This is a genomic window from Mesocryomonas fontinalis, from assembly GCF_055730125.2.
Genome location: NZ_JBUZWG020000011.1, coordinates 1 through 113018, shown reverse-complemented (window position 1 = coordinate 113018; position 113018 = coordinate 1). Strand labels below are relative to the sequence as shown.

Annotated in this window: 109 protein-coding genes and 4 pseudogenes (1 of these 113 running past the window's edge); 39 read left to right on the top strand and 74 right to left on the bottom strand. The window is 64.5% G+C overall.

Annotated features, from left to right (window positions below; genetic code table 11):
• The 9 genes in view from ACZL02_RS22365 to ACZL02_RS22325 are tightly spaced (at most 49 nt apart) and all read right to left on the bottom strand, a layout consistent with a single transcriptional unit that may run on beyond the window.
• Positions 1-100: the 5' portion of a M20 family metallopeptidase gene (locus ACZL02_RS22365; protein WP_472940912.1), read on the bottom strand. It extends 1046 nt beyond the left edge of the window; the window shows 100 of its 1146 coding nt (coding positions 1-100); the start codon lies at positions 98-100; the stop codon falls past the left edge of the window.
• Entirely contained in the window at positions 97-2484 is a 2388-nt protein-coding gene (locus tag ACZL02_RS22360; RefSeq protein WP_472940911.1) for a penicillin acylase family protein, read from the bottom strand. Before ACZL02_RS22360 ends, ACZL02_RS22365 begins: the two co-directional genes overlap by 4 nt.
• 8 nt (positions 2485-2492) lie before the next feature.
• Positions 2493-3485 (bottom strand): ABC transporter ATP-binding protein, encoded by a 993-nt coding sequence (locus ACZL02_RS22355; protein ID WP_472940910.1) that lies wholly within the window; start codon positions 3483-3485, stop codon positions 2493-2495.
• Complete coding sequence (locus tag ACZL02_RS22350; protein ID WP_472940909.1) at positions 3482-4477, bottom strand: ABC transporter ATP-binding protein; 996 nt, start codon at positions 4475-4477, stop codon at positions 3482-3484. The genes ACZL02_RS22355 and ACZL02_RS22350 overlap by 4 nt, the downstream gene beginning before the upstream one ends.
• A gap of 13 nt (positions 4478-4490) precedes the next feature.
• On the bottom strand, positions 4491-5279 hold the full coding sequence (locus ACZL02_RS22345) for an SDR family NAD(P)-dependent oxidoreductase (protein ID WP_472940908.1): 789 nt from the start codon (positions 5277-5279) through the stop codon (positions 4491-4493).
• A 12-nt stretch (positions 5280-5291) separates the two neighbouring features.
• Entirely contained in the window at positions 5292-6158 is an 867-nt protein-coding gene (locus ACZL02_RS22340; protein ID WP_472940907.1) for an ABC transporter permease, read from the bottom strand.
• A 10-nt stretch (positions 6159-6168) separates the two neighbouring features.
• Positions 6169-7089, bottom strand: coding sequence for an ABC transporter permease (locus ACZL02_RS22335; protein ID WP_472940906.1), 921 nt, complete (start codon positions 7087-7089; stop codon positions 6169-6171).
• Between the two features lie 22 nt (positions 7090-7111).
• Positions 7112-8605, bottom strand: a complete 1494-nt coding sequence (locus ACZL02_RS22330; protein ID WP_472940905.1) for an ABC transporter substrate-binding protein — start codon at positions 8603-8605, stop codon at positions 7112-7114.
• A gap of 49 nt (positions 8606-8654) precedes the next feature.
• Complete coding sequence (locus ACZL02_RS22325) at positions 8655-9437, bottom strand: polysaccharide deacetylase family protein (RefSeq protein WP_472940904.1); 783 nt, start codon at positions 9435-9437, stop codon at positions 8655-8657.
• A gap of 210 nt (positions 9438-9647) precedes the next feature.
• On the opposite strand from ACZL02_RS22325, the gene ACZL02_RS22320 reads away from it, so the two are divergent.
• From ACZL02_RS22320 to ACZL02_RS22290, 7 genes and pseudogenes are all read left to right on the top strand, one after another.
• Positions 9648-10430: an IclR family transcriptional regulator gene (locus ACZL02_RS22320; RefSeq protein WP_472940903.1), complete on the top strand. Its 783-nt coding sequence runs from the start codon at positions 9648-9650 to the stop codon at positions 10428-10430.
• A 164-nt stretch (positions 10431-10594) separates the two neighbouring features.
• Positions 10595-10999, top strand: a pseudogene (locus ACZL02_RS22315) (IclR family transcriptional regulator domain-containing protein); the annotation flags it as partial.
• A 301-nt stretch (positions 11000-11300) separates the two neighbouring features.
• Positions 11301-12233, top strand: a complete 933-nt coding sequence (bcsN, locus tag ACZL02_RS22310) for a cellulose biosynthesis protein BcsN (RefSeq protein WP_496258574.1) — start codon at positions 11301-11303, stop codon at positions 12231-12233.
• Complete coding sequence (bcsA, locus tag ACZL02_RS22305; RefSeq protein ID WP_472940901.1) at positions 12227-14425, top strand: UDP-forming cellulose synthase catalytic subunit; 2199 nt, start codon at positions 12227-12229, stop codon at positions 14423-14425. Before bcsN ends, bcsA begins: the two co-directional genes overlap by 7 nt.
• Positions 14422-16875: a cellulose biosynthesis cyclic di-GMP-binding regulatory protein BcsB gene (locus tag ACZL02_RS22300; RefSeq protein WP_472940900.1), complete on the top strand. Its 2454-nt coding sequence runs from the start codon at positions 14422-14424 to the stop codon at positions 16873-16875. The genes bcsA and ACZL02_RS22300 overlap by 4 nt, the downstream gene beginning before the upstream one ends.
• 23 nt (positions 16876-16898) lie before the next feature.
• A complete protein-coding gene (locus ACZL02_RS22295; protein WP_472940966.1) occupies positions 16899-17933 on the top strand; it encodes a family 8 glycosyl hydrolase in 1035 nt (344 codons plus the stop codon).
• A complete protein-coding gene (locus ACZL02_RS22290; RefSeq protein WP_472940899.1) occupies positions 17930-20308 on the top strand; it encodes a cellulose synthase in 2379 nt (792 codons plus the stop codon). The genes ACZL02_RS22295 and ACZL02_RS22290 overlap by 4 nt, the downstream gene beginning before the upstream one ends.
• Before the next feature lie 187 nt (positions 20309-20495).
• Here ACZL02_RS22290 and ACZL02_RS22285 read toward each other — a convergent pair whose 3' ends face one another.
• The 3 genes from ACZL02_RS22285 to ACZL02_RS22275 form a co-directional block, all read right to left on the bottom strand.
• Positions 20496-21194, bottom strand: a complete 699-nt coding sequence (locus tag ACZL02_RS22285) for an amino acid ABC transporter permease (protein ID WP_472940898.1) — start codon at positions 21192-21194, stop codon at positions 20496-20498.
• Positions 21195-21320: 126 nt separating this feature from the next.
• Positions 21321-22163: an ABC transporter substrate-binding protein gene (locus ACZL02_RS22280; protein ID WP_472940897.1), complete on the bottom strand. Its 843-nt coding sequence runs from the start codon at positions 22161-22163 to the stop codon at positions 21321-21323.
• A gap of 88 nt (positions 22164-22251) precedes the next feature.
• Positions 22252-23151 (bottom strand): dihydrodipicolinate synthase family protein, encoded by a 900-nt coding sequence (locus ACZL02_RS22275; RefSeq protein ID WP_472940896.1) that lies wholly within the window; start codon positions 23149-23151, stop codon positions 22252-22254.
• 118 nt (positions 23152-23269) lie between these two features.
• On the opposite strand from ACZL02_RS22275, the gene ACZL02_RS22270 reads away from it, so the two are divergent.
• From ACZL02_RS22270 to ACZL02_RS22230, 9 genes are all read left to right on the top strand, one after another.
• Complete coding sequence (locus ACZL02_RS22270; protein ID WP_472940895.1) at positions 23270-26233, top strand: FAD-dependent oxidoreductase; 2964 nt, start codon at positions 23270-23272, stop codon at positions 26231-26233.
• Positions 26230-26958 (top strand): amino acid ABC transporter ATP-binding protein, encoded by a 729-nt coding sequence (locus ACZL02_RS22265; RefSeq protein WP_472940894.1) that lies wholly within the window; start codon positions 26230-26232, stop codon positions 26956-26958. The genes ACZL02_RS22270 and ACZL02_RS22265 overlap by 4 nt, the downstream gene beginning before the upstream one ends.
• 8 nt (positions 26959-26966) lie before the next feature.
• A complete protein-coding gene (locus tag ACZL02_RS22260; RefSeq protein WP_472940893.1) occupies positions 26967-27995 on the top strand; it encodes a phosphotriesterase family protein in 1029 nt (342 codons plus the stop codon).
• Positions 27996-28010: 15 nt separating this feature from the next.
• Positions 28011-28709 (top strand): GntR family transcriptional regulator, encoded by a 699-nt coding sequence (locus ACZL02_RS22255; protein WP_472940892.1) that lies wholly within the window; start codon positions 28011-28013, stop codon positions 28707-28709.
• Positions 28706-30022 carry a M20/M25/M40 family metallo-hydrolase gene (locus ACZL02_RS22250; protein ID WP_472940891.1) on the top strand — a complete coding sequence of 439 codons (1317 nt, stop codon included), beginning with the start codon at positions 28706-28708 and terminating at the stop codon, positions 30020-30022. The genes ACZL02_RS22255 and ACZL02_RS22250 overlap by 4 nt, the downstream gene beginning before the upstream one ends.
• A 68-nt stretch (positions 30023-30090) precedes the next feature.
• Complete coding sequence (locus ACZL02_RS22245; protein ID WP_472940965.1) at positions 30091-30504, top strand: DUF3830 family protein; 414 nt, start codon at positions 30091-30093, stop codon at positions 30502-30504.
• 329 nt (positions 30505-30833) lie between these two features.
• A complete protein-coding gene (locus ACZL02_RS22240; protein WP_472940890.1) occupies positions 30834-31133 on the top strand; it encodes a hypothetical protein in 300 nt (99 codons plus the stop codon).
• Positions 31115-31582, top strand: coding sequence for a DUF2269 family protein (locus ACZL02_RS22235; protein ID WP_472940889.1), 468 nt, complete (start codon positions 31115-31117; stop codon positions 31580-31582). Before ACZL02_RS22240 ends, ACZL02_RS22235 begins: the two co-directional genes overlap by 19 nt.
• On the top strand, positions 31552-32916 hold the full coding sequence (locus ACZL02_RS22230) for an SDR family oxidoreductase (protein ID WP_472940888.1): 1365 nt from the start codon (positions 31552-31554) through the stop codon (positions 32914-32916). The genes ACZL02_RS22235 and ACZL02_RS22230 overlap by 31 nt, the downstream gene beginning before the upstream one ends.
• 107 nt (positions 32917-33023) lie before the next feature.
• Here ACZL02_RS22230 and ACZL02_RS22225 read toward each other — a convergent pair whose 3' ends face one another.
• The 13 genes and pseudogenes from ACZL02_RS22225 to ACZL02_RS22165 all read right to left on the bottom strand — a co-directional run bounded on the left by ACZL02_RS22225 (position 33024) and on the right by ACZL02_RS22165 (position 46912).
• On the bottom strand, positions 33024-34601 hold the full coding sequence (locus ACZL02_RS22225; RefSeq protein WP_472940886.1) for a sensor histidine kinase: 1578 nt from the start codon (positions 34599-34601) through the stop codon (positions 33024-33026).
• A complete protein-coding gene (locus tag ACZL02_RS22220; protein ID WP_472940885.1) occupies positions 34598-35296 on the bottom strand; it encodes a response regulator in 699 nt (232 codons plus the stop codon). Before ACZL02_RS22220 ends, ACZL02_RS22225 begins: the two co-directional genes overlap by 4 nt.
• On the bottom strand, positions 35293-36849 hold the full coding sequence (locus ACZL02_RS22215; RefSeq protein WP_472940884.1) for a DUF4153 domain-containing protein: 1557 nt from the start codon (positions 36847-36849) through the stop codon (positions 35293-35295). The genes ACZL02_RS22220 and ACZL02_RS22215 overlap by 4 nt, the downstream gene beginning before the upstream one ends.
• A 459-nt stretch (positions 36850-37308) precedes the next feature.
• Positions 37309-37500: pseudogene (locus ACZL02_RS22210) on the bottom strand (polysaccharide deacetylase family protein); the annotation flags it as partial.
• 218 nt (positions 37501-37718) lie between these two features.
• Entirely contained in the window at positions 37719-38018 is a 300-nt protein-coding gene (locus tag ACZL02_RS22205; RefSeq protein ID WP_472940883.1) for a putative quinol monooxygenase, read from the bottom strand.
• Complete coding sequence (locus ACZL02_RS22200; protein WP_472940882.1) at positions 38018-39532, bottom strand: amidase; 1515 nt, start codon at positions 39530-39532, stop codon at positions 38018-38020. Before ACZL02_RS22200 ends, ACZL02_RS22205 begins: the two co-directional genes overlap by 1 nt.
• A 68-nt stretch (positions 39533-39600) precedes the next feature.
• Positions 39601-40980 carry an amidase gene (locus tag ACZL02_RS22195; RefSeq protein WP_472940881.1) on the bottom strand — a complete coding sequence of 460 codons (1380 nt, stop codon included), beginning with the start codon at positions 40978-40980 and terminating at the stop codon, positions 39601-39603.
• A gap of 100 nt (positions 40981-41080) precedes the next feature.
• Positions 41081-41788 (bottom strand): ABC transporter ATP-binding protein, encoded by a 708-nt coding sequence (locus tag ACZL02_RS22190; protein WP_472940880.1) that lies wholly within the window; start codon positions 41786-41788, stop codon positions 41081-41083.
• Positions 41788-42516: an ATP-binding cassette domain-containing protein gene (locus ACZL02_RS22185; protein WP_472940879.1), complete on the bottom strand. Its 729-nt coding sequence runs from the start codon at positions 42514-42516 to the stop codon at positions 41788-41790. Before ACZL02_RS22185 ends, ACZL02_RS22190 begins: the two co-directional genes overlap by 1 nt.
• Entirely contained in the window at positions 42516-43574 is a 1059-nt protein-coding gene (locus ACZL02_RS22180) for an ABC transporter permease subunit (RefSeq protein WP_472940878.1), read from the bottom strand. The genes ACZL02_RS22185 and ACZL02_RS22180 overlap by 1 nt, the downstream gene beginning before the upstream one ends.
• A complete protein-coding gene (locus ACZL02_RS22175; RefSeq protein ID WP_472940877.1) occupies positions 43574-44440 on the bottom strand; it encodes a branched-chain amino acid ABC transporter permease in 867 nt (288 codons plus the stop codon). The genes ACZL02_RS22180 and ACZL02_RS22175 overlap by 1 nt, the downstream gene beginning before the upstream one ends.
• 102 nt (positions 44441-44542) lie before the next feature.
• Positions 44543-45781 (bottom strand): urea ABC transporter substrate-binding protein, encoded by a 1239-nt coding sequence (locus tag ACZL02_RS22170; RefSeq protein ID WP_472940876.1) that lies wholly within the window; start codon positions 45779-45781, stop codon positions 44543-44545.
• 93 nt (positions 45782-45874) lie between these two features.
• Entirely contained in the window at positions 45875-46912 is a 1038-nt protein-coding gene (locus ACZL02_RS22165; RefSeq protein WP_472940875.1) for a substrate-binding domain-containing protein, read from the bottom strand.
• Between the two features lie 377 nt (positions 46913-47289).
• Here ACZL02_RS22165 and ACZL02_RS22160 point away from each other — a divergent pair, with 377 nt between their 5' ends.
• From ACZL02_RS22160 to ACZL02_RS22145, 4 genes are all read left to right on the top strand, one after another.
• Complete coding sequence (locus tag ACZL02_RS22160; protein ID WP_472940874.1) at positions 47290-47733, top strand: MarR family winged helix-turn-helix transcriptional regulator; 444 nt, start codon at positions 47290-47292, stop codon at positions 47731-47733.
• A 119-nt stretch (positions 47734-47852) separates the two neighbouring features.
• Entirely contained in the window at positions 47853-48926 is a 1074-nt protein-coding gene (locus ACZL02_RS22155) for a helix-turn-helix transcriptional regulator (RefSeq protein ID WP_472940873.1), read from the top strand.
• 131 nt (positions 48927-49057) lie between these two features.
• Positions 49058-50014, top strand: coding sequence for a 1-phosphofructokinase family hexose kinase (locus ACZL02_RS22150; protein WP_472940872.1), 957 nt, complete (start codon positions 49058-49060; stop codon positions 50012-50014).
• A complete protein-coding gene (locus ACZL02_RS22145; protein ID WP_472940871.1) occupies positions 50011-50835 on the top strand; it encodes an inositol monophosphatase family protein in 825 nt (274 codons plus the stop codon). Before ACZL02_RS22150 ends, ACZL02_RS22145 begins: the two co-directional genes overlap by 4 nt.
• Positions 50836-51201: 366 nt before the next feature.
• Here ACZL02_RS22145 and ACZL02_RS22140 read toward each other — a convergent pair whose 3' ends face one another.
• The 13 genes and pseudogenes from ACZL02_RS22140 to ACZL02_RS22080 all read right to left on the bottom strand — a co-directional run.
• Positions 51202-52296 carry a four-carbon acid sugar kinase family protein gene (locus tag ACZL02_RS22140; protein WP_472940870.1) on the bottom strand — a complete coding sequence of 365 codons (1095 nt, stop codon included), beginning with the start codon at positions 52294-52296 and terminating at the stop codon, positions 51202-51204.
• Entirely contained in the window at positions 52293-53309 is a 1017-nt protein-coding gene (pdxA, locus tag ACZL02_RS22135; protein ID WP_472940869.1) for a 4-hydroxythreonine-4-phosphate dehydrogenase PdxA, read from the bottom strand. The genes ACZL02_RS22140 and pdxA overlap by 4 nt, the downstream gene beginning before the upstream one ends.
• Positions 53310-53342: 33 nt before the next feature.
• Complete coding sequence (locus tag ACZL02_RS22130) at positions 53343-54110, bottom strand: SDR family NAD(P)-dependent oxidoreductase (RefSeq protein WP_472940868.1); 768 nt, start codon at positions 54108-54110, stop codon at positions 53343-53345.
• An 8-nt stretch (positions 54111-54118) separates the two neighbouring features.
• Positions 54119-55054 carry a 3-hydroxyacyl-CoA dehydrogenase gene (locus tag ACZL02_RS22125; RefSeq protein WP_472940867.1) on the bottom strand — a complete coding sequence of 312 codons (936 nt, stop codon included), beginning with the start codon at positions 55052-55054 and terminating at the stop codon, positions 54119-54121.
• Entirely contained in the window at positions 55054-55938 is an 885-nt protein-coding gene (locus tag ACZL02_RS22120; protein ID WP_472940866.1) for an N-acyl homoserine lactonase family protein, read from the bottom strand. Before ACZL02_RS22120 ends, ACZL02_RS22125 begins: the two co-directional genes overlap by 1 nt.
• The gene (locus tag ACZL02_RS22115; RefSeq protein WP_472940865.1) at positions 55935-56522 is read right to left on the bottom strand and encodes a hypothetical protein; all 588 of its coding nucleotides are present in this window, start codon (positions 56520-56522) and stop codon (positions 55935-55937) included. The genes ACZL02_RS22120 and ACZL02_RS22115 overlap by 4 nt, the downstream gene beginning before the upstream one ends.
• Complete coding sequence (locus tag ACZL02_RS22110) at positions 56512-57555, bottom strand: LacI family DNA-binding transcriptional regulator (protein ID WP_472940864.1); 1044 nt, start codon at positions 57553-57555, stop codon at positions 56512-56514. Before ACZL02_RS22110 ends, ACZL02_RS22115 begins: the two co-directional genes overlap by 11 nt.
• Before the next feature lie 24 nt (positions 57556-57579).
• On the bottom strand, positions 57580-58872 hold the full coding sequence (hisD, locus tag ACZL02_RS22105) for a histidinol dehydrogenase (protein ID WP_472940863.1): 1293 nt from the start codon (positions 58870-58872) through the stop codon (positions 57580-57582).
• 60 nt (positions 58873-58932) lie between these two features.
• Positions 58933-60159 (bottom strand): sugar ABC transporter substrate-binding protein, encoded by a 1227-nt coding sequence (locus ACZL02_RS22100; protein ID WP_472940862.1) that lies wholly within the window; start codon positions 60157-60159, stop codon positions 58933-58935.
• 100 nt (positions 60160-60259) lie between these two features.
• A complete protein-coding gene (locus ACZL02_RS22095; RefSeq protein ID WP_472940861.1) occupies positions 60260-61279 on the bottom strand; it encodes an ABC transporter permease in 1020 nt (339 codons plus the stop codon).
• Positions 61276-62283 carry an ABC transporter permease gene (locus ACZL02_RS22090; RefSeq protein WP_472940860.1) on the bottom strand — a complete coding sequence of 336 codons (1008 nt, stop codon included), beginning with the start codon at positions 62281-62283 and terminating at the stop codon, positions 61276-61278. Before ACZL02_RS22090 ends, ACZL02_RS22095 begins: the two co-directional genes overlap by 4 nt.
• Complete coding sequence (locus tag ACZL02_RS22085) at positions 62280-63827, bottom strand: sugar ABC transporter ATP-binding protein (protein ID WP_472940859.1); 1548 nt, start codon at positions 63825-63827, stop codon at positions 62280-62282. Before ACZL02_RS22085 ends, ACZL02_RS22090 begins: the two co-directional genes overlap by 4 nt.
• Positions 63828-64114: 287 nt before the next feature.
• A pseudogene (locus tag ACZL02_RS22080) lies at positions 64115-64642 on the bottom strand (transposase family protein); the annotation flags it as partial.
• A gap of 222 nt (positions 64643-64864) precedes the next feature.
• Here ACZL02_RS22080 and ACZL02_RS22075 point away from each other — a divergent pair.
• A complete protein-coding gene (locus tag ACZL02_RS22075; protein ID WP_472940858.1) occupies positions 64865-65155 on the top strand; it encodes a hypothetical protein in 291 nt (96 codons plus the stop codon).
• Between the two features lie 268 nt (positions 65156-65423).
• Here ACZL02_RS22075 and ACZL02_RS22070 read toward each other — a convergent pair whose 3' ends face one another.
• A complete protein-coding gene (locus tag ACZL02_RS22070) occupies positions 65424-65669 on the bottom strand; it encodes a DUF6894 family protein (RefSeq protein WP_472940857.1) in 246 nt (81 codons plus the stop codon).
• Positions 65670-65803: 134 nt separating this feature from the next.
• On the opposite strand from ACZL02_RS22070, the gene ACZL02_RS22065 reads away from it, so the two are divergent.
• The 4 genes from ACZL02_RS22065 to ACZL02_RS22050 all read left to right on the top strand — a co-directional run bounded on the left by ACZL02_RS22065 (position 65804) and on the right by ACZL02_RS22050 (position 68081).
• Positions 65804-66685 (top strand): manganese catalase family protein, encoded by an 882-nt coding sequence (locus ACZL02_RS22065; RefSeq protein WP_472940856.1) that lies wholly within the window; start codon positions 65804-65806, stop codon positions 66683-66685.
• A gap of 50 nt (positions 66686-66735) precedes the next feature.
• Entirely contained in the window at positions 66736-67362 is a 627-nt protein-coding gene (locus ACZL02_RS22060; RefSeq protein WP_472940855.1) for a DUF4142 domain-containing protein, read from the top strand.
• A gap of 264 nt (positions 67363-67626) precedes the next feature.
• Positions 67627-67815 (top strand): hypothetical protein, encoded by a 189-nt coding sequence (locus ACZL02_RS22055; RefSeq protein WP_472940854.1) that lies wholly within the window; start codon positions 67627-67629, stop codon positions 67813-67815.
• A gap of 11 nt (positions 67816-67826) precedes the next feature.
• Complete coding sequence (locus ACZL02_RS22050) at positions 67827-68081, top strand: hypothetical protein (protein WP_472940853.1); 255 nt, start codon at positions 67827-67829, stop codon at positions 68079-68081.
• Positions 68082-68187: 106 nt separating this feature from the next.
• Here the strand turns inward: ACZL02_RS22050 and ACZL02_RS22045 are convergent, their stop codons facing one another.
• Positions 68188-68427, bottom strand: a complete 240-nt coding sequence (locus ACZL02_RS22045; RefSeq protein WP_472940852.1) for a hypothetical protein — start codon at positions 68425-68427, stop codon at positions 68188-68190.
• Between the two features lie 256 nt (positions 68428-68683).
• Between ACZL02_RS22045 and ACZL02_RS22040 the strand changes: the two genes are divergently transcribed.
• The 4 genes from ACZL02_RS22040 to ACZL02_RS22025 all read left to right on the top strand — a co-directional run bounded on the left by ACZL02_RS22040 (position 68684) and on the right by ACZL02_RS22025 (position 70518).
• Positions 68684-68875 (top strand): hypothetical protein, encoded by a 192-nt coding sequence (locus ACZL02_RS22040; protein ID WP_472940851.1) that lies wholly within the window; start codon positions 68684-68686, stop codon positions 68873-68875.
• A gap of 76 nt (positions 68876-68951) precedes the next feature.
• Entirely contained in the window at positions 68952-69416 is a 465-nt protein-coding gene (locus ACZL02_RS22035; protein WP_472940850.1) for a metallophosphoesterase family protein, read from the top strand.
• 18 nt (positions 69417-69434) lie between these two features.
• A complete protein-coding gene (locus ACZL02_RS22030; protein ID WP_472940849.1) occupies positions 69435-69668 on the top strand; it encodes a hypothetical protein in 234 nt (77 codons plus the stop codon).
• Positions 69669-70191: 523 nt separating this feature from the next.
• Positions 70192-70518: a BLUF domain-containing protein gene (locus tag ACZL02_RS22025; protein WP_472940848.1), complete on the top strand. Its 327-nt coding sequence runs from the start codon at positions 70192-70194 to the stop codon at positions 70516-70518.
• Here the strand turns inward: ACZL02_RS22025 and ACZL02_RS22020 are convergent.
• From ACZL02_RS22020 to ACZL02_RS22000, 5 genes are all read right to left on the bottom strand, one after another.
• On the bottom strand, positions 70515-71789 hold the full coding sequence (locus tag ACZL02_RS22020) for a Y-family DNA polymerase (RefSeq protein WP_472940847.1): 1275 nt from the start codon (positions 71787-71789) through the stop codon (positions 70515-70517). The genes ACZL02_RS22025 and ACZL02_RS22020 overlap by 4 nt on opposite strands.
• Positions 71786-72220, bottom strand: coding sequence for a LexA family protein (locus ACZL02_RS22015; RefSeq protein ID WP_472940846.1), 435 nt, complete (start codon positions 72218-72220; stop codon positions 71786-71788). The genes ACZL02_RS22020 and ACZL02_RS22015 overlap by 4 nt, the downstream gene beginning before the upstream one ends.
• A gap of 133 nt (positions 72221-72353) precedes the next feature.
• Positions 72354-72728 carry a MerR family transcriptional regulator gene (locus ACZL02_RS22010; RefSeq protein WP_472940845.1) on the bottom strand — a complete coding sequence of 125 codons (375 nt, stop codon included), beginning with the start codon at positions 72726-72728 and terminating at the stop codon, positions 72354-72356.
• Positions 72729-72872: 144 nt separating this feature from the next.
• Complete coding sequence (locus tag ACZL02_RS22005) at positions 72873-73604, bottom strand: SOS response-associated peptidase (RefSeq protein ID WP_472940844.1); 732 nt, start codon at positions 73602-73604, stop codon at positions 72873-72875.
• Positions 73605-73641: 37 nt separating this feature from the next.
• Positions 73642-73842: a helix-turn-helix transcriptional regulator gene (locus ACZL02_RS22000; protein ID WP_472940843.1), complete on the bottom strand. Its 201-nt coding sequence runs from the start codon at positions 73840-73842 to the stop codon at positions 73642-73644.
• A 542-nt stretch (positions 73843-74384) separates the two neighbouring features.
• Between ACZL02_RS22000 and ACZL02_RS21995 the strand changes: the two genes are divergently transcribed.
• On the top strand, positions 74385-75338 hold the full coding sequence (locus tag ACZL02_RS21995; protein ID WP_472940842.1) for a class I SAM-dependent methyltransferase: 954 nt from the start codon (positions 74385-74387) through the stop codon (positions 75336-75338).
• A gap of 136 nt (positions 75339-75474) precedes the next feature.
• Positions 75475-76119, top strand: coding sequence for a hypothetical protein (locus ACZL02_RS21990; protein ID WP_472940841.1), 645 nt, complete (start codon positions 75475-75477; stop codon positions 76117-76119).
• Between the two features lie 163 nt (positions 76120-76282).
• On the opposite strand, the gene ACZL02_RS21985 is transcribed toward ACZL02_RS21990, so the two are convergent.
• The 3 genes from ACZL02_RS21985 to ACZL02_RS21975 form a co-directional block, all read right to left on the bottom strand.
• Positions 76283-76534 (bottom strand): hypothetical protein, encoded by a 252-nt coding sequence (locus ACZL02_RS21985; protein WP_472940840.1) that lies wholly within the window; start codon positions 76532-76534, stop codon positions 76283-76285.
• 263 nt (positions 76535-76797) lie between these two features.
• Positions 76798-77163, bottom strand: coding sequence for a DUF3140 domain-containing protein (locus tag ACZL02_RS21980; RefSeq protein WP_472940964.1), 366 nt, complete (start codon positions 77161-77163; stop codon positions 76798-76800).
• A gap of 26 nt (positions 77164-77189) precedes the next feature.
• On the bottom strand, positions 77190-77387 hold the full coding sequence (locus tag ACZL02_RS21975; protein ID WP_472940839.1) for a DUF2934 domain-containing protein: 198 nt from the start codon (positions 77385-77387) through the stop codon (positions 77190-77192).
• Positions 77388-77474: 87 nt separating this feature from the next.
• Here ACZL02_RS21975 and ACZL02_RS21970 point away from each other — a divergent pair, with 87 nt between their 5' ends.
• Positions 77475-77669, top strand: a complete 195-nt coding sequence (locus ACZL02_RS21970) for a PDZ domain-containing protein (RefSeq protein ID WP_472940838.1) — start codon at positions 77475-77477, stop codon at positions 77667-77669.
• A gap of 51 nt (positions 77670-77720) precedes the next feature.
• The gene (locus ACZL02_RS21965; RefSeq protein ID WP_472940837.1) at positions 77721-78179 is read left to right on the top strand and encodes a helix-turn-helix domain-containing protein; all 459 of its coding nucleotides are present in this window, start codon (positions 77721-77723) and stop codon (positions 78177-78179) included.
• A gap of 17 nt (positions 78180-78196) precedes the next feature.
• Here ACZL02_RS21965 and ACZL02_RS21960 read toward each other — a convergent pair whose 3' ends face one another.
• Together ACZL02_RS21960 and ACZL02_RS21955 are read right to left on the bottom strand one after the other, a co-directional pair.
• Positions 78197-78589, bottom strand: coding sequence for a PIN-like domain-containing protein (locus ACZL02_RS21960; RefSeq protein ID WP_472940836.1), 393 nt, complete (start codon positions 78587-78589; stop codon positions 78197-78199).
• Positions 78586-78864: a hypothetical protein gene (locus ACZL02_RS21955; protein ID WP_472940970.1), complete on the bottom strand. Its 279-nt coding sequence runs from the start codon at positions 78862-78864 to the stop codon at positions 78586-78588. The genes ACZL02_RS21960 and ACZL02_RS21955 overlap by 4 nt, the downstream gene beginning before the upstream one ends.
• A 392-nt stretch (positions 78865-79256) precedes the next feature.
• Between ACZL02_RS21955 and ACZL02_RS21950 the strand changes: the two genes are divergently transcribed.
• From ACZL02_RS21950 to mgrA, 3 genes are all read left to right on the top strand, one after another.
• A complete protein-coding gene (locus tag ACZL02_RS21950; protein ID WP_472940835.1) occupies positions 79257-81086 on the top strand; it encodes a CHASE4 domain-containing protein in 1830 nt (609 codons plus the stop codon).
• Positions 81083-82960, top strand: coding sequence for a putative bifunctional diguanylate cyclase/phosphodiesterase (locus tag ACZL02_RS21945; RefSeq protein ID WP_472940834.1), 1878 nt, complete (start codon positions 81083-81085; stop codon positions 82958-82960). Before ACZL02_RS21950 ends, ACZL02_RS21945 begins: the two co-directional genes overlap by 4 nt.
• A 987-nt stretch (positions 82961-83947) precedes the next feature.
• The gene (gene mgrA, locus ACZL02_RS21940; RefSeq protein ID WP_472940833.1) at positions 83948-84991 is read left to right on the top strand and encodes an L-glyceraldehyde 3-phosphate reductase; all 1044 of its coding nucleotides are present in this window, start codon (positions 83948-83950) and stop codon (positions 84989-84991) included.
• A 69-nt stretch (positions 84992-85060) separates the two neighbouring features.
• Here the strand turns inward: mgrA and ACZL02_RS21935 are convergent, their stop codons facing one another.
• From ACZL02_RS21935 to ACZL02_RS21890, 10 genes are all read right to left on the bottom strand, one after another.
• Entirely contained in the window at positions 85061-86038 is a 978-nt protein-coding gene (locus ACZL02_RS21935) for an ABC transporter permease (protein WP_472940832.1), read from the bottom strand.
• Complete coding sequence (locus tag ACZL02_RS21930; RefSeq protein ID WP_472940831.1) at positions 86035-87045, bottom strand: ABC transporter permease; 1011 nt, start codon at positions 87043-87045, stop codon at positions 86035-86037. Before ACZL02_RS21930 ends, ACZL02_RS21935 begins: the two co-directional genes overlap by 4 nt.
• Positions 87035-88561 carry a sugar ABC transporter ATP-binding protein gene (locus ACZL02_RS21925; RefSeq protein WP_472940830.1) on the bottom strand — a complete coding sequence of 509 codons (1527 nt, stop codon included), beginning with the start codon at positions 88559-88561 and terminating at the stop codon, positions 87035-87037. The genes ACZL02_RS21930 and ACZL02_RS21925 overlap by 11 nt, the downstream gene beginning before the upstream one ends.
• A gap of 70 nt (positions 88562-88631) precedes the next feature.
• Positions 88632-89651, bottom strand: a complete 1020-nt coding sequence (locus ACZL02_RS21920) for a sugar ABC transporter substrate-binding protein (RefSeq protein WP_472940829.1) — start codon at positions 89649-89651, stop codon at positions 88632-88634.
• Between the two features lie 166 nt (positions 89652-89817).
• Complete coding sequence (locus ACZL02_RS21915; RefSeq protein ID WP_472940828.1) at positions 89818-91221, bottom strand: LLM class flavin-dependent oxidoreductase; 1404 nt, start codon at positions 91219-91221, stop codon at positions 89818-89820.
• 10 nt (positions 91222-91231) lie between these two features.
• The gene (locus tag ACZL02_RS21910) at positions 91232-92482 is read right to left on the bottom strand and encodes an SfnB family sulfur acquisition oxidoreductase (protein ID WP_472940827.1); all 1251 of its coding nucleotides are present in this window, start codon (positions 92480-92482) and stop codon (positions 91232-91234) included.
• A 42-nt stretch (positions 92483-92524) separates the two neighbouring features.
• A complete protein-coding gene (locus ACZL02_RS21905) occupies positions 92525-93748 on the bottom strand; it encodes an SfnB family sulfur acquisition oxidoreductase (protein ID WP_472940826.1) in 1224 nt (407 codons plus the stop codon).
• A gap of 57 nt (positions 93749-93805) precedes the next feature.
• Positions 93806-94879 carry a substrate-binding domain-containing protein gene (locus ACZL02_RS21900; RefSeq protein ID WP_472940825.1) on the bottom strand — a complete coding sequence of 358 codons (1074 nt, stop codon included), beginning with the start codon at positions 94877-94879 and terminating at the stop codon, positions 93806-93808.
• A 35-nt stretch (positions 94880-94914) separates the two neighbouring features.
• The gene (locus ACZL02_RS21895) at positions 94915-95949 is read right to left on the bottom strand and encodes an ABC transporter permease (RefSeq protein WP_472940824.1); all 1035 of its coding nucleotides are present in this window, start codon (positions 95947-95949) and stop codon (positions 94915-94917) included.
• Positions 95946-97478, bottom strand: a complete 1533-nt coding sequence (locus ACZL02_RS21890; RefSeq protein WP_472940823.1) for a sugar ABC transporter ATP-binding protein — start codon at positions 97476-97478, stop codon at positions 95946-95948. Before ACZL02_RS21890 ends, ACZL02_RS21895 begins: the two co-directional genes overlap by 4 nt.
• Before the next feature lie 175 nt (positions 97479-97653).
• Between ACZL02_RS21890 and ACZL02_RS21885 the strand changes: the two genes are divergently transcribed.
• The 3 genes from ACZL02_RS21885 (at position 97654) to ACZL02_RS21875 (ending at position 100291) form a co-directional block, all read left to right on the top strand.
• Positions 97654-99018, top strand: a complete 1365-nt coding sequence (locus ACZL02_RS21885; RefSeq protein ID WP_472940822.1) for an LLM class flavin-dependent oxidoreductase — start codon at positions 97654-97656, stop codon at positions 99016-99018.
• A gap of 89 nt (positions 99019-99107) precedes the next feature.
• Complete coding sequence (locus ACZL02_RS21880) at positions 99108-99599, top strand: Lrp/AsnC family transcriptional regulator (RefSeq protein ID WP_472940821.1); 492 nt, start codon at positions 99108-99110, stop codon at positions 99597-99599.
• A gap of 260 nt (positions 99600-99859) precedes the next feature.
• On the top strand, positions 99860-100291 hold the full coding sequence (locus tag ACZL02_RS21875) for an OsmC family protein (protein WP_472940963.1): 432 nt from the start codon (positions 99860-99862) through the stop codon (positions 100289-100291).
• 3 nt (positions 100292-100294) lie between these two features.
• Here the strand turns inward: ACZL02_RS21875 and ACZL02_RS21870 are convergent, their stop codons facing one another.
• The 14 genes and pseudogenes from ACZL02_RS21870 to ACZL02_RS21805 all read right to left on the bottom strand — a co-directional run.
• The gene (locus ACZL02_RS21870; protein WP_472940820.1) at positions 100295-101017 is read right to left on the bottom strand and encodes an ABC transporter ATP-binding protein; all 723 of its coding nucleotides are present in this window, start codon (positions 101015-101017) and stop codon (positions 100295-100297) included.
• Positions 101014-101838: an ATP-binding cassette domain-containing protein gene (locus ACZL02_RS21865; protein ID WP_472940819.1), complete on the bottom strand. Its 825-nt coding sequence runs from the start codon at positions 101836-101838 to the stop codon at positions 101014-101016. The genes ACZL02_RS21870 and ACZL02_RS21865 overlap by 4 nt, the downstream gene beginning before the upstream one ends.
• Entirely contained in the window at positions 101831-102682 is an 852-nt protein-coding gene (locus ACZL02_RS21860) for an ABC transporter permease (protein WP_472940818.1), read from the bottom strand. The genes ACZL02_RS21865 and ACZL02_RS21860 overlap by 8 nt, the downstream gene beginning before the upstream one ends.
• Positions 102679-103773, bottom strand: coding sequence for an ABC transporter permease (locus tag ACZL02_RS21855; RefSeq protein ID WP_472940817.1), 1095 nt, complete (start codon positions 103771-103773; stop codon positions 102679-102681). The genes ACZL02_RS21860 and ACZL02_RS21855 overlap by 4 nt, the downstream gene beginning before the upstream one ends.
• Complete coding sequence (locus ACZL02_RS21850; RefSeq protein WP_472940816.1) at positions 103774-105363, bottom strand: ABC transporter substrate-binding protein; 1590 nt, start codon at positions 105361-105363, stop codon at positions 103774-103776.
• A gap of 46 nt (positions 105364-105409) precedes the next feature.
• The gene (locus ACZL02_RS21845; RefSeq protein WP_472940962.1) at positions 105410-105940 is read right to left on the bottom strand and encodes a carboxymuconolactone decarboxylase family protein; all 531 of its coding nucleotides are present in this window, start codon (positions 105938-105940) and stop codon (positions 105410-105412) included.
• Between the two features lie 467 nt (positions 105941-106407).
• Positions 106408-106617, bottom strand: coding sequence for a hypothetical protein (locus ACZL02_RS21840; protein ID WP_472940815.1), 210 nt, complete (start codon positions 106615-106617; stop codon positions 106408-106410).
• A 637-nt stretch (positions 106618-107254) separates the two neighbouring features.
• Positions 107255-107857, bottom strand: coding sequence for a hypothetical protein (locus tag ACZL02_RS21835; protein ID WP_472940814.1), 603 nt, complete (start codon positions 107855-107857; stop codon positions 107255-107257).
• Positions 107858-107901: 44 nt separating this feature from the next.
• Entirely contained in the window at positions 107902-108585 is a 684-nt protein-coding gene (locus ACZL02_RS21830; RefSeq protein ID WP_472940961.1) for a YoaK family protein, read from the bottom strand.
• A gap of 140 nt (positions 108586-108725) precedes the next feature.
• On the bottom strand, positions 108726-109709 hold the full coding sequence (locus tag ACZL02_RS21825) for an alpha/beta fold hydrolase (protein ID WP_472940813.1): 984 nt from the start codon (positions 109707-109709) through the stop codon (positions 108726-108728).
• Positions 109706-110082 (bottom strand): annotated as a pseudogene (locus ACZL02_RS21820) (DoxX family protein). Before ACZL02_RS21820 ends, ACZL02_RS21825 begins: the two are co-directional and overlap by 4 nt.
• Positions 110083-110147: 65 nt before the next feature.
• Positions 110148-112118: an amidohydrolase gene (locus ACZL02_RS21815; protein ID WP_472940812.1), complete on the bottom strand. Its 1971-nt coding sequence runs from the start codon at positions 112116-112118 to the stop codon at positions 110148-110150.
• Complete coding sequence (locus ACZL02_RS21810) at positions 112118-112393, bottom strand: XapX domain-containing protein (RefSeq protein ID WP_472940811.1); 276 nt, start codon at positions 112391-112393, stop codon at positions 112118-112120. Before ACZL02_RS21810 ends, ACZL02_RS21815 begins: the two co-directional genes overlap by 1 nt.
• Positions 112394-112451: 58 nt before the next feature.
• The coding region (locus ACZL02_RS21805) for a hydrolase (protein WP_472940810.1) at positions 112452-113018 on the bottom strand (567 nt) is incomplete at its 5' end.

The window sequence follows — 113018 nt, the reverse complement described above, 5'->3', positions numbered from 1 at the left end:
CCGCATCCCGGGAAGGCGTCTCGATCTCTACCCAAGCCCGCAGTTCCGACAGGAGCGCAGCAACATCGATGTCGGCGGCGACGAGAAGAGGGGCGGTCATTCAGCCGGTCCTGCGGTTGTGCCGGGTATGAGATGGATCAGCATCTCCGTCGCCTCTGCGATCTTGCCGGCACTGTAGAGGAGCGGCACGTAGCGGCCGTCTGCCCAGAGCGGTGCAAGGTCCCCATAATGCTTCGACGAGGGGTCGCCGGACTGGCCGGGCGCATTGATGCAGACGCTCGCATCCCAGTCGCCGACATCCATCACGAGGCGCACGGAAGCGCCGGCGATCACCCGGAAATCGCTGAGCCGGTAGCCGGCATGCATTGGCGTCGACGTGCTGCCGCCCAGCGGCAACGGGCCAATGTCCCAGTCGGCATGCGCGTTCTCCTGCAGCACGGTGGCGGCATGCTGGAAGTAGCCGTGGTGCAGGTCGCCCCAGCGCCACATGGCCGGGTCTGCACCGAGCCGGGCGCGAACATCGAGGACGGCGGCATTGAGGGTGCCGGCGAGAAGGCGATCGCGCGCGTTCGGCGGATCCTCTCCGAAGCGCGCATCCGGCACTTCCAGCAGGCTGACGAGGCTTTCGACGTGGCCCGGCGCGAGCAGGGCGCGGACCGCCGGGTCCGGCACCATCGCCGCAAGGAGCGCGGGCCGCAGATGCTTCATCCACCACACCTCGAACAGAACGGCGGGAGCGCTGTCCGCGGCGAGCGCGCCGTCCCAGCCGCGGAAGAGGCCCAGCGCCAGCGCAACCTCGCTCTCCGCCGCAGCATCGAGGCTCGCCGCGCCCAGCAGCCTGCAGAGGCGCAGGGCCGGCAGCGAGACGACGTCGTTCTGCAGCCGGCCAGCCGCTTCGAGACTGTGCGCCGCATCCACGCGCAGCGCCGCCTTGATACGCTCGGCACGGCTCGGCTCGATCCATTCATAGCCGATGCCCGGCGCGTCCGGGGCTCGGTCCGCCGGCAGGTTCATCTCGTTGGCGGTGGCGAGAAAACCCTCGGGCGGATTGACGGCGCGCGGGAGTTCACCCGCGGGCAGAAAGCCCTGCCATTCGTGGCTGCCGTGGCCGGGCACCGGCAGGAGGCCGTTCCAGTTGCTCCGGATCGGCGTGAAACCGGCGGTGTACCAGGCGACGTCACCGGCCGTGTCGGCGCAGACATGGTTTACCGAGGGCGTGCCCCAGTGCGCCAGCGACGCGCCGAAGTCCGCGACACTTTTTGCCCGCATCGCCGTCAGGCTGCCGAGATAGGCGGCGGCACCGGGCTCGAGCCAGACCGACCGCAGCGCGATCATCCGGTTCTTTGGCCGGTCTTCATGCAGAACCGGACCGTGCCGGGTGAAGGACAGCGTGAGGTCCGCCGCCGGATGGCCCTTGATCCCGAAGCGCTCCTGCACGCGGCGAACCTTCTCGAAGCCGTCGCGATACCGGTAGAGATCGGCGTCGTCCGGCGCTGTCTCATAGACCATGACGTCTTCCTGGTCGGCGCCGAAGATCGTCAGGCCGAAAGCGGTGGTGCCGTTATGGCCGATCGATATGCCGGGCGCCGAGGGCTCGCCCGCGCCGATGGCATCGAAGCCCGGCGCCGTCAGGTGGACGAGGTAACGCAGCGACGGGACGGCATGGGCGCGGTGCGGGTCGGAAGCGACGATCGGCCGGCCGGTCGCGGTACGCGTGCCGTGAACGACCCAGTTGTTCGAGCCCTCCTCGGTCGTCGCGCGGACGATGTCGCCGAGATCGGTCACCACGGTCCAGCGCCAGGTATCGTCCATCCCGGCCGACAGGCGCGCCGCCTCGAAGGTCACCGGCGCGGTCGCGAGCTTGAACAGGCGCAAGGCCTCGAGCGGCACGTCGGCGAGGTCGATCCCTGCCTCGGGCTCGAGCGAGGTCGGCGGATCGATCTGGCTGCGCAGCGCGTCGGTCTCGGCATTGCTGCGGGCCATCACGTTGGCACGCAGGATTTCCGAGACGGCATTGCGGGTCAGGGCATGGGTGCGGATGCGCACGACGTCTTCCGGCCGCCAGCGGTCGGGGCGCGTGCCGAACAGCGTGAACTCCTGCGGCAGGCGGCCGGATTCAGCCTCGGTCAGCGCGACGAAGGCGTTGATGCCGGCGACGAAGGCCGTGCAGATCGCCTTGGCATCTCCGGCATAGGCCGCCCATTCCGCGGCCATGTCGCCCCGGTAGAGAAAATGCCGGGCGGCATGGTCCTGCGCGAGAAAGCCCGGGCCGAAGTCGGCGGCGAGGAGCCCCAGGCCGCGCTTGCGCCAGAGGTCGATCTGCCACAGCCGGTCGCGCGCGGCGTTGAAGCCTTGCAGGAAGAACAGGTCGGGCTCGTTTTCTGCCCGAAGGTGCGGGATGCCCCAGCGGTCGACGCGGATTTCGGCCTTGGCCGAGAGGCCGTCGACGGCGATGGTCTGGGTGGCAGGCGTGGCTGGCGGCATGAGGTTCCTCAGGCGTGGTGGCAGGCGACGCGGGCGCCGTCGGGGCGTGGCGTCAGCTCGGGGCGGACGGCCGAGCAGATCTCGGTCGCCATCGGACACCGCGTGTGGAAGGCGCAGCCGGGGGGAATGTTGGCCGGGCTCGGCAGTTCGCCGGTGAGGACGAAGCGCTGCTTGCCGCGCTGGACCACCGGATCGGCCTCGGGCACAGCCGACATCAGCGCCCTCGTATAGGGATGCTTCGGGTCGGCGAAGAAGACCTCGCGCGCGGCGTCCTCGACGATGCGGCCGAGATACATCACCACCACGCGGTCGGCGATGTGCCGGACGACGGAGAGGTCGTGCGAGACGAAGAGATAGGCGACGCCCGTCCGTCTCTGCAGGGCAACAAGAAGGTTCAGGATCTGCGCCCGGACCGAGACGTCGAGCGCCGAGACCGGCTCGTCGCAGATCACCAGCTCCGGCTCCAGCGCCAGGGCTCGGGCGATCACCACGCGCTGGCGCTGGCCGCCGGAGAATTGGTGCGGATAGCGGCCGCCATGCTCGGGCCGGAGGCCCACCTGCGTCAGGAGCTCGGCCACCCGGCGCTTCAGCTCCTCGCCGCGCGCGATGCCGCGCACCTCGAGTGATTCGCCGATGGTCGAGCCGATGGTGGCGCGCGGATCGAGCGACAAAGCCGGGTCCTGAAAGATCATCTGCACGCGGCGGCGGATGTCGTTCAACTCGCGGCGGCTGGCGCCGTTGACCTCCTGGCCGGCGATCCTGATGCTGCCCGAGGTCGGCTTCTGCAGACCGACGATGGCGTTGGAAAGCGTCGACTTTCCGCAGCCGGATTCGCCGACCAGCGCCACCGTCTCGCCGGCGACGATGGTGAGGTCGACGCCGTTCACAGCCTTGACCGTCGGCGCCTTGCTGCCGAACAGGGAGCTGCGGCCGCCGAAATGCACCGCGACGTCCTTGGCTTCGAGCACCGGCACCGCGCTCGGGGAAACTGAAATGCTCATGCGGCGGCCCTCGTGATCTCGCCGACGCGGTCGCGGTGCCAGCAGGCGGTGCGGTGGCCGGGCCGCTCCTCGAACAGTGGCGGCTGCTCGGTGCGGCAGCGATCGGAGACAAGCGGGCAACGGCCGGCGAAGCGGCAGCCGGCACCGAACTCCTCGGGTGTCGGCACCATGCCCTCGATGGTCGCGAGCTCCGCCTTCGGCGCGACGTCGAGCCGCGGCACGGACGCGAGCAGCAGCGCGGTATAGGGATGGGCCGGCCGCGCGAAGAGATCCGCCACCGGCGCGATCTCGGCGATCCGCCCGGCATACATCACGGCGACATGGTCGGCGATATCGGCGACGACGCCCATGTCGTGGGTGATGAGGATGATCGACGTGCCGCGCTCGGCGACGAGCTTCTTCATGACGTCGAGGATCTGCGCCTGGATGGTGACGTCGAGCGCCGTCGTCGGCTCGTCGGCGACGAGGACGCGCGGGCCGCAGATCAGCGCGATGGCGATCATGATGCGCTGGCACATGCCGCCGGAGAGCTCGAACGGATACTGGTGCAGTCGCCGGTCTGGATCGGGAATGCCGACCGATTCCAGCATCGCCCTGGCCGCCGCCATCGCCTGCCCGCGCGAGATGTCCTGGTGCTGGCGCAGCGCCTCGGCGATCTGCGAGCCGACGGTGGTCAAGGGATCGAGCGAGGCGCTCGGCTCCTGGAAGATGATCGAGATGTCCTTGCCGCGCCGCTTGCGCAACTGGCGCTCCGGCAGCGCGGCGAGATCGGTGTCGCCGAGGAGGACGCGACCATGGCGGCGGGTGGCGACATCCGGCAGCAGCCCGAGCAGCGCATAGGCGGTCAGCGACTTGCCGCAGCCGGACTCGCCGACCAGCGCCATCACCTCGCCCGGCTGGACGGAAAACGAGATGCCATCGACCACCGCGGCGCCCGATATCTCGATGGTGAGGTTCTCGACCGAGAGCAGCGGCGGATTTGCTTCAGACATCGAACGTCCTGCCTTAAGCGGTGCCCGGCGTCTTGCCGAGCTCGCCGGTTTCATAGGTGCCGATCGAATTGCCGCCGTCGACCGACAGCACCGAGCCGGTGATGAAGGAGGCCTTGTCGGAGCAGAGATAGGCGATCGCCGCCGGCGCATCGTCCGGGCCGCTGGTGCGCCCGAGCGGGATGCGCTGGCTCATGCGGGCGACGTAGTCGTCGGACAGCGTCGAGACTTCCGAGCCCGGCGCAAAGCCCGGCTCGACGACGTTCACCCGGATGCGGTGCGGCGCAAGTTCCAGCGCCAGCCCCTTGGACAGCCGCTCCAACGCCGTCTTGGAGGTGCAGTAGGGCACCGAACCGTTGCGCATCTGCCGGGCGGCGCCCGAGGAGATGTTGATGATCGAGCCCTGGCGCTGCTCCGCGATCATCAGCTTCGCCATCTCGTGCGAGACCAGGAAGGGGGCGCGCAGATTGACGTCGAAGATCCGGTCCCAGTCGGCGAGATCCATCTCGAGAAGGCCGAATTTTGGGTACACGCCGGCATTGTTGACGACGATGTCGGCGGCGCCCCAGCGCGCCTTCACCAGCGCGACGAGGTCGAGGATCGAGGCCTCCTCGGTCAGTTCGGTGACGTGCGTCAGGGTCGTCTCAGGATCGAGCTTCAGCTCGGCGACCATGGCGTCGAGATCGGCGGCCCGGCGGTCCGAGAGGCAGAGGACGGCGCCCTCCGCCGCGAAATGCGCCGCGATCCAGCGGCCGAAGACCCCGGCGGCTCCCGTGACGACGACGGACTTGCCTTGAAATTCCATATCAAAAAGACCTCAGCGGATTCGGGAACGGGGGTCGAGCCGGTCGCGCAGCCAGTCGCCCAGCACGTTGACGGACAGGACGAGAAGGAAGAGGCAGCCGCCGGGAAAGGCGACGATCCACCAGGCGCGTTCGACGAACTGGCGCCCGACGCTCATGATCGAGCCCCAGCTGGCGGCCGGCGGCTGGATGCCGAGCCCGAGGAAGGAGAGGCCCGCCTCGAACAGGATCATCAGGCCGAACTCGGCGGTCGCCACGACCAGGATCGGCCCGGCGATGTTGGGCAGGACATGGCGGAAGAGGATGCGCAGCGCCCCGGCCCCGGCAAGCTCCGATGCCTTGATGTAGGGAAGGTTCGCCACCTGCAGCGTCTGCGCATAGGCGACCCGCGTGTAGCGCGGCCAGCGGGTGAGACCGAGCACCAGGACGAGCTTCAGGAAGCCGGGGCCGAGCACCGCGACGGTGAGCACCGCCAGGAGGATCGCCGGGATCGACAGCATGATGTCGACGAAGCGCATCACCAGGATTTCGACCCAGCCGCGATACCAGCCGGCCAGCATGCCGAGGGTGACGCCGACGAGCGTCGAGACGACGACCGAGAGCGCCGCGACGCCGAGCGAAACGCGGGCGCCGTAGAGGATGCGCGAGAGAAGGTCGCGGCCGAGATCGTCGGTGCCGAGCAGAAAATGGACATCGCCGCGGCCGACCGTGCCGGGCGGCTTCAGCCGCGACAGCAGCGCCTGGCGGTCCGGATCGGCGGGCGCGATCCAGGGCGCCAGCAGCGCCGCCGCGACGATCACGGTGATGATCAGCGCGACGATCCAGATCGAGACGGGGACGCGCGCGGTGCGGCGGCGAAGGGCGGTGATGGCGGAGGTCATGCGCTTTGCCTCACCGCGCCAGCCGGATGCGGGGGTCGATCGCCGCATAGGCGAAGTCCGCGGCGACGCTGGTCGCGACATAGATGAAGGAGATGAGGAGCACGATGACCTGCACGACCAGGAAGTCGCGCGACTGGATCGACTGGATCGCCAGCTGGCCGATGCCGGGCCAGGCGAAGACGGTTTCGACGATGACGGCGCCGGCGAGGAGATTGCCGATCTCGAGCGCCGCCACGGTGATCACCGGAATGGCGGAATTGCGCAGGACATGGCGACCCACAACAGCTGGCATCGACAGCCCGCGGGCGCGGGCGGCGCGGACGTAATCCTTGCCGAGCTCGTCGACCATGGCGATCCGCGTCATGCGGGCGAAGGTCGACATCGACAGCGCGCCCAGGGCGATCGACGGCATGATCAGCGCGCTGAAGCCGCCAACCCCCGACGTCGGCAGCCAGCGCAGCTGCACGGCGAAGACGAGGATGAGAAGGATGCCGGAAAGAAAGGTCGGGATGCTCTGCCCGGTGAGGACGAGGGCCGAGAGGAGCCGCTCGGTCATGCCGCCCTTGTTCGTGGCCATCAGGATGCCGACGGGAATGCCGAGGCCGATCGCCACCGTCAGGGCGCCGGCGGCCAGCATGATCGTGTAGGGCAGCCGCGACAGGACGATGTCGATCGCCGGCACGCGCTGCACCACCGAATTGCCGAAGTCGAGCTGGGCGAGTCCGGCAAGGTAGTTCAGATACTGTGTGAGCAGCGGCTGATCAAAGCCGAGCTGATGGCGCAGCGTCGCGATCTCCTCGGCCGAGGCGCCTTGCGGCACCAGGAGCAAGGTCGGGTCGCCGGAGAAGTGCATCACCACGAAGACGATGGTGATGACCCCGAAGACCGCGACGACCGCCTGGATCAGCCGGCCGATGATGTATCCGAGCATGTCGGTCCCGCCCTTTGCGCCGCTATTGCTGCCAGCCCATGTCCATGACGAACATCGACTCGTTCGGCGTCGGCTGCCATTTCAGCTTGCGGCTGGCGCCGTAGACGGCAAAGTCCTGGTAGAGGCCGATGCCGGGGACGTCGTCGCGCAGGATCTCGTAGGCCTTCTTGTAGTCGATGAGGCGCGCGCTTTCGTCGAGGGTGGAGCGGGCGGCGTCGACGGCCTTGTCGAATTCCGGGTTCGAGTATTTCGCCCAGGTGCTACCGGTCCGGAACAGCGGATAGATGATGCCGTCGGCATCCTGGCAGGAACAGGACCAGCGGCCGATGGCGATGCTGCCGGCATTGGCGGGATCGCCCTGGCGGCGGCGCAGGAAGGTCGCCTGGTCGCTCGACTGGATCTCGACCGTGAGGCCGGTATCGGCGATCATCTGCTGCAGCGCCTCGACGACGGCGCGGTTGTAGGAGGGCGAGGTCAGGAACTCGATCTTGGCCCCCTCGGCGCCGGCCTCGGTGACGAGCGCCTTGGCTTCTTCCAGGTCGTATTCATAACCCTTGACGTCGGCGGTGTAGCCGAACACCGGCGGCGCACCGATGATGTCGACGGGATTGCCGTAGCACTGCAGCAGCGCTTCGATCAGGCCCTGCCGGTCGATCGCATGGGCGATCGCCTGACGGACCCGGACATCCTTGGTCGGGCCACTCTCGGCATTGATGTACATGTAGCCGACGCGCTCGGTCGGGACCGAGAGGATGGTCATATCCGTCTCGTCCTTCAGGCTGATCGCCTGGTCCGGGGGAATGTCGCGCACGAGATCGGCCTGGCCCGTGCGCAGATCGGCAATGCGGGTCGAGACGTCCGGCACGGCGCGGAAGGTCACCTGCAGGAAGGGTGGCTTGCCGCCCCAGTAGCTCTCGTTGGCGGCGAGATCCGTCGAGACACCTTCCTGGCGGCCTGCCACCTTGTAGGGCCCGCTGCCGACTGGCTTCTTGTTGAACTCCTGCGGACCGACCTTCTCGACATAGGCCTTGGGCACGATCGACAGCTTCACCAACTGCGCCAAGAGCGCCGGATAGGGCGTCTTGGTGGTGATCGTCACTTTGCTTTCCCCGACCGCCTCGGCCTTTTCGATCTGGCTGAACTGCGAGAACTGCGGGCTTTTGAGGGCGGGATCGATCACCCGCGCAACGCTGTAGGCCACGTCCTCGGCGATCAGCTTGCTGCCGTCATGGAACGTGACGCCCGGGCGGATGTCGAACTCGATCGTCTTGTCGTCGACATATTTCCACGCAGTCGCGATCTGCGGCGCGATGGTGCCGCTCTTGTCGCGGGTGACCAGGTTGTCGAAGATGTTGCGGTAGACCGAATAGCTGTCGGTGTCCCACTGCAGATGCGGATCGAGCGTCGCCGGATCATTGGGAAGATCGATGACCAGCTTGTCCTTGGCTGTCTGCGCCGATGCCGTTGCGGCAACGAGGCCAAGAGCGAGGGCGGTGGTGGCGAGCAGTCTCAGCATCATGTTCCCCTTTGGTGCAGCAGTGACGGTCGTCGAAGCCGCCGGTCGGTCAGCGATCGGCCTTGTCGACGGAGTAGCGGGCAATATCGGCGTGGGTGGCAAACCACACGTCGCCCTTGGCCTTGGCGAGACGGATGACCTCGTCGAGGATAAAAATCCGCGACCGGTGGCCGACATGGTGCGGGTGGAGCGTCAGCTGGAACAGTCCTCCCTCCTCGAAGGCGAGATCAATCTCGCGGGCGAGAATGTCGAGCAGCATCGCGGGACCGCCGTAGGGGCGCGAGCTCCCCAGGCGATCCATGTTGAAATAGGGCGCATCGTCACGAATCCACTCCACCGGAATCTCGACGATGCCGGTCGCCTCGCCGTTCTCCATCAGCTCGTAGGGCTCGTCATCCGCCATCAGGGAGGAGTCGTAGAGCAGCCCCATCTCGCGGATGATCGCGAGCGTGTGCGGAGAGAAATCCCAGGAAGCGGTGCGCATGCCGACCGGGCGGCTACCGCAGAGACGCTCCAGCGCATCGGCCGCGCGAAACGAGAGATCGCGCTCCGTCGCATGGTCGAGGCCGGAATTGGACTCGTGGATCCAGGAATGAATTGCGAGCTCGTGCCCGGCACCCACCACCCGCTGTACTTCTTCAGGATGCAGCAGCGCCGAAACCGCAGGCATGAAGACCGAGGCGGGGACGCCATGCCGGTCGAGCACGTCGAGGATCCGGGGCATTCCCGCCCGGGCGCCGTACTGGCCCTGGCTCATCCGGCCAGCCGAGATGCCGCCATTGCGCAGGTCGATCGTCTCGTGATCCGCATCGAATGACAGCGCTACGGCCATCCGTGCGCCGTCCTTCCAGGCGGTGGGCTTCAGGGAACGGCCAGCCCGGACGCTCGCGACCCGCTTGCGCCAAACCGGCTCCGACCACAACCAGGGTGTCCGCGGATCATTCGAGGCCGGATGAGACGCGCTCCAGAACGATCGTCAACGCTCTCGGTGTTGGCGAAGCATCTGGTTCATCTCTGTGCAGGGAGGTTAGGAGCCTAGGATGTGGTCAGCAACCGATACGCGTTCACATACGTGAACTCGGAGGTGAAGAGCGGCGGGCGGATCCTCGATCTCCTGGATTTCCTCGCGGCAAGCCGCCAGCCGGTCTATTTCGGGGAGGTCGTGGCTAGCCTCGGCTTTCCCAAAAGCTCGACGCATGCGCTGCTGCAGACCCTGATCGGTCGCGGCCACGTCGTGCAGGACCAAGGTGGGCGCTACCTGCTGGTTGAAGCCAGCCGGCACGGCTTTCCGTTTCATCCGAGCGAAGAACCATTGGTCGCCAGGGCGTTGCCGCTGATGGAGCGCCTGCGCGACGTCTCCGGCGAAACCGTGCTGCTGTCGACTATGAACGCCCGCGGCGACGTGCGCAGGCTCGCCAAGTGCGTCAGCCGGCAGGCCGTGCGCTACGACGTCGACATCGGCTCGCCGATCGCGGTCTACTGTACGGCGACGGGCCGCGCACTCCTCGCCTTTCGCAGCGCGGACGAGATCGACGATTACCTTGGGCGTGTCAGCCTGCTCTCCTATACCCGCTTCACCATCACGGACCGACAGGACTTGCTGACGATCCTTGCCGAGGTGCGCGAGCGCGGATACGCGGTCAACGACCAGGAATTCGTCACCGGCTCGACCGGCGTTGCCGCGCCTGTCCGAGACGCCTCCGGTGCCGTTGTCGCCGCTCTCAACCTCGGCACGTTGACCACGCGATTCCGCGAGCGCGAAGCTGAACTATGCCAACTCGTCGTCGACACCGCAGCCGTCATTTCAGAAACAGCCAGAACCTAGAGCGCCGTGCGTCCGGGCGGAGGCTCAAAAGATGCTCTATCTTCTTGGGTCGACAACGGAAGCGCGCAACTGGACCATGGTCATTCCGTTTCGGCATCGCCTCATGCGGAGTTTTCGCTGAACTCCACGGCCATTGTCGCTAGCCTCGTTCTGTATCGCATCTCAACCGGACGACGGGGGAAACGATCTCGCTGACCGTCCTCGACGGCACCGAGATCATCTATCTCTCCCGGTATCTTTCGCCGAATGTGCTGGATAGCGACGTCATCTCCGGCAGCCGGCTGCCGGCCTACTGCACCGCGGGTGGTCTGGCCGTGCTGTCGGCGCTCGACAACCGGGCCGTCGATGACGTTCTGGATCGGCTGACCCTGCGCGCCGATCTACGACCGCGAGGGCATCTACGACCGCATTCCCGGACATATGAGTCATGGCGGGGGCATATCGGATACCCGGCGAAAGATTTTAACTCCCTTGCCGATGTCGACGCAGAGGAAGCTCAGACGTCACGGTCGCCGCCGCATAGAAGGCTCGGCTATCTGGCTCAAATTACGCAAATTCTGACCCGCTAACCTTAAAGATGACCAGTGAACCTTTAGAATTTTCATCGACTTAGTCAAACCGACGCTAGTTTGAGGCAAGTTGTGATATTTAGAACCGGAATGTTGGCCAGCCACAGGTAGTCAAAAGGCTATCTCCAACGGAGTTGAGGGGCGGTGATCGAGCTGTCTGAACCTGTTGTGAAAAGAGATTGCGCAAATGCAGGAAGTCGGACGGCTTAGGAATATTTTGGCATTCGCCTTCCGCTGCCCGCGGCCACGTTCGTACCTTTCTCTCACGGTGATGCTCGCGGGCCTATCCGGTTGCGGCAGCATGGGCCAGCCGATGCAAGGATCCGGTGTCAGCACGGTTCCGCTCGAGGCCGCCTTCGTGGTGCCGCCGCCGGGCGGACCGGCGATGGTCGACATCATCGAGACCCGCTATCCGAATGCCACCGAGCAGCGCATCCTGCTGGCGGGGACCGCCGCGACGCCAGGACAGAACTATCTGCAGGTGCGGTTCTTCGGCCCGGTCGGCACCACCGGCAGCGGCCGCACGGCGCTGAAGGACAAGCCGCTGGCGACGACCAACTTCCGCAGCGAACTCGTGAAGGAATTCCCGGGCATCGCGATGAAGCGCGCGGGCGTCTACGTACAGAACCGCTACGGTCCTTTCGGCTATGCCGTGGGGCAGAGTGGCGGCGATACCTGCTTCTACGGTTGGCAACGCATCGCCTCGACCAGCACCACCACGCTGCTCCTGCGCTCGCGCGGCGTCATCCAGCTGCGGTTGCGGCTGTGCCAGGCCGGCGCCAGCACGGAACAGCTGCTGGCGGTGATGTACGGCTTCTCGATCAGCAGTTTCTTCAGCAATATCAGCTGGAACCCCTACGGCCAGACCGCTCCGACCGATGCCTCGCTCGGCGGGCTGGGAGCACCGGTCTATCCGACAAGCTCCGGAGCACCGGAAGCGGCCTGGGAACAGGAGGAGCCGGTGCCGGCGGCCCGGCCCGTCGCCGCAGCGCCGCGTCGCTCGGCAGTCCGCGCACGGCCGGCGCCCGTCGTCGCGATGCCCGCACCGTTGCCGGCACCGATCGGCCCGCAGGTCCCGCCGCCCCCCGGCATGACGCCCGGCATGGCGCCCGAGATGACGCCCGAGCGGGGTAGCACGTCGCTTCAGGGACTGTCGTCGGCAGCCGCCGGCACAGCGGCGCCGGTGCCGCCGCCGCCTTGCATGACCCCTTCGACGGGGGCATCCGCATGCTGAAGTTTCTGATCGCCCTTCTCTGGGCCGCGACCGCCGCCATCGCCCTCGTCGTCGTCACGCTGCCGATCAGCCTGCAGTCGCAGCTGATCGCCGTGGTGCTGGTGCTCGGGCTGATGATGCTGTTGAAGGTGCTGAAGCTCGACGGCATCTGGCGCCTCGTGGCGCTCGCCCTCGGCACCGCCATCGTGCTGCGCTACGTCTACTGGCGGACGACCAGCACGCTGCCGCCGGTCAACCAGCTGGAAAACTTCATCCCCGGCTTCCTGCTGTATCTCGCCGAAATGTACAGCGTGGTGATGCTGTCGCTCAGCCTTTTCGTGGTAGCCGCGCCGCTGCCGCCACGGCCGATCCGGCCGCAGGTCGACGGCGACACCTTGCCGGCGATCGACGTCTTCGTACCGACCTACAACGAGGACGCCAAGCTGCTCGCCAACACGCTGGCGGCGGCGCTGTCGATGAACTATCCGTCCGACCGGCTGAAGGTCTGGCTGCTCGACGATGGCGGCTCGCTGCAGAAGCGCAACTCGACCGACGTGAAGGAATCGCAGACCGCCGAGAAACGCCATGCCGAGTTGCAGCAGCTCTGCCTCGACCTCGGCGCGACCTACCTGACGCGCGCTGTCAACGCGCACGCCAAGGCCGGCAACCTGAACAACGGCATGCAGCATTCCACCGCGCCGCTGATCGCCGTGTTCGACGCCGACCACGCCCCGGCGCGCGACTTCCTGCTGGAGACGGTCGGCTATTTCGAGGAGGACCCGCGGCTGTTCCTGGTGCAGACGCCGCACTTCTTCCTCAATCCCGATCCGCTGGAACGCAACCTGCAGACCTTCGAGAAGATGCCGTCGGAGAACGAGATGTTCTACGGCATCATCCAGCGCGGGCTCGACAAATGGAACGCCGCCTTCTTCTGCGGGTCGGCCGCGGTGCTTCGGCGCGAGGCGCTGGACGAAACCGGCGGCTTCAGCGGCATCTCGATCACCGAGGACTGCGAGACGGCGATCGAGCTGCACTCGCGCGGCTGGAACAGCCTCTACGTCGACAAGCCGCTGATCGCCGGCCTGCAACCCGCGACCTTCGCCAGCTTCATCGGCCAACGCAGCCGCTGGGCACAGGGCATGATGCAGATCCTGAGGTTCCGCTTCCCGCTGTTCAAGCGCGGCCTCTCGTTGCCGCAGCGGCTCTGCTACATGTCCTCGACCCTGTTCTGGCTGTTTCCGTTCCCGCGCGCGATCTTCCTTGTCGCGCCGCTGTTCTACCTGTTCTTCGACCTGCAGATCTTCACCGCCTCGAGCGGCGAGTTCCTCGCCTATACCATCGCCTACATGGCGGTGAACCTGATGATGCAGAACTACATGTATGGCAGTTTCCGCTGGCCCTGGATCTCGGAGCTCTACGAATACGTCCAGACCGTGCACCTGCTGCCGGCGGTAATCTCGGTCATCCTCAACCCGCGGAAGCCGACGTTCAAGGTGACGGCCAAGGACGAATCCGTGCTCTACAACCGGCTGTCCGAGATCTCGATGCCGTTCTTCGTGATCTTCGCCGTCCTCTTGGTCGGCGTCGGGGTCACCGTCTACCGGGTGATCGCCGAGCCGTATCGTGCCGACCTGACGCTGATGGTCGGCGGCTGGAACCTCCTCAACCTCTTCATCGCCGGCTGCGCCCTCGGCGTGGTGTCGGAGCGCGGCATCAAGAGCCAGTCGCGGCGGGTCACGGTCAGCCGGCGGGCCGAGGTGCTGTTTGGCGAGCACGTCTTCCCGGCGACGATCGACAACGTCTCCGTCGGCGGTGCCGGGCTGAGGGTCTTCGGCGCCACGCCGCAGGACCTCCTGAAAGGCTCGTCCGCGGCACTCCGCTTCAAGCCGCATCAGTCGAGCGAGACGGTGGTGCTGCCGATCCTCCTGCGCGCCGTCCAGAAGGAGCCGGGCGGACTGGTGATCGGCTGCAGCTATGTAACCCAGAAAGCGACCGACCATTTCCTCGTCGCCGACCTGATCTTCGCCAATTCCGAGCAATGGCGCGATTTCCAGCTCGGGCGCCGCTACAATCCGGGCCTGCTGCGGGGCACGCTGTGGTTCTTCGGCATGTGCGTCTTCCAGACCTATCGCGGCCTGAGCTATCTCGTCCGCGGCAAGAACGGTCACCGGGACAGCGCGGCGCTGCCGGTGCCGTCGGGAGCCCTGAAGTGAGGTCCTTGCCGGGTGTGCTGTGCCTGCTGTTGATGGCAGGCCCGGCCGAAGCGCAAGCACCGTTCGACATGACGCCCGAGGGCTCGGCCAGCCAGCCGACGAGGGCAGCGCCGGCGACGACACCGACGACACCGACGCCAGCACCGCTGCCACCGGTGCAGCCCGCGACGCCGAGCAGCGCGCCGCAGACCCCCTTGACGCCGCGCCCGGCGCCCGCGTCGCCACCCTCGTCAACGGCCGGTTCGACGCCGGCGCCGCGTGCGCCGTCCACAGCGCCAACCGGTGCTGCCGCGAAAACCGCCGCCGCCGGTTTCCGTCGATACCTCCTGCCGATCGCGGATTTCGGGCTCGCCGGCGAGATCCAGCGGCGCAGCTGGTCGGTCTACCTCACCCCCGAGCAGGCGGCCTCGGGCGCGACGCTGCAGCTTGGCTTCCAGAATGCGATCTTCGTCGCCCCGGAAGCCTCGCACCTGCGCATCGTCATCAACGATGTCGGTGTCCTCGACCAGACGGTCAACGCACCGGACAGCGTCGTCGACGTCTCGGCGCCGCTGCCGGCCAATCTCCTGCGGGCGGGCGCCAACACCATCCGCTTCGAGACGGACCTGCGCCACCGCACCGACTGCACGATCCAGTCGACCTACGACCTCTGGGTCGACATCGACCCGGCACGCACCTTCCTGGCCTTCCAGAACCAGGATGCCCGGCTACCGCGCCGGCCCGAGGATGTGCGCGCGATCGGCCTCGATGCCACGGCCAAGACGACGTTCAACATCGTCGTGCCGGTGGGCGATCTCGGCCCCGCCTCGGCGCCGCTGATCAAGCTGTCGGAAGGCCTTGCGCTGATTGCCGACATGCCGAACCAGTCGTTCGCCGTGACCCAGGCGAGTATCCCGGCCAGCGCCGACGGCGCGCTGACGCTGATCGTCGGCCCGGCGGAAGAGCTGGCCAGCTTCATGCCGCAGCTGCCCGCCCTGGCGAGCCGCGAGCCCACCCTCAGCTTCATCGACTTGCCGGGAACGGGCGGAAGGGCGCTGCTCCTGAGCGGCCCGACCTGGGGCGACGTCGAGACCGCGATCCAGCGCATCATCGAGCCGACGGACCGGCCGCTGGCGATCTTCCGCAGCGAACTGTCCAACCCCGCCTGGCGCGTGCCCGGCGCCCCGCTGCTGTTCTCCAGGGCCAGCATCCCGTTCTCGGCGCTCGGCGTCGCCAGCCAGGAGTTTGCCGGTCGGCGGTTTCGCACCGAGTTCACCGTGGCCGTTCCGCAGGACTTCTACGCCCAGGCCTATGGCGAGGCGCAGATCCTGCTCGACGCCGGCTACACCAAGGACGTCCAGCCGGGCAGCCATCTCGACATCTACGTCAACGACAACATCGCCACCACGCTGCCGATCGGCGGCAGCTCCGACGTGCTGCTGGAGCGCTATCCGGTGCGGGTGACGATGCGCAATTTCAAGCCGGGCAGCAACACCATCGCCGTCGAGGCGGTGCTGCAGACCGCGGCCGACGCGGCGTGCCTGCCCGGCACCAGCGCCGGCACCACCCGGCGATTTGCACTGTTCGACAGCTCGAGCTTCGAGATGCCGGACTTCGCCCGCGTCAGCCAGCAGCCGAACCTTGCCGCCACGCAAGGCACCGGCTACCCCTACAGCCGCAGTGCCAAGCCGGTGCCCTTGTTCATCGACCGGGCAGGACCGGAAAGCCTCTCGGCCGCCAGCACGCTGCTGGCGCGGATGTCGGTCGCCGGCGGCAGGCCCATCGCCTTCGACATCCAGTGGTCGCCCTCGGACGCCGCCGGGCGCGACGCGCTCTTCGTCAGCACCTCGCAGCAGATCCCGGCGGGCATCCTGTCGCGAGTCGGCGTCTCCGAAAGCATCCGCACCGCCTGGGGCCAGGAGAACGTCCGCACCGCCCCGCCGGCAGACCAGACGACGATCGAAACCTGGCGCGAACAGGTGAGCCCGGCCATCTGGCAGCGGCCTTTCGCTGCCCTGACGCGCTGGCTGCGCGACGATTTCGCGATCGCCCCTGAAGCCTTCCGGCTGACGCCGACGCCGGAGGTCGAGTTCCTGCCATCGCCGAGCGTCGGGCTGGTGGTGGCTCAGGGCGCGAGCCCGCTGGACGACAAGATCTGGACCGTGGTGACGGCCCCGAACGGTCCCGCGCTGATGGATGGCGTCGCGGCGTTGACGACGCAACAGAACTGGAGCGAGCTCGGCGGCCGGGTCACCACCTACGAGGCCGGGACCGGCAGCTTCAAGCGGCTGGCCGTCAATGCGCCGACACTGGTCCAGACGCAGCCCTGGTCGTTCGGCAACATGCGCCTGATCGTCGCGAACTGGCTGTCGGAAAACGTCCTCTCCTACGCCATGCTGCTGGTCGCCGCCTCGGTGCTGCTCGGGCTGACGACGACGGCGATCACCGTCGTGCTGGGACGGCGCAAGTGAGGCGCCTCGCCCGCCGGCTGAAGATGGCAGCCGGGCTTGCCGGCGTGCTGGCGTTGAGCGCCGTGCCGGGGGCAGTCCTGGCGGCGAGCTCGATCCCGGCCGAGGCCTGGGCGGCATACAAGGCGAAGTTCGTCTCCGCCGCCGGCCGGGTGATCGACGACGGCAACGGCCAGATCAGCCACAGCGAAGGCCAGGGCTACGGCCTGCTGCTCGCCTATCTCGCAGACGACCCCGCGGCCTTCGACAGCATCTGGACCTTTACCCGCACCGAGCTCCTGCTGCGCGACGACGGGTTGGCGGTCTGGAAATGGGATCCCGCGGCGACCCCGCACGTGTCCGACAGCAACAATGCCAGCGATGGCGACATTCTCATTGCCTATGCCGCCGCGCTCGCCGGTGCGGCCTGGGCACGGGACGACCTGACCGCCGCCGCCACCGCGATGGCCAAGGCGCTCGGGCCGATGGTGATCGAGCGCCAGGGGCTCTCGCTGCTGATGCCGGGTGCCGCCGGCTATGGCGCCAAGGAGCGGCCGGACGGCCCGGTCGTCAACCTCTCCTACTGGGTGTTCGAGGCCTTTCCGGTGCTGGCGAAGCTGGCACCCGGGACCGACTGGAAGAAGCTCGAAGCGGATGGCCGGACGATCCTCGCCCAATCCCTGTTCGGCCCGCGGAAGCTGCCGCCGGAATGGCTGTCGATGAAGACCCGGCCGAAGCCGGCCGACGGTTTTCCCGCCGAGTTCGCCTACAATGCGCTGCGCATTTCGCTCTACCTCGTGCGCGCCGGCAGCACAGATCGCGCCGTGCTCGCCCCGCTGCGCGACGGGATGACCGGCGAAGACGGCAGCGTGTCGATCGTCACGCTCGTCGATGGCACGGTTAGGGAAAGGTTAACGGACGCCGGCTACACTATCCTCCCAGCCCTCGTCGCCTGCGTCCTCGACAAGCAGCCACTACCGCTGGCGCTGAAGGTCTTCGTGCCGACGCTTTACTTCCCGTCGACCTTGCATCTCCTCGCCCTGTCCTTCCTGTCCGAGCGACATCCGGAGTGCCTCGCGTGAAACTCTCCACGGTCCTCGCTGTCGCCGCCGGCTTCTTCGTCGCGGATGTCGCGCTCCCCGCCGGCTTCCGGACGCTTGAAAACCTGACGGGCGGCTGGCTGGCGACGTCGGCCATGGCCGGGGTGGAACAGGAGAACCCGGTGCCGGCCGTGCCGGTCACCGACGGCACTTCGGCGCGCATGGCACGCTTCGTCGCACCGGCGATGCGGATGGCCGAGCTGGACACGGTGGTGGCGCAAGCACCGGCACCCGCAGCTCAGGCAGCTCCGGCTGCAGCAGCGACGACCGCGACGACCACCGCGCCGGTCGTCGACGAGACGGCACTGCGCTATTTTGCGCGCGAGGGCGACGCGCGGCGGCTGGAGACGGAGATCGCCCGCCTGAAGGCGCTCTATCCGAACTGGACGCCGCCGGCGAACCCGCTCGAGATTCCCGACGCAGGCGACGTCCAGCTCGACGCCTTGTGGAAACTCTATTCCGAGGAGCGCTATGCCGAGGTGCGCGCCGCCATCGCCGCGCGTCAAGCTGCCGAACCCGGCTGGCAGATGCCGCCCGACCTGCTGGAGCGGCTGGCCGTCGCCGAGGCCCGGCTGCGGCTGATCAACGCGTCCAACCTGCAGCAATACGACACCGTCGTGCGGGTGGCAGCGGAGACGCCGAGCCTCCTCACCTGCAGCGAGGTCGACGTTCTCTGGCGCCTCGCCCGCGCGTTTTCCGAAACCAAGCGGCCCGAGCGGGCGCTCGACGCCTACCGCTACATCCTGACCAGTTGCGACAATTCCGGCGAGCGGCTGGCGACGATGCAGATGGCGGTCCAGCGCCTGACGCGGCCGGCGGTCGGAACCCTTCTGGCACTGGAGCGGACGGGCCCGGACGGCATCGGCGAGTTCGCGTCCGTGCGCTCCGACGTCGCCCGGCAGGCGGTGACATCGGCCGCCGACGATGCGACGTCGGTGACCGATCCGAGTGATCTCGCGGCGCTTGAGAAGCTTGCCTCCGAGGGTGGGCTCGCGGCGGACCAGATGCTGCTCGGCTGGTATTTCCTGAAGCGCAACGATCCGAAGGGGGCCGAGGGTTGGTTTCGCAAGGCGGTTGCCCACGAGCCCTCGGCCGAAGCCTCGCAAGGTCTGGCGCTGGCCCTGTTGGCACTGAAGCAGCCGGCAGAGGCGGAAACGCTGATGCGGCCCTTCGCGTCCAGCTCGGACGATGCGCGGTCGGTCTATCTCGCGGCGGGCACCAATCTTCTGGCTGTGCAGCCGCAGGTGATGCTGGCGCCGACGGTCATCGCCGAGATCGTCAATCAGGCGGCGGCGGCAAAGGCGCCCGATGCCGCGCAACTGCTCGGCTGGTACTCCTACAATCTCAATCAGTTCGTCACCGCCGGCCAGTGGTTTGCGACGGCCCTGGCGTGGAAGCCGGACGAGGAAATGTCGGCTTTCGGACTGGCGCTGACCCGCCAACGGCTTGGCAATGTCGCCGGCCTCCGCCAGCTGCAAGCCGCCTGGGAGGGGCGCTCACCGCGCATCGCCATGGTCGGCCGCGAGGCGGCACCGGGCACGGTGGTGGCAGAACAGCAGGCGATGGTGCTGCAGCGGAATGGGCAAATGCAGGCCATGGATCAGCCGGCGAGCCAGCCGGCTCCGTCGACGATACAGCCCCAGCCGGCTCCACAGATGATCACGGATCAGCCGTCGGGTCAGTCGGCCCCGGTCCAGCCGCTGTCCCAGCCCGCGCAAAGGACGCCCGCACCGCAGCCGTCGCCCTCCGCCGGCGCGCGTGAACCTCGGGAAGAGCGCTACGGGCAACCATCGCCCCGCGTCGCCTCGGCCCGCTCCGGCGGGTCATCGACCGTCGGCTGCCGTATCCCGGTCTCGCCGACCACGCTGTCCGCCCAGACCGCCCTCGACCGTGGCTGGTGCCTCATGGGTCTTAACCGGCCGCTGGAGGCAGCGCCGGCTTTCGAAGTTGCGCTTCAGGGCGGCACGGCGGCGATACAGAAGGAGGCGGCCTATGGCCAAAGCCTCGCCTACCTGCGCGTTGGCCTGAACAACAAGGCCGCCGTTTCCGCGGCGCGGTCGCCACAGCCGCGGGCGCGCCGGATCGAAATCAGCACCGCGCTCCTCAGCGCGCAGGCCACCACCGCCTTCGAGGCGAAGCGCCCGGTGGAGACGCTGATGGCCCTCGATCAACTCGCGCAGCTGGCGCCCGAGCGTCTCGACCTGATGGTGCTGCGTGGATACGCCTACATGGAACTACGCCGGTATGGCGATGCTCAGCGGGTCTTCTCCGCCGCGGCGGCTGCCGGCAGTTCCGCCGGCCTGAAAGGCCTCAACGACCTGCGTTTGGCCACGGGACAGTTCAAGAGCGACGGCTAGAGCACCGTGCATCCAACTGGATACACGAAGGGCGCTCCGTCTTTCTGAGGCTAGCGCGTCTTTCCTTGATTGGGTGAGCCCACCCAATCAAGCATGCTCTCAGCCCAAAACCGGACAGGCAGATATTTGACATCGCCCCAGCCGCCGCTGATCCACGGATGATCCGCGGGGGGTGTCTCCGACGTGCTCAGCGCGCGTCTTGGTCCGCGAGTTTGTTGGAATAGGCTTTGCCGAAATGGGCCTCGATGCGCATCTGGATGAAGTGCCAGACCGTCGTCATCAGGAGATAGTAGAGCGCCGCGACCGCGAAGAGTTCCAGCACCATGAACTTCTCCTGGATGAGCATCTGGGTCCGGCGCAGGAGCTCTTCCATCGAGATCACCGAGGTGACCGACGTCGTCTTCAGAAGGCCGTTCACGCTGTTGCCGAGGACGGGGATGATGATCCGCGTCGCCTGCGGCATGATCACGTAGCCCATGACCTGTGCCGGCTTCAGACCGAGCGCGCGCGCCGCGTTCCACTGGCCACCGGCGACGCCGAGAATGCCGCCGCGGACGATCTCCGCGAGGTACGCCGCCTCGTTGAGGATCAGCCCGAGCAGCGCCGATTCGAGAACGCCGAGGCGGACGCCGAACTGCGGCAACCCGGTGTAGATGATGATCAGCTGCACCAGCAGCGGCGTTCCGCGGAACACCCAGATGTAGGCCCGGGCCGGCCAGGTGAGGAATCGCGACGGCGCCATGCGCATGATCGCGAGGATGCAGCCGAGCACGAGACCGCCGGCGATGGCCGCCAGCGTCAGCCAGAGCGTCGTCAGCGCGCCGTTGAGAATGAACGGATTGAACAGGTACTCGAAGAACCCGGTCCAGTTCCAGCGGATGTCCATGGGCGGTTCCTCGTCGAATAGGGCGGCAGCGGGCAACCGGAGCCTCTCCGGCATGCCTTGTCGGCGGCAGCGGCTCAGATGCCGCCGCCGCGTCGGAAGGCGGTGCGGTTTACGACGACGTCGCGGTCAGTCGTTGGCGCCGCGGAGGGCGAAGGGCTTGGTGTTGGCGAGGAGGCCGTACTCGTCCATCAGCTTCTTGTAGCTGCCGTCCTGCATCATCTCGTTCAGCGCGGCGACGACGGCGTCCGCAACCTCGGCGTTCTTCATGCCAAGTGCGACGGGGGTCGGGAACAGTCCGGCAATCGCCCGGTCGAAGTCGCCGCGCTTGGCGTATTCGGCCGCCGTCGGGTCGATGCTGACCGTCGCGTCGGTCTGGCCGGCCGCCAGCGCCTGGTAGGCGAGCGCGAAATTGTCGAAGGTGCGGATGGTCATCGCCTCCAGCCCTTCGGCCTGAAGCTTCTTGTCGAGTTCCTTCAGCTTGGCCTCCTCGAAGCCGCCGAGCTCGACGCCGACGGCCTTGCCGGCGAGGTCCTCTTCCTTGGCGATCTTTTCAGGATTGCCTTTCTGGACCGAGATCGAGATCGCCTGGGATTCATAGGGCACCATCTTCATCATGGCCGCCCGCTCCGGGTTCCAGAAGATGCCGGTGTTGATCACGTCCCAGCGGCCGGCCTGAAGGCCCGGAATCATCGCCGAGAATTCGATGCGGACATATTCCGGTTCGAGGCAGAGGCGCTTGGCGATCTCGTTGCCGAGCATCACGCGCATGCCCTTGAGCTCGCCGGACGAGTCGACGAACTGCATCGGCGGCAGCGTCGGGTTGGTCGACATCGTCAGCTTGCCGGGTGAGGCGAGCGCCGAGTCCGGCACCTTGGGCTGGCAGTCCGCGGCAAGCGTTGGGGACGCGGCAAGAACGACGCTGGCTGCAACGCCACCGACGACGACGAGAGCTTGGTGAAATCTGGTCATATGCTTCTCCTGTTGCCCGCTAGGGGCTTGGTGAAAGGGCCGCGTCTCATCCCGTGGGTGGGCTCGGATCGCCTGAGCGTCCGGCCGTCTATGATTGGGCGAGGCTGTCGATCAGACCGAGGCTCGCCAGTGTGTTCCTGAGTTCAGCCCGATCCGCCTCGGGAAGCGGCAGGCGCGGCGCGCGCGGATCGCCGACCGAAAGGCCCATCATCGCGAGCCCCGCCTTCGACGCCGAGACGTAGCGCGGCCCTCCCACCCAGCGCACCACCGGGAGAATCTTCCGGTAGAGCGCCAGCGCGGCGTCCTTGTCCGAATGGTCGGCGACGAGCTCGAACAGCTCGGCCGACTCCTTCGGCATCAGGTTGGAGCAGACCGCCACCCAGCCGACGGCCCCGAGCCAGAAGGATTCGTAGCCGAGGATGCCGGCGAACACGTCGATCCGGTCGCCGCAGAGATCGATGATGTCGCGCACGCGCGTCACCTCGAGCGTCGACTCCTTGATCGACCGGACGGCGTCGATGTGGCTGAGGCGCTCGACCGTGCGCGGCACGAGGTCGACATTGGCGGTCGCCGGATTGTTGTAGACCATGATCGGGATCGAGATCGCCTCGCCGATCCGGCGATAGTGCTCGAACAACTCGTCCTCGGTCGGGGCGGAATAGAAGGGCGGGATGATCATCACGCCGTCGGCGCCCATCGCCTCCGCCTCGCGGGAGAGGTCGACCGCGTCGAACGTCGCCTCGGCCCCGGTGCCGATATAGACGGGCACCCTGCCCGCCGCCTCGTTGACGCAGATCTCGATGACCTGCTGACGCTCCGCGCGGGAGCAGGACAGAAACTCGCCGGTGCTGCCGAGCGGGATCAGGCCATGGATGCCTTGCTCGATCTGCCAGTTGACCAGACGCTTCAGCGCGACCGCATCGACGGCATTACCGTCCGCTGTAAAGGGCGTGACGAGAACGGTGAAGGTGCCTCTGGCGGATTTCATGACGGTCTTTCGTGGCTCCGATAAGCCGGACCATAACTTAAAAATTTTCTCTGTATACAGAAAAAATGATTTTGCTGTATGCATGGTTCGACACGCCCGATCGGAGCCTTCCATCTCGATGCGCATCGCCCGCCCCTTCGTCGGACCCGCCCAGGAGCCTGTCGAATTCACCTTCGACGGGCGCCGCCTGTCGGCGCTGGCCGGCGAGTCGATCGCGGCGGCCCTCGCCGCCAACGGCATTGCCGCGATCCGGAAATTCGACGCTGGCGCGCCGGGTGATGCGGGCTGGCGCGGCCTCTATTGCGGCATGGGCGCCTGTTACGACTGCGTCGTCACTGTCGACGGACGCACCGGCCAGCGCGCCTGCCTGACGAAGATCGAAGGTGGCGAGAGCGTGCGCTCGGCCCAGCCCGCCGGCACCCCGGACGATCCGCTGACCGCGCTGGCCGACCCGGCACCCGGCGCCGAACGCACCGAGATCGCCGTCGACGTCCTCGTCGTCGGCGCAGGCCCGGCGGGTCTCGCCGCCGCCCTGCAGGCCAGGCGGATGGGCGCCGGGGTGACGGTCATCGACGAACGCGGCCAGAGCGGCGGCCAGTACTACAAGCCGCTCGCCCCTTCCCTGACAGCCGAGCGATCGCCCGACCGGCAGTTCGCCCGCGGCACCGCGCTGACGAACGAGGTCGCGGAAGCCGGCGTCGACCTCGTCCAGGGCGGGCTCGTCTGGGGCGCGTTCTCACGGGACGAGGTCATGGTCCTCGTCGGCGGACGGAGCGTCGTCTATCGCCCGCAAAAGCTGATCCTTGCCACCGGTGCCTACGAGCGTCCTTTCACCATCCCCGGCTGGACGCTCCCCGGCGTGATGACGGCGGGCGCGGCACAAACCTTGTCGCGCGCCTACGGTGTCGCGCCCGGAAGCCGGGTGGTGGTCGCCGGCAACGGCCCGCTGAACCTGCAGCTGGCGGCCGACCTCCTGTCGCGCGGCGTCGAGGTCGTTGCTGTCCTCGAGTCCGCGCCAAAACCCACGCTGTCGAAGTGGCGGAGTTTCCTGACGGCCGGTCTCGCCGCCCCCGATCTCATCGCCGAGGGCGCCCGGTACCGCGCGATCCTCGCACGTCACCGCGTGCCGATCCGCTGGGGGCACGCGGCGATCGCGGCTGCTGGACAAGACCGCGTCGATGCCGTGACGATCGCGCCGCTCGCGGCCGACGGCAGGCCGGATACAGCCCGAGCGGAAACGCTGGCGGCCGATGCCCTCTGCCTCGGCTACGGCTTCATCGCCTCGACCGAGGTCGCCCGGGCCCTCGGCTGCGAGATGGTGCTCGACCCGCGCCATCTCGGGACGCCCTCGGTCCGGACCTCCGACGATGGCGAGACCAGCCTTGCGGGCGTCTATGCCGTCGGCGACGGCGCCGCCATCGCCGGCTCGCGCGTCGCCGAATACGCCGGCACGATCGCCGGCGCGCATGCGGCAGCAGCGCTCGGCCATGCCGGAATGTCGCCGGAACGCGAGCGGGCAAGGCACAGCTTGGCGGTCGGCCAAAGGTTCCAGCGCGCGCTCTGGGACATCTTTGCAGCACCCCCCGTCGACCTGTCGTCGATCCCGGACGAGACGATCCTCTGCCGCTGCGAGGGGCTGACTTTCGGGCGCATCCGCGGCGAGATCGATGCGGGATGGGACAGCCTTGGCACGCTGAAACGCCGCACCCGGCTCGGCATGGGCCGATGCCAGGCGCGCTATTGCGCGGCCACCGCCGCCCGCCTGATCGAAGAGCGAACCGGTCGTCCGCGGCAGGTCGACGGTTTTGCCCCACGCTTGCCGGTGAAGCCTTTCCCCGCGGCCGCCCTCGCCCGCGAAAAGCCGGAATGGGGCGGCCATGCACGCGCCGGCTCGCCCAACCTCGGCCGCGCGCCCTCGGGCGAGCCTTTCGGCGACATCGAAGCCGAGATCCTCGTGATCGGCGGCGGCGTGGTCGGCGCCTGCCTTGCCCTGGAGTTCGCCGGTGCCGGCAAGGACGTGCTCGTGGTCGAGCGCGACGACGTCAACCTGCAGGCCTCCGGCGCCAATGCCGGCAGCCTGCACGTCCAGCTTCTGTCCTTCGATTTCGGCAAGAAGGCCGAGGCCGGCGGCGGTCCCGCCGCTGCGACGCTGCCGCTCGGACCGTTTGCCGTCAGGCTCTGGGAAGAGATCGCCGCGGCCTGCGGCGGCGACTTCGAGATCCGCGTCACCGGCGGGCTGATGGTCGCCGAGACCGAGGCGGGCATGGCCTTCCTGAAAGCCAAGGTCGCGCTCGAGCGGAGCCACGGCATCGAGGCGGAAATCCTGTCGAAAGCCGAGCTGCGCAATCTAGCTCCGGCCTTGAGTGAAAATCTGATCGGCGCGGAATACGTCCCGGCGGAGGGCAAGATCAATCCGCTGACCGCCACCTATCGGACCTTCGAGGCGGCAAGGGCAGCGGGCGCCCGCTTCGAGCGGGGCACCGACGTCACCGCCATCGAGCGCCGCGGCAATGGCTGGACGATCACCACCTCGCGCGGAACGATCCGCGCCGGCACGGTGATCAACGCCGCCGGTCCCTGGGCGCGCGAGATCGGCGCGATGGTCGGGCTGGACGTTCCCGTCTACAGCGCGCCACTGCAGATGATCACGACGGAGCGCGCCCCGGCGCTGATCGGGCAGCTCGTCGCCCATGCCGACCGGCATCTCAGCCTCAAGCAGTTGTCGACCGGCGGCATTCTCATCGGCGGCGCCTGGCCGGCCCGCTATGCCGAGGGCCAGCGGCTCAACACGACGATGCTGGACAGCATCGAGGGCAATCTCTGGGTGGCGCAGCGCGTCGTCCCGCAGATCGCAGGGCTCCACGTGCTGCGAAGCTGGGCCGGCATGAACGTCAACATCGACGGCGCGCCGATCGTCGGCGAGGCGCCGGGGCTGCCCGGCTTCTACAACTGCGTGACCTCCAACGGATACACGCTGGCGCCGGCCGTCGCCCGCCTCACCCGCGAGCTCGTCACCGCCCGTGCGCCGAGCTTCGACGTCACCCCCTATCGCATCGAACGTTTCGAACGGAGCCGGCCATGATCACCCTCGACAACGTCAACAAGAGCTTCGGCAGGTTCCAGGTGCTGAAGAGCTGCTCGACGACCTTCGCGCGCGGCGAGGTCGCCGTGGTCTGCGGTCCCTCCGGCTCGGGCAAGTCGACCCTCATCAAGACGATCAACGGGCTGGAGCCGATCGATACCGGTCGCATCGAGGTCGCCGGCATCGACGTCTGGGCGGACGGCACCGATCTCGCCAAGCTCCGGGCCAAGACCGGCATGGTGTTCCAGAACTTCGAGCTGTTTCCGCATCTGTCGATCCTCGACAACCTGTCGCTGGCCCAGCGCAAGGTGCTCGGCCGCTCCAGGGCCGAGGCGAAGGAGAAGGCCGAGGCGCTGCTCGAGCGCGTCGGCCTCGCCGACCAGGCGCGCAAATATCCGATCCAGCTGTCCGGCGGCCAGCAGCAGCGCGTCGCCATCGCCCGGGCCCTGGCCATGGATCCCGTCGCCATGCTGTTCGACGAGCCGACCTCGGCCCTCGACCCGGAGATGATCAACGAGGTGCTCGACGTGATGGTCGAGCTCGCGCACGAGGGCATGACCATGGTCTGCGTCACCCACGAGATGGGCTTTGCCCGCAAGGTCGCGAAGAAGGTGCTGTTCATGGACAAGGGCGAGATCATCGAGGACTGCAGCGGCGACGATTTCTTCACCACCGAGCGGTCGGAACGCGCCAGCCAGTTCCTCGCCAAGATCCTGAAGCACTAGGGTCCGGCATGGGAGAGTTTGCACAGACCGTTGCGGGAAAGGTGGCGCGGGCCAATCTCGGCCGGACACTGATGCACGAGCACATCCTGTGCGACCTGCGCGCGCCGGCCGCGCGCGGCGTGCCTGACCCGATGCCGATCACCATCGAGAACCGCTTCGAGATCGACTACTTCCAGAACCGCGTTCCCGAGAACATGTTTCTGGACGACGACGCTGTCGCGGCAATCGAGTTGCAGCGCTTTGCCGATGCCGGCGGCGGCACGATCGTCGAGCTCACCGTCGGCGGCATGGCGCCGCAGCCGGAGCGGCTCGCTGCCCTCGCCAGGCGGAGCGGCGTCAACATCGTCCTCGGGGCCGGATTCTACACGCAGTCCTACCTCGCCGCAGAGATCGACCGAATGGACGGCGATGCGATAAAGGCTGAGATCGAGGCGCAGATCTGCACGGGCGCCTGGGGTACCGACATCCGTTGCGGGATCATCGGCGAAATCGGCTGCTCCTGGCCGATCACGCCGACGGAGCGGCGCATCCTCACTGCTTCCGCACGCGCGCAAAAATCGACCGGCGCGGCGCTGACCATCCATCCCGGGCGCCACCCCGATGCGCCGGCCGAGATCGCGGGCATCGTCAGGGCCGCCGGCGGCGACCCGGAACGCACGGTGATCGGCCACATGGACCGCACCATCTTCGACACCGACCGCCTCCTCGCCCTCCTCGGCCAGGGGTTCGTCCTGGAGTGGGACTTCTTCGGCATCGAGACATCGCAATACTGGATGGCGGGCGTCGACCTCGATCTGCCGACGGACTACATGCGGCTCGACCTCATCCGAACGCTGATCGACGCCGGCCATCTCGATCGGATCGCGGTTTCGCACGACATCTGCACCCGCACCCGGCTGACGTGCCATGGCGGGCACGGCTATAGCCATCTCATCGCCCATGTCGCGCCGCTTGCGTGCCGACGGGGCTTTTCGGAAGCCGAGCTGGACCGACTGCTGGTCGAGACGCCGGCGCGGCTTCTGTGCTTCCAGAACTGACCGGGGGAGAACGCGATGGCGCGGAGCAGCAAAGTTCGGGAAGACACGGCGCCCGCCGAGAAACGCAGCCGCGCTTCCGGCGAAGGGGAGAATCTCGGCCGCAGGGCCTATGCGGCGATCCGGGCGATGATCATGGAGCGCCGGCTTCCAGGCGGTGACATCCTCTCCGAGGAGAAGCTGGCGGCCGATCTCGCGATTTCGCGCACGCCCGTCCGCGAGGCGCTGCTTCTCCTCCAAAACGCCGGGCTGATCCAGAAGGAGATGAACCAGCCCTTCCGGGTCCGTCTCGTCTCCAACCGCGAATATTTCCAGAGCATGCGGCTTCGCGAACTGCTGGAGGGCGAGGCGATCACCACGGCGGTGAAGGCGATCGACCCGGCGGCGCTCGCCGAGGTCGAGCAGGCGATGGCAAGGCTCAAGGAAAACCCGGACGTGCCGGCGGAAACGCACTGGGCGGCGGACGAGAAACTGCACGAGATGATCGCCGACGCCTCCGGCAACGAGGTGATGGCGAAGATGATCGCCTCGCTGCGGATTACCACGCGGCTCTACGAGCTCTCCGGCCTGCCCTCGCGCTTTCGGCCGGACACAGAGGAGCACATCGGGATCATCGATGCGATCCGCGCCGGCGACCCCGAGCGGGCACGCGCCGCCATGCAGGGCCATATCCGCAGCCTGACCCAGGACGTGCTGGCCGCGATGGCGAAGCTATGAGCCTCGACAGGACGATCCGCGAGCGCATCGCGACCGCTTCGGCCGACGCCGAAGCCGCCAGCATCGATCTGCTGTCGCGGCTGATCGAGGCCGGGCGGGGCGGCCGCGAGGCGATCGATGCGCTGATCCTCGGCGAATTGGGGGCTCTCGGACTGGCGGTCGAAACGCTCGACTACCAGCCCGAAGATATTCCGCTGGTGTCGGAGTTCGCTGCGGCAACAGTGGAGGGCGCCACACCCGCCCGATGCCTGATCGCCCGGACCTGCGACGCCGCAGCGGGCGGAGGGCGAAGCCTGATCCTCTTCGCCCATCCCGACCCCGAGCCCTTCCGTCCCGAGCCCGCCTGGCGCCAGGATCCCTTTAGTCCGGCCATCCGCGACGGCCGGATCAGCGGCTGGGGCGTCGCCGACGATCTCGCCGGCATCGCCATCATGCTGCAGAGCGTCGCGGTGCTGCGGCAGGCCGGGCTCTCGCCCGCCGCCCCCTTGTCGCTAGTGTCCGCGCCGTCGAAGAGCCATCGCCGGGGCATCGCCGCCGCGCTGCATCACGGGCTCGACGCGGATGCCGCGATCTACCTGCACCCGGCAGAATCCGGCAAAGGCCTCGACGAGATCAAGGCCTTCGCGCCCGGACAGATCGAGTTCGCCGTGTCGATCACCGGCCGGTTGCCGGAGACGAGCGAGCCTGCGCATACCGCCTTCGCACATCTGGCCGTCAATCCCTTCGACGCCATGCTGCCCGTCCTCGATGAACTTCGGCGTCTCGACGCGGAGCGCGGGCGAACGGTGCATCATCCCTTGCTGCAGGAGGCCATCGGCCGGTCGACCAACCTCCTCGTCACCCATTGCGAATACGGCATGGTCGGCGGCTCCCCGCGCGTCGGACAGGTCTGCGGCATCCGTGCAGCCGTCTCGCTGGTGCCGGGCGAGGCGCTGGAGAATGTGAAAGGCCATATCACCGCCGCCGTAGGACGCGCGGCGGAGAAGAGCGATTGGCTGAGAGGGCACCCGCCCGAGATATCCTGGATCTCCGGCGTCAGTGCCGCCGAGACGGACCGCTCGTCGGCACTCTACCAGCTCGTCGCCGGCTCGCTTGAGGGCATCGGCGCGCGGCCGGTGGTCAATCCGCTGCACACGTCGAGCGACATTCGCAACCCGATCGTCCAGAGGGATATTCCGACCGTCGGCTATGGTCCGCTCTGCGGCGGCCTGACCATGGCCGGCGGCCACGACGAATGGGTCGACCTGCAGGACTACCTGCGCACGATCACGGTCACCGCCGAGATCGTTGCCGCCTGGTGCGGCACGAGATAGCCGGCCGAGCGAAGACGCGTCACGTCCACCACCCACTGACAAACCAAGCCCTGAAGGACAACATGACCATCCCTCTCAAGATCACCGCCGGCGGCTTCGTCTTCGACGCCCGCCTCGAAACCGAGCTCGCGCCGAAAACCTCGGCCGCCTTCCTCGAACGCATGCCCTATGAGAGCCAGATCGTGCACGTCCGCTGGAGCGGCGAAGGCGTCTGGGTGCCGCTCGGCGACTTCGATTTCGGCGTCTCCTACGAGAACCACACCAGCTATCCCGCCCCCGGCCAGATCCTGCTCTATCCCGGCGGCATCAGCGAAACGGAAATCCTGCTCGCCTATGGCGGGGTCGCGTTCGCCTCGAAGATGGGACAGCTCGCCGGCAACCACTTCATTACATTGACCTCCGGCCTCGATAAACTGCACGAACTCGGGACCACCGTCCTCTGGAAGGGTGCACAGTCGATCCGCTTCGAACGCGTAGTCTGAAGGTTCGGGAAAAACGCTAGATCCAACAAGCTAGAGCGCAATGCGTCTTTCTGGACGCAAGGCGCTCTTAGCCCGGCCGGGCTCGCTTTCCTCTTCCAGCGACTTTTACGCCGCCATCGGAGAGGTCTCCGGTCGCCGCGCCAATCTCACCTATGCCGTTGTGACAGCGGGCAGCCGTCTGCAGAGCAGATCAACTCCGCGATCCCTGCCGCAAGCAATGGGAAAATGGCGGCCTAGGCCCGTTCTTCACCAGGATCAGACGGAAGCGGACGGCCAGCAATTCGTCCAAATCGCGAGCATTTCCGATGCCGCTTTGGGCGGCTTCCGTCATGGACTGGTCCGTGACGGGCGGAACGCTTCTGGGCGGCTTGGCAACCCCTGGTGTGCTACATCAAGATACGCAAAGCGATCGGCACGCTTCGATCCGTGTGGTCGCCCGCCTACAGTGCGAAATCCCGATAGCCGAGATTTATTCTTTCCGCATGGTTGGTTGCCAGGACGACGGAGATCACAGCTTCCCGCAGGGTACGATGAGCCTTGTGGTTGCTGAGCCAAGCGACGGCATTGTCTTGTTCGAGCAGATGGTGCAACCAGAAGCAGCGGAAAGAGTGTGGACTATCTTATTCTGAAGTACCTGCATGTCCTCGGCGCCATCGTCCTTATTGGGACGGGAACCGGAATCGCCTTCTTCATGGTGATGGCACACCGCACGAAGGACGCAGTCTTTGTCGCGCGGACGGCGGGGGTCGTGGTCGTGGCCGACATGCTGTTCACCGCCAGTGCCGTGATAACCCAGCCGGCGACCGGATACTTTCTCGCTGATCTGACGGGGGTTTCTCTTTGGGAGGGCTGGCTGGGGCTTTCGCTCGTTCTCTATGGAGTGGCCGGTGTGTTCTGGCTGCCGGTTGTGTGGATACAAGTGCGGATGCGTGACCTCGCGCGCGAGGCGGCCATCGCGGGAAAGGAGCTTCCGCCTGCTTATCACCGTCTCTACCGGATCTGGTTCGTCTTCGGCTTTCCGGGCTTCGGCTCCGTCATGGCGATCCTATGGCTGATGATCGCGCGGCCTTCGCTATGACCAGCGTCGCCCGCAAACCCATTGTCGCCGTGCTCGGTGCTTCAGGCCTTATCGGTGAAGCGCTGTGCTCGTTCCTCATGTCGAGGGACTACGACGTCGTCCCGATGGCACGCCGCTTCTCGCCCGTTCAAGAAGCCGCATGGCGCGGGCGGTCGATGCGCGCTCCACTGGTCGACGCCGACATCGCAACTCTGCGCGCTTCGCTTGCCGCGACGAAGGCGGACGTGGTTGTGAACTGCATCGGTGTCCTGCAAGACGCGCCGGGCTCGTCCGCCACAGATGCCAACCAGGATTTCGTGGCGAGGCTTCTGAGCGCTTTGCAGATGGAGGAAGGGCATTCGCCACTTCTCGTTCACGTCTCGATCCCCGGCCAGTCCGAGGATGATCGGACGGATTTCAGCCGTGGCAAGCGGGCTGCAGAGGCTGCGATCAGGCGTTCGGGTCTGTCCCACGTCATCTTGCGCCCTGGCTTTGTCGTCGCCGATGCGGCCTACGGTGGTAGCGCCCTGATGCGGTCTCTCGCGGTCCTGCCGTTCGATCTCCCGAAGAGCCTTGCCGACCGTCCCTTCGCGGTGACCGATGCCGATGACATCGGACGCACCGTCGTTTTCCTTCTGGAACAGTGGCAGGGCGGACGCCACAGCTGGCAGGCAAGCTGGGACGTCATGGAAGACGGGGGCTCAACAGTCGGCGATGTCCTTGCCGGGCTTGCCGCGCGCCTTGCCGGGCCCAGGCACCGCATCAGGGTTCCGGGTTGGACGCTGGCGGCCGCGAGCGTTGCCGGCGACGTTGTTTCACGGTTCGGCTGGCGGCCTCCCGTTCGCTCTACCGCGCTTGACGAGATGCGTCGCGGCGTGACGGGTGACCCCGCCAGTTGGCGCCAGGCGACCGGCCTGGCTCCGAGTTCCGCTTCCGCCACCTTCGGCATGATCGCCGCGACCGTGCAGGAGCGTTGGTTCGCACGCCTCTACCTGCTGAAGGCGCTCATCCTCGGCATCCTCGTGTTGTTCTGGGTGGTATCCGGCAGCATCGCCATCTCCGCCGCGTTCGATGCGGCAGTCCGGATATTGACCGATCATGGTTTCGGCGAGTTGCTGGCGAGAGCGATTACGGTGGCGACCAGTCTGATGGACATAGCGATCGGCATACTGATAGCCAACCGGCGAACCTGCCGCCTCGGCTTGCTGGCAGGAATTACGCTGTCCCTTTTCTACATGATTTCTGCAGCGATCATCACGCCGGACATGTGGATCGAGCCGTTAGGGGCGCTCGTGAAGACCGGGCCGGCTATTGCCCTGATGATGGTGGGTCTAGCCGTTTTCGAGGACAGGTGACCGGCCGTAATCTATCTCCAGGCGCAAAGCTGCTGAAGATCGTCATGGGCTCATCTGGTGGGTCAGGATGTCCGGGCGGCTCGTCGACCCGTTACCGAAGCTGGAAGTCAGGGCTCGAGCCTTGAAGCACTCCCTTTCAACGGCAACCGGATCGTGAAGCAGGCGCCCATTGCGGTCTCGTCGAGCCGTATCGTGCCATGGTGAGCTTTGAGAAGCGCCACGACGATGCCGAGGCCGAGCCCCGTTCCCCCGCTCTCTCGCCGGGTGGTGAAGAAGGGCTCGAAGATCCGCGTCCGATTGGCGGCCGATATGCCGACGCCGTTATCATGCAACTCGACCTCCGCCCAACCTGTCGCCTCACGAACCGTGACGGTCATCTCCGTCGCGTCATGCCGGAAGGCGTTGTCGATGAGATTGGCAAGGACAATGCCGAGCGACTCATTCGAGATGGCGAGCCGCGTCTCGCCGCCTTGCCCCAGACCCACCGACAGCGCCCCTGCTACCGTCAATCCGGACAAAGCCTCGGAGACGCTGCTGGCCTCGTACGTCGCGTTCGTGCTTTCGGCGCGGGTCAGTTCGATCAGGCGCTTCACCAGGAGTGCGAGCCGATGCGTATCGGCCAGCACATTGCCGAGGAACCGGCGACGCGTAGCATCGTCCAGTTCGGCCCCCTCGTCGCGCACGAGTTCCACCGCGCCTTGGATGGCGGTCAGCGGCGACTTGAGCTCGTGCGACAGGTGCGTGGCGAAGACGCGGACCGCCTCCGAGCGCTGTTCGAGCCGGCGTGCCATATCCAGAAAGGCATTCGATAGTTCCGCCATCTCCCGTGTGCCGTTGTGTCGAAGAGGTTGCAGAGCACTCGCGTCGCCGGCGGCGATCCGGGCCGTTCGGCGCCGCAACTCGTAGATCGGGCGCCCGATCGTCCGCATGAAGACGAAGGCGATCGCCAGCGTCGCCAAGCCCACGGCCAGCCCCGCCAGCACCAGCTTGCCGCGTTCGACATAGAGATGGCGCAGGATGTTGTTCGGCGTGCGCGACATGTAGAGGACGCCCAGCAATCGGTCCTGCGCAACGATCGGCATCGCCACGAAGACGCGCAGCCGCGTGCCGCGGCTGATCGAATAGAGCGGCGGGTCCGGTGTGTCCGACACGCGCTGTCGCAAGACGCTGCGATAGCGGCCCGTCAGGGCATGGCGTATCTCGTCGACATCGGCGAGTGACATTCCGACTTCCGCCGAACCGGCGATGACGGTGCCGAAGGGATCGAGGAGGCGGAACCCCGTCAGGGTCGAGCGTTGCGTCGCCGCCAGAACATCGGAAATCTGCCTGCCCTGCGATACAAGGGGCGAGACCCCGTCCACGTGTTTTGCAGGGGGACGTGGGGGCAGGAGCGGGTCGGTCGCGAGATCCAGGGTCGGTTCGATCGGACGGTATCGTCCGAGCGCCGGATCGGCTGACGCCACAGGCATGAGAGGCAAGGCTGCGACAGCAGGGTCATCGCGCAGATCATGGGAGAAGGCCGCGCCGAGGGCAGCCCCCTGGGCGCTCAGCTCGGCTTCCGTCTGGCGAACGAGTTGGTTCTCGTAGAAGCGGAACAGGACGAGGCCTGCCAAAGGAAGGGTCAGAACGGCCACCAGCATGAGGCCGACGACGAGGCTGAGACGCGGGCGCCACTTTTCCCTCACGCGTCGCAGCGCCCCAGGCGGAACCCAACACTGTGCACCGTTTCGATGATGTCGCTGCCACCGGCCTCGGCGAACTTGGCACGGATGTTGCGCACGTGGCTGTCGATCGTGCGGTCCGAAACATGGACGCCGGCGGCATGGCTGGCATCGATGATCTGCTGGCGGCTGAGGACGTGGGCCGGGCGTTCCAGGAGGCGGCGCAGGATGGCAAATTCGATGCCGGTCAAGGCGATTTCGCGCGCGTCGAAGGTCGCAAGCCTTCGCGTCGCGTCGACGAGAAGCCGCCCGTGAACGAGCGCAGGCTCGTCCCGCTCCGTCTCAGCGGGTGCGCTACGGGACCTGCGAAGGATCACGTTGACCCTTGCGACGAGTTCGCGGGGGCTGAAGGGCTTGGTGACGTAGTCATCGCCACCGATCTCCAATCCCACGATGCGGTCGATCTCTTCATCGCGCGCGGACAGGAAAAGGATCGGGACGGTGGAGAATTTGCGCAGTTCCCGGCAGACGCCCAGTCCATCAAGCTCCGGCATGCCGATGTCGAGAACCAGCATGTCCGCGGGGCGCTTGCGAAATTGCCGGAGCGCCGCGTCTCCGTCGCCTGCAACCTCGGTTGTCATGCCCGCCTTCTCCAGCGCGAAGCAGATGATCTCGCGGATGTGCGGATCGTCGTCGACGACGAGGATGCGTGGCGTCATCGGGTTGTTCCAGCGGGCGGGAGCGCGGGGCCCATGGGCGAGACAGGTACGGGCACCCTGTGGGAATCCAGATACTGGGTAAGCCGCCATCTGCGGAACGTCCAGTCCCGCCAATCGGAACCATTGCCGTGGTCAAAGGCCAGACGGTCGCGCAATCTCCGGGCACAAACGATCCAGATATCGTCGAACTCCATCGGTGCGGTCGCTGCGGCATGGGCCAGATAGCGATCGATAGCCGGAATGGCAGCCGGTCCGAGCGAGGCCAGATGACGAAGGTCGAGGGGCATGCCTTCTCCCGACATCTCGCGGCTATGGTCGACATTGAAGCGGGCGACAAGGGCGTCGTCGTCAACGAAGCAGGAAGCAGCAGCGACAAAGCCAAGCACCAGGATGTTCGCTCCGACCAGCCAGCGGTTTGAACGTTTGCCGACGATCTGGAGACAGATGAGGACAAGACCGGCCGCGACGATTCCCATCCAGACGAAAGCGGCCAGACGCCAATGGGTCAGCGCGTACATGTCGACGTAAAGGTCGAGACGGAGCATCGCGGACAGAACGAGGACCACGTTCTGACCGATCCAGAGATAGACGAGGGCCCGGATCCTCGGGTCGGCCGAAGCCTTCGTGCCCGGACGCAAGGCGACGAGGACGAAGCCTGCCGCGAGAAGCGCCGTGACGACCAGCGTGTAGGCGCCACGATGGGCATAGGCTGCGTAGCCGATGCCGTCGGGAAGTGCGGCACCGCCCCAGAGATAGACCGCATCGAGAAGCGTCTGCAGGGCGAACACGGCGTTGAACAGACCGAGGGCCCTGAGGATGGCCGCCGGCCCATAGACGATCGAGTTCGAGCCGGTCCTGGGCGGCGTCCTCGGTTGCATCACGCTCTTCGCGGCTGCACGCCGCAGCAGACGGGGCCGCAGGAAAGGCCAGACGAGAGCGATCATCAGCGCCCAGAAGAGAACGCGCGCGGGATTGAGCAACTTCAGGAGAAGCAACGGGTCGAGCTGTGACAGCCACTGCTCGAGGATCGGATTTCCCATTCCCAAAAGGAGGACGAAGCCACAGGCGAGGACGATCGGCATGGTCCAAACCAGCCAGTCCCGGGACCGTGGCTGCGGTCCGAGCAGATGTCGCGCCCTTTTGAGCGTGACCGATTGCCGGCGCCGGTCGTCCGCGATGAGCGCGAGAGGAACGCGGAGAAGAAAGCGCCCGATCGCTGGCAGAGCATCGAGGCCCGAAGGCAGGCGCCGGGAGGTGGCAAGAACGAAGGCGCCGAGGCAGGTGATGGCAAGCGATAGCGAGATGCCGTCGACCGTCTCGACGAGGGCGAGAAGGGCGTCGATCAGCAGGAGACACGGAATGAGAAGGGTGCGGTTGATGGCCTGCGGCCGGCAAAGCAAGGCCGCAAAAGCGATCGAGGCCAGGAAGACGGGAGCGGAAAGACCGAGGGGCTGGCCAAACCGGCCGAAGAAAAGCCAGTCGGCGGCGACGGTGAGCAGCAGGGCGGCGAACCCGTAGGTCCGCAGGCGCGGCCGCATCGTGAGCGCGCTCATGCCCATCGCCTTTCGCGGCGTGCCGGTTGTATCGGCGTTTGGCTTCCGGCCCCCGCCAGGGCGGCGGGAAGATGCGGATCGGTCAGCCACCAGCCGTCGCGCAGGACGCGGTCGGGAAGGCGGGAGCCGGGCGGAGGGAAAGGAAGTCGGGTTGAGCGCATGCCCCGGTTTTCGCAGCCCCGCGAGCATACCGCGTGCTGAGGACGTGCAGGGAACGAGGAATTATGTGCAGGACGCGTGCAGAGGCCTCGAAATCTCGAACATCCGAACCTCGCCGGCAAATGGCTGCCTAGCTGAGATCGGCAGAAAGCCGACGGACAGCAATCATCGTTCTCCCACGGCCGGAATGGCCGAAGAGAAAGCTAATGTGAGTTTTGGGCGGGCTTCCCGGGGCGACTGGCGACGACCCCAAGCAGTGATCGGGTCTTCAGCGGATCCTTGGGCAGGCCGGTGAGCGACCTATTTTAGCAGCATTCCCTCGGACAACTCGCATGCCTCGTAGTGAGCGGCAATTTCGGCACCCGTGGCGATCCAGACATCCTCTTTAGCCTGCGCATATTGCAGGAAGTCACGCAGAAGGTGCCATCGCATCGGGCGCCCGGAAACCTGGGGGTGGAGCACAAGCGTCGTCACGCCGCCCCATGCGTGCGTCACCGAAGCTATCACCTCCTGCGTGCTCAGGAAGTGCTCCGCCGCCTTGCCACGTCCGACCACCGTGAAGGCCTCGATCGGGTCAAGGCTCGCCAAAAGGCGCCCGGCATTCACGGCATCGACCTGCCAAGCCATCCGCTCAAGCGTGCCGATGTGTTGACCAGATTCTGGGCGCCGCGAGGGTGATAGCCTCATCCGCATCCTCGCCTGCCGCCGGATCACGCCTTGGCGGAGAGTTCGACCGCCGTGACCAGCACGACGTCGCCGTCGAGGATCGGCCTTGCAAGGGCGAAAAAGGCGGCGACGACGTCCGAACCGTTGTGCCGGTCCATCGCCGCCTGGTCGCTGAAACGCTCATAGGTGGTGAACAGGCAGGGATCGCCGGCGTCCTGGCTGACGAAGAAGCCGATCGTCTCCGGCTCGCTCGACGCCACGTGGGCGGCGACGGCGAGGAGGCCGTCGCGCATCGCCCCTTCCGCGCCCGGCTTGACGCGGATGACCGCGGAGATCGTCAGCATCAGAAACTCTTCCAGTCGCCGTCGGCCTCGAAGGCGGAAGCCGCCTGGTAGATCGTGCTCTCGCCGTAGTCCTTGGCTGTCAGCATCAAGCCGACTGGCAGCCCGTCGGAAAGACCGCAGGGGATCGACATCGAGGGGTGGCCGGTGATGTCGAACTGGCAGGTGGCGCCGACCATCTCGAAACCGCGCATGATGATTTCCGACAGCGGCGCGCCCTTTTCCGGAAGCTTCGAGGCGACGATCGGCAGAGTCGGCATCAGGATCAGATCGTAATTCTCGAAGACCGCGTCGTAGGCGGCCTTCATCACCCGGACGAGGTTCTGCGCCTTGGCGTAATAGCGGCCACGATAGTGCGTCAGGCCCCACTGCCCGACCAGCATCGAGAGCTTCAGCGTTTCCGACAGGTCGTCGGCGCGGTCGCGCCAGGCGGAGTGCGCATCCATGAGGCCGACGTCGTAGCGGCCCTTCCAGTTGAAGCCCATGCCGTTGCCGTGCATCATCTGCGCCATCAGGCCTTCGAGCGCGATCGGCTGCCAGACGGCGGCGGCGAGCGGATGCTCGGGGATCGAGATCTCCTCGACCACGGCACCCATCGCCCGAAAGCGCTCGGCGCCCTCTCGCACCTTGTCGGCGACGCCGGGCTGCATGTTGGCGAGGGTGAAGCCCTCCGTCACCACGCCGATCTTAAAGCCCTTGGCGCCCTTGCCGAGCGCCTCGGTATAGGCCGAGACCTTCGGCGCATACTGGCGCGGGTCTAGGCCGTCTGCCCCGGCCAGCACTTCGAGGAGCAGCGCGTTGTCGGCGACATTGGCGGTCATCGGGCCGGTGTGGTCGATGGTGGATTCGATCGGCATCACGCCGGTGTAGGGCACCAGCCCGTGCGTGCCCTTCATGCCGTAGATGCCGCAGAACGAGGCGGGAATGCGGATCGAACCGCCCTGGTCGCCGCCGATCGCCATGTCGACCTCGCCCGCCGCCACCAGCGCGCCGCTGCCCGATGACGAGCCGCCGGCGGAGTATCCCGGTCTGTGCGGATTGTGCACCGGGGCGGGCTGGGAGGTATGGCTGCCGCCGGAGAGGCAGAACTGCTCGCAGACCGCCTTGCCGAGGATGGTCGCGCCGGCGTCCAGCATGCGCGTCACGATGGTCGCGTCCATCACCGGCACGAAGCCCTCGAGCGTCGAGGCCCCGTTCATCATCGGCACGCCGGCGAGCGAGACATTGTCCTTCAACGCCACGGTCTTGCCCGCGAGCTTGCCCTCGGCCGCGCCCTTCACCTCGCTCTTGAAGTACCAGGCATTGTATTTGTTTTCCTCGCCGACCGGCCGGTAGCCGGGGGTGCGCGGGTACATCACCGGCGTCAGGTTGTCCGGCATCGCGTCGACGATGTCATAGGCGTCGAAATTGCCTTGCATCAGAGCGAGATAGTCCTCGGCTTCCTCGTAGCTGAAGGTCATTCCGAGATCGTCGGCAATGTCCAGAATCTGTTCGGCCGAAGGGCGGGTGATAGCCATTGCGCTTCCTATTCTCGCTGACGAGGAATTTGAGACTTGCGGAGTGCCGGGATGGAGAGCCGGACGGCTCAGTCCGCCGGGTGCCTGAGGTGCCAGTCGGTCACCCGCTGGAACGCGGATGCCGCCTGGCAGAGTGCTGCTTCCGACAGATGCGGGCCGCAGAGCTGCATGGCGATCGGCAGGCCATTGCTGTCGAAGCCGGTGGGGAAGGTGATCGTCGGGCCGCCCGTGAGGTCGGCGGGGATGGTGAAGCGCAGATACGGGCTGAAATCCTCGCCCGCCATCGCCCGCCATTCGGCCATGGTCGGCAGCAAGGTCGGGATGGTCGGCATCAACATGAGGTCGACGCCGAGGAAGAGCGCTGCGACCTTCGCCGAGAACTCGGTGCGCGAGATGCTGGCGCCGGCGAAGTCGACGGCGGTCTTGGTCTGGCCGAGTTCGATGAAGCCGGAGAGCACCGAGCCGTAGTCGGCCTTGCGCGAGGGATGGGTCTCGCGGTGGGCCCAGGCGGCCTCGGCGGCGCAGAGGAGGTTCCAGTTCTCGACCGCCAGGCGCCACTCTGGAAACTCGATGGGCACCAGCACCGCGCCGAGGTCCGCCAGCGCCTTGCCGGTCGCCTCCCAGGCGGCTGCGACCTCGGCGGCGATCCCGTCCGTCGCGAACGCTGCAGGCATGCCGATCCGCATTCCGCTGATGCCCTTGTCGCAATGGGCGAGATAATCCGGCACGGCCGCCTGTAGAGCGGTCGGGTCGTTCGGATCCTGGCCGGCGATCGCCGAGAGCATGATCGCGGCATCCTTGGCGGAGCGGGTCATCGGGCCAATGTGGTCCAGCGTGTCGGCGAGCGCGAAGACGCCGTAGCGGCTGACGCGTCCCCAGGTCGGCTTCAGTCCCGTCAGACCGTTGGCGGCCGACGGCAGGCGGATCGAGCCGCCGGTGTCCGAGCCGAGCGTTCCGAAGGCGAGGCCTTTCGCGGTGGCGACGCCCGAGCCGGAGGAGGACGCCCCCGGAAAGCGATCGGCGCCCCAGGGATTGATCGGCGGCTCGACGTCCGGGTGATGATCGGCGAACGCCTGCTCGGTGGTCTTGAGCTTGCCGAGCACGATCGCGCCGGCATTCTCCAGACGCTGCGTGACCGTGGCGCTGTAGCTCGGCTGGAAGTCGGCGTTGATCCGCGTGCCGCCGGTCGTCTTGGCGAAGTCGGTATAGATGATGTCCTTCAGCGCGATCGGGACGCCGTGCAGCGGGCCGCGCCAGAGGCCCCTCGCGATTTCGGCTTCCGCCACCTCAGCCTTTTCACGCGCCCGCTCGGCGGTAACGGTAACGTAGCTCTTGCTGGTGCCGTCCTCGGCCTCGATCCGCGCCAGCATGTGGTCGGCAACCTCGACCGGCGAGACCGCACCGCGGCGAAGCTCTTCTGCGAGGGCGGAGATGGTCTTGAAGTGCATGGTGATGCTCCCGAAACTTTAGGCAAAAATCTGCTCCCTCCCCGACGAGGGGATCGAGCCTGCTCGACGGGGGTCTGGCCCCGGCAGGGCCGGGAAAAGGCTAGGCCATGCTCATGCCGACATGGCTGGCGATCGCCTCGCTGTTCTGCAGGTCGGCGGCGCTGATCTCGCCGGTGATGCGGCCCTTCTGGATGGTGAGCACGCGGTCGGACAGCGAGGTGATGAAGTCGAGGTTCTGCTCGACCAGGATCATGGTGATGCCCCAGCGCGCCTTGAGCCCGAGCAGCGTCTCGATGATCTCCTCGATGATCGAGGGCTGGATGCCTTCGGTCGGCTCGTCGAGCAGGATGATCCGCGGCTTGGTGCAGAGGCAGCGTGCCAGCGCGAGCAACTGCTGCTCGCCGCCCGACAAGGCCCCGCCCCGCCGGTCGAGCAGGCGGACGAGACGCGGAAAGTCGGTCAGCACGTCGTCGATGATGCCGAGGTCTTCCTTCTTGGCGCTGGCGAGCCCCATCCGCAGGTTCTCGTGCACGGTCAGCGCCGGAAAGATCTCGCGCCCCTGCGGCACGATGCCGATGCCCATGCGCGAGCGCTCGTGCACCGGCTTGCGGGTGATGTCGGTGCCGTCGAGCGTCACGGTTCCTGAGGTGGCCGGCAGATAGCCCATCAACGTCTTCATCAGCGTCGTCTTGCCCATGCCGTTATGGCCGAGGATGCCGAGGTATTCGCCCTGCTTCAGCTCCAGGCTGACGCCGGTGAGGATGGGCACGCGACCGTAATTGGCGCGGAGGTCCTTGACGGTGAGCATCAGGCGGCGACCTTCTTGCCGAGGTAGACGTCGCGCACCCGGGGATCGCGCATCACGATGTCGATCGGCGCCTCCATCATGATCTCACCCTGATGGAAGACGGTGACGGTGCGGGCGATCATCTTGATGAACTGCATGTCGTGCTCTACAACGATCAGCGCCCGGGTGAGGTTGATCTCCTTGATGATCTCGGCGGTGCGGACCGTCTCGTCGTCGGTCATGCCGGCGGCCGGCTCGTCGAGCAGGATCAGTTCGGGATCGGCGGCGAGCACGGTGCCGATCTCCACCCACTGCCGCTGGCCGTGCGACAGCTGGCCGACGATCGCGTTCTCGCGGGCAGTCATCCGGATCTTCTCCAGCACCTCGTCGACGAGACCCTTGATCCGGCGCGGCGTCGCGCGGCGGCGGGCCCCCATCCAGATGTTCTCGCGCACCGTCAGCCCGTTGAAGACGTTGGGCACCTGGGTCTTGATGCCGACCCCGAGCCTCGCGATCTCGTGCGAGGCGTCCCCGGCGATCGGCTTGCCGCGAAAGGCGATGGCGCCGGAGGTCGGCGTCAGCTGGCCGGTCAGCATCTTGAAGAAGGTGCTCTTGCCGGCGCCGTTCGGGCCGATCAGGCAGCGCAGCTCCATCTCGCCGAGGGTGAAGTTCACGTCGTTGTTCGCGACCACGCCGCCGAAGCGCATGGTGAGGTTCTTGGTCTGCAGCAGCGGGACGAGTTCGGTCATCACTCGGCTCCCACTGGGCTGGCGTCGAGGCGCGCCGGTTCGGTGGCTGCCTGCAGACGGGTCTCGCCGACAAGGCGCCAAGCCTTTATCAGGAGGTTGCGGAAGGTCGGGATCAGTCCCTGCGGCAGCAGCAGCACGAAGGCGATGAGGATGGCACCGAGCACGAGATTCGAGTTGAACGCCTGCTGCGAGCCGATCTTGGCGACGATGTACTGGATGATGAAGCAGCCGACGACCGGGCCGAGCAAGGTTCCGAGGCCGCCGACGGTGATCCAGATGATGATCTCGGCCGAGAGCGACAGGCTGAAGATCGTCGGACCGACGAAGGCCCCCCAGTTGACGTAGAGCGCGCCGCCGAGACCCGCCACCGCGCCGCCGACCACGAAGGCGCCGAGCTTGATCAGGCGCGGGTCGTAGCCCAGCAGCGAGGCCCGCACCTCGTTCTCCTTGACCGCCACGATGATGCGACCGAAGGGGCTGGCAAGGATGATCCGCAGCAGGATGTAGACCAGGATCAGCGATCCCGCCGTCGCGTACCAGGCCTGGTCGATGTCGAGGACGGTCGAGGGATCGAACGGCATGTTGAAGGTCGGGACGGACGGGATGCCGTTGAACCCGCCGAGCCGCGCGACGCCGATGGTATAGGCGTCGCCGGCGGTGGAGTTGACGAGGTTGAACAGGATCAGCGTCACCGTCAGGGTGATGACGCCGAGGTAGACGTCGCTGATCCGGCCGTAGAACACGAAGTAGCCGAGCGCTGCGGAAAACAGCGTGGGGACGAGGATCGCCATCGCGATGGCCCCGGTGGAGTCGCCGGTGTTGATCGCGGTGATCGCATAGGCGTAGGCGCCGAGGCCAAAGAAGGCGGTCTGGCCGAAGCAGAGAATGCCGCCGAAACCCCAGATGAAGCCGAGGCTGAGGGCGAGCACGCCCATCGACGCGAACAGCGTGAGCTGCATCAGGTCGAACATCTCCATCACCTTCGGCAGGATCATCACCACCGCGATCGCCGCGACGAGGGCGAGAAGCTGCAGGCTGTTCGAGAGGGCGCGGGGCATCAGAGGCTCCCCTTGTAGAAGCGACCGGAAATGCCCGTCGGCAGGAGGCGGATGAGGAGGATGGCGGAGAGGAAGAGGATGACCTCGCCATAAACCGGCGTGGTGAAGTAGGCGCCGAGCTGGTTGATCGTGCCGAACAGGCCGGCCGCGGAGGCGGTGCCGGACAGGATCGCCGCGCCGCCGCCCACCACGGTGATAAAGGTCTTGGCGACATAGGCCGAGCCCATGGTCGGGCCGATGCCGGAAACCGGCGCCAGCAGGCCACCGGCCAGGCCGGTCAGCGCGGCGCCGACCGCGAAGGTCGCCATGTAGACCCGGGCCGGGGCAATGCCGAGGGCTGCGGCCATTTGCGGGTTCTGCATCGTCGCGCGGGCGATCAGGCCGAAGCGGGTGTAGCGCATCACCCCGTAGATCAGCGCCATGACCACCAGCGCCATCGCCGCCAGGAACAGCGTATAGTAGCTCGACCGGTAGGCGCCGATCGAAAAGCCGCCGAGCGGCGTCGGCACGCCCTCGATCGTGTTGCCGAAGATCGTCGTGACGATGCCGATGATCAGGAGGCTGAGGCCCCAGGTGGCGAGCATGGTGTCGACCAGCCGGCCGTACAGGAAGCGGATCAGGCAGCGCTCGATGACCAGCCCGACCAGACCGACGAAAACAGGCGAGATCACCAGCATGGCGATCCAGATGTTTACGCCCGCATTGGTCGAGATCACCGTGGCGTAGGCGCCGAGCATGACAAACTCGCCATGCGCCAGATTGATGATCTTCATCATGCCGAAGATGATCGCGAGCCCCAGGCAAAGCAGAAGCAGGGAGGCCGCGCCGCTGACGACGTCGAGCGCGAGGATGACGGCAAGTTCCATGGCATGTTATCCGCGAGCCGGAAGGAGCGGGCCGAGACGGCCCGCCGACGGGGACACGAGGGCGGGCCTTTCGGCCTGCCGCAGAGAGCGGCGGGCGCGGCCTCAGACGTTGATGATGTATTGCTTGTTGTCGGTCGGGTTCTTGATGAGGTCACAGACGCCCGCGGTATCGAGGGGCTTTGCCTCCGGATAGGTCTCCAGCACCGACCATTTCCGCGCCTTGACCTCGGCGAGATAGGCATTGCGGGTGGTGTGGTGGGTGGCATGGTCGAGCACGACCTTGCCGCTCGGCCCATCGAAGGTGATGCCGCTTTCCAGCGCTTCGATCACTGCCATGCGGTCGATCGTGCCGGCTTTCTTGACGCCCTCGGCCCAGAGGTGGAAGCCCTCGTAGGTCCCCGCGGCGAGCTCGGCGATGTAGGGCAGATCCGGCGTCTTCCCCCTTAGCTTGCCGACGAAGTCGGTGCTGGCGGGCGTGGTGAGTTCCTCGAAATAGCCGTAGGCGCCGAGGATGCCCTCGCTCTCGCTGGCATCGAGGGTCGACGGCTCGTTGACCAGGCCGAAGGTCGTCGAGGCGATCGGGATCTGGCCCTTCATCCCGGCCGAGGTCCACTGCCGGTAGAACGAGGTGTGGTTGCCGCCGACCAGCGCCGACAGGATGAGATCGGGCTTGGCCGCCTGGATCTTCGAGATGGTCGGGCCGAAATTGGTGACGTCGAGCGGGAAGAAGTCGACCGACAACACCTCGCCGCCATTATCCTTGACGTATTTCGCCATCCACTTGGAAGTGATCTGGCCGTAATTGTAGTCGGCGGCGATGATGTAGACTTTCTTGCCGCTCTTCCCCATCGCGTAGGGCACCAGCTTCTCCACCGTTTGGGCCGGCGTCGTGCCGGTGCAGAAGGTGTTGCGGTCGCAGACGCCGCCCTCGTACAGCGTGTTGTAGAAATAGAGCACCTTGAAGCGATCGAAGGTCGGACGGACCGCCTCGCGCGAGGCCGAGGTGATGCCGCCGTGCACGACCGCGACCTTGTCCTTCACCGCCAGCTGCTGGGCGTATTGCGAATACATCTGGATGTTCGACTGGGTGTCGTAGTGCACCAGCTTCAGCGGCCGGCCGAGCAGCCCACCGGCCGCGTTCACCTCCTCGATGCCGAGGTTCAGGGCCGCCACCATCGGCACGCCGGAGGCGGCGATCGGGCCGGACTGGTCGTGCAGGCTGCCGACCAGGATCGGGTCGTCAGCGCCGTAAGCGCTGCGGGAGATGAGCGATGGCGCGGCGAGAAGGGTAACCGAACCGGCGATGGAGCTGCGGAGGAAATGGCGGCGGGAAAAGCTCATGACACAACCCTTTGGAACCCGGCCTCATGCCGTCTCTATTAGTTGAAATCATAATATTTGAAATTGCAAATTCTTTTTGCGATGCACTGTCGGCTATTGCGAACCGATGATCCGGATGTCGCAGCCTTCGACCCGGGCGAAATGAATCGGGTGCTTGGCGCCGGCCACCGGGTCTTTCTCGACCCCGCGGGCCGTTCGGGCCTGGTAGGTCCGGCGCATCCTGCGGTGAACATCCGAAACATTGAAAACGCCGGCCGATTCGACCAGTCCGGCGAGGCAATGGATGCCTTCGTAGCAGGACTGACCGAAGGCGTTGGCAGGTGGCGGCGAATCACCGAAAAGCCCGTGATAGCGCTCGAGGAAGCCGCTGTTGTTGTGCGAGCGGATGCTGGAAAAGTAAGCGGAGGAGAGAAAGAGATTCTCCGTGGCGCCCTCGCCGAGCCCATAGATCACCGTCTCGTCGATCGCCGAGCAAAACCTGAGGACGCGGGCCGAAAGACCCGCCTCGGCAAAGTGACGGTTGAAGCTGATCGCCCCTGCCCCGAGGAAATAGGGCAGGACTACATCCGCACCCGAAGCCCGGATGGCATCGAAGATATGGTCGTAATCGGCAAAACCGAAAGGCAGCAGCATTGATCCGACGACGGCGCCGCCGTGGTTGCGGATGATCGGTTTTGCCGTCTCGAACGTCCGGCGCGGCCAGACGTAGTCGTCACCGACCAGGAAAAACCGGCGCGCGCCGAGCGTTTCGGTCAGATGCGCGATGCCTGGAATGAGAAGATCCTCGGACGTCTCGCCAACGGTCAGGCAACTTGGATCGTCGCCTTCGAACTGCGGCGTGTAGATGAACGGCACCCGCCCTCCGATCGCCTTGACAATTGCCTGCCGGGCATAGCTCGGGATCATGCCGACGATGGCGTCGACCCCATCGATGTCGACCGCAGTCGATGCGGCGGCGGCGGCGCTCGAGGCAGTCGAACCTGCATCGACCACAGCGAGGCATACCTCGCGGCCGAGAATGCCGCCGGCGCCGTTCAACTCATGAGAGGCAAGCGTTGCACTCGCCTCGGCCGAAGGCGCCCAGATGCCGGGCGGACCTTCTTGCGGAATGAGCAAGCCGATCGTAATCACGCTTTGCTATCCTCCAGCTCGCCGCCTCGACGCGGCCCGGTTGCGCCCGCCCCCGACCGACGGCTCTGTGCTTGGAACAAGCCGAGCGGGCTGGACTGTCGGCCCATCCTAGCCATGCAGGCGCCGTGCCAAATGCGGCCCGGTACGGAGAGCAAGGGGATCAGGCCCTCCGGCATCCTCAAACCGGAAACCGCCGCGCCAGATGGCACTTAAAGCGGCAGCCGCCGAATTGCTTTGCAGGCTCGCGCGGCGGGGATCGCTCTCTCACGCAGGAACGAAGGCCTTCAACCAGAAGCTGAAACGCCTGCTGCGCGATAGACGCGGAAGCCTTGCCCCGGCCAGCTGCGTTCCGATATACCTGAAAGTGCAACTATTGAATGTCGAGCCTTACCGTGATCCCACCAGACCAGCAGACTTACGATCTCGCCCATCTCATCGCTGGTATCAATCGACGGCTGGAGGCGGAGATAGAGGAGCGCCTGAGACCGGAGGGGGTGCCGATCGAGCAGTTCCGCATTCTTCGTGCCCTGTCCGTCCGTGATGGCCAGGCCATGGGGGAGCTTGCCGAGGCGGTGCTGGTCGATTCGCCGACGCTGACCAAAATCATCGACCGCATGGTCAGCAGCGCCTTGGTCTACCGGGCGCCCGAGCCGAGGGACCGGCGGAAGGTGCTGATTTTCCTCGCCAACAAGGGCAAAACCCTCCATGTCAGACTGGCCGGACTTGTCGAGGCACCGGATAACGGACTGATCGGACGGCTCGACAACACGGAAGCCGAAGTGCTGACCTCTCTCCTCACCCAGATGATGCATACCGCTTGACGGGCTTGCGCCAGGTAAGCCTTCCCGACGTTGCAGCCCGTTGATTCTCCGCCAGTTTCCCTGACATATCCTCGGGTGCGATGGCCTGAACGCCGGGCGCCATCGCGGCTGGAGACGCAATGCCTGAAGCACTGGTCGATCTGATCTACGAAGCCGGCATCGATTCAGAGCTCTGGCCCAACGTCCTCGATAAGATGTCCACTTTTGCCAAGGCCGAAGGCGGCGTGTTGTTCGCGGCCGGAACAGGGGCTCCTCATTGGACCTCTTCGCTCAGCATGCGGTCCCATTTCGAAGCATTCATCTCCGAAGGATGGGCCGCACGGAACACGCGAGGCGACGCGGCCTTCCGCCAGCGCCTCGCCAGCTTCGTTACGGATCATGACACCCTCCCCATCACGGAGATCGAAAACAGCCCGCTCTATCGCGATTTCTTTCGCCCGCGTGGGCTCGGCTGGTCGATTGTTCCGCTGACCGGCGACGTTCTCGTGGTGAGCCTTGAACGGCGCTATGAGCTCGGCTCGGTGGAAGAGTCGGTCAAGGCCATATTGGATCCCCTGCGCCCGCACCTGGCGCGTGCAGGCATGGTAGCAGCGCGACTGGGCCTTGAACGAGCGCGGGGCACGGTGGCCGGGCTGAACATGATCGGCTTAGCGGCTGCCGTCATCTCGGCATCCGGTGTCGTCGTCGCCAGCAATAGCCACTTCGATGAAATGGGCGAGTTTGTCACCCTGCGAGCCTTCGACCGCGTCTCTTTTAATGAAACCACCGCCAATCAGTCGCTCGGCCATGCTCTCGACGCTCTGGGCACAAGGGACGGACGGCCAAGGCCACCAATGACATTCCCCTTGCCAGGACGCGACGGTAGCGTCCCCGCGATCGCCCACCTCGTCCCGCTGGTTGCGACAGCCCGTGATATCTTCAACCGCGGCGACGCGCTGCTGATCGTTTCTCGCATCGGACAAGGCGGCGTGCCGGACGCCTCGATACTGGAGGCAATCTTTGACCTAACTCCTTCGGAGTCTCGAATTGCGCGGAGGCTTGCTGAGGGAGTCTCTGGTATCGAGATTGCGAGACAACTCTCGCTCTCCCACGAGACGGTGCGCACCCACACCAAGGCGATTTTCCGCAAGGTGGGTGTCAGCCGGCAGATCGATTTGGTCAGGCTCGTTTCGGGACTGCCGAAGGTCGCTTGAGCCGCAAGGCGATCAAGAAACCGCATAGAGCCCTCGCTTCAGCTCCTTTGGCTTAAGGTAAGGCGAGGGTTCTCAAACCGACCGCCTGCGTTACTTCACCGATACGTCCTTTTCTGATCCCTTGAGGTTCAATGTCATCAACCTTTCCCACCCTATCCGCTGCCGAATTAACCCATAATATTTGCGTGTTTGCGCCTTGGCCGCTGTTCACTATCGCTATTGAGCGGCACACCAATGGCGCAGATGAAGTCTACTTCCATGCCGGCGGTCAGGCCGTTTGGGTGGCTCGAATGATTATAGGCCTCGGCGGGCGAGCACGTCTCGTCGGACCCTTCGGCGGCGAGGCTCGCACGGTCCTTGAGGCGCTGGTCGCGGCGGAGGGGATCAGTCTTCGGGCCATCCCCGTCCGCGGCGCGAATGGCGGCTATGTCGACGATCGGCGCGAGGGCACTCGGGAGCGTCTTGCAACCGTTCCGCCACACAGCTTAGACCGCCACGAGACTGACGACCTCTACAACGCTATCTTAGCAGAGTCGCTTCGATGCGGAACGACCGTTCTCACTGGGCTTGCGACCGAGGAAGTCATCCCGCTAGAGTTCTTCACTCGACTGTCCAAAGATCTTCACGCCAACAACGTCAAGGTCGTGGCCGATATCGCGGGGCGCGTGCTTGAGGCTGTCGAGGGAGGCCTGACCTTGCTGAAGGTAAGCCACGAGGAACTGCAAGAGGCTGGCCTCGCAGCCGACGACAGCCAGAACGAAATCCTGCGAGCGATGCAGAAACTGCGCAGCAAGGCTGAGAACATCGTTGTGTCCCGTGCTGGTGAGGGATCGCTAGCTCTCTTCGGCGATCGCTTCTGGGAGGTGAGAGGGCCGAAGGTCCACGCTAGAGACCACACAGGTGCGGGAGATTCGATGACAGCAGCCCTCGCGGTGGCGATCGCTTCAGATATGGACGGGCCGGATGCGTTGCGTCTGGCAACCGCTGCTGGCGCCATGAACGTCACACGGGCGGGTCGAGGCACGGGAAGGCTAGAGGACATCGAAGTGCTTGCTGGCAATGTTCAGGTTAGCGAGATATCAGCATGACATTCCCAGACTTGAAGCCAATCGAAGCTTTGGCGGTTGAAATGGCGCAAATTGCGGGCGCCCAGATCGTAGCATCCCTGGGGCGGACGCTTGCGGTCCGTTACAAGACACTCGGCGCCGACAAGGAGACGATCTTCAGGGATCCAGTTTCAGAGATTGACCACAACGTTGAGCGTCTCATACGCGAACATGTGTCAAAGCGGTTTCCTGATCATGGCATCATTGGCGAGGAAGACGAGCCTGTAAGGATGGGTTCGTCAGATTTTGTCTGGATCATCGATCCGGTCGATGGAACGGCTAACTTCGTCAACGGATATCCGCTCTTTGCGGCATCCATCGGTGTTGCTTTCCGGGGTCAGCCTGTCGCTGGCGCCGTCTGGTGCTCAACCAGCCATGCACTTCGGTCAGGCGTCTATCACGCTCGCGCGGGTGGCCTCCTGTGTTTCGAGGAGCAGCCGATCGCCACTGTCGACCGCCAGCAGGTGCGACGGCGGATTGTTGGCCTACCACGCGTTCCGGTTGGTGTGGACGTCGGCTTCGAGGCACGCCAAAGCGGATCGGCAGCCATCGAATGTGCATTTGTCGCCGCGGGACTGCTGGCAGGCGCACGCTTCGAGACCCCGAACGCCTGGGATGTTGCCGGGGGGATACCGCTTCTTAAGGCGGCGAATGCCGAGATCATGACAAGGAAGCCGAGCGGCGAATGGGAATCGTTCTCGAGTTTCGGCGACGTTAGCGGATCGAGCGCGCCTTGGCGGCAACCACTTGTAATCGGCGATCACATGGTCAACGCGTCACTCTCGGCACTGGACCTTGGTTAAGCCAATGCATTCCCTGGTATCATAGCGTGAGACGTTCTTCTCGAAGCCGAACGGACGTCAGGGAGGATACGGGATAAAAGGAAGCGCAGGCGTTACGAATCGGGCGGCTGCTTTTTCGCAGCCACTGCACCGCGGTTGTGGCTACCGAGCGCAAGCAGACGAAATCCCGCCTACACCACTCCGGCCGGAGCAGCGCTATGACGGTCTAACGAATTGTTATTGCTGGTCAACTGGCGGAGAAGGGGGGACTCTCCCCCACCTCACCTGAAACCCTTGCACAGCAGGGCTTACATCGTCTGCCCAATTGTCTCAGTGTACCACACTGGTGTCCCTTAAAGCCAGACGAAAAAGCCTTTTGTCCTGCCATCAGTCAGCCGACCCGCGAAAAAGGTCTGCAAGGAAATCCGGACCTCCGAACCCGCCTGACTTCGATACGATCATCGTGCCGTCCCAGAGGCCCCCGATGACGACAGAGATCGGCACACCCTGCCGGTACAGACCCAAGCAGCGCAAACGATCGGCTTTGGTGTGATCGAGCAAGGTCCGCAGCGTCCATCCGCCGGTCAGCAAGGCTGTGCGAGGAACATCATGGGCTTTGACCAGAGCTACGATCGAGCGCGCGATCAGCACACGAACGGCACGATCGGAGTCGGCGGTCTCGGGAGCGACATAGGCCAGAGGAAAATCAGAACGACCGAAACCCTCCCCGTCCAGCCTCCTGATCCCGATTGCAGATCCATCCAGCCTGCGAATCTGATCCAAGGTAGCAGGGTGGGCCGTGCCGCAGATCGCAACGTTTAGCTGTGTCATCTCGATCGAAACTGACGAAGGCAATCCTAGCGCCTGGGCGAGTCCGGCACTGCCGACGAACAGCGTGCGCCCCCCAAGCTCCCGAACCCGAGCGACAGCCGCGGCCAGAGAAGCATTGTCCTCGGCATCCGCGATGACGACATCGGCAGCGTGGTGGGCTTCGCTCAGTGGGACGGCGGACAAGCCAGACGCACGGACGACATCCGGCATCGAAGGGCCGACAGGGAAGGAGCTGCCCTGATCGATGACGAATTGGCGACCGCCCCGGGTAATGCGCCCGACGTCGGGAAACGCGGGTGCCAAAAGGACCCGATCGAAGCCGCCGGTGCGGAAAGCCGTGACCATCTCAGCTATCGGATGACCGCGCATAACGCTGTCGATCTTCTTGAAGACGATCTGCCGATCGTGTCGCTCTGCCGCACGAAAGACGTCGGCGACACGGCGCTCGGCTTCGGCCTGCTCGAGATCGCGACTGTCGGTGTCGACGGCGATGCGCAGCCCACGGCCAAGGGTCGACCGGAGCGGGATGTCGAAGGGCAGCCCTGGGGCGGCAAGGCTCCCTGCCGTGTCGAGGGCGCCGGTCAGATCATCCGCGACGATCAGAAAGCTTTTCGCTTGGCCGTCGGCCCCGATCACGGCTCCATCGTTCACTGGCGCGTTCGTGCCAATGTCAGGGCGTAGTCGATCGCCTCGATCAGACTGCTCTCGTGCGCAATACCCTTGCCTGCGATGTCGAACGCCGTGCCGTGATCAACCGAGGTGCGGATGATCGGCAGGCCGAGCGTGATATTGACGCCGCTCAGGGCGAGCCAATCTCCGGTCACCGGGTCCACTTGGAAGCCCAGAAGTTTCACGGGGATATGCCCCTGGTCGTGGTACATCGCGAGAACGCAGTCGTAGTTGCCAGCCTTCATCTTGACGAAGACCGTGTCGCCCGGGACCGGGCCATAGACTTTGATTCCGCGGCTGGCATAGTCGGCCACGATGGGCGCTGTAAGGTCGATATCGTGCCGGCCAAAGGCCCCGCCCTCGCCGGCATGTGGATTGAGAGCGGCGAACGCGACGCGAGGATCGGCAATGCCGAGATTGCGGAGCGCATCGAGCGTCAGATCGAGTACCCGGCGCATGCGCTCAGGGGTCGCCCGTTTCGGCACGTCTTGCAAGGCGATGTGCGTCGTGACGTGGCAGACACGAAAGTCGCCATGAGCGAGCATCATGACGCTGTCCCGGGCACCGGTCAGCTTGGCGAGAAGCTCCGTATGGCCGGCGAAATGGTGCCCAGCAATGTGGAGCGACTCCTTGGCGAGCGGCGCGGTTACGATCGCCGAGGCCTTTCCGGACATGGCAAGCCGGACGGCCTCCGCGATGGCGTCATAGGCCTGCCGCCCGCCTTCCGCCGAAACCTCGCCGGTCACTACCGCCTCGGCATCGCCCGAAATCGGCCAGATCCCGACGGGGGCCGCGGCATCGTCCTCGGACGTCAACGCGGGGACGGAGAGGCCGAGCTTGCCGCCTACGCGTTCGAGAATGGCGGGACAGGCGACCAAGCGAAGACGAAACTCGTCCCTTTCGAGGCGCGATCGGAGGGCCAGCACCGCCTTCAAAGCGATCTCCGGGCCGATACCGGCGGGATCGCCGATCGTGATGGCAAGGGTTGGGATCATGGTAGCTTCCTTGGCATGCAGGTTAGGGTCGGCTCAGGCGAGAGGCCGGCCGCCATCGACGGGGATGATCGCTCCGGTGGTGAAGGTCAGGTAGGCGGCGGCGGCCAGCACCGCCTCGGCGACTTCCTCCGGCCGGCCGAGCCGGCCGAGCGGCGTCAGCCCCGCCTGCTTGTCCCGCCATTCCGGGTCGAGGCCGGCGACGAAGGCGGTGTCGACGAGGCCCGGCGACACCGATACCACGCGCACCACCGGCGCCAAGGCGCGGGCGAGCGATTTCGTCAGATTGTCGACCGCCGCCTTCGACGCGCAATAGGCGATGTTGCTGCCCATCGCGGTCTGTGCGGCGATCGACGAGATGTTGACCACCAGGCCGGCGCCCGAAGCCCGCAGCAGCGGCAGCGTCGCCCGGGTCACCGCGATGACGCCGCGCACGTTCACCGCCAGGATCTGGTCGATCAGCGCGTCGTCGAGCGCATCGAGATCGGCATGCGGCACGAAGCGGGTGGTTCCGGCACAGTTCACCAGGATGTCCAGCCGGCCGAAGGTCTGCTCGATCACGGCCGCGAGGGCGTCGAGCCCGGCCTTGCTGGTCACCGGTGCCGCGAGAGCAAGGTGGCCTTCGCCGCAGAGGCCCTCCACCAGCGCCTCTGCAGCATCGCGACCACTATTGTAGCCGGCGATCACGGTGGCACCGGCCGAGGCGAGGCGCTCGGCAATGGCCGCGCCGATGCCGCCGGCCGCGCCGGTGACGAGCGCGACCTTGCCGAGCAGCGGAGATTGGGCGTCGGAGGAAACCGTCATCCCGGCGCTCATTCGTCCTTTTGCTTGTGTCGGATGAGCGCCATCAGCTTGCGGTCGCGCCAGGCGCTGCGCTCGCCGAGCTGGTCCTGCGGCAGGATGTCCCGCCGCTCGGCCGTGGCCCTAGCGATCAGCTCGGCAGGCCAGGGTTTGGGCTCGGTGCGCGAGGCGGCGATGGCGTGATAGAGCGGCCCGAGCCGCTCAGCGTAGTCCGCGATGCCACCGGGGGCGTTGAGGTCGATGGTCTCGAACGGCCCCATGAAGGACCAGCGATAGCCGAGGCCCTTGGCGATGGTGAGGTCGATGTCGGCGGCGCTGACATAGCCTTCCTCGAACAGGGCCCAGGCCTCGTTCAGAAGCGCACCCTGCAAGCGGTTAAGGATAAAGCCCTCGACCTCGGCGGTGACGACGATCGGCGCCTGGCCGATGCGCTCCATCTCGGTACGCAGCCAGGACAGGATCGCCGGATCCGTCCACGGCGCCGGCACCAGCTCGACCAGCGGGATGAGGTGCGGCGGGTTGACCGGATGGGCGACGAGAAAGCGGCTGCGGTGGGCGCAGCCCTCGGTGAAGGCCGAGGCCGGGATGCCGGAACTCGAGCTTCCGACGACACAGTCGGGCGACATCACGGCATCGATCTCCAGGCTGACAGTCCGCTTGACGTCCACCCGTTCCAGCACCGATTCCTGCACGTAGGCGGTGCCGCCGACCGCGGTGGCGAGGTCGGGGCTGACGGAAATCTGCCCGAGGATGCCGTCGACGTCGTCGACGAGGCCTGCGGCCAGCATGTCGACGAGGCCGGCACGAATGCGGCCGAGCACGACGTCGCGGATCGCCGGGTCCTGATCGTAGACCGCCACGTCAAGGCCGGCACGGGCGAAGACGATCGCCCAGCCCGAGCCCACCAGCCCGCCTCCGACGACGGCAACTTTCCTGATCTGATCCATCATGCGAACCGCGACGCCTCGCCGTCGGCCAAGCAGATCTCGGTGATCAGCAAGCCTTCGGCGGTCAGGCGCGAGGGAAAGCGATCCTTCAGACGCGCTTCGTGCACGGGAATGACACGGCGCGCCTCGTAGCCGACCTGCTTCATCATTTCTTCGGTGGCGAGAACGAGATTGGTCTGGCTGCCGACTGCGAGGCCGACCGGCACGTAACAGGTCTCGACTCCGACCGCTGCGCCCGATCCTTCGATGTTGTCGAAGACGTAGACGAGGTCGCCGGCAAGAACCCAGCTGTTGTCGTCGCTCTTCTGGTCGCGGATGGTCACCCACATCGACCCGTAGGTATGGCTGTCGATCGCGACATGCAGGTCGATTCCGGGAAGAACGTCGATCTGCGACCCGTCGACCGTGACCAGCCGGCGCTGACGGGCGAGGTCCACCCCCCGGACGATGTCGCCTGGATCGACCGCGACGGTCATCCAGCGCATGCGATCGGGCAGCGACATGGCCCAGACCCATTTCGCGATCTCGCGTTCTTGGATGTAGAAGGTCGCCTTCGGGAATGCCTCGACATTGCCGAAATGGTCGAAATGCGCGTGCGTGATGAAGATGCTGTCGACGTCTTCCGGCGTCAGCCCTATGCCGGCGAGCACGGTCTTCGGCGAGCGCCAGTTCTCGACGCCGAACCGGTCGCCTAACACCTTGCCGTAGTCCCGATCGTTGTATCCGACGTCGACCATCGCGACATGGCCGTTGCTGCCCTTGATGACCGCATAGCAGTAGGGAAGCTTCACGAAGCCTTGGTTGTGCGCACCATAGATGACGCCGCTCTTATGGTAGTCGGGCACGAAGGAGTATTCCAGAACCCAGATCGAATAGTCGGTCATCTTGCCCCTCCCAAGGCCGTTGTCGTCGCAGCGCAGCTGCAACAGGCATGGTTGAAATCCACCATGGTCATTCCGGTGCGCGGTTCGGACGCGTCTTGAAGGACACGATAGGCCTGCTTCAAGAAGACGTTGGCGCGGTCGAGCACGCGCTCGGTGTCGCGGCTCGCACGAAGCGCCTCCAGGGCGTCCAGAATCTCGCCGACCAACGAATGCGCGGATGTCAGGCTGGCAAAATGCCGGCCGAACGCCGTCGGCGTGTCGAGCGCCGCGAGGGCCGTTCCGGTATCGCGCCAACGTTCCCGTGCGATCGGAATGTCGGGCAGATCCAGGATGTCGCGCCGGCGGCTGGCGGTGAGAAGGATGGCAAGGCCCGCGAGTTGCCCGATCAGGCGCCTCAGCCCATCATAGGCCGACCGGGCGGCGACCCCATAGCGGACCGAGCGGTCGTCGGCGAGCAGCGCCGCCAAATCGTCGGCGCCCGGTTGCGTATCCAGCGTTTCGGCGCCTGCGTCGATCGCGCTGCAATCGTAGCGATGGATCGTCACCGCACGTTCGAAAAACTTCTGGCCGGATCTATCGTGCATCTCGGCTCCGTGTCGTCGAGCGCTCGATCACGTCGCCGGGTTCAAACCGCTGCACGAATGCCGCCTCGCTCGCATCCAGCGCCAGCTTGCTTGCGAGAGCCACGGTCGCCTCGAGCATTGCAGAGACCGGTTGCTGGATCGTCGTCAGGCTGTGGGATGGCCATCGGGCCATGGCAACGTCGTCGAAGCCGACGACGGATATGTCCTCGGGCACCCGCAGGCCCAGTTCGTGCCGAAGGCCGTCGATGAAGCCGATGGCGAGGATGTCGTTGGCGCAGAAGATTCCGTCGGGATGGGGATCCATCCCCTCGAGCAGCCGTGCCGCGGCATAGCCGGCGTCGTAGCCGAAGCGACCGGCGGGAATCCAGATCGGCTCGGACAGGCCGCGTTCGACGACACGTCGCGTGAACCCCCGGCCTCGTTCGAGATTGGTCGAGGCATCCGGCAATGCGGAGACATAGGCGAGCCGCTGGTGGTTCCGGTCGATCAGGAAGTCGGCAATCCGAAAACCGCCGATCTCGTTGTCGCAGGTGATGCCGAAAGATTGCCCGTCTGCCGAGAGCCTGTTGAAGAAGATCACCGGCGTACCGGTATTGCGGCACTCGCTCGCCGCTTCCGATGACAGCGTCGCGGCCAGGATGACGACCAGGTCGGGTCGGTAGTTCAGCAACAGCCGGACGGCGTCGTCCAGCGTTCCCGCCTGATCCGCGGCCACCAGCATCACGTTCATGTCGATGGCGCGCAGGTCCGCCGTCAGCCGCGTCAGTACTTCGGGGTAGAACGGATTGGTGATGTCGGCGACCACCAGGCCAACGATCCGCGTCTTCTTGGTGATCAGGCTGCGGGCGAACGGGTTCGGCGAGTAGCCAATCTCGCGCGCCCGCTTCAGCACCGTCTGCCGCGTCTCGTCCGCGATCACCGCCTCGGCATGGAAGGCCCGTGACACCGTGGAGACCGACATGCCGAGATCACGCGCTAGATCCTTGACGGTGATGCGGGTTCTCGGCGTCGTGGATCTAGCGGCGGCTGACATCGGGGCTCCGTCTCTCTGGCCGGCTCAGGCGGCGTTCTTGCCGCCATAGCGCCGAACGCGGATGTTCGCCTGTTCGGCATGGCCGTGGAAGCCCTCGAGCATGCAGAGGCGCGAGGCGACCTCGCCGATCATGCCGCTCGCCTCGTCGGTCGTCACCCGTTGATAGGTACAGGTCTTGATGAATTTGCCGACCCAGAGGCCGCCGGTATAGCGCGCCGCCTTCTTCGTCGGCAGCGTGTGGTTGGTGCCGATCACCTTGTCGCCGAACGCGACATTGGTGCGGGGACCAAGGAACAGCGCGCCGTAGTTCTGCATGTTGTCGAGGAAATAGTCGGGATCGCGGGTCATCACCTGCACGTGCTCGAAGGCGAGGCCGTCGGCGACTTCGACCATTTCCTCGTAGCTGTCGCAGACGATCACCTCGCCGTAATCCGCCCAGGATTTCGAGGCGATCGCGGCGGTCGGCAGCACTTTCAGCTGCCGATCGATCTCGGCCAAGGTGTCGCGGGCGAGCCGTTCCGAATTGGTCAGGAGAATCGCCGGGCTGGTCGGGCCATGCTCGGCCTGGCCAAGCAGGTCGGTGGCGCAGATCTCGCCGTCGACGCTCTCGTCGGCGATCACCAGCGTCTCGGTCGGACCGGCGAAAAGGTCGATGCCGATGCGGCCGTAGAGCTGGCGCTTGGCCTCGGCGACATAGGCGTTGCCGGGGCCGACGATCATGTCGACGGGAGCGATGGTCTGGGTGCCGATCGCCATGGCGCCGACCGCCTGAATGCCGCCGATGCAGTAGATCTCGTCGGCGCCGGCAAGGTGCATCGCCGCGACAATGGCCGGGTGTGGGCCACCATCGAAGGGCGGCGCGCAGGCGATCACCCGCTTGACGCCGGCGACCTTGGCGGTGACGACGCTCATATGCGCCGAGGCGACCATTGGGTACTTGCCGCCCGGGATATAGCAGCCGACCGCCTCAATCGCGATGTTCTTGTGGCCGAGGAACACGCCCGGCAGGGTCTCGACCTCCAGATCGAGAATGCAGGCGCGCTGCTTCTCGGCAAAATTGCGGACCTGCGTCTGAGCGAAACGGATGTCCTCGAGATCCTCTGCGGAGACCTTCGACAGCGCCGATTGGATGTCCTCCTCGCTCAGCCGGAACGAGACCGGTGACCACTTGTCGAATTTTTCCGACAGATCGCGCACCGCCGCGTCGCCCCGCGCCTCGATGTCGGCGAGGATGCCCTCGACAGTGCTGCGGACCGCGGCGTCGTTTGCCGCCACGGCAGCCACATCCTGGCCGCGCTTCAGATAGGTCGTCGTCATAGATCGTTCCTCATTACAGGAGGGGTGCGGACGCCGTCGGGCGTCCGCACGTTCAGAGTCTCAGGGTTTAACGGTCGGCTCGACCTTAGTCAGATGGTAGAGATCGGCCGCCGCCTCGCAGCGCTGGCAGTTGATGCCCGGCTCGTTCGCTGCCTTGACGACGTCGGCCGGCAGCGGCTGGATCGTCGCACCCGGCGTCGGCTTCCCGTCGAGCGCCGACGTCAGCGACAGCTCCGGCAGGAACTCCGGGCTGAACACCTCGCTCACGAAGGAAGACGGCACCTTGGATTCGGGAAAGACGTTGCAGCCGTTCTCGATCTTGTCGCCGTCGCAGACCTTCACCGCATCGGCGGGAACCCAAGGCAACGGATACTGGATGTTGGTCGCTTCCAGCTGCCGCTTGCCCGTCAGGATCTCCATCATCAGCTTGAAGGCGTAGCCGGCCTGGGCTGGCGGAGACCCGGCGGAGACCCCCTTGAGACCGCGCTTCTGCATGTCGGGATTGGCCAGCGCCAGGCGGAAGCCGGCCGAGTTCTCGCCGGTCATCGGAACCAGCTTGTCGCCCTTGTCCATCAGCGCCTGGATGGCGCCGTATTCGCCGGCCTGGGCCCAGATGCCGTCGACGTCCGGATGGGCGGCAAGCGCCTTGGCGGTCTCCTGCTGCGTCGTGCGGTCATCCCAGAACGAATAGTATTCCGCGACCACCTTGATGCCGGGATACTGGTTGAAAACATGCATGGCCCCATCGGTATGACGCTTGTCGACCGAGTTGCCGGGAACGCCGCGGCTTAGGAAGATATTGCCCTTGCCGCCGAGTTCGTTGACCAGCGCCTGAGCGCTGTTCTCTCCGAAGCCGGACGTAATGTAGCTAACATTGTAGGCGCAGGGCTCGGTCACGGTAGCGTCGTACATAAAGAACAGCACGTTCTTCTCGCAGCCGCGCTTGATCGTCCGGTTCAAGGCCGTGGAGGAGATCGGGAAGCTAACGACGCCGTCTGCGCCGCCCTCGATCATGCTCTCATAGGCTGAAATCTGCCCCTGGGCATCGGTGCCCGAGATCACCTCGGTCAGCTCGACCTGGGTATCATAGGGCGGCGTCTTGGCCAGCGCCTTAACGATGTTCGCGGCTTCCGACTGCCAGGCATTGCCGCTGTAGCTGAGGGCGAGGTAGATCTTGAACTTCTTGCCATCCTGCGCCGCCGCAGCGCCTGCCATCGCACCGAAGCCGAGCGAGGTCGCGACGGCCAAGGCGGCCGCCCTTGCCAGGAATCCCTTGGATTTCAACATGTCATTCCTCCCATCAGACTGACCCTTGTGCCAGGGCCTCGGCGAGTGAGAACGTTCCCACCCCGTCGTACGGCTATGCCGCCGAATGCGTCTTCCGCTCTCATCGCCGTTTGCGGCGGAACCGGGTGAAGATGTCCTCGCGCAGCAGCAGGAGCGCACAGAGGATGATTCCGCCCTCGATCACAGTTCGCCAGCCCTGGTCGATGCCGACGGCCGCGATCACGGTGCCAAGCGTCGTCAGCAGGATGGCGCCGCCGACGGTGCCGACGAAGCTGCCGCTGCCGCCGAGAATCGACGATCCGCCAATCACGACAGCGGCGATGCTCGGCAGCATGTAATTGTCGCCCATGCGCAGCGTGGCGCCGTTGGCGTAGCCAACCAACATCATGCCGACGAAGCCGGCGCAGACCGCGCTGATGGCATAGGGCAGGATTTCGACGAGGCCCACGTTCACGCCCGCGATGCGGGCGGCCTCGCGGCTGGAACCCAGCGCGAAAAGGCGACGGCCGAATGCCGTGCGACTCTGGAACAACCAGCCGCAGATCGAGAAGAGGACCAAAAACCAGACAATTAGCGGAATGCCGGCGAACGAGGCCTTCATCAACACGATCAGCGCTTCCGGCGAGGCACCGCGGGGCGTTCCACTGGTATAGCCGAGAGCAGCGGATGCCGTAATGATCGACGTCGCCATTGTCATGATGAAGGGCGGCACCTTCAGGAAGACGACACCGATCCCGTTCACCATTCCGACCAGTGCACAGACCAGAAGGATCAGCGGAAGCAGCACAATCGACATTTCAGCGTTGCCCGCTCCTACCCACGTCGTCGTCAGGACGCCGCCGAGGGTGATGACCGACGGGATCGACAGATCCAGGCCGCCAACGAGAATAACGAGGCCTTGACCGAAGGAGAGGACGACGAGGAACGAGGCGAGCGTCAGCACCGTCAGCACCTGCGACCAGGAGCCGAGGGCGGGACTGATGAAACGCGAGCACAGGATCAGGATGATGCTGATGGCAAAGACCGCCACAGCATTGATAACGTCGCGGCCGACGGCGCGGGACCGTCGCTGATCGGGTGCGCTGTCAAAGCTCAGGGCCGAATTCGGCGGGGTCTTCATGCCTGCACCCTTTTGCGGAGAAGCCACGTCACACCCCGCCCGAAGACGATTGCCGCGATCAGCACCACACCCTGGAAGATGCCGGTATAAAAGGACGAGACGCCGCCGGAGAACAGTACCTTCTGCAGGAGCATCAGGGTCGCTGCGGCGATGATCGAGCCGATCAGCCCCCCCCGGCCTCCGGAAAGCGAGGTACCGCCCAAAGCGACGGCCGCGAAGGCGAGCATCAGGAAGGATGCGCCACCGTTCGGATTGCCGGTCGCGGTCTGGGCACTCAGCATAAAGCCCGCGACACCGTAGAGCATGCCGGCGCCGACGAAAGCGGCATAACGCACGCGGCCGACGGAGATGCCGGAAAGCGCGGCCGCGTGTTCGTCCGCGCCGACCGCGTAAAGGCCAATGCCCGTATTGGTGCGCCGGAACACCAGCCAGAGCAGCGCGACAGCCAGAACGATCAATCCCGCGATAGGAACCACGTTGAACAGCGTGTCGGTCAATTCATAGCTCACCCAATCCGCCACCATCCCGCCTGGCGCGTCCAGCACCACGAGCGCCAAGCCCTGGCAAGCGATCATCGTGCCGAGGGTCGCCGCGATCGTCTGCAGCCGGAGCACCGCGACTAGGAAGCCGTTCACCGCACCGACTGCCGCGCCGATGGCGCAGCAAAGCGCAAGGCTCGCCAACGCGCCGCCCGGCCCATCCAGCGGCAGCACCGCCATGACGACGTTGGTCAGCGAGATCACGCCTGCAATCGAGAGGTCGAACCCGCGGGACAGGACGACGAGCGTCTCGCCAGCAGCGGCGATCGCCAGCGGCGCCGAATTGTTGACGAGGCTTGTGAAGGTGTAGGCCGACAGCGCACTCGGCTCATAGAAGGCGTAGATGCCGTAGAGGACGACGTAGAGCATGGCGACGACGCCGGCACCGCTCGCGAAGACACGCGCGATAGCACCGCCGCGGCGGGACTGCCGCCCAGATGCGCCGGAAGAGAGAGCGACGCTCATGCCGGGACCTGCGCGGCCGATCGGGCGCGGCCCGCCGCGGCATGCCCGACGAGGGCGCCGACGAGCGTCTCTTCGTCGGTCTCCTCCCCTGCATATTCCGCGCAGATGGCACCGCCATAGATCACAAGACTGCGGTGGGCGAGATTGACGATCTCGGGAAGTTCGGAAGAATAGAACAGGACGGAACCTCCCTCCGTCGCGAAACGCCGGATCGCCGCATAGATCGATTGCTTGGTTCCGACATCGACGCCTCTCGTGGGGTCGAAGAGGAGAAGCGTTCTCGCACCGGTGTTGATCACCCGCGCCAGCAAGGCTTTCTGCTGGTTGCCGCCGGAGAGGTCGCTGATCCGGAAGGGCAGATAGCGGTCCGCCAGTTCGACGCTCGCAGCCGAGGCCGTGACGGCGCGCTGCTCGGCCGAAGGAGAAACCAGGCCAAACCGCGAGATGCTGCCGAGCACCGGGAGCGCCATGTTGCTGGCCGTCGTCAGGCTGGAGAGGATGCCCTCGGTCTTCCGTTCTTCTGGCAGATAGGCGATGCCGCTTCCTGCCCGCAGCGCATCACGGGGACTGCTGATGCGGGCCGCCTGCCCGTCGATCAGCACCGAGCCTGAAGACATCGGCGCGAGGCCCACAAGCGCCCGGAAGAGGTCGCGCTGCCCCTGCCCCTCCAGCGCGGCGACGCCGACGATCTCGCCGGGATGCAGTTGGAACGAGGCGTTGCGAAGGATGCCGCTGGTGAGATCGCTGACCGCGAGCGTCGGCGTCGACCCCGCCATGCTCTTCCTCCCGGTCGAACGGACATAGTCCGATACCCGTCCCACCATCATCTTGAAGATGTCGGCGTCGGTGGCGCCGTCGAGGTCGACCGTGGCGATGCTGGAGCCGTTTCGCAGCACCGTGGCTTTCGAACAGAGCGTGCGGACCTCTCCGAGACGGTGGGAGATATAGAGGACGGCCGTCCCTCTGGACTGAACCTTGCGGACGAGGCGGAACAGCCATTCAACATCGACCAGCGCAGCGGTGGGCTCGTCCAGCACCAGCAGGGACGTGGCAAGCTGCATGGCCCGCACGATCTCGATCCGCTGGCGATCCGATAGAGGGAGGCTGCTGACCGGTGCTCCCGCGTCCAGCTGCGCCAGATCATGCGCATCGAGAACGGACTGAGCCTGCTCTTCCGCCCTGCGCCGCGAGGCCAGCCCCAGAGCGTTGCGCGGCATATGGGGCTGCATCAGGTTCTCTGCGACCGACAGGTTGGGCAGAAGGCTGAGTTCCTGGAAAGCCGTTGAAACGCCATCGCTCCGGGCGTCCATGATGCTCCGGGGTGCGTAGCTCGCGCCTCCCAGCAGCATCGAACCGCCATCGGGACGGACTACCCCCGTCAGGATCTTGACCAGCGTCGACTTGCCCGCACCATTCTCTCCCAGCAAGGCATGCACCTCGCCCCGACGGAGCTCCAGTGAGACATCGCTTAGCGCAATCGTCGGCCCATAGGCCTTTCCGACCGAACGGACAGTCAATGTCGACGCAATATGGGCAGAGCTCACCGGACCCCTCCCAAGGTTGACGGCAAATGAAAGCGTTCTCTGAGAACGTTCTCAGAAGATGCAATATCAAATCTTGCGTCAAGCTCTTTCGCGAATTTGTTTATGTTGCATTGCCGCATTAATATCGCGCTGCAGTATGGAGATGCGTTCACAACGCGATTTCTCGGTGTTCAAATCGAAGCGAATACGACACTTCGACCCAGCCAATTTTTTTTAAGAAGTGATTTGACGTGAGGAGTTAGGCTCAGGACTCATTGATCAAAGCCAGAAGATGACGGCGGCAGCGATGCAGATACCATCTTCGTGGCTCTGGGATGAAGCTCGGCAAAGGCAAACTTAGACGTTCGGTCAATAGCTACAAAGAGATAGAGCTTCCCCTCGACGGTTTGCACTTCGGCGAAGTCGACATGGAAATAGCCGATTGGATAGCTCTTGAACCTCTGCTTGACCGGCTTGTGTCCTTGGACATCGGGCAGCCTTGAGATGTCATGGCGCTGGAGACAGCGATGCAGTGATGATCGCGTCAGATGCGGGATCGTCGGCTGGAGCGCGTAGAGGCAATCGTCAAGCGGCAGCAGCGTATGACGGCGGAAGGCGACAATGACGGCCTCGTCTTCGATCGACAGCACCGTGGACCTCGGCTCGGACGGGCCTGTCTTGCGGTCGGCTGTCGACGTCCGCTTCTTCCACTTTGCGACCGTCTTCTGGTTGATGCCGTAATGGCTGGCCAGTGCCCTCAGGCTCTCTTGACTATGCTGTATCGCTCGACGGACTGCCGCAGTCGTCGTGGCGCTCCCATGGTGAACCTGACCCATAGTGCCTCCTTCCATCCGCTGGAAAATAGTGCACCATCAAAGCCCGGGATCAAACACCTCTGGTGCGGGAACTGCGCATTGAGGAGGTGACGATCCTTGCCGCCAGCATTTTATCTCTCATGAATTCCTTATTGTCGGCGAGGGAGGGTCGTCCCACCGGACGCAAAGACCACAGGAACTATTAGCCAGTTCCCGGCTTTTCTTGACCAAGGCAGAGCTTGGATGGAACACGTCGCTGCACTGATGCTGCTAGTTGGCTGCAACACCAACGCATCAACTTGTACTGAATTGCCGGCCTCTTTGGTCGCGTACGAAGATGTCGCTGATTGCGAAGCCGACATGTCCTTACAAATGCGGCTCAGTGGCTCGTTGGCAGACAAAATCTACGGCGCCTGTAAGGCTGTGACCGAAGATGTTTTTGAACAGTCGGAAACTGTGAACTGGACTATTTCCCAAAGTGGAAAGCTTCTGGTTGCCTTCGATGCTGATCCTCAGCTTCTCGCTACCCGGTAAAGGCTTCTGACGCGGCTTTAAAGCTATTCAACATTGTCATGCGGTTCAGCAATAGTACCTGGTCGGCTTGTCTCTGCGCGACCATGCGCCTGGGTCCATCCGGCCAGCCATTGGCCCCGCTGCTCTGAACCCATAGGATACGGGCAATCGTTGGCGAGAACGCCGCACCCGTGTGCTTTGACGCCTTCGTTGAACCATCGACCGATCATGACATGCCTCTGAATCGAAACCTGCATATGGTGCAGGACAAGCAGACGTTATCTGCCGACTATTGGTTTCGAAAATCCGCATCATCCTGTGATGCAATCCTAATGACCTGCATTGTCAGGCCGAATTCATTACAGATTTCTAGCTGATAGCCCTCTATTAATTTGCCTGCTCCCTCCTCTCGGACTGTCTCCGCAGCGATTCCGGCAGCCTTTTGAACGGCTTCGTTATAGCCTTGAAAACTCTCTCTCAGATTATCTTTTATCAAATTACGACCGTGGCGGCGGTTGAAATAATATTTAGGCATAAGATCTCCTTTGCATGAAAATACACTTTCCATTGCGGAAATAAAATCAAACGTACGATTACACACCAGGGGGAACAAAGTCGTTAAAGTCGAATTGATGAGGTTGTAACTCCTCAAAACTATTTGGATTATTTTTGTTCTATACAGATGGCAAACTTCAGTTCCCGGTCCGCGTCGAGAAGCCGAACCCTTTATTCGCGAAAGCCCTGCAGCAGGCGATCGGCGGGGTAGAAGGCGAAATCCGCGTGGCTATGCAGTACCTGTTCCAGGCGTTCGGCGCCCGCGGGCCTGCCAAGTACCGCGACATGCTGTTGAACACCGCGACGGAAGAGCTCGGCCATATCGAGATGCTGGCGACCGCGGTGGCCTTGAACCTCGAGGGCGCGCCGCTCTCGATTAAGGAGGACATCTCGGCGGACGTGGCCGGCGGCGCCATCCTGAACGGGATGGACATGCGTCACATCCTGTCGGCCGGCCTTGCAGCGATGCCTGTCGATGCGAACGGTGTTCCCTTCGATATGTCGCACGTCTACGCCTCCGGCAACATCGCCGCCGACATGTACGCCAACGTCTGTGCCGAAAGCACGGGCCGAGCTTTGGCAGTCCGGCTTTACAACATGACCGACGACCCCGGCATGAAGGAGATGCTCTCGTTCATGATCGCCCGCGACACGATGCATCAGCAGCAGTGGCTTGCCGCTCTCGAGGACATGGGGGGCGATGCCATGAACCTGCCTATCCCTAACTCCTTCCCGCAGTCCCAGGAGAACGAGAAGTTCTCGTACGCTTACTTTGGACACATGACCGACGGGACGATCCCGGAAGGTCGCTGGACCGCTGGTCCCTCGATGGACGGCAAAGGCGAGTTCACCGCCATGCAGTCGGTACCGATGGGTGAAAAGCCCGTACTAGCTCCTGCCCGTCCAGACGGCGGCGCCCAGACTGGTCAGGTCTCGAAGTCCGGCACCGAGGGAATTCTCGGACGCATCGAAGGCGCCATCGAGCGCAATCTCTAGATCCCTTTAGACGCCAAGCCGCCCGGGCGGCATGAACCAGGAGAACCACGATGAGAAACTTCTTGATGGTCGCCGCCATTTCGCTGATGGCGACTTCAGCGATGGCCCAGACCGCACCCCAGGAATTCGTCGACAAGGCGGCTTCTGCCGGGATGTATGAGATCCAGTCAAGCGAGATCGTCCTGACCGATTCAAAGGCTGACGCAGACGTGCAGGCATTTGCCAAGCAGATGATCGCAGACCACACGAAGGCGGCCGGCGATCTGAAGGCTGCGGCTGGCAAGTCCGGGCTCACTGTCCCGGCCGAGCTGATGCCGAAACATGCCAGCATGGTCAGCGAGCTGTCTAGCGCAAGCGACAAGGTGACGGTCTACAAAAAGCAGCAGCTAGACGCGCATGAAGAGGCCGTATCGCTCCATCAGGCGTACGGTTCGGCGGGCACCGATCCCAACCTCAAGGCCTATGCCGATGCAACATCGCCGGTGCTGAAGATGCATCTCGATCACATCAAGATGCTCAACGGCGGACGGACCGACAAGGCATTGTCGAGCTCGACGAACAGCACCAACCCGAGCAACGAGGCCGATTCCTCGACGGGCACCCTTGGAGACGATACCGCCACGACCGGTGGACAGGGCACCGGAACCGGCACCTCGCCGGCGGCTCCGGCCAACTAGTCTCAAAATTCCCGGGGCTGCCGGTCGACGGCCCCGGAAACCACCTCACCAACAAGCGGAAGGATCCTGTCATGCTCAAGAAGAGGGATGTTTCCCACATGATCGGACACCCGTATTTCCGCGGCTCCGAAGACCGTCACGAGCCGGGGACAGGCCTGGCGCTGGCGCTCGAGGAAATGGCCGCAAGGAAGCGGAAGACCGAAGCGCTCCGCGCCGGCAAGACTGTAGAGCCTATATCGCCATCACCTGCAGGGCGACCCTGAGATGGTGGCGGAACACAAGGACACCATCGGCGCGGAATACGAGACCGACACCGCGCCGGGCCCCCCGGAAGTAACTGCTTGGCGCAGCATTTTCGGCGGATCTATCATATGGGGCCGCTTCAAGTTCTTCATCTTCATTGGCGCCTTCCTTCTGGTCGGTGGCCTCATCGTCGCATTCGCACCGATCTGAAGGAACCTGACATGGACTTCCAGCACGGCGAACGCGAGTTCCTGATCGCAAACCGAGCGATCATAATGGATGCCGGCATCGAGCGGTACGTCGGCCTGACCGAGGACGAAAGTGTAGAGTATCTGGAGCTATCGCGGAGGAACGATACAGGGGGGCTGGTTAGCTTTGAAAACGCTCGTTACGTGGAGTTGCATGGCAAGCATGAAACTGAGCGACAAGTCTACGTACGGGGCGAAAAATCCTTGAACGCATTCCAGAAGCCTTAAGATCAAATAATTCAACGACCGCTATTTTTTCAGAACCGTTTCTGTCGGTGATCCACTCGCAGAGCGGGTAGAAGCCGTGGCAACAATTGCAGAAGACAAGGAAGCGTCAGTCCCTCCTGAACTTCCCACTGTCCAACTGTTTGGTGCCAGCCTGGTTCTCGCGGTCTTCGATCTCTTCCGGCATGCCGGGATCGTCTTCGTCCTCGTCGACCGGGCCTAGACCATCGTCATCGCCATAGAGCTCTTCGTCCTCAAATTCCTCGGGCACTACCTCCCCAGGCTTCAGGCCGCCGCCTGCAGGCATCTGGTCGCTTGGGTTCGTTCCGATTGGATCCGACTCCGACATGGTGCAGTCCCTTCTGGTTGATGGAACAAGAAGGTACGCAACCGTTCGTTCCGCCAGATGCGGCAACCACAGGCGTTAACGACCATTAAGACTTTGCTTTTGATTGAGGCCGCAACGTCCAAGGACCGATAGATGATTCTCTCGACTTCCCGCCGTACCGCTCCTGTATCGCCATCGTTTCCAGTCTGGCCTACCCTCGCGACCGCCGCAGCCGTGTTGGTGGTCTGCGCCATTCTCTTTGTCTGAGGACCAAACGATGAATGGCTATCCTATGCAGCATTACATCGACCGTCGTGACGAATGCCTGAGAGCTGCCGCCGAGGTAGCTCTACCGAACGCGAAGAAGCGGCATGTGGAAGCGGCGGAAGCCTGGCAGCTGATTATCGATCGGCTAGGCGACAAGCTGGCGCCCTTGTCAGACCTAGCTGAAATGGGGCGCAATGCCTGATCAGAGTAGTAGGTTCTGCAATCTCATGAGAAGGATCGTGCTGGCGTGACACGCCGTCGCGAATCCTGAGAGTTGCATGACAAAACTGCTGATCATTTCCCCACAGATTGGGGCGGCGGGGATGACCGCCGATATCATCGTCATTGCAGGTGATTATGCCGGCACCCCGGTGAAAGCCCTCCACAAGGCAAGCCTGTCCTTCCAGAAGCCTGTCGTGCTGATCGCTGGGCTGATGGAGCTGGATGGGACTAACCGGTCCCGGCTGCTGGCTGAGGGGCGCCGGCAGTCGAAGAAGTATCTCCGCCTACGGTTCCTCGAGCGTGATGCCACTACGATCGAGGGGGTTCGCTTCATCGGCATGCATAAGCCCGACGTCGGGTTCATTCTGACTGCACTAGACGAGCCACACGATGGGCCCACCGTCATCGTCACCTACGAAGAGCCTCGAGTGGACATCAGCGCCATCACGATGACCGGCAAGGTGTCGCGTTGGATTCACGCCGGCACCACGACAGCGGAACCGCTGGTCGTCGAAGTCTGAACGGTCTAGGTCGTTGCCATGGATATCACCGCCCCAAATCACCCGCCTGAGCATCCCGACCGCGGCATCGATTGCGAATTCGCGATCGAGCCGACATTTCAGGCTGTGATCAGTGCTGCCGTGGCCGTCGGCTGGAGTGAAACCGAAGTGGCCGAGGCCGTATTGGAGCTCGCCCGCAACCACATCGCCGGAATGCTCGCCGACCAGTACATGGACAAGGACATCGAGGCTGCTGTTCGATCAGTAATTTAAATGGAACAGATTGAAAGTGAATGCCTCTTTAATTAATCCCGGCTACGGTTCCGGTGTTGTGGAAAGGCTTGCACTATCGTCTCTCACCCGCACCTGCCGCTCGCAATTGAGTACGAAAACCAGGATTCTCTAAAGGACGTTCGGGATAGCGATCTTTTGCGGATGCTGGCGGAATGTGCTGACTGGTCGGCACTCATGCAGGATTTTCGCGGGTCGCTTGTAACACCAGCAGCCTTGACCCTCTGGCGGGTCCTTATCCAGGATGAAACCACGGCAGTTGCTAACACCCATGATTGGCTTCAGGCTGAGATTGCCGATCGAGCCCGAGCGTTACACGACGACTTAGTGCCTGCACCAGGAGAGAGCTCCCAGCCTATTAGCGGATCGTCGGGTCCAGTGAATGACGGCCCCCATGCCGTCGTGCTCAACGCCGACACATCTGAGTAACCGTAGATGTCTTCAGGCAGACCGAAACTTATCAATTGATAAGACAGCTTCTGGTTTTTCTGAGTAGACGTCGCTGATGCTGACACGCCTTCGCTACGCAAGCACCCTGGCTCACGATACCACGATCGAGGAAATCGACAGCATCGTCCAGAAGTCGGCCGCGGCGAACCAGGCTAGAGGCATCACCGGTATTCTGGCCGTAGAGGGTTCGACTATTCTTCAGATATTAGAGGGGCCGACCGAGCTCGTCGGCGCTCTCTTCGACCGCATTGCTTCTGACACTAGGCACATCGGTGTGGTGGAACTCGGCCGAGGGCCAATCGACGTCATCCGGTTTAAAGATTGGGGCATGATCCGCCGAACGATGCCGATCATGCTGATGATGTCCGAAGAAACTGCCTAGGCGGTGACTTTCGGCAATTCGCCGATACGGGTCGTGTACCGCGGCGACCGCATGTCGAACTTCGTCGCCCACTGCTGTCTGATGCCGGCGGCCGCCGGTGCGATGGTACCGCGGCCGAACCTGCCGTTCACCGCATCGATCACGCCCATCAACCTCTCGGACTGCCCTCGGTCCCTTCGATCGAAAAGCGGCCGAGGTGCGGTACCGGCGCGGATCAGATCGTCCATTATGATGCCGGCTTTCGCGTACCGGAAACCATCTCGATAGATCGCCCGAGCGCCACGCTGAGCGGCGCGGATGAGGTCGAGGGTATCGTTCGACGCCTCGGGCAGATGCACTGTCGTAGAGCCAGAGTACCGCGGGTCGCGAGAATTGAACTCACTGGTATGCATGAAGACTGACAGGTGAGAGGCTTCCAGGCCATGGCGGCGCAGCTTCTCGCCGGCTCTGGTCGCATATGCCGACACGGCTTCTAGGATGCCCGCCAGTGACGTTACGGGTTTGCCGAAGGATCTCGTCACCGCGCAGCCTTTCCGCTGTGGGGCAACGTGCTCTAGTGCCAAGCACTGGACTCCCCGCAGTTCCAACACGGTCCTCTCACCGACGACGGACAGGAGCCGGCGAGCTAAGGTCAGGTCGAGGTCCCGCAACTGGGAGACCTTCTCGACGCCGATGCCGATCAGCTTCCGCTCCGAGGCTGGGCCGATCCCCCACACCTCGCCGACGTCGACCTTCGCCATCCATGCCGAGCGAGAGGTTTCGTCCGTCAGATCACAGACGCCGCCGAGCTCGAGGTTCTTCTTGGCAATGTGGTTCGCCAGCTTGGCGAGGGTTTTCGTCGGACCAAGACCAACGCAGGTTGGAACGCCCGTCCATTTCAGCACCGTTGATCGAAGGTCGCGGCCGTACTCGACGAGATCCCGCCGGGTAAAGCCGGTGAGGTCCAGGAAGCTCTCGTCGATTGAGTAGACCTCCACATCGGGCGCCCATGCCCGGTAGATTGAATTCATCCTCGCCGACATGTCGCCATACAGGGTGTAGTTCGATGAGAAGACGGCCACGCCCTCGTCCCGGCAAAGGTCGCGGAGCTTGAAGAAGGGCTCCCCCATGCGGATGCCCAGAGCTTTCGCCTCGGCGGTTCTCGCAACAGCGCACCCATCGTTGTTGGACAGGACGATCACCGGGCGGGTGGCTAGCTTCGGGTCGAAGACGCGCTCGCAAGAGCAGTAGAAGCTGTTGCCGTCGATCAGGGCGAGGACGCGGCCGGTCATTTCCGTGCAGCCGGCTTGCGGAGCCAGTGCACGTTGCACCGAGCGACGCCCCAGATCTCCACGTCGGCGATTTCCGGCAGATCGAACGCCGGCATGTCCCGGTTCTCGAATGACAGGCGAGGCCTGGCGCCATCGAGGTGAAGGCGCTTCAGGCTGCGCTCGCCGTGCACGATGACGACAACGACGTCGCCATGCCGCGGTGTTAGGCTGCGGTCCACGACGAGCAGATCGCCGTCATAGATCCCGGCATCGCGCATCGAATGCCCGTCGACCTTCCAGAGGAATGTAGCTGGCGGGTTCCGGACGATCAGGCGGGTGAGATCTATGCCCTCGTCGAGGAAGTCGTCTGCAGGCGACGGAAACCCGGCGCAGAGGCCATAACTGAAGATCGGGATTATGATCTCAGCTTCAATTCGAACCCGCGCCAGCATTCCTATTTCCCTCTCGAAACGTCATCCGAAAGGAACGAATAGGGAACATAATCACAGGTTCGGGTCAACGGGTGGCGGGAAGTGGGCTTTGAAATCGGCCATGACGCCGCCTAGGTCGATTAGGGAGGAGCGTTCAGGCGGCTTGATGCTGGGACGGTAGACGTATGGCAGCGATTTCGTCCGAAATGTCGCCGAGAACTTTCTGAAGGTGCTCGATCTCCGCGGAGACCTCGCCGCGCCGCCGGTGTAGCGCCTCAATTACATAAACTTCCGACTTGGCTCCGAGCAGCTGCTTCACCTCGACGAGCGAGAAGCCGAGGTGCGCGAGATGCGTGATCTTCTGTAGGCGGGCCATATCAGCGTCGCTGTATCGGCGGCGCGTGCCTGAGCTGCGCTGTGGCGAGATTAAATAAATCTCTTCATAAAAGCGCACTGTGCGTTGGGTAACGCCGACCAGTGCAGCGACGTCTTTGATGCTGTGCGGATGGGAATCTTTAATTGCGGCCAACTAGCGCTCCCGATATGCGGACTAGGCGCCTGCGGAATGGAGGTGTCTTTGCCATGAAGGCTTACTGATGGTGAAGAGTTCCGAAGGCAGCACATGACTGTCGACGAATGCGTGCATCTGCGGCGCCAGCTGATTGCCGAGTGATTATTCGCTTCGTAGAGCGCCTTCGCCATCCTGCTTCTTGCCTCGGGCTACGATACCTAGGACGCCTTCCGGCATTGGACGCTGCAGTGCCTTTGCCTCGGACCAGTCCGCTCGCATCCACACGTCCATTTCCTCGGCCGCGGTGAGGATCACGGGCATGGCCTTGGGGTGAATGGCGCCGACAGTCGGGTTAGGCTCGGTGGTGAGGAAGCCGAAGCAGTCGACCGTAACCTCGCCTTCCCGCGCCTTCCTGACAGACGTCCAAGTCGTCCAGATGCCGGCGAAAGCCATCAGCGGCCGATCGGCGCCGGCGGCGAACCAGACGGGCTCCTTGGCCGCGGCATCCCATTCGCTGAACGACGTGAAAGGCACTAGGCACCGGTTGGCCGCTCCGAGCCAGCGCGTCCAATGCTTTGATGCGGTGTTGCGGATGTTCGTGGTGCCGGCGTCCGGTTCGGCCTTCAGCAGTGCCGGGAAGTCGTATGGCTTACCTTTCGCATCGAGCTTTTCAGCACGCTTCTTTGTCGCCTGGAACAGCGCCTGCGACGAGCTCGGCATCCCCCACCGAACCATCGACAGTTCGCGCTCGCCATCGACGGTGCGGACGATCGGCGCTGGGTAGTCGGGGAATATGCCAGGCAACGGCGGAAGGTTGCCCGTGGTGTCGCGCATCGCCCGGGTGAACTCGAGGATGGCCGTCTGGCCCTTGGTGACGCTGTAGAGGTTGCACATCGGACATCATGTGGCCGGCCAAGGGCACGCGTCCAGTTCAGCGCTCGGCTTTTCGCTCCTCGATCCAGGCATCGACCTCATGGAGGCTCCAACGGACGCACCGCGGGGTAAGGGGGATGGACTTCGGGAACCGGCCCTTCGCCATCATGTCGTAGATCGATGTCACGCCGAGCCCGGTCTTCTCCCGGACAATCTTAATCGGAATAAGCGCGTCGCCACGGTAAGTGTTATCGCCCATCGTCGAGCTCCGATAAAAGGCCTTTTGCGGAGGCAATGGCCATACGGCGCGGCGCTAAAGCACGGATCGCGCAGCGGCCCGGCTCTATCGGTCTGAGGGCGGCGTCCCTGCCGGCTGAGTGTCAGTCAGGCACGAACCGGCGACACCTCTGCAAGATATGCCGCCGGCCACGTTTCACCTGCTTCAATGCGGAACCTGGATAATGGGACAACGCTGGTGAGCGATCCTAGTGCCGCGGTCCTTGCGCCACCCTTGCGCTCCGAGCCTGTGGCCTTTTCAGTACCTAACCCGGCGCGTCCTTCACAGAGCTTGGCGGCTTTTGTCGTTTCAGGCGTGGCCTTCCGGCTCGCTATCATCAAGCTCGAACTCCTTGCGGATGCCAACGAGACTGCGCAGCGTCTCGATTATCTTTGCCGCCTCGCGCAGAAGCGCTCCACCAGCAGCTGATCGGCCAACCATTGGTTGGCATGAGCCCAATCATCTGAAATGAACTACGCGCATATCCGTTCGGCAAGACGGACCGTCATACTTGAAAGGTTCTGATGTCAAAATTTGATGCAAATGCCGAAACGGCTTTCACAAGCATTTCTAGTGCACAGGCAGAAGCGAATGCCGTCGCAAGAGAGTTTGGCGTTGTGCCCGATCTTCATTCAAACGATTTCATCCTGAAATTTATGTACGAGGACGCTGGCGCCGAACGTGCCGCAAGCGTTCCTCGGCAGTTTTTCCAGTCTGGCGAGGATACAGCCAAACTACTCGCGAACACGATGGCCGGCGCCCAAGTCACAAGCATATTAAGTTCGAAACCCCAGCCTTTGCAGGTGCTAGAATTCGCCTCCGGGTATGGGAGAGTAACAAGGCACCTGCATAAGCACATTCCCAACGCGGAGTTCACCGCCTCTGATATTCACGTTGAGGCTGTCGAATTTTTGAAGAAGCTCAACTTCAGCGCTGTTCGTTCCGAGTCTGTGCCCGAACTGTTTCGGATGCCGAGGCTCTACGACGTCATCTATGTGTTCAGTTTTTTTACGCATATGCCGAAGTCAACTTGGGGCAGATGGCTGGCTGCGCTTGAGCGCACACTATCGCCCAACGGCATTCTAATTTTTACTGCGCACGGCCGCATCATGCAGAATTTGATGAAGATCACGGAGCTTGATAACGACGGATTCTTCTTCCACCCCATAAGCGAGCAGCATGACATCGACAAAAACGAATACGGAAACACCGTCACCGAATTTCGATATGTATTTTCTGAAATAGAGAAGACAGATTTGCAGCTAGTCGAATTTAAGGAAGGCGGTGCCGGGGCGCACGACCTTTATGTCTTGCACAAGCCCGATAAAATCGGCGCTACGGCAAAAGAAAAGTCGGAGGTCGTACACCTCCGCGCTCAGTTGCAGGCTATGCATGGCTCGAGGTCATGGCGGGCGACTGCGCCTATGCGCAAAATATCGACTTTGATATCGTCGCTGCGAAGCCGCTGGCTAAGCTAGAAGCAGGCGTAGTGCTTGCGGACGCTAGCCATCACGGCCTTTTCGTCGGCTTCGGTGATGTCGTGGCGAAGTTCATGCTGATCGGCGCGACCATTGCGGGCCCTGACGCCCTTCGCCGGGATCGGGAGGCGGGCCGGTGAACAATGCTCCGACGAACGACCCGATGCTGGCCCTCACCGAAAAGCTCGAGGCCGCGCTGGCCCAGCAGCTCACCCTCCCGAAGGCCGAGGCTGATCGGCTGGGAGAGACCACAATCTCGGACCTTTACGGAGCGCTCTGGCGCCAGACGCCAGCGACAAACAGCATGGAAGGCGCTGCCGGCGCTCTGCGGGCAATGGTCGGGTTCAACGACATGGAGCCTTCCGACCTTGCAGTCATCGGTTCCGTGCTGACCTTCCTCGAGCGGGACAATGCGGCGCCGCCCGCTCTCATGCTGGACGATCAGAACGCAGCTCTGTCAATCGACGGCCTCGCAATCGCGGAAACAGTCGCCGTTGCCGAAGCGCTGCGGACGATCCGCGGTGCGCTCTCCCCACTGATCATGCAGGAGACCAGCAAGCTTGTCGTGGCGGTGCTAGAGCGGCTTTACGACCGGAACCGCAAGGAGCTGTGGCAGGTGGCCGAGGCGATCCGCGCCGCGGTGCCGGCAAGCCTTAGCGAAGTGCACGACCGGACCGACTTCCTCCTGTCAGAAGCGATCCATTCCGGCGAGGCCTTCGACTATCTCGCCGAGATCCTGGCCGAGGGACAGGGGCAAGCCGCGGAGATCAAGGCACGATGATCCTGCCTTTCCCGCTGCTATTCCGTATCTGGATCTCCGTTGCCCTCATGTGGGTTGCCAACCGCCTTGCGAAGGCAGCAGGTTGGATCACCCCGGAAATTGAGGCATGAAATGAAAAGGGGGTGGGTACGCTGTACCTGCCCCCTTCCCTCTGCGCGGCGGTCTAGCTGGGCATGCCCTGCGTCGAGTCCGCGTCGTCGTCTGGATCCTCACCCTCTTCAACGGGAATCACATCATCTCCGCTGGTCAGGTCGTCATCCTCGATCACACCTACGCCATCCTCGTCGTCGGGGAGGATGATCGGCTCACCGTTGCCGGGGTTCTGAGACGACTGATCCACCGGCTGCCGCGGGATGTCGCCAATACCACCGCCGTGGCTCGCGTCATCAAGATTGCTGTTCTCGGTCTTGGACATGACTTCCTCCGGTTGGTCGAAGGTGGAAGGACGGTAAAGCTCAGTCGTTCCAAGCTGGCGGCATATCGCTGGCAAAAGCCGGGCTGAGCTTGTCGACCATTTAACGATCCGTTAACCATGTTCACCAGGCATGGGAGACGTAGATGCGTTCAGGAAAGCGAGTAATCCGGGTAATGGCGGCTGTGCTCACCATTCTGGCTACGGCTTACGAGGCAGCAGCGAAGTCAGGGTTTCTCTAGGTCCACCTGCCCTCTCGTTCCACGCTAATCCTTTGACGGATCGTGCCCCCAGTTCTTCAGCGAGTAGGTCCAGTTGGTCTTGCTGATATCGCCGTCAGGGCGCTGCTTGAGATGCCGCTTGATGTAGCCGACGACCTTCGCCATGTGCGCCCAGTCATCGTCACTGAGTTCATCCTGGGTCGAGTTCTTGATATCGATTATGCGGCGCCCAGACTTGTGCCCCGTCGACTCTCCGCCACCTGTCTTGCCGCTCGATGCGGCCCCTGACTTCGTGTCGCCGACTGACTTCGACTCTATCGTCTCGAGCCATTTCTCGAGCGCTGCTGGCGTCATGTTGACGAGCTCGCGCCACTCTTTCCATGTAACTGCATGATCGGCCATGTCATTCATCCCTGTTGGATGATGAGAAGTGGTGGTCACTTATCGGATGGCAAGCCGGGCTCCCGCTGCCCACTCATCGCGCCTGAGGACGTCCTATGGCGGCGATCCTGGTCACCTTCGATCTCTTGCGAAGCCTGTGCCCAGAATTCGTGCTCGCGCCCATCCGGGCGGCCTGCGAGCTCCCAAAGGCTATATGCCCTTTCACGAACTTTCGGGGTGTTATCAATTGTCATCTCGCCCACCCATTTTGCTGCACTGCGCTGGAGCTTTTGTATGCTCCTGTAGTTGCCATCAGATTAGCGCCACAAGGACGAGTAGCAATGCCGACTGTTAGCTGGAAAGACGTCGCCTTCACCGAGACCGCAGGCCCCGCCAGCTTTGGAGATCAGACCCTCACCATCAAGGACGAACACATTGCCCGGTGGAAGGAAGATCCTGACGGTCGCTATGCCGTGATGCCGGCGCCAGAGGGCAATTCGCCTACCGATCTCGGGAAGTTCTACCCCAGCCTTTGACGACGGCAGCCATGATGCGGCAGCCTCCCGATATCCGGAGGAGTGCATCAGATGAAACCCGAGGTACGAACTACGGCTGTAGACAGCGATACTCCTCTGACGCTTGGCCACTGGCCTTTCCCGCCGATCGGCCTCTCCCGCGCTCAGGCGAGCATCTATCTTGGCATCGAGCCGAAAGAATTCGAGCGCTTGGTCGCCGCAGGTGAAATGCCGCAGCCTCGCAGCCTCGGATCTCGGAAAGTCTGGCATCAGCAGGAGCTTGAGACAGCCTTTGATCGGCTGCCAGCCGGTGGTGCTCCGAAGGCGAAGGAGGTGGCGCCAACCGCTTGGAAGCCGACTGCCTACACCCCCAGCAGCCTCGCGGACCGATGGTCATGCTCCGAACGGCATATCCGCAACATGATCAAACGAGGCGACATTCCCGCGTTCCAGTTCGGCGGCAAGTTGCTCCGCATTCGAACGGTCGATGTCGAGGCGTATGAAACTGGCGGCGTCGCTCCCCCTCCATAGTATGGAGAAGGACCAATCTACATCGTTCGGAACCGGGTGCTTTTTTCTGGAATTTCGAACATCGCTCCTGGCTGCACAAGCCTGACCTGAGCTTCAATCTCCGGCCATGGCGTAAGGATGCGTATCATTTGCTTCCTTACGCTCATTTCGAAGACCTTTTTGAAAAGGAAGAAGCCGATCAGGCCAGATTGGCGGAATACGATGTACTCGGCTTGGTTCTTTCGAATACGGCGATCGCCGGAGATGACGATCCAACCTCCCTCAGCACCAATTTTCGGCATCCACTCTAAATCGGTGGTGCCAAGGCCAAATCGGTCCCGGATATGAACTATCTCATGATCGGCTTCGAACAGGGCTTGTAGCGCTTTCGCGAGAGCCTTCGAAAGGTTCTCATCGACAAGGAGTTTCACGCCGCCAGCAAGCTTTCTTCGAAGCGGACGGCATCACGCACGACACTGACTTCGACATCATAGAGATGAGCAACGCGGGCTACCGACCCTTCCGCCTTTACGGCTTGGGCGATGCCGATCAGAATGGCGAGCGCCAGACGGCGAAAGGATTGGTATCGGGACAACGCCATTGAACGCTCCTGGGGCATGCGCCCCCCGGCGGAGGTCTGCATCGGCAAATCGTCTGTGGCGCGCGTTGCAGCGAAGGCTGTTGCGGCGTCGCGGGGCTCGTCCATCGAATGGCGCCCGCCAGTCGCCCCGAGGAGAAGATTTCCGCAGGCGGACACCTTCGGACCGTTTGGCATCGCCGTTCTCTTGAACTGACTTGTCTGGAAAAAGCGCTTCTGGAACCGCGTGCTAGCGCCAATCGGCAAAGCAACTGCACTTTCCGGTCGAACTTCACGAGGACTCACGCACTTTTCACCACCATGGCGGTGCTGGGCGCTTCATCGCGTTCCGGTCACCGGACGGGATGCCAGCAACGGCATTGTCAAAAGAACGCCGGAGCCATCATCGCGTCCGCGCCGGTAAGGTTTGAATCCATGAAGCGGCACTCGCGCAAGCGGCACCTTCCTGTTTAGACCGATTCTTAATCGATGCTCGCTAGCGTCCGTTCGCGGAGGACAGCATGCGCATCGTCAGCAAGATCAATCTCGCCCTCGTCGGCGTCGTGGGCATATCCGCCCTGCTCAATCTTGCCGCTCTCGAACTGACCGTCATGCCGAGCTTTTTCGAACTCGAGGATACGGCCGCCCGACGGAACCAGAGCCGGGTGCTGGAGGCGATTGGAAGCCAGGAAGCGCAGGTCGCCTCATCGTCCAGAGACTACGGGTTCTGGGACGACAGTTTCGCCTTTATGAAAGGGGAAAAGGCCGACTATATCGAGAAGAACGTCAATCCCGAGTCGATCAAGGCTCTCAGCCTAAACTACATCGTCATTTTTGATCGCGACGGGACGGTCGTCCTCGACAACGGATACGAATTCTCGGGCGATGAGCCCAAGCCGCTCAGGCTGATGCCGTCGGATGCCGTAGCTGCCACGGATCCGCTGCTGGCGCCCTTCGTCGAACCAGGATCCCGAACGGGCCTCGTTCGAACCGGGGCGGGCTTCGTCGCGGTCGGATACGCGCCGATCCTGACCTCCGAGCGAACGGGGCCGGCCACGGGCACCCTTCTATTCGGCCGCATCCTCGACATCGCGGCCCTGCAGGATCAGACCAAAGTCGATTTCGAACTGCTCCCCGTCGAGGCCGAGGCTTCGGCGTCCGATGAACTGATCCGCAGCGACAAAGCTATCGAAGTCCGCTCCGTCGTCACCGGTCTTGATGGTCTTCCTATCGCCACGCTGGTGTCCAAGACGAGCCGATCCGTCTCCGCGGCCGGGCGTCAGGCGGTCTGGGCGGCCATGGTTCTGCTGGTTCTCGGCGGGCTGGTCCTCATCGCCGCCCTCGCCTTCGTCCTCCGCCATATCGCGATCAAGCGCGTGGGCGCGCTTAGAGATCATCTGTCGCAGGTCGGATCGACCGGTCAGCTCGCGATGCTGCCGGAAGACGGCAGAGGCGACGAGTTGAGCGAGACTATCGTCTCGTTCAACAGAATGGCCTCACAGCTTGCCGATCTGCGCGACTCTCTCCGGCGGCAGGACTATCATCATGGCGCCGCCGACCAGGCTGCAGGGATTCTTCACAACGTGCGCAATGCGATCAGCCCGATAGGCACGATCGCCTGGGATCTGACTCGCCGAGAAGAGGCGCCCTGGAAACGGAACCTCGCCAAAGCCCTGGACGAAATCGCGGATCCCATGCTTCCCGCGGAACGTGCGGGAAAGCTGCATAAGTTCGTCGTCATGTCCACCGCGAAGCTGCTCGAGGAAGGCGGAACCAGACATGCGGACCTTCAAACGCTGACAGCCATGGTCCGTCACGTCGACGAGATCCTGAAGGAAGAGGACGTGGCTTCCAAAGGGCAGCGGGTCGTCGAACGGATCGATCTGAGCTCCTCGATCGCGAGCGCGGCGAAACTGATCTCCGGGAAGGACGGCATCGAGCTTCTGGTGAATGTCGAGCCTGACGCAGCCGTGCTCGGACACCGCATCGCGTTCGAACAGATCCTCGGCAATCTGCTCGTCAATTCCGCAGAGGCGATACATGCTACTGGCCGAGGCCATGGCAGGATCGAGATCGAGATCGCCGAGCTCGACACGGGCGGCACGACCGCTCTTGCCATCATGCTGCGAGACGATGGCGAAGGTATCGAGCCGGGACGGCTGGAGACGATCTTCGAGAAGGGATACTCCACTCGGCGCGACCGTTCCGGCGGGACTGGCCTGCACTGGTGCGCGAACGCCGTCGGCGCGATGAACGGAAGACTGTTCGCAAGAAGCGAGGGGCCGGGCCAAGGCGCGACCTTGCACCTGATACTTCCCCGCGACGCTGCCGAATTCAAGGACGCTGCATGACCTCCTCCGCCAAACCTCGGCGTATCCTTGTCGTCGACGACGATGCACAACTACTGGAAGCTTACGGCCGTGTCCTTGGCGACCTGGTCACGAAGTCCTCGCTCGACGGCGACGCGTTCGATGATCTTTCCGAGGAGTTGTTCGGTGGCGAGACGTCCGCCGCCGATGCACAGGGCCTGATCGACGACATCGTGTATTGTCGCCAGGGCGAGCATGCCATTGCCATAGTGGAAACCGCTGCGGCTGAAGGAAGACCGTTCGCCATCGCTTTCATCGACATGCGCATGCCACCGGGGATCGACGGCCTGGAAACAGCCCGGCGCATCCGTCTGCTCGACCCGGACGTGAACCTGGTCATCGTCACGGGCTACTCCGATCATAAGCCTTCGGAGATCTCTCTCGCTATCGGGCGGCCGGAGAAGCTCTTCTACCTCCTGAAACCGTTCGATGTGGGAGAACTGCAGCAGCTGGCGACCGCCCTTGCCTATCGCTGGAGCACAGACAACGCGGTTACCGACGAACTCGCCCTTCGAGTGGCCGAACTCGAAAGGTTGAACGCTCAGCTGAAGGCCAGCGAGGCCAAAGCGCAGGAAGCGGCTCGCGTCGACGCCTTGACGGGCCTGTCGAACCGGACGGGATTGAGCGAGCGCTTCCAGCACGACGTGCTCCTGTCGGCAGAGGATGGAGACCGTCGGCTCTCCGTCCTCTACCTCGATCTCGATCGCTTCAAGGACGTCAACGATTCCCTCGGGCACCCGGTCGGCGACGAGCTGATACGCCAGTTCGCGGTTCGCATCCGCGACGCGGTAGGCGACGACGGGTTCGCCGCACGACTCGGCGGAGACGAATTCGCAGTCATCTCGATGAAGCGCGGTTCGATGGAAGTCGTCGCCGCCAAGCTGCTCGCGACTTGCTCCGAGCCCTACGATGTCGGCGGACAGATCGTCCTGACGAGCGTATCGATCGGAATCGCCCATTCACCACCCGGCACGGCCAATCTGGTGGAGGCGATGCGGCAGGCCGATATCGCCCTTTACGCAGCCAAGGCCGCCGGCCGTGGTGTGGCTCTAGAATTTGAGCGCTCCATGGAAAGGGATATTCTCGGAGCACAGCATCTGGCGCGGGACCTAGCGGAAGCCATAAGGTCCGATTCCCTGGCACTGCACTACCAGCCCCTGGTCTGTGCCGAAGGCGTTCCCATCAGCAGTGTCGAGGCGCTGCTGCGTTGGCAGCACCCGGTGCGAGGGTTCATTCCACCGATCGAGTTCATCCAGGTCGCAGAAAAGACAGATCTCATCCGCGAACTCGGAAGCTGGGTCATCCGCCGGGCATTCAGAGATGCCCGCCAGTGGCCGGGTCTCGTCACCGCGATCAATCTCTCGCCTGCTCAACTCCGTGCACCCGATTTCATCGATGGTCTGCGCTCGCTCGTCTTGGAGATGGGCGTCAACCCGTCGATGTTCGAGTTCGAGGTCACCGAGACGGTGCTGATAGACGATATCGAATTGGCTTCCCGACGGCTGCGCCAGCTGAAGGAAATGGGTTTCAGGCTTGCACTCGACGACTTCGGCAGCGGCTATGCCAGCCTCGCCTACCTCGCCCGCATTTCGTTCGACAAGCTCAAGATCGACCGCTCCTTCGTGCATGACCTCGGCATCGGGGAAGGCGCCGAGGGGGTGGTCCGGTCGATCGTCGGGCTGGGCCTGGCCCTGAAGCTGTCGATCACCGCAGAGGGTGTTGAGCATATGCACCAGCATCGGCTTCTGCGGGATGTCGGGTGCCACGACCTTCAGGGATTCCTTTTCCATAGGCCCTTGCCAGCCGATGAAGTCGTGGCACTCCTGACAGACCGTGCGCTCCAGCGCGCATCCTGAGAGGATCCAGAACCCTGCCACGCGTTCGTCGCCGTTCACTGAAGTCGACGGTGATGCATTCGACAAATGGACGCATTCTGTGAAGCGTTCCAGCAGGCCTTCGAAATTCCTACAGTCTTATCTAGGCACCGATTTTACGGCTTCGCGAAGTAATTTGGGAATTCCTGCGCCTATCCGGTTTCACTCCGTACGTCCTTGAGGACGCTGCCTTCCGCAGGTCACTGAACAACTATAATGGGAGTGCCGGCTCAGAGATGGCAATCGGCGCGACCGGCCGACGTCGCTCTTCGTAGCAGACCTATCGGACTTATTTCCGTGCAGTTGCCATGGCCGGTGATCCTAATGGTCTTCGTCGGAGGATCCTACCCCTCGCCGTAAGGGCAGGGGCTCGAACGAAGTTCGGACGAGACGGCAGCGAGATCACTGCCCTCGCCGGCGTGCAGATAGTCGTCGGCAAGACCCGGTCGGAAGCACAGAAAAAGCTCGATAACTACCAAGATTACTACGATGGAAGCGACGTTGGCTGCCTACGCGGGCTATAGCGGGCTCGACCTGTCCCGATATTCCGACGACTAGCCGCTTGCCAAGACTACGGGACACACGGAGTCGGCCTCCGCGTCCGCTCCGCTTCCAGCCGGAGACCTCAGGCGCCGCTACGCCCGGGTCGAGGGCAACAGCGGCCTGACCTTCCTCGGCACGCCTGCCGAGATCGCCGACGGCATTGCTGCCTACGTCGATGCCTCCGGCGTGGACGGGTTTCTACTGCAACAGCTTGTCGCTCCAGAGTCCTTCGAAAGTTTTGCAGAGCTGGTTGTGCCCGAACTCATCGAACGGGGCCTCTATCGCTCGGCCGCGCCGACGGGCACGTTGCGCTCGCGCCTCCGCCAGGACGGTGGCGACCGACTGCCCGCCAGCCACCCGGCGGCACGTCACCGTTTCGACGCTTGATCACCCCACCGACCCCTTGTCCCCAACGAAAGAATTCCATTGAGCTATCAAGCCGCGCCCGATCGCTACGACAATGCCTCATTCCGCCGTGTCGGCCGAAGCGGCCTCGTATTGCCGCCTCTGTCCTTCGGACTCTGGCACAATTTCGGCGACAGCAACCCTCTCGAACGTCAGCGTCCGATCATCTTCAAGGCCTTCGACCTCGGCATCACCCATTTCGACCTGGCCAATAATTACGGGCCTCCCTACGGAAGTGCCGAGATCAATTTCGGCCGCATCCTGAAGGAGGATCTCGCCGCCTATCGCGACGAACTGGTGATCTCCACCAAGGCCGGTTGGGACATGTGGCCTGGCCCCTACGGGCAAGGCGGCGGCGGGCGGAAATACATGCTCTCCAGCCTCGACCAGAGCTTGAAGCGGCTCGGTGTCGACTATGTCGACATTTTCTACTCCCACCGCTTCGATGCCGACACACCGCTCGAAGAGACCGCCGGCGCGCTTGCCAGCGCCGTGGAACAGGGGAAGGCTCTCTATGTCGGGATCTCGTCCTATTCCGGTGCGAAGACACGGGAGATCGCCAGACTCCTGGCCGCGCTCAACGTGCCGCTGCTGATCAACCAACCCGCCTACAACCTCTTCAACCGCTGGATCGAAGCGGACCTACTCGACGCCGCCGATGAGACGGGCACCGGGATCATCGCGTTCACCGCCTTGGCGCAAGGGCTGCTGACCAACAAGTATCTCAGCGGAATCCCAGCCGATGCGCGGATCAATCGTCCTGGAGGCGACTCCCTCCCTGCAGCCCATCTACGCGAAGAAAACCTCATCCGCGTTCGGGCGCTCGACGCCATCGCCAAGCGTCGCGGACAGACGCTGGCGCAGCTGGCGCTCGCCTGGGTGCTGCGCGATCCACGCGTCACGTCGACACTGATCGGTGCTAGTTCGCCCGAGCAGGTGATCGAGAACGTCGCCACGCTCGACAACATCGCCTTCACCTCCGAGGAGCTGGCCGAGATCGACATTCACGCGGTTGAGGGCGGCATCAACCTCTGGGACAAGCCCTCGCACGACCAGCCGATTTGAAACGAAAGGGCCGCCGGCGTGAGCGGGCGGCCCTTTCGAGTTCGTTCGATCGGATGCGGCGCCGGCCGACTATCCGGCGACTCGCCGGGCGCTGGCGGCAAGGACGACAAGGATCAGGAGGCCGGTCGCTACCTGCTGCCAGTAGAAGCTGATGCCAGTGAGCAGCAGGCCGTTGGCGAGGATCGCCAGTAGCAGGACGCCTATGAGCGTTCCTGCCACATTGGGGCGCCCTTCCCGGCTGAGCGTCGTTCCGATGAAGGCAGCGCCAATGGCGTTCAGCAGGAAGGCATTGCCGGAGCTCGGGACATAGACGTTGACCGTGGCGGATAGCACGAGGCCTGCCACGGCGGCTGACGACGCCGTCCCGATGAAGACACCGGCAAGGACCCGGCGGGTCTGCAGTCCGGAGTAGCGGGCGACGCCGGGCTGCGTGCCGATCGCCAGCACTACCCGGCCGAAGCGCGTCGCGGCAAGCGCAAGCAGCGTCAGCGCCAGCAGGAAGACCGCGAGCAGCGGGACCGGCATCCCGAGTAGCGCGCCATGACCGAGCCAGGCTAAGGACGGCGGAATGCCCGCCTGCGGCAGGTAGACCGGGTTTCCACCATTGGTCAGCAATTGCTGGCCGCTGCGGCCGATGAAGAGGGTGCCGAGCGTCGCCAGGAACGGGCTGATGCCGAGGCCGGCGATCAGGACGGCGTTCAAGGCACCGACGAGCGCACCGGCGCCGACCCCGGCGATCGCCGCCACGGCCATCGGCTGGCCCGCCAGCACGAGCGAGACGAAGGTCAGCGCCGAGAAATCGATCGCGGTGCCGACAGAGAGATCGATGCCACCCGCGGACATCGCGAGCGTCATCGCCAGCGACACGATAGCGAGCAGGGCGAAATTGTTGACGAGCAGGCTTTGCAGATTGCCGGGAGTCAGGAACGACGATGTCGCCAGCGAGAAGTAGCCGACGAAGAGGGCGAGAGCGGCGATCACCGCGAATCGCGGCAGAGCCTGCAGCCAGCCGTATGCACCGAAGCGGGGGACCTGGAGCACGGTCATTCCGGAGCCTCGCGCAGCAGCGTCGTCGCAGCGACGACGAGGATGATCAGGACGCCCTGCACGCCGTTAACGAGCGTCGAGGACAGGTTGAGCAGCTGGAAACCGTTGACAAGCATGCCGACGAACAGGGTCGACAGGAAAGTGCCGGGCACGGTCGGCAGCAGGCGGCGCGGAAACACTACGCCGAGCAGCGCCGTGACCACCACCGACAGCAGCATCTCGCCGGAGCCTGTGGTCGAGCCGCTGAGATTGGCGACGGAAAGGATGCCGGCAAGACCGCCGCAGAGGCCGGATGCCAGATAGCTGCCGGCGACCAGCCGCCGCACCGGCAGCCCGGCGGCCCGCGCCGCCTCGCGGAATCCGCCGACGGCATAGAGGCGCAGGCCGATCGGGGTGAATTGCAGGATCGCCGTAGCCAAAAAGACGAAGCCGACCAGCACGTATGCGAGGATAGGCACGAAAAACGGACCGTAGCCGGACAGCGCCGACAGCAGCGGCGTCGCGGCCGGCACCACGGTGTTCCGGGTCAGTACCAGCTCGATGCCGGCGACGATGTTCATCACGGCCAAGGTGGCCAGCAGCGGCACGACGCGCAGCAGCGTGACAGCGATGGCGTTGACGGCACCGATGGCAAGACGGGTGGAAAGGGCGGCGGTGACCGCGACCGTATCGCCGTGTCCCCGCTGCACCAGCACGGCGTAGACCGCGGCGGACAGGCCCATGTTCGCCGCTAGCGACAGGTCGATGCCGCCGCTGACGACGTTCGACCCGCCTGCAGCGAGAACCGCGGTCAGGCCGACGGCGAGGACGCCGAGAATGGCCGCCTGGCCGAACACGTTACCGAGATTACCTACGCTGAAGAAGAACGGCGCCGTGGCAGCGAATAGGACGAAAAGCCCGGCAAAAGCGACGAGCGACCCGGCCCGGAGCAGGGCAGCGCCGAGATCGGACTGGCCTGATGCCGTGACCGGATCGTCGTCCGCGGAGAAGCCGGTACTATCCGACATTCCGGCTCCCTTCGTAGGCGCCGGTGACGAGGGCCAGCAGCGATTGTTCGCTCGCCGCGTCGGCGGCGACATCCTCGACGATCCGGCCCCTCACCATGACGAGAACGCGGTCGGCGATACCAGCGAGTTCGGCAAGATCCGAGGACAGGATCAGCACCGCGGCGCCCCGGGCGGCGAGGTCGCCGATCAGCCCGTAGATCTCGACTTTCGACCCTACGTCGACACCGACGGTCGGCTCGTCGAGGATGTAGACATCGGATTGGCGGCTGAGCCATTTGGCGATCGCCACCTTCTGCTGGTTGCCGCCGGACAACGTGCCGACCGCGGCATCGCGGCCGTCGGTCTTGATCGCCAGACGCCCAATCAGCGCGTCGACCTCGCGTCGTTCGCGCAGCCGCGACAGGAAGCCGAAGCGGGAGAAGCGCCTGAGGCCGGCAAGCGTGGTGTTCTCCAAGACGCTGAGCGCCAAAGCGACCCCGTGGCCGCGCCGGTCCTCAGGCACCAGCGCCACCGAGCGTGCCACCGCAGCCGCGGGCGAAGCCGCCCGTCCGGTGGTGCCGAGCACCTCGACCTCGCCGCCGTCTGCGATGTCGAGGCCGAAGAGCACGCGCACCAGATCCTTTGCGCCGGAGCCAACGAGACCGGTCAGTCCGACGACCTCGCCACGTCGGACCTGGAAGGATACGTCTTGAAAGCCGCCCTTGCGATAGAGATGGCGTGCCGCCAGCGCGACGTCGCCGATCGGCACCGTGCGCTTCGGGAACATCTCCCCGACGTCGCGTGCGATCATCAGCTCCGCGATCTCGCGGGCGGGCACCTGCCGCGGATCGACCGTCGCGACGTCCCGGCCGTTGCGCATCACCGTCACCCAATCGCATAAAGCTTCGATCTCGGCGAGATAGTGGGAGATGTAGAGGATGGTCACGCCCTCCGCCTTGAGGCGACGGATCAGCCCGAACAGGATTTCCGCCTCGCGCCGAACCAGCGAGGCTGTCGGCTCGTCGAAGACGAGAATCGACGGCTTCCGCAGCAGGGCGCGGGAAATCTGAATGATCTGTCGCTCGGCGGTGGTCAGCTCTGACACCAGCGCGTCCCTCGGCAAGGCGATGCCGAAATAGTCCTGCAGCGTCGCCTCTGCCTGCCGCTCCATGCCGCGGCGGTCGAGAAACGGCGTTCCCGGCCGGCGCAACTCGTGGCCGAGGAACAGCGCCTCGCCGACCGTGAAGCTCTGCACAAGCAGGCGGTCCTGGTGGATGAAGTGGATGCCGATCGCCTCGGCGCGAGCCGGCGTCAGCGTTCCGGCGACGACACCGTCGATGGCAATGCTGCCGCCGTCCGGACGGTGGATGCCGGCGAGCAGCTTGATCAGGGTCGACTTGCCGGCTCCGTTCTGGCCAACCAGACCATGGATCGTGCCTCGTTCCACATGAAGCGATGCTTCGTCCAAGGCCGTGACGCCGCCGAAATGCTTGCTGACGCCCCCGACATCGAGAGCGAGCGGTACCTTCTCTTTCATGGAAAGTCCGCCCCTCCCGGTCCGCGGCGTCATGCGAATTCCCTTACCCGCATGGCGCCGCCCGTCGTCATCAGCTCAGACCGAGGGTCTTCGACACCTGATCGATGTTAGCCTTGTTGGCGAGGATCGCCGGCACGTAGGTCTCGCGTGGTACGGTCTGGCCGGCGAGATGCCGGGCGACGTTCCGGATCGCGATGCGGCCGATCTCGGTCGGCTGTTGGGCGACGTTGCCACCCGCGGCGGAAGCCGGATCTCGCAGGAGCTGCAGCACTTCCGGACTGCCGTCGACGCCGTAGGTGTGGATCTCCGTACGGCCCGCCGATGCCAGCGCCTGCGAGGCGCCGAGCTGCGGAATGTCCCAGGCCGACCAGATCGCCTTGATCGAGCCCTTCTCCGGAAAACGGTTGAGGATAGCCGTGGTCTGCGCGAAAGCATCCTGCACCGTGTTCGGGATGACGTCGCGCAGCTCCGGATCGAGGATGGTGATCTTCGGGAAGTACTTGATGACGTTGCGCAGCTGGTCGTAGCGGATGGCGCAGGGCGTCACGCCGTAGAAACCGTTAAACACGACGATCTGCCCCTCGCCGCCGATGTCCGAGACCAGCTGCAGGGCCAGCGAAGAGCCGATCTGCCAGTTGTCGGAGGTGGTGTTGTTCAGCGAGTTCGGAGTGCCGACGTCGATCGTGAAGACCGGGATGCCCGCGTCACCCGCCTTCTTCAGCCAGGGGTCGATGACGCTCAGCGTGCCGAGTGTCTGGACAAGGGCATCGGGCCGCTGCGCGATCAGCGTCTGCAGCTGCGAGACCAGCTTCTGGTCGTTGCGCTGGCCGTCCACCGCCAGCGGCTCCCCGCCGAGGCGCTTCACCTCTTCCACCTGCGCATTGTAGGCGGTGAGGTCGAAATGGTGGTCGGTGCCGGTGACCGAGATCGCGATGCGCTTTCCGGCAAGTGATGGCACGTCGGCCGCATTGGCGGCGCGGGCCGGCACGGTGAAACCTGCCTTCCCCGCCAGTGCCACGGCGCCTACCGCCATGGTGGCCTTGAACAACGTTCGGCGTGCGATACCGGCTGGTTCGATGTGCTCGCTCATAGGAAAGTCCCTCTCCGAAAAGTCCGCCTCCCCAAAGGCTTCGCGATCAGTATATCGAATTGCTGGATTGATGAGAGGCCAGCCGTTTCGTTACGGCCCCGATGCGCGGAAAGGATCTCAGGCAAATCGTAGCCACGAGGAACAATCCTTCCGCAGATATCGATGGCTACTCGGCAGCGGAAAGGCGGTGCCCGGATTGCAGACGGACAAGATCGCGGTAGCCGGCCCCGGGATGGTTCTCGGGAAGACGTGCGCCTTCGCCGAACAGTTTTTCGCGCAGCGTACCGCCGGCATAATCGTGCTTGTAGATGCCACGGCGCTGCAGCTCCGGCACCAGATGCTCGACCACGTCCTCGAAGGTCTCGTGTGCGAGGACATAGGCGAGGTTGAAGCCGTCGACGTCGGTCTCTTCGACCCATTCCTCGATCAGATCGGCGACGGTCTCCGGGCTGCCGACGAACAGCGGACCGAGGCCGCCGATGCCGATCCAGTCGGCGAGCTCGTCCACCGTCCAGGTCTTCGACGGGTCGGCGCTCGAAAACGCCTCGACCGAGGACTGCACGGCGTTGCTCTTGACGTGGCGGAGCGGCTGGTCCGGCGCATAGGCGGAGAAGTCGATGCCGAGCCAGCCGGAAGCGAGCGCCAAGGCGCCGTCGCGGCTGATGTACTGGCTGTAGTCGCGGTATTTCACCTGCGCCTTGGCGTCGGTCTCGTCGACGATGATGGTTTGCAAGTTGAATATCTTGACCGAATGCGGATCGCGGCCGGCCGCTGCGACGGCGGCGCGGATACCGGCCACGGTCTTCTTCAGCACGGTCTTCGAGGGCTGCGCTACGAAGACGCATTCGGCATGCGCGCCGGCGAACTGGCGGCCGCGGGTCGAGGCGCCGGCTTGGTAGAGCACCGGCGTGCGCTGCGGCGAGGGCTCGGAAAGATGGATGCCGGGAACCTTGTAGTAGTGCCCGTCATGCGCGATCGGGTGCACCTTCGCGGGATCGGTGAAAATCCGGCGCTCCTTGTCGCGCAGCACGGCCCCCTCCTCCCAGCTGCCTTCCCAGAGCTTGTAGCAGACCTCGAGATATTCCTCGGCGACGTCATAGCGATCGTCATGCGCGCCCTGCTTGGCTTGGCCGATGTTCTTGGCGCCACTGTCGAGATAGGAGGTGACGATGTTCCAACCGGCGCGGCCCTTGGTCAGGTGATCCATCGTCGAGATCCGCCTGGCGAAGGTGTAGGGGTGCTCGAAGGAGAGAGAAGCGGTGAGACCGAAGCCGATATGCTCCGTCACCGCCGCCATTGCCGGCACCAGTTGCAGTGGATCGTTCACCGGCGCCTGGGTGGAATGGCGAAGGGCCGCATCGAGATTGCCGCCATAGACGTCGTAGACCCCCAGCACGTCGGCGATGAACACTCCGTCGAAGCGACCGCGCTCCAGGAGCTTGGCGAGGTCGGTCCAGTAGTCGATGTCCTTGTACTGCCAGGACCGGTCGCGGGGATGGGCCCAGAGGCCGGGCGACTGGTGGCCGACGCAGTTCATCTCGAAGGCGTTCAGTCGGATTTCGCGGGTCATCTCGAATCTCTCAGATCGCGCCATGGCGGGGCGGATTGACGCCGTTCAGCCAGTAATCGCCGACGAAGCGGTACTTCCACAGCACAGGGTCATGCACGGCATGGGTCCGTGCGTTGCGCCAGAAGCGGTCGAGGTCGTGCTTGGCCAGCGTCGCGCTGGCGCCACCGAGCTCGATCAGCTTAGAGCCGGCCAGGAGGGCAGCCTCGGTGGAGATGATCTTGGCTTCAGCCACTGCGATCGAGGCGGCGGCGACGCTGTCGGCCGAAAGCTCACGTGTTGCCGTATCGACGAAGCGGCCGGCGCGGGCGAGCAATGCCTTGGCGCCCTCGACCCGGATCTTCACCTCGCCGATCGTGGCGATCACATGCGGATCATCGCCGTGCCGCTCGGTGCCGGCGTCGCGCCAAGGCCGGGCGACTTCGCGGACGAAGCGGATCGTCTCGGCCAGCGCACCTTCGGCGAGGCCCTGCTGGATGGCGGCGTGCATGATCTGCGCGAAAGGTCCCATCGGCGTCGGCCTCTCGAACAGGGCAGCGAAGGAGAGGACTGCGGACGGAAGTACCCGCACGCCATCGAGCACGGTGCTGCCGGAGCCGGTGATGCGTTGGCCGAAGCCGGACCAGTCGTCGACCACGGTGACGCCCGGCGCATTTTTCGGCACGAAGGCGACGACGGCACGCTCGTCATCCCCGGTGGCGACGACCACGATCCAGTCGGCAAACAGCACGCCGGTCGAGTAGAATTTTCGACCATCCAGCAGGAATTCGCCGCCGACCGTTGTGAGGCGCGTCGTCTGGTCGTGCGCCGTCTTGGTGCCGGTCTCCGAGAGGGCATTGCCGAGACGCTCGCCGGCAAGCACGCGGCCGTAGAAGAAGCGCTTCTGCTCCTCCGTACCTTCGAGACGCAGGGCTTCGAGCATAAAGAAATGGTTCTGCGGAATCTGGCCGATCGAGCCGTCGGCGGCGGCAAGCAGCGCGATCACCCGGGCGACGGTACCGGAGGATACGCCAGCGCCGCCAAAGGCCTTCGGTACCGTGATCGCAAGCAGGCCGGATTGCGAGAGCTGGTCCATCTCGGCGAAGGGCAGGCGTCGCTCCCGGTCGCGATCGGCCGCACCTCTGGCGAACTCCCCCGACAGCGCAGTGGCCACGGCGATCGCTTCGGCATCATCGGCGATACGGTGGACGTCGCGGTAGCGGACGGGCGGCGCTTCGGAAGACGCAGGGAGCACGGCGCTGAGGTCGAGGGCGGCGGCGGTCATCGGCGGATCCTGATCTGTCTAGTTTTCGGTGCAGCCAAGGCCTCAGCTCCAGGCATGGCGCGGCGGCGCGATGCCGTTCAGCGCATGATTGCCGACGTGGAAATACTTCCAGCGCACCGGGTCGTGCAGCGTGTGGGTGCGGGCGTTGCGCCAGTGCCGGTCGAGATTGTGCACACCGAGCGTCGATCGTGTTCCGGCCAACTCGTGCAGTTTCGTGCCGGCGAGGAGGGCGATTTCCGTGGTCAGCACTTTGGCTTCGGCAACGGCTACTGCAGTCTCGGCCGCCGCCTCGTCCGACGGATCGTCGAGAATTCCGTCGATGAAATGCCCGGCGCGTTCGAGCAACGCCTCGGCGGCATGCAGTTTTGCCGTGAGGTCGCCGATCGCGGCGATGGTGAAGACGTCCTCGTGGCCATGCTCCTGCCCGCTGTCGATCCAGGGCCGGCTGTGGTTACGGACGAAGTGGACAGTGTCATCGACGGCGCCACGGGCGATGCCGAGGTCGACGGCGGCCTGGATCAGCTGCGAGACGCTGCCGTTCGACGAGGCATGGACCCCGCCGAGATAAGCGGGGATCACCGCCTCCGGCCCGACCTCGACGTTTTCGATGACGACGTTGCCGCTTGCCGTGGTGCGCTGGCCGAAACCCGACCAGCTGTCGATGATGGTAAGACCCGGCGTGCCGCGCTCGGCGATGGCGAGGTTCACGTTCCCATCGGTGTCCACGGCGCCGATGTGGATGTAGTGGGCGAACAGCGCGCCGGTGGCGTAGAATTTTTCGCCATTGACCTCGAAGCGGTTGCCGTTCGGTCGGATCGTCGTCTCGAAGGCACCGACATGCCGACTCTTCGCTTCGGAAAAAGCGTTGCCGAGCCGATAGCCTTGCAGCACCCTTCCGTACCAGAGCCATTTCTGCTTCTCGCTGGCGGTGACGCGGATGGCGTCGAGGGCCGCGAGGTGGTTCTGCGGGATCTGGCCAATCGAGGGGTCGGCGGCCGAGATGGTGGCGATCACCTCGGCCAGCGTCGCGAAGGAGACCCCCGCTCCACCAAAGGCTTTCGGCACGGTGATGCCCCAGAGGCCCGAGCCTGAGAATCGGTCGAGCTCGGCTGCCGGCAGCCGCCTTTCACGATCGCGCTCGGCGGCGCCGACGACGAATTCGGCGGCGAGTTCGTGGGCAATCGTGATCGCTTCAGCATCACTCGTAATGCGATGGGCGTTCGGGATCAGTTCGAATTGGGGCAACGGTTCGGCTGCAAGCGACATGGCGCTCTCCTGCTGAGGCCCAAACCGTCATGCGACGGCGCGGGCCGGGCAAACTGGTCAGTTGGTGGCGGTCGTCTTGATCCAGTCGGCGGTCACGGCACCCTCGATCTTGAACTCGGGGAGCTTCGCGTTCAGCTCATCTTCGCTCTTGACGTCGTTGTCGATCAGGAACTGGCGGGTGATCAGAGTCGGTGGCAGCAGGATCTTCGTCTCCTTGAGCTCGCCGGTCAGCGCCAGCGCCACGGCCCGGACGGCGGCTGCGCCGGTGCCGGCGGCACTGATGGCGGCGGTGGCGACCCAAGGGCTGTTCGGCTCGCGGATCGCCTGGATATCGGAGGTCGAGACATCGACGCTGTAGATCTTCACCTGGTCGTTCAGGCTGTTCTCGTCGACGGCGATCTTGGCGCCGCGGGCGAACTCGTCCCATGGCGCCAGAACGACGTTGATTTCCGGGTTGGAGCGAAAGACGGCGGCGGTCTGGTTGGCGACGGTCTGGGCCGGCGTGTCGTCGACCGCACCCCACTGCGCGAGCTGCTGGACCTTCGGATGCGAGGCCTTGAAGGCCTGCCAGACCTTGTCTCGCTTATCGAGCGCCGGGAATCCCTCGACATAGATATAGCCGGCCTTGAAGTCCTCGCCATTGTCCTTGATCGCCTGGCCGAGCACGAGGTCGAGCTGCTTGGACTCATCCTGGTCGATGAGGATCACCTCCTTCTGCGGCAGCTCGATGTTCTGGACGGCGATCTTGATTCCGGCATCAATCGCTTCCTGGACGACGTCCGACACCGCCTCGCCCTTGCCACCGGCGATGATGATGCCGTCGACGCCGAGATTGATCGCCTGGCGCAGCTGCTCGCGCTGCTCGTCCGGCTTCTGCCGGCCCTGGAAGGAGCGCAGCTCGATGCCGAGCGCGTCGGCCTGGCGCTTCACGCCCGCTTCGTAGTTCTGGTAATAGTCGCCACCCGAGAGATAGACGATCAAGGCAAGCGTCACGCCGCCCTTGTCGAACGGCGCCGGGGCGCCGGCGATGCCGGCAGCCTCGGCAAATGAGCCTGCCAGCGGCATTGCGGCAAAGGTCGCCCCGAGCAGGAGAGTGGCGGCGGAGAATTTCAGCAGGCTGCGGCGCTTCATGGGATCAGGCCTTTCATTGGGGTTGGGAGAAAGATTCATGCGGGGCGGCGAGACAGGCCGAAGGTCACGGCGAGCGCGCCGATGAGCACTGCGCCCTTGACGAAATCCTGAAGATAGTAGGGGGCGTTCAACATGGTCAGGCCGTTCAGCAGCACGCCTACGAAGACCGCGCCGACTACCGTGCCGAAGACGTTCGGCCGGTTGGCGCCGAGCACGGCGTAGCCGATCAGCGAGGCGGCTACGGCGTCGAGCATCAGCGAGTTGCCGGCGCTGACATCGCCGCGGCCGATGCGGGCGGCGATCAGGATGCCGCCGAGCGAGGCAATCGTGGATGAGAGGACGTAAGCCGAGACACGGTAGAGTTTCGTCGGCGCGCCGGCGAGATGGGCGGCGGTCTCCGAGCCGCCGACGGCATAGAACACCCGTCCCCAGCGCGTGCGCTCCATGAGGAACCAGAAGGCCAGCGCGACGACCGCCAGCACGATCACCGGGATCGGCACGACGCCGCCGACGCGGTAGCGGCCGAGCGCCAGAAAGCCCTCGGTAAAACTGCCGGTGGCGGAGGAGCCGTCGAGCAGCGCCATGCCGGGCGCGATCGAGCGGCCGCCGGTAGGGATCAGCTGCGCACCGGCGAGAAGGAAAAGCGTGCCGAGGGTCGCCAGGAGGTCGGGCACCCTGAGGCCGACGATCAGCAGGCCGTTGAGCAGGCCGACCAGAACGCCGATCGCGAGCGCTCCGGCGACCGCCTCATAGGCTGAGCCGCCGAGGACGATGAGGATGTAGGCCGCGGCCATTTGCGTCAAAGCCGCAAGCGCGCCGACCGAGAGGTCGAAGCCGCCGACGGCGCAGCTCACCGTCACGCCGATTCCGAGCAGCGCGACGATGGCCACGCCCTGCAGGATCGAGAAGATATTGGCGACCCGCAGGAAGGCCGGCTCGTTGTACTGGAAGGTTGCTATCAGGACGGCCAGCAGCGCGAAGATACCAACCTTGATTACGATATCGCGGACAGCGCCACGTGGCGCGGCGACCCGGCGGGGCTCGGGGGATGCAGACGCGAGGGATGTCATGGGGCGACCTGATCGTTGGCGGGATTGAGGGAAGTGATGACCGCCGCGGCAGCGGACTCGGTGCCGGAATTCTCCGGCAGCAACCGGCCATCCTCGATGACCAAGATGCGGTCGCCGACCTCGAGGGCCTCTTCGTAGTCGTTAACGAAAACGAGGGTGGCGCGGTCGCCGGCACGCTCGCGGATGGCGGTGATGATGTCGTCACGGGCGCCGATGTCGACGCCCTGGAACGGCTCGTCGAGAAGGAGCAGGCGCGCCGGCTCTGCGTGCCAGCGGGCCAGAACGACCTTCTGCTGGTTGCCGCCGGAGAGCGCCGTCAACCGGTCGCCCGGTCCCCGCGCCTTGATGCCGAAGGCGCCGATGGCCAACTCGGCGGCGAGGCGCTCCCGCTCCCGCGGCACCAGACCGTTTCGCGACCATCGGGCGAGGAAAGGGAAGCCGATCGTCCCGGCAATCGAGGCAAAGGGAACGGATGTCGGGAAGAACGAGGTGCGCCATCGGTCCTCGCCGGCATAGAACACGCCAGCCGCGATCGAGGCCGCCGGCCCCTTGGGCCGCCAAGGCGAGCCGTCGAGCGTCGCCGTCCCATCCGCGAACGGCCAGAGGCCGAAGATCGCGCCGGCAAGCGACGTCTTGCCGGAGCCGACCGGGCCGGTGACGGCGACGATCTCACCGCGGCGGACGATGAGGTCGAAGCGCTCCGCTGATCGCTTTAGCCGTACTCCTTCCAGTGCCAACACCACGGGCGCACCGTCGACGCGGCCGAAGCGAGGCTTGCGGACGATATCGTGGCCGACCATCAGTTGGATCGCTTGGGGAAAATCGATGGGATGCGACAGCTCGCCGGCGACTCGTCCGTCTCGCAGCACCAGCGTGCGGTCGGCAAGGCGCCGGAGATCGGCCGTCTTGTGCGAAACGTAGATGATCGCGACACCGCTCGCCTTGAGCCCTTCGACGACGGCAAACAGCCGCTCGGATTCTGCGGCGGAAAGGCTGGCGGTAGGTTCGTCGAGCAGCAGCACGACCGGTTCGTGTGCCACCGCCTTGGCGATGGCGACGAGTTGCCGGTCGGCAAGCGAGATGTCGGAAAGCAGCGCATCGAGATCGACGTCGAGGCCGATGCGCGATGCCCGACGCTGCGCCAGGCGGCGGATGCCGGACGTCGTCGTGATGAGGGGCGATCCGCCGGAGCAGTAAAGATCGAGCAGCAGGTTGTCTGCGACGGACATGCCCGGCACGCCGACATCGGCGATCGACTGGTGCACGGCGACAATGCCGTGCGCCCGCGCCCCCGCCGGCGAGGTGATGTCCACGGCCCGGCCGGCGATCTCGATCTTCCCGCTGTCCGGCACCTGCAGCCCGCAGAGCAGCTTGATCAGCGTCGACTTGCCGGCGCCATTCGCACCCATCAGCGCGAGCACCTCGCCTCGCCGAAGCGTCAGATCGACGAAGTCCAGAGCCCGCGTCGGCCCGTAGCTCTTGCTGACCGAGCCGAGCTTCAGGACGACGGGAGCATTCGAGGTCGTCATGGGGCGCGAATTCCTGCCGGACGGTTGCGTCCATTCCCCAGACTAGAATGCCGATCGGTACCCAGACAGAAAGATTATACTAATTCCATAGACTGATGGTAGATTGGTATCGCGCCGTATTCGTCGCAAACGGCTACGGGAGCATAACGACCTACCCCGATCAACAAGGATAGCGATGACGGCTGAAACGCACCTGATCCTGAACGCCTTCACGATGAACTGCGTCGGCCATATCAATCATGGCCTCTGGACTCACCCCCGCGACCGCTCGCAGGACTATACCCGACTGGACTACTGGACGTCGCTGGCCAAGACGCTGGAGCGCGGCTTGTTCGACGCGATGTTCATCGCCGACATCGTGGGTGTCTACGACGTCTACCAAGATTCCATTGATCTGACGGCACGGGAATCGATCCAGCTGCCCGTCAACGAGCCGACGCTGCTGGTGCCGGCGATGGCGGCGGTGACAGGGAACCTCGGCTTCGGCGTCACCGTCAACACCAGCATCGAACACCCCTACACATTCGCTCGGCGCTTCTCGACGCTCGACCACCTGACCGACGGCCGGGTCGGCTGGAACATCGTCACCGGCTACCTGGACAGCGCCGCACGTGCGGTCGGCCAGGACGCCATGGCCGAGCATGATACCCGCTACGACCGCGCAGACGACTATCTCGACCTCTGCTACAAGCTGTGGGAAGCGAGCTGGGACGACGATGCAGTGGTTCATGACCGCGCCCGTCGGATATTTGCCGAGCCGTCCAGGATCCGTACGATCAGGCACGACGGACCGTTCTACCGATCTGAGGGCGTCCATCTTTCGGCACCCTCCCCGCAGCGCACACCGGTGCTGTTCCAGGCCGGCTCATCCGGCAGAGGCAAGGCCTTCGCCGCCCGCCATGCCGAATGCGTCTTCATCTCGGCACCTGACAAGGCGACCGCGCGCGACACCACCCGCAGCCTGCGCGCCGCCGTCGTCGAGGCGGGTCGCCGAGCGCACGACGTCAAGATCCTGATCGGTATCAGCGTCGTCACCGGTGCGACGGAGGCTGACGCCCGCGAACGGCTGGCCGACTACGTAAGCCATGGCAGCCCGGAGGCGGGGCTCGCGCATTTCGCCGCAGGCAGCGGCATCGATTTTTCGCGATACGATCTCGACGACCTGATTCCATACGGCCCGACCAACGCCATCCAGTCCTCCACCCGGATCGCCCGGCAGCACGGCTATACCAAGCGCCAGCTTCTCGCACAGCTCGCGCTCGGCGGTCGCTATCCGCTGATCGTCGGCGACGGCGCCGCGGTCGCCGAGGAGATGCGGTCCTGGATGGTCGAGGGCGAGATCGACGGCTTTAATCTGACGCGCACCGTCGTGCCGGAAGGCTACGAGGATTTCGTGAACTTCGTCGTGCCGGCACTCCAGGAGCGCGGTCTCTACAAGACGGCGTACAGCCTTGGCACGTTGCGTGCAAAGCTCTTCGGCGAAGGTGACCGGTTGCCGGATCGCCACGCAGGCGCCTCAGTCCGGAGCCCGTCTCGATAGACCGAGCCGATCTAGCTCGACTCCTTAACCGGCAATCCCGCGTCCCTGGCTGCGTTGGGCCGGCAGCAGTCGTCATCAATGGAGTCCCCATGGACCGTCTCGACCGCAAGATCCTCAAACTTCTGCAGGAGGACTCGACAATGGTGGTCGCCGACATCGGCAAGCGCATCGGCCTGTCGACGACGCCGTGCTGGCGACGGATCCAGAGGCTCGAGGAGGAGGGCGTGATTCAGCGCCGGGTCGCGGTACTTGACCCGGCCAAGCTGAACCTTGCCGTCACGGTCTTTGTCTCGATCCGCACCAACACCCATTCGAAGGAATGGCTCCTGCGTTTCTCGGAAGTCGTCGGCGACTTTCCGGAAGTAATGGAATTCTATCGCATGAGCGGATCGGTGGATTATCTGCTGCGCGTCGTCGTCCCCGACGTCGCCGCCTTCGATGCCTTCTACAAGAAGCTGATCGCCCGCATCGAGATCCGCGACATCTCGTCATCATTCGCCATGGAACAGATAAAATACACGACGGAACTGCCCCTCGACTACGCGCTCCTTAGCGACAGCGGAACGCCCGCCTCCGATTGACGAGACACCCCGCCTCGTCCGGTCGGAATGAATTTGCCCGTCAATCTAGTATTACATCGGACCCTGCCCGCGTCGTCGGCGGGCGGCAACGCGTATGGCCCGGCGTCACGATGGACCAGGCTTTGACCGAAAGCGACTATACGATCTGATCCGCACCAAGCAGGGATAGGGAGTCGTCAGTGGCTTGCGGTATGTGCAGCGCCGGCTTTGGATAAGCTACACCTACCTTGTTCCATTCCCAAACCTTCGAAGGTCACACAATGAGCACCGCACCCAGAATCAAAGTCCGCCCAACGGGCGCGATCGCCAAGATGGGACGCACCGGTTCTCCGCATGTCGTCTCCGCGACGGGCGGCGAGATCGACATCAGGACCGGCGCGTCGGAGGCTGGCTTCAACCCGCTCGATCTCCTCTATGCTTCGCTGTCCGCCTGCCTCGCGATCAGCGCCCGCATGGCGGCCGGAAAGCTGGGCGTGCTCGAGCGGCTCACCGATGTGACAGTCCGGGTAACCGGAGAAAAGGCGCCGGACGAGCCGTCGCGGGTGGCCTGCTTCGACATCGACATGCAGATCGTCGGGGACTTCGACGAGGCGACACGCAACGAGATCGCTCGTCTTGCCGAAACGGAGATCTGCACCGTCAGCAACACGATCAGCGGCCAGCCCGATTTCGCGATGACCTTTCGCGGCTGACCGTCAGAGCGCGAGTGCCTCGTAGCGATTGACGAGGCCTTCGCGGTCGAGGCTTTCGACCACCTCTCCGGCCCGCATTACCGCCGCGCGATCGCACATATGGGCGACCACGCCGGGATCATGGCTGACCAGCACGAAAGTCATGCCGCGAGCGCGCTTGAGATCGTTCAGGAGGTTGAGGACGCCAGCCTGTACCAGCACGTCCAGCGCCGAGGTAGGCTCGTCGAGCAGCAGCAGATCCGGCCGCGCTGTCAGCGCCCGGGCGATCGCTACGCGCTGGCGTTGGCCGCCGGAGAGCTGATGCGGATAGCGCTCTGCGAGTTCGGGCGACAGGCCGACCTGAATCAAAGCATCGGCGACGTCGCGATCGACCTGCCTCGAGCCATGCAGCGCCAGTGGTTCGCCGAGGCTGCGGCCGATCCGGTGCCTCGGATGAAGCGAGGCGTAGGGGTCCTGGAAGACCATCTGTACCCGCCGGCGCAAGTCGCCCGTGATCTTCCTTCCCGGCATCAAGCGCTCGCCGAGCAGATCGACCTCTCCCGTCCAGGCCGTGTTGAGCCCCGCCATTGCGCGCAATACCGTCGTCTTGCCGCAGCCCGACGGGCCGATCAGGCCAAAGCTTTCACCTTCGCGAACCTCAAGGCCGACGTTCCGCACGGCATGGAAGCCGCGGGCTGCAGTGGCGAAGCGGATATCCAGATTCCGGATGTCGACGGCGTTGATCATGACGCCTCCTCAACGGTCGGCAGGCGTTCGCCATAAGTCGATGCAGACGGCCGCGCCGCCCAGAGGCTGCGGGTATAAGGCGAATGGGCGTCTGCCAGATCGCCTGCGGCCAGTTCCTCCTCAATCCTCCCCTGCCGCATGACGATCACCCGGTCGGCAAAGCGCGAGACCTGGACGAGGTCATGGCTGATGAGCAAGAGGCCCATGCCGAAATCGGCCGCCAGTTGCTTCAGCAGGGCGAGGATCTGGATCTGAACGTCGCGATCGAGAGCGGAAGTCGGCTCGTCGGCGATCAGGAGGCGCGGCCGGTTGACCAGCATCGCCGCCATCATCGCCCGCTGCGCCATGCCGCCAGACAGCTGCCCTGGAAATGAACCATAGATCCGCTCGGCATCGGTGAGACCAACGCGGGCTAGCATGTCGAGCGCGGCCTTCCGCCTGTCGCGCTTGCCGAGCGCCGTGTGCAGCAGCAGCGCTTCCTCGACCTGCACGCCGATCCGCTGGCCGGGATTGAGCGAAATCTTCGGATCCTGAGGCATCAGCCCGATCGCCTCGCCTCGCCGCCGCGTCCAGTCGCGCTCGCTCAGCGTCAACAGGTTCTCGCCCTCGAAGGCGAGCCTGTCGGCCGTCACCCGAGCCCGCGGCGGCAGGAGGCCCATGATAGCTCTCCCCGTCAGCGACTTGCCGGAGCCGGATTCCCCGACGAGGGCGACGATCTCCTGACCGACGGCGAGCGAGATGGATGCGACGATCGTGCGCCAGCCGCCATCGGCAGGCAACGCGATGCTGAGGTTGCGGACATCGAGGATCGGCTCAGCCATGGCGCGGATCCAGAATGTCGCGCAGGCCGTCGGCGAGGAGGTTGAAGCCGAGCGACGTCACCAGGATGGCGGCACCGGGGATAGCGGCGATCCACCATTGGTCGAATATCACCTGCGTACCCTCGGCGACCATCGATCCCCACTCCGCCGTTGGCGGCCGGACGCCGAGGCCGAGAAAGCCGAGCCCCGCGGCGGCGAGGATGATGCCGGAGAGGTCGAGCGCCAGACGGATCACCGCCGAGGGCAGCACCATCGGCAGGACATGGAAGAAGACCAGGTGAAGTTTGGAGATGCCGAGCATTTCCGAAGCCGCGAGATAGTCGCCGTCGCGCAGCGCCCCGGTCTCCGCCCGGGCCTGGCGCGCATAGGCCGGCCAGAGGGTCAGCGCCAACGCCAAGGCGCCGTTGACGAGCCCGGCACCCATCAGGCTGACGAAGGCAAAGGCAAGAAGGATGCGCGGAAAGGACATGACGATATCGGTGATCCGCATCAGCACCCGTTCCGTGATGCCGCCGCGAAAGCCCGCGACGGTGCCGACGAGCACGCCCAATGGCGCCATCAGCAGGATGACGATCAGAAGCAGCATCAGGGTCGACTGGGCGCCGAAGAGGATGCGGGAAAAAAGGTCGCGGCCGAACGCGTCGGTTCCCAGCCAATGCACTGCGTCCGGTACGGCAAGCCGGATCGCGGTGTTTTGGGCGAAGGGATCGAACGGCGCGAGCACCGGGGCGGCGATGGCCACCAGCAGCACCACGAAGATGATCACGCCGCCGATGACGGCGGATGGGGAACGCCGCAGTCTTCGACGAAGGCGGCGGCGGGGCAGTGACTGGATGTCGGTCATCGGCGCCGAGCCCCCTCGACCCTGTCTACCGCGAGATCCGTCAGCGCGTTGAGGAGCACGATCGCGGCGCCGACGACGAGCGTCGCGCCGAGGATGGCCGGCATGTCGCCGGCAAACATCGCCGTGGTGAGATAGCGCCCGATCCCCGGCCACGCGAAAACGGTTTCCGTGAAGACGGCGCCTTCCAGGAGGCTCGCATAGGTCAGCGCGAGAACGGTAAGCAGCGTCCCGGTGATGTTGGGCAGGATATGGACGAATACCACCCGGGCGCGGCTGGCGCCCTTGGCTCGGGCGGACAAGGTGTATTCCTGGCCGAGCTCGGACAGGATCGCGGCCCGCGTCAACCGGGCAATGCCGGCCATTCCATAGAAGGCCAGCACCAGCGAGGGCAGGACGAGATGCCCGGCGGCATTGGCGAAGGCACCGGCCTGGCCGGACAGCCAGGTGTCGATCAGCCCGAAACCGGTCACCTGGTCGACGGTGTAGGCATAGGCGACGTCGAGCCGCCCGGGACCCGGTGCCCAGTGCAGGCGCGCATAAAACAGGAGCAGCATCAGCAAGCCAAGCCAGAAGATCGGCGTGGAATAGCCTATAAGGGACACGAACCGTGCCGCCGCATCGAGCAGGCTGCCGGGCTTGAGCGCGGCGACGATGCCCAGGAACAGTCCGAAGACGGTGGCGAGGAGGATGGCGACCGTCGCGAGCTCCAGCGTGGCCGGAAAGGTGCGGGCGATGTCTTGGATCACCGGCTGGCCGGTGCTGATGGAAATCCCGAAATCGCCGGTGAAGGCGTGCTGGAGGTAGATCAGGAACTGCAAGGGAAGCGGCTGGTCGAGGCCGAGCGCCAGCCTTGCGGCGGCATAGGTCGACTGGCTGGCATGGTCGCCAACCATCTGCAGCGCCGGATCGATCGGCGAGAGGCGCGTCATGGCGAAGGTCACCAGCACGAGGCCGAGCAGCGTCAGCGCAAAGGACAGGCCCCACCCCGCGACGCGGTGCGGGAGCGCGAAACCCCGCCGGTCATCCGACCGACGGGGTTCTACGGGTTCGCGGCGTGAGTCCCCTGGGACACGGTCGTCGACAGCCGTCACTTATTTCGAGACTTGGTCATAATACACCTGGTCTGCGTTGAGGCCCTGGACATAGTTCTTGACGTTCTTGCCCAGCACCACTTGATCCGCTCCCTGATACAGGAAGACGAAGGGCGATTCCTCCTGAATTTCCTTCTGGATCTTGCCGTAGAGTTCCGAGCGCTTGGCTGGGTCCTGCTCCTTGACGGCAGCAAGGGTCTGGTCGGTGATTTCCGGGATCACCCATCCGGCCTGCTTGGCGACGGTGTTGGCCGAATTGTCCTTGTTGATGGCGAAGGCCGATGCGTTGGAATGCGGGTCGAAATAGTCCGGGATCCAGTAGCGCAGGGTGATCTGGTATTTGCCGGCCCGGCCCCGGGCGTAGATGTCGCTGGCGACCCCCGGCTGGATATCGAGATCGATGCCGGCCTTGGCGAAGCTCGCCTGCAGCGACTGGGCGACCGACAGGAAAGGCTGCTCGTTGAACACCGGGAACTCGACCTTCACCGGGGTCGTGATGCCGCCTTCGGCGAGGATGGCCTTCGCCTTCTCGACGTCGAGCTTGTAGGGATTGTCGGTGACTGCCCCAGGGAAACCGACGGGCAGGAAGGCTTGGTGCACCTTGCTCTGGCCGCGCAAGAGGTCGCGGGTGATGCCGTCATAGTCGACGAGATGGCGCGCCGCCTTCCAGAACGCCGGCTTGCCGAGCGTCTCGTTCGCCTTGGAATTGATCAGGAGATAGTCGGAGCGGGCCGACGGCACGGCCTCGACAATCAGCTTGCCGTCCTTCTTGATCGCGTCGACCTGATCGGCCCCTAGGCCGCGGGCGATGTCGGCATCGCCCTGCTCGATCTGCAGGCGGCGGGCAGCGGCATCGGGCACGTTCTGAAGGATCACCGTCTCGAGCTTCGGCTTGACCGAGGCCGTGCCATTGGCGGCGAGCACGAGAACCTCGTGTGGCTGGTATTTGGCGATGACGAAGGCGCCGGAGCCGGCGGAGTTCGCCTTCAGCCAGCTATTGCCGAAATCGTCGGCGGCGACGTGCTCGCTCACCGTCTTCTCGTCGACGATCGAGGCGATCGGCGCCGTCAGCAGCGCCAAGGCGAAGGCCGGCCCGACATCGGCCGTCCAAGTCAGCTGGACATGGCTGTCATCCACCTTCTTCAGGCCGGCATCCACGGTCTCCGCCTTCCAGCCAAGCTCGTTGAGAATGAAGGCGGGAGACTTGTTGAGCTTGACTGCCCGCGACAACGAGAAGATCACGTCTTCCGGCCGCACCGGATTGCCGGAGGCGAAGGTCGCGCCCGGCGTGATGGCGAAGGTCAGGCTCTTGCCGTCGTCGCCAGGCTTCCATTCGGAGGCGATGGCGGGGACGATCTTCGTGCCATCCGTGCGGTCGGACTCCACCAGCCGCTGGTAGACGTTGTTAAACGTCTGCACGGTGGTGAGCTCGAAACCCTCCGCCGGGTCGAAGCTCACGGCATCGTCGATCGACTGAGCCACGACCAGCGCACTCGCGGGCGTCGCCGCATGCCCGGTTGCGCCCCCGAACAGGCTTGCGGTACTGAAGACCGCGGCGAGCAACGCGTCCTTGCGTCGATGAAGTGTCATGCAAAATCTCCTGTGCAAAGAACGGGGCGTGCCGCGGGTGTCCGCTTCACGCTGGGGATTTGATATTGGCCACGAGGTCTTCGTCGGGTTCGGCTCGAACGACGTTCGCGAAAACGGTCGTCGCGACCATGATGCCCGCAAAGGCGACAAGGTCGACCAGCAGGGTCTCGTCGTAGATTTCCGCCAGCTCCGACCAGAGCTCGTCGGTGACAGCATTGGAGTCGTTCCCGACGACGCTTCCGAACTGCTGGAGCAGGAGTTCCTCGTTCGAAAGGTCCAGGTGATCGGGATCGATGCCAGACTTCGTAAGCGCCCTGCGAAAGAAACCGACCGGGATCGAAGAGCGCTGGGCCTCGGCGATTGCCAGCGAGAAGATGAACACCGCACGGTCGGTTAGCTTGGCGTTGAGCGCCTGCTTGAGCGCGAACCATTCGCCGTAGACCCGGAGCGCCACCGGCGATCGCGCCTGGATGAGCTTCAAGTTGGTAAGCCGGCCGCGAAGCCGCAGTTCCTCGTCGAGTCCTGCTTTCAGAGAAGCTGGCGCCGTATCGTAGAGGATCGGTGAGATACGTTTCATATCAGCCTGTCTCCGTTTGCGGGGATGATACGTTCCCAGCTTGGAAGGGGGCAGCTCTGTTCGCGTCGCCGCAGCCACGGGATGAGGATGATTTTTGCGTCCTTCGTTCCAAGCCGACGCGACTGGACGCTCAGTGCCAATCACCAAGAGCGTAGACCGGATCGCCGAAGGCGGTCGCAAGCAGCAGAAGTTACTCCGGACGAGGCTGCGCTCCTGTTTCCAGTAAATGTAATTGAGCGCTCCCGATGCCGATGGCCCGCGAAACAGAGGTCAGGCTTTGCCGGACGTGCCGGCGGAAAGCCCGGACAGCGCAAACCCCATCTGCAATCTCATCGAAGATCTGAGCGGGAATTTCATATGCCCTGGCCGGCGATGCCGTAACATGATGAATCTCTCGATGGATTTGGTCTGCACTTCCAAAGTCAGGGGCGCGAAATCGGCGGAGGCGACAGTCGCGGCGGTCGGTCTCAAGAATTTTCAGCATCGCCGATCTGACGAAAAGCCAGATCGATTTTGGAAACGCTGCAGCCGAGCTCCCGCCGGATATAGCCGTAGCCGAACCCGGCATCGATCATTGAGACAATGTGGCGACGGTCGAACGGACAGATCTGACGCCTTTGTTCGAGATCGAAGCCGCGTACCGCCTCGCGCAAAGCATTCCTTATCTCGCTTCCCATCGTTCGTCTTAGCCATAGGCGCCAGCATGGACGAAGCTATCGATCAGACGAGAGGATAGGAAAGAACGTTCTACTAATTTGGTAGATTTATTTGGAAAAGCGCTGGCGATCCGGCGCACTTTGCGCTCCGCCTGTAGCGGGCGATAGCTCCAAGCCTCGAAGTGGACTTGAGCCCCGTTACTCCGACTTGGATCTCGTATAGCGGATCCGGTTGACCTCGCAGAAGTCGGACGCCTCCTGGTAGCTGATTGTCAGGTTCGTAACGGCGGCCATCGAAGCTGCCTACGCAAGAAAGGTCGGAGCTCTCAAGTAATTACGTGCGGTTTCCGCACCGCTATGAGCTGGATGGGCTCGGACTCTGTTATTCCGACGCAGTACCGCATGCCAGTCCCGACCACACCCGCGATTACGACGATGCCGGCGACTTCCGCAGGTCATCGGCGAAAGTGGACCGCATCGTCAATGACGCATTCGGAAGGCGGCGGCGAATATGGCGCCGCGATTCTGGATCCGTTCCGGGTCGGTATCAGATAGGCCCGAGGCGGGCGGCCGGATTTCGGCAGGGTATGCAAGGCGCGAGACGGATCTCAACAGCTTTTTCTCACCGATGACGAGGCTTCGACCCGCTTGCCCTCTGTCACCGATCTAGGCCGCCGCGAGCGTGGAAGCTGGCCTTCAAGCGCATCGGCGGCTGCCTTATCCGCAGGTGCGCCAGGGCCTTCGCCACTTCGCCAGTGGTGGCGGGCACCTCGCGGCGAAGCAGGCGGTTGAGATAGCGGCTGTGCTGGCGTGTCATGTGGATAGCCGCCCGTTGCGCGTCGATCCACTTCCCAAGCTTCATTGCGTCGAGGCCGTCGGTCAGGTCGAGCTCCGCAATCCGAAGTTCGAGCCAGCGGACGCGGTGGTAGAACTCGATGATCTCGATGGCGGTCCTGGCACTGAAGAGACCGATGCGGCCTGAATTGTTCGCGTAGACCGACAGGTCCTGCCGCCAGAGACCCAGCGTCGCCCGCGCATCCCTGAGACGGGCGACTTCCGCGTTGTCGAAAGCCTCAATGCGCTTCTGGTACCGCAGAAGGCTCCGCTGAATGGATTTGACCTCGGCCAGGAGCGCCAGACCGTAGATCCGTCGCTCCTGCCTGCGAATGCCGCCCGAGCTCAGCAAGGCGCCGACATAGCCGGTGATGATGCTGACGAAGGCGGAAAGAAGGACCGTGGCGAACGCGAAAGATCCGGTCATGTCAGTGGAATTCCATCCCTTCCGACCAAGAGATCTGGAGGCATCTAAGCGGTCGCTGCAGGGGCAGGCTTTTCCGCGGACAACATGGCGGCCAGGATCACGACGGGCGCGACGGCCAGGCACCAGACCCCGAAGTAGAGAAACAGCAGAGCTGCGATCGCGCAGCCGAATGCGAAGGCGACGAGGCTCCCCACCATCCGCTTCAGGCGCACCCGCGCCGTCCGGCTCTCCTCTTCCGGCACGCCCGTGATCATGCCCGCCAGGTCGATCATGATCTGCGTCGTGGTCCCGGTCATCAGCGTCGTCGGCGGAGCGCTGGCCAGGTGGACACGGCTTGCCGTGTTCTGGATCGCCATCGCGCTGACCAGCGTCATGCCGGTAATGATCGCCGCGCCACTGTCGCCGTCCGTGAAAGGCCCAAGCCATACGGCAAGCGCAGCCCCAAGGATCAGCAGCACGATCTGGACGCCCAGCATGCGTTTCAGATCGAAGTGTCCGTACCGCGTGTTCGTGCGGCACAGGATCGTGGCGATGAGGACCACAAGACAGAAGGTCGGCAGCGCCAGAAGCTTTGCGATGGCGCCTGTCGTGCCGAAGGCCAGCGTCGCCCCGAGAGTGACGAAGTTGCCGGTCACGTGCGCGGTAAAGAGGCCTTGGAGCGCAAGGAAACCCGCGGCATCGACATAGCCGCCGTTGAAGCTGAGTATCGCGGATAAGGAAGGCTTCATTGCGGATATGCCTTGTGTTGGGTGCCACTTTCGATGCCGCCGGGCTTCCGCTCCGCCAACTCTTTGCCGCCGACGGAATGGATGGCCCGGCTGCATGCGGAAGAAGGAGCCTCCCCGGAGCGGGCCGGCTCCTCCGTTTGTCAGTTCTTGATGAAGGCCAGGAGGTCCGGATTGATCACGTCGGCATGGGTCGTGAGCATGCCGTGCGGATAGCCCTTATAGACCTTCAGCGTGCCGTTCTTCAGCAGCTTAACGGACTTCAGGGCCGCGTCGGCGATCGGCACGACCTGGTCGTCGTCGCCGTGCAGGACAAGCGTCGGCACCGTGATCGCCTGGAGGTCAGCGGTCTGGTCGGTTTCGGAGAAGGCCTTGATGCCGTCGTAATGCGCCTTGGCGCTGCCCATCATGCCCTGGCGCCACCAATTCTGGATCACGCCGGGGTAGACCGTCGCGCCGTCACGGTTGAAGCCGTAGAACGGGCCCGTGGCGACGTCGAGGAAGAGCTGCGCCCGGTTCTCGGCCGTGCCTTGGCGGAATCCGTCGAAAACTTCCATCGGCGTGCCTTCCGGATTGTTCTTGGTCTTCAGCATCAGCGGCGGCACGGCGCTGACCAGCACCGCCTTGGCGACACGGCCACTGGGCTCGCCATGCTTTGCGACGTAGCGGGCGACCTCGCCGCCGCCGGTCGAATGGCCGATGTGGACGGCATTGCGCAGGTCGAGCGCCTCGACCACGGCAAAGGCGTCGGCGGCATAGTGGTCCATGTCGTGGCCGTCGCTGACCTGGGCCGAACGGCCGTGCCCGCGCCGGTCGTGCGCGACGACGCGGAATCCGTTCGCGAGAAAGAACAGCATCTGCGTGTCCCAGTCGTCGGACGAGAGCGGCCAGCCGTGGTGGAACATGATCGGCTGGGCGTCCTTGGAACCCCAGTCCTTGTAGAAGATCTCGGTGCCGTCCTTTGTCGTTACGGTCGCCATGGTCTTGGGTCCTTTCGAGGTGGTGGTGGAAGAGGCGGCTGCGGCCGCATAGGTCGGCAGCGCAAACGTCGAAGCGAAAGCCGCGGCCGTCAGAAGTGCGTCGCGTCGTGTGAGTGCGGGGCCCAGCGTCTTGGTCGGGTTGGTCATGGCGCAGTCTCCGTCAAAAGGTTTTCCGATTTTAGATCGTGAGCGGCGACGAGGACGAATGCGCCGGCAAGGCCGAGATGCTCGGACAAGGCGTTGGTGGCCATGGCCCGCTGGAACCCGGGCGGCAGCTCCCGGAAGCCGGAAGCGTCGAGCGCTCCGGCGAGCGTGAATTCTGAGAGGGCAAGAGCCCCAGCCAGCGGTGGAGCCCGGAAAGTGTCGAGGCGGGCGGCCAACTCGAACAGGATGACCGCGACGGCAAAGAGTGTCGGTGGCCCGGACCGAAGTGCATCATCTCCGTCTGCGCGCCGGCATAGTCTAAAAGCTTCATGAGGGAACCCTGGATGTAGGCCGTGCACGACCCGAGGAGGGCCAACTAGCCGACAGCCGGCCTCATCAAGATCGCCCACAGCATGTAGGGTGCACGATTGCGGGCCATCGTCATACCGCCCAGCAGGCGCAGCCGAGCGCGCCCCAGAATCCCTTCAAGTCCTGGATCGGCAGTTTCGAGGACCAGGCCGTGGCATGGTCGTGCCCATGCACCCCGCACGACTGGGCGCAGCCGCAGGCGGCGATCGCCGCACGGCGCAGCGGGTTGTCCCGCTGGGCCTGCGTATCGCCCCAGGCGGCATAGCCGCCAAAGCTGCGGACCGGCGACCAATCGGGCATGGCCGGCGGCACCTCGTTCTCGTCGAGGTTGGCGAAGTCGCCGGCGCCGAAGACGATCTTGCCGCCGACCAGCGTCAGTTCGGAGGAGAGGTGCGAGATCTCGCTTTCGGCGCAGGCGAAGAAATCCTTGTCCGGCACAATCAGGTCGGCGAACTGGCCGACTTCGATCCGCCCCTTCTTGCCCATTTCGTTCGAGAACCAGGTGACGTTCTCGGTCCACATCCGCAGTGCCGTCTCGCGGTCGAGGCTATTGCGCTGCGGCGTGATGCGCAGCCCGCCGACGGTGCGGCCGGTGATCATCCAGGCAAGTGATACCCAGGGATTGTAGGAGGCGACGCGTGTGGCGTCCGTCCCGGCCGAGGTCCTGACGCCCTTTTCGAGGATTTTCGCGACAGGCGGCGTCGCCTCGGCCGCACCGAGCCCGTAGCGCTCGACGAAGTATTCGCCCTGATAGGCCATGCGGTGCTGCACCGCGATGCCGCCACCGAGTGCCGCGATCCGGTCGATCGAGCGTTCGGAAATGGTTTCGGCATGGTCGAAGAACCAGTGGAGACCCGCGAGCGGCACGTCCTTGTCGACTTTCTCGAAGACGTCGAGCGCCCTTTCGATCGTCTCGTCGTAGGTGGCGTGCATCCGCCATGGCCAGCGGTTCTCGGCGAGAACTTGCACCACGCCTTCGAGATCATTCTCCATCTCCGGGGGCATCTCGGGCCGCTCCACCCGGAAATCCTCGAAGTCGGCAGCGGAGAAGACCAACATCTCGCCGGCGCCGTTGTGGCGGAAATAGTCGTTGCCCTGCTTGTAGGTGGATGTCGCCGTCCAGTTGAGAAAATCGGCCTTCTCCTCCTTCGGCTTCTGGGTGAAGAGATTGTAAGCGAGCCGGACGGTAAGAAGGTTTTCCGCCGCCAGCTTCTCGATCACCGCATAGTCGTCGGGATAGTTCTGGAAGCCTCCTCCGGCATCGATCGCGCCGGTAACGCCGAGCCGGTTCAACTCGCGCATGAAGTGGCGCGTCGAATTGACCTGGTAGTCGAAGGGCAGTTTGGGGCCCTTGGCGAGCGTCGCGTAGAGGATCGCGGCGTTCGGCTTGGCGAGCAGAAGTCCGGTCGGATTGCCTCTGGCGTCTCGCTTGATTTCGCCGCCGTGCGGCGCGGGCGTGTCGCGGTCGTAGCCGACGGCCCGAAGAGCGGCGCCATTGAGCAATGCGCGGTCGTAGAGGTGTAGGAGGAAGACCGGCGTGTCAGGGGCGATCGCGTTGATCTCCTCGATCGTCGGCAGGCGCTTTTCCGTGAACTGGTGCTCCGTAAAACCGCCGACGACGCGCACCCACTGCGGCGGGGGCGTGACGGCGACCTGCCGCTTCAGCATGTCCATCGCATCGGCGAGCGAGCGCACGCCGTCCCAGCGCAGCTCCATGTTGAAGTTCAGGCCGCCGCGGATGATATGGAGATGATTGTCGATCAGCCCAGGCAGCACGCGCCGGCCGCCGAGATCGACTACCCGTGTTTCGGGTCCGGCGTGGGCCATGACGTCACGCGTCTCGCCGACGGCCAGGAACGCACCCTCCTTGATCGCGACGGCGGAGGCCGCGGGGTTGCTGCGGTCGAGCGTCGTGATCAGTCCACTGTGAAGGATGAGGTCGGCGTGCATTGCGGCGTCTCCGTTGGATCGGTCGGCGGCACGGGCAAGGCCCGGCATGGCAAGCGCCGTTGCAGCTTGTAGGAAGCGGCGGCGGCTGGGCATCACGCGTCGTCCTGCGGAATGCGGGATGGGGACGGCACGGTGCCAGAGGGCAAATGGCCAAAGAGGCGCGGGCGAGTCTGATGATCGAGGAATGACGAGGAGATGGGCTCGCTGCGCCAGAGCGATCTGACCAGTGGCGGGATCTGCTCGCCGACAAGAATGCCGAGGAGCCCGATGAGAGCGATCAACGGTGGAGCCGGTGAACGGACGTTCAGTAGTGCGTAGACGACGCCGACAAGAAGGCCGGCACCTAGCGACATCGCATAGACCTTCATGACGGGCCTCCCTATCTCGGAATGAGGATACCGGGCGCGTTGCCGCGCCCGGCGGGGCTCAGCCCTCGTGGGCGTTGAACATCGACTTGGCGTAGATGATTCCGAGGCCGTAGGCGCCGCCGTATTGCTTGGCGATGCCGGTGGTCATGTCGTAGGTCTCGGTGCGGGCCCAATCGCGCTGGAGTTCCAGCATGTACTGGAGCGACGTCATCGGCTGCACGCCGGCCTGAACCATGCGCTCCATCGCCCGCTCGTGCGCCTCGGTCGACACGTCGCCACAGGCATCGGCGATGACGTAGCACTCGAAACCCTGGTCTAGGGCGGAGAGCGTCGGGCCGACGATGCAGACCGAGGTCCAAAGCCCGGCGAAGACGAGCCGGGTCTTGCCGATGCGATTTACCTCATCGATCACCGCGGCATCCTCCCATGTGTTCATCGACGTTCGGTCGAGCAGGTTCTGGCCAGGGAAAGCCGAAGTGATTTCCTCGAACATCGGGCCGGAGAAGCTCTTTTCGGCAACGGTGGTTAGGATCGTCGGCACCTCGAAGCCGGCGGCGGCGCGGGAGATCAGGGCCGCATTGTTGCGAAGGTGTTGATTTCCACTGAGAGCTGACCCAGGATTTCC

Coding starts and splice junctions, on each gene's coding strand:
- ACZL02_RS22360 (WP_472940911.1), bottom strand. CDS start 2,484: ATGCCGCCAGCCACGCCTGCCACCCAGACCATCGCCGTCGACGGCCTC.
- ACZL02_RS22355 (WP_472940910.1), bottom strand. CDS start 3,485: ATGAGCATTTCAGTTTCCCCGAGCGCGGTGCCGGTGCTCGAAGCCAAG.
- ACZL02_RS22350 (WP_472940909.1), bottom strand. CDS start 4,477: ATGTCTGAAGCAAATCCGCCGCTGCTCTCGGTCGAGAACCTCACCATC.
- ACZL02_RS22345 (WP_472940908.1), bottom strand. CDS start 5,279: ATGGAATTTCAAGGCAAGTCCGTCGTCGTCACGGGAGCCGCCGGGGTC.
- ACZL02_RS22340 (WP_472940907.1), bottom strand. CDS start 6,158: ATGACCTCCGCCATCACCGCCCTTCGCCGCCGCACCGCGCGCGTCCCC.
- ACZL02_RS22335 (WP_472940906.1), bottom strand. CDS start 7,089: ATGCTCGGATACATCATCGGCCGGCTGATCCAGGCGGTCGTCGCGGTC.
- ACZL02_RS22330 (WP_472940905.1), bottom strand. CDS start 8,605: ATGCTGAGACTGCTCGCCACCACCGCCCTCGCTCTTGGCCTCGTTGCC.
- ACZL02_RS22325 (WP_472940904.1), bottom strand. CDS start 9,437: ATGGCCGTAGCGCTGTCATTCGATGCGGATCACGAGACGATCGACCTG.
- bcsN (WP_496258574.1), top strand. CDS start 11,301: ATGGGCCAGCCGATGCAAGGATCCGGTGTCAGCACGGTTCCGCTCGAG.
- bcsA (WP_472940901.1), top strand. CDS start 12,227: ATGCTGAAGTTTCTGATCGCCCTTCTCTGGGCCGCGACCGCCGCCATC.
- ACZL02_RS22295 (WP_472940966.1), top strand. CDS start 16,899: ATGGCAGCCGGGCTTGCCGGCGTGCTGGCGTTGAGCGCCGTGCCGGGG.
- ACZL02_RS22285 (WP_472940898.1), bottom strand. CDS start 21,194: ATGGACATCCGCTGGAACTGGACCGGGTTCTTCGAGTACCTGTTCAAT.
- ACZL02_RS22280 (WP_472940897.1), bottom strand. CDS start 22,163: ATGACCAGATTTCACCAAGCTCTCGTCGTCGTCGGTGGCGTTGCAGCC.
- ACZL02_RS22275 (WP_472940896.1), bottom strand. CDS start 23,151: ATGAAATCCGCCAGAGGCACCTTCACCGTTCTCGTCACGCCCTTTACA.
- ACZL02_RS22270 (WP_472940895.1), top strand. CDS start 23,270: ATGCGCATCGCCCGCCCCTTCGTCGGACCCGCCCAGGAGCCTGTCGAA.
- ACZL02_RS22265 (WP_472940894.1), top strand. CDS start 26,230: ATGATCACCCTCGACAACGTCAACAAGAGCTTCGGCAGGTTCCAGGTG.
- ACZL02_RS22260 (WP_472940893.1), top strand. CDS start 26,967: ATGGGAGAGTTTGCACAGACCGTTGCGGGAAAGGTGGCGCGGGCCAAT.
- ACZL02_RS22255 (WP_472940892.1), top strand. CDS start 28,011: ATGGCGCGGAGCAGCAAAGTTCGGGAAGACACGGCGCCCGCCGAGAAA.
- ACZL02_RS22250 (WP_472940891.1), top strand. CDS start 28,706: ATGAGCCTCGACAGGACGATCCGCGAGCGCATCGCGACCGCTTCGGCC.
- ACZL02_RS22240 (WP_472940890.1), top strand. CDS start 30,834: ATGGACTGGTCCGTGACGGGCGGAACGCTTCTGGGCGGCTTGGCAACC.
- ACZL02_RS22230 (WP_472940888.1), top strand. CDS start 31,552: ATGGCTGATGATCGCGCGGCCTTCGCTATGACCAGCGTCGCCCGCAAA.
- ACZL02_RS22220 (WP_472940885.1), bottom strand. CDS start 35,296: ATGACGCCACGCATCCTCGTCGTCGACGACGATCCGCACATCCGCGAG.
- ACZL02_RS22215 (WP_472940884.1), bottom strand. CDS start 36,849: ATGAGCGCGCTCACGATGCGGCCGCGCCTGCGGACCTACGGGTTCGCC.
- ACZL02_RS22205 (WP_472940883.1), bottom strand. CDS start 38,018: ATGCTGACGATCTCCGCGGTCATCCGCGTCAAGCCGGGCGCGGAAGGG.
- ACZL02_RS22200 (WP_472940882.1), bottom strand. CDS start 39,532: ATGGCTATCACCCGCCCTTCGGCCGAACAGATTCTGGACATTGCCGAC.
- ACZL02_RS22195 (WP_472940881.1), bottom strand. CDS start 40,980: ATGCACTTCAAGACCATCTCCGCCCTCGCAGAAGAGCTTCGCCGCGGT.
- ACZL02_RS22190 (WP_472940880.1), bottom strand. CDS start 41,788: ATGCTCACCGTCAAGGACCTCCGCGCCAATTACGGTCGCGTGCCCATC.
- ACZL02_RS22185 (WP_472940879.1), bottom strand. CDS start 42,516: ATGACCGAACTCGTCCCGCTGCTGCAGACCAAGAACCTCACCATGCGC.
- ACZL02_RS22180 (WP_472940878.1), bottom strand. CDS start 43,574: ATGCCCCGCGCCCTCTCGAACAGCCTGCAGCTTCTCGCCCTCGTCGCG.
- ACZL02_RS22175 (WP_472940877.1), bottom strand. CDS start 44,440: ATGGAACTTGCCGTCATCCTCGCGCTCGACGTCGTCAGCGGCGCGGCC.
- ACZL02_RS22170 (WP_472940876.1), bottom strand. CDS start 45,781: ATGAGCTTTTCCCGCCGCCATTTCCTCCGCAGCTCCATCGCCGGTTCG.
- ACZL02_RS22160 (WP_472940874.1), top strand. CDS start 47,290: ATGTCGAGCCTTACCGTGATCCCACCAGACCAGCAGACTTACGATCTC.
- ACZL02_RS22155 (WP_472940873.1), top strand. CDS start 47,853: ATGCCTGAAGCACTGGTCGATCTGATCTACGAAGCCGGCATCGATTCA.
- ACZL02_RS22150 (WP_472940872.1), top strand. CDS start 49,058: ATGTCATCAACCTTTCCCACCCTATCCGCTGCCGAATTAACCCATAAT.
- ACZL02_RS22145 (WP_472940871.1), top strand. CDS start 50,011: ATGACATTCCCAGACTTGAAGCCAATCGAAGCTTTGGCGGTTGAAATG.
- pdxA (WP_472940869.1), bottom strand. CDS start 53,309: ATGATCCCAACCCTTGCCATCACGATCGGCGATCCCGCCGGTATCGGC.
- ACZL02_RS22130 (WP_472940868.1), bottom strand. CDS start 54,110: ATGACGGTTTCCTCCGACGCCCAATCTCCGCTGCTCGGCAAGGTCGCG.
- ACZL02_RS22125 (WP_472940867.1), bottom strand. CDS start 55,054: ATGGATCAGATCAGGAAAGTTGCCGTCGTCGGAGGCGGGCTGGTGGGC.
- ACZL02_RS22120 (WP_472940866.1), bottom strand. CDS start 55,938: ATGACCGACTATTCGATCTGGGTTCTGGAATACTCCTTCGTGCCCGAC.
- ACZL02_RS22115 (WP_472940865.1), bottom strand. CDS start 56,522: ATGCACGATAGATCCGGCCAGAAGTTTTTCGAACGTGCGGTGACGATC.
- ACZL02_RS22110 (WP_472940864.1), bottom strand. CDS start 57,555: ATGTCAGCCGCCGCTAGATCCACGACGCCGAGAACCCGCATCACCGTC.
- hisD (WP_472940863.1), bottom strand. CDS start 58,872: ATGACGACGACCTATCTGAAGCGCGGCCAGGATGTGGCTGCCGTGGCG.
- ACZL02_RS22100 (WP_472940862.1), bottom strand. CDS start 60,159: ATGTTGAAATCCAAGGGATTCCTGGCAAGGGCGGCCGCCTTGGCCGTC.
- ACZL02_RS22095 (WP_472940861.1), bottom strand. CDS start 61,279: ATGAAGACCCCGCCGAATTCGGCCCTGAGCTTTGACAGCGCACCCGAT.
- ACZL02_RS22090 (WP_472940860.1), bottom strand. CDS start 62,283: ATGAGCGTCGCTCTCTCTTCCGGCGCATCTGGGCGGCAGTCCCGCCGC.
- ACZL02_RS22075 (WP_472940858.1), top strand. CDS start 64,865: ATGGAACACGTCGCTGCACTGATGCTGCTAGTTGGCTGCAACACCAAC.
- ACZL02_RS22070 (WP_472940857.1), bottom strand. CDS start 65,669: ATGCCTAAATATTATTTCAACCGCCGCCACGGTCGTAATTTGATAAAA.
- ACZL02_RS22060 (WP_472940855.1), top strand. CDS start 66,736: ATGAGAAACTTCTTGATGGTCGCCGCCATTTCGCTGATGGCGACTTCA.
- ACZL02_RS22055 (WP_472940854.1), top strand. CDS start 67,627: ATGGTGGCGGAACACAAGGACACCATCGGCGCGGAATACGAGACCGAC.
- ACZL02_RS22050 (WP_472940853.1), top strand. CDS start 67,827: ATGGACTTCCAGCACGGCGAACGCGAGTTCCTGATCGCAAACCGAGCG.
- ACZL02_RS22045 (WP_472940852.1), bottom strand. CDS start 68,427: ATGTCGGAGTCGGATCCAATCGGAACGAACCCAAGCGACCAGATGCCT.
- ACZL02_RS22040 (WP_472940851.1), top strand. CDS start 68,684: ATGAATGGCTATCCTATGCAGCATTACATCGACCGTCGTGACGAATGC.
- ACZL02_RS22035 (WP_472940850.1), top strand. CDS start 68,952: ATGACAAAACTGCTGATCATTTCCCCACAGATTGGGGCGGCGGGGATG.
- ACZL02_RS22030 (WP_472940849.1), top strand. CDS start 69,435: ATGGATATCACCGCCCCAAATCACCCGCCTGAGCATCCCGACCGCGGC.
- ACZL02_RS22025 (WP_472940848.1), top strand. CDS start 70,192: ATGCTGACACGCCTTCGCTACGCAAGCACCCTGGCTCACGATACCACG.
- ACZL02_RS22020 (WP_472940847.1), bottom strand. CDS start 71,789: ATGACCGGCCGCGTCCTCGCCCTGATCGACGGCAACAGCTTCTACTGC.
- ACZL02_RS22015 (WP_472940846.1), bottom strand. CDS start 72,220: ATGCTGGCGCGGGTTCGAATTGAAGCTGAGATCATAATCCCGATCTTC.
- ACZL02_RS22005 (WP_472940844.1), bottom strand. CDS start 73,604: ATGTGCAACCTCTACAGCGTCACCAAGGGCCAGACGGCCATCCTCGAG.
- ACZL02_RS22000 (WP_472940843.1), bottom strand. CDS start 73,842: ATGGGCGATAACACTTACCGTGGCGACGCGCTTATTCCGATTAAGATT.
- ACZL02_RS21995 (WP_472940842.1), top strand. CDS start 74,385: ATGTCAAAATTTGATGCAAATGCCGAAACGGCTTTCACAAGCATTTCT.
- ACZL02_RS21985 (WP_472940840.1), bottom strand. CDS start 76,534: ATGTCCAAGACCGAGAACAGCAATCTTGATGACGCGAGCCACGGCGGT.
- ACZL02_RS21980 (WP_472940964.1), bottom strand. CDS start 77,163: ATGAATGACATGGCCGATCATGCAGTTACATGGAAAGAGTGGCGCGAG.
- ACZL02_RS21975 (WP_472940839.1), bottom strand. CDS start 77,387: ATGACAATTGATAACACCCCGAAAGTTCGTGAAAGGGCATATAGCCTT.
- ACZL02_RS21970 (WP_472940838.1), top strand. CDS start 77,475: ATGCCGACTGTTAGCTGGAAAGACGTCGCCTTCACCGAGACCGCAGGC.
- ACZL02_RS21965 (WP_472940837.1), top strand. CDS start 77,721: ATGAAACCCGAGGTACGAACTACGGCTGTAGACAGCGATACTCCTCTG.
- ACZL02_RS21955 (WP_472940970.1), bottom strand. CDS start 78,864: ATGGACGAGCCCCGCGACGCCGCAACAGCCTTCGCTGCAACGCGCGCC.
- ACZL02_RS21950 (WP_472940835.1), top strand. CDS start 79,257: ATGCGCATCGTCAGCAAGATCAATCTCGCCCTCGTCGGCGTCGTGGGC.
- ACZL02_RS21945 (WP_472940834.1), top strand. CDS start 81,083: ATGACCTCCTCCGCCAAACCTCGGCGTATCCTTGTCGTCGACGACGAT.
- ACZL02_RS21935 (WP_472940832.1), bottom strand. CDS start 86,038: ATGACCGTGCTCCAGGTCCCCCGCTTCGGTGCATACGGCTGGCTGCAG.
- ACZL02_RS21930 (WP_472940831.1), bottom strand. CDS start 87,045: ATGTCGGATAGTACCGGCTTCTCCGCGGACGACGATCCGGTCACGGCA.
- ACZL02_RS21925 (WP_472940830.1), bottom strand. CDS start 88,561: ATGAAAGAGAAGGTACCGCTCGCTCTCGATGTCGGGGGCGTCAGCAAG.
- ACZL02_RS21920 (WP_472940829.1), bottom strand. CDS start 89,651: ATGAGCGAGCACATCGAACCAGCCGGTATCGCACGCCGAACGTTGTTC.
- ACZL02_RS21915 (WP_472940828.1), bottom strand. CDS start 91,221: ATGACCCGCGAAATCCGACTGAACGCCTTCGAGATGAACTGCGTCGGC.
- ACZL02_RS21910 (WP_472940827.1), bottom strand. CDS start 92,482: ATGACCGCCGCCGCCCTCGACCTCAGCGCCGTGCTCCCTGCGTCTTCC.
- ACZL02_RS21905 (WP_472940826.1), bottom strand. CDS start 93,748: ATGTCGCTTGCAGCCGAACCGTTGCCCCAATTCGAACTGATCCCGAAC.
- ACZL02_RS21900 (WP_472940825.1), bottom strand. CDS start 94,879: ATGAAGCGCCGCAGCCTGCTGAAATTCTCCGCCGCCACTCTCCTGCTC.
- ACZL02_RS21895 (WP_472940824.1), bottom strand. CDS start 95,949: ATGACATCCCTCGCGTCTGCATCCCCCGAGCCCCGCCGGGTCGCCGCG.
- ACZL02_RS21890 (WP_472940823.1), bottom strand. CDS start 97,478: ATGACGACCTCGAATGCTCCCGTCGTCCTGAAGCTCGGCTCGGTCAGC.
- ACZL02_RS21885 (WP_472940822.1), top strand. CDS start 97,654: ATGACGGCTGAAACGCACCTGATCCTGAACGCCTTCACGATGAACTGC.
- ACZL02_RS21880 (WP_472940821.1), top strand. CDS start 99,108: ATGGACCGTCTCGACCGCAAGATCCTCAAACTTCTGCAGGAGGACTCG.
- ACZL02_RS21875 (WP_472940963.1), top strand. CDS start 99,860: ATGAGCACCGCACCCAGAATCAAAGTCCGCCCAACGGGCGCGATCGCC.
- ACZL02_RS21870 (WP_472940820.1), bottom strand. CDS start 101,017: ATGATCAACGCCGTCGACATCCGGAATCTGGATATCCGCTTCGCCACT.
- ACZL02_RS21865 (WP_472940819.1), bottom strand. CDS start 101,838: ATGGCTGAGCCGATCCTCGATGTCCGCAACCTCAGCATCGCGTTGCCT.
- ACZL02_RS21860 (WP_472940818.1), bottom strand. CDS start 102,682: ATGACCGACATCCAGTCACTGCCCCGCCGCCGCCTTCGTCGAAGACTG.
- ACZL02_RS21850 (WP_472940816.1), bottom strand. CDS start 105,363: ATGACACTTCATCGACGCAAGGACGCGTTGCTCGCCGCGGTCTTCAGT.
- ACZL02_RS21845 (WP_472940962.1), bottom strand. CDS start 105,940: ATGAAACGTATCTCACCGATCCTCTACGATACGGCGCCAGCTTCTCTG.
- ACZL02_RS21840 (WP_472940815.1), bottom strand. CDS start 106,617: ATGGGAAGCGAGATAAGGAATGCTTTGCGCGAGGCGGTACGCGGCTTC.
- ACZL02_RS21835 (WP_472940814.1), bottom strand. CDS start 107,857: ATGACCGGATCTTTCGCGTTCGCCACGGTCCTTCTTTCCGCCTTCGTC.
- ACZL02_RS21830 (WP_472940961.1), bottom strand. CDS start 108,585: ATGAAGCCTTCCTTATCCGCGATACTCAGCTTCAACGGCGGCTATGTC.
- ACZL02_RS21825 (WP_472940813.1), bottom strand. CDS start 109,709: ATGACCAACCCGACCAAGACGCTGGGCCCCGCACTCACACGACGCGAC.
- ACZL02_RS21815 (WP_472940812.1), bottom strand. CDS start 112,118: ATGCCCAGCCGCCGCCGCTTCCTACAAGCTGCAACGGCGCTTGCCATG.
- ACZL02_RS21810 (WP_472940811.1), bottom strand. CDS start 112,393: ATGAAGGTCTATGCGATGTCGCTAGGTGCCGGCCTTCTTGTCGGCGTC.